The organism is Rheinheimera sp. SA_1, assembly GCF_001669775.1.
Taxonomy (GTDB): Bacteria; Pseudomonadota; Gammaproteobacteria; order Enterobacterales; family Alteromonadaceae; genus Pararheinheimera.
Genome location: NZ_LXWK01000019.1, coordinates 1 through 115,343 on the forward strand (window position 1 = coordinate 1; position 115,343 = coordinate 115,343).

The 115,343-nt window shown below is 53.5% G+C and carries 31 protein-coding genes and 9 pseudogenes (1 of these 40 running past the window's edge); 29 read left to right on the plus strand and 11 right to left on the minus strand.

The annotated features are described in order from the left end of the window. The coding region (locus tag A5320_RS22045; RefSeq protein WP_147291831.1) for an integrase core domain-containing protein at positions 1–88 on the plus strand (88 nt) is incomplete at its 5' end. Positions 89–273: 185 nt separating this feature from the next. On the opposite strand, the gene A5320_RS19370 is transcribed toward A5320_RS22045, so the two are convergent. Then, the gene (locus A5320_RS19370) at positions 274–1,047 is read right to left on the minus strand and encodes a thioesterase II family protein (RefSeq protein WP_068069155.1); all 774 of its coding nucleotides are present in this window, start codon (positions 1,045–1,047) and stop codon (positions 274–276) included. A gap of 195 nt (positions 1,048–1,242) precedes the next feature. On the opposite strand from A5320_RS19370, the pseudogene A5320_RS19375 reads away from it, so the two are divergent. Together A5320_RS19375 and A5320_RS19380 are read left to right on the plus strand one after the other, a co-directional pair. Next, positions 1,243–2,008: pseudogene (locus tag A5320_RS19375) on the plus strand (IS4 family transposase); the annotation flags it as partial. A gap of 112 nt (positions 2,009–2,120) precedes the next feature. Then, a pseudogene (locus A5320_RS19380) lies at positions 2,121–3,182 on the plus strand (IS630 family transposase). Between the two features lie 104 nt (positions 3,183–3,286). Here A5320_RS19380 and A5320_RS21805 read toward each other — a convergent pair. From A5320_RS21805 to A5320_RS19395, 3 genes are all read right to left on the minus strand, one after another. Next, on the minus strand, positions 3,287–3,526 hold the full coding sequence (locus A5320_RS21805; protein ID WP_082971918.1) for a hypothetical protein: 240 nt from the start codon (positions 3,524–3,526) through the stop codon (positions 3,287–3,289). A gap of 326 nt (positions 3,527–3,852) precedes the next feature. Next, positions 3,853–4,230 (minus strand): aspartate 1-decarboxylase, encoded by a 378-nt coding sequence (gene panD, locus A5320_RS19390; protein ID WP_068069156.1) that lies wholly within the window; start codon positions 4,228–4,230, stop codon positions 3,853–3,855. A 457-nt stretch (positions 4,231–4,687) separates the two neighbouring features. Next, on the minus strand, positions 4,688–5,206 hold the full coding sequence (locus A5320_RS19395; RefSeq protein ID WP_068069157.1) for an isocitrate lyase/PEP mutase family protein: 519 nt from the start codon (positions 5,204–5,206) through the stop codon (positions 4,688–4,690). Positions 5,207–6,809: 1,603 nt separating this feature from the next. Between A5320_RS19395 and A5320_RS19405 the strand changes: the two genes are divergently transcribed. From A5320_RS19405 to A5320_RS19435, 7 genes and pseudogenes are all read left to right on the plus strand, one after another. After that, positions 6,810–7,661, plus strand: a complete 852-nt coding sequence (locus A5320_RS19405; RefSeq protein WP_068069159.1) for a trypsin-like peptidase domain-containing protein — start codon at positions 6,810–6,812, stop codon at positions 7,659–7,661. 15 nt (positions 7,662–7,676) lie between these two features. Beyond that, positions 7,677–9,161 (plus strand): amino acid adenylation domain-containing protein, encoded by a 1,485-nt coding sequence (locus A5320_RS19410; RefSeq protein WP_068069161.1) that lies wholly within the window; start codon positions 7,677–7,679, stop codon positions 9,159–9,161. Positions 9,162–9,185: 24 nt separating this feature from the next. Further along, the gene (locus tag A5320_RS19415) at positions 9,186–9,431 is read left to right on the plus strand and encodes an acyl carrier protein (protein ID WP_068069164.1); all 246 of its coding nucleotides are present in this window, start codon (positions 9,186–9,188) and stop codon (positions 9,429–9,431) included. A 69-nt stretch (positions 9,432–9,500) separates the two neighbouring features. Beyond that, positions 9,501–10,415: a chlorinating enzyme gene (locus tag A5320_RS19420; protein WP_068069167.1), complete on the plus strand. Its 915-nt coding sequence runs from the start codon at positions 9,501–9,503 to the stop codon at positions 10,413–10,415. A 151-nt stretch (positions 10,416–10,566) separates the two neighbouring features. Further along, positions 10,567–10,903: pseudogene (locus A5320_RS21810) on the plus strand (transposase); the annotation flags it as partial. A gap of 205 nt (positions 10,904–11,108) precedes the next feature. After that, positions 11,109–11,570 (plus strand): hypothetical protein, encoded by a 462-nt coding sequence (locus A5320_RS22050; RefSeq protein WP_068069170.1) that lies wholly within the window; start codon positions 11,109–11,111, stop codon positions 11,568–11,570. 1 nt (position 11,571) lies between these two features. Beyond that, on the plus strand, positions 11,572–11,865 hold the full coding sequence (locus tag A5320_RS19435; protein WP_068069173.1) for a transcriptional regulator: 294 nt from the start codon (positions 11,572–11,574) through the stop codon (positions 11,863–11,865). Between the two features lie 941 nt (positions 11,866–12,806). On the opposite strand, the pseudogene A5320_RS19450 reads toward A5320_RS19435, so the two are convergent. Then, positions 12,807–14,090, minus strand: a pseudogene (locus A5320_RS19450) (IS5 family transposase). A 592-nt stretch (positions 14,091–14,682) separates the two neighbouring features. Between A5320_RS19450 and A5320_RS19455 the strand changes: the two are divergent. The 17 genes and pseudogenes from A5320_RS19455 to A5320_RS19525 all read left to right on the plus strand — a co-directional run bounded on the left by A5320_RS19455 (position 14,683) and on the right by A5320_RS19525 (position 82,254). Further along, positions 14,683–21,426 (plus strand): non-ribosomal peptide synthetase, encoded by a 6,744-nt coding sequence (locus tag A5320_RS19455; protein WP_068069176.1) that lies wholly within the window; start codon positions 14,683–14,685, stop codon positions 21,424–21,426. Beyond that, positions 21,423–29,381, plus strand: a pseudogene (locus A5320_RS22470) (amino acid adenylation domain-containing protein); the annotation flags it as partial. The gene A5320_RS19455 and the pseudogene A5320_RS22470, both read left to right, overlap by 4 nt. Before the next feature lie 132 nt (positions 29,382–29,513). Next, positions 29,514–30,761: pseudogene (locus A5320_RS22475) on the plus strand (non-ribosomal peptide synthetase); the annotation flags it as partial. Between the two features lie 264 nt (positions 30,762–31,025). Continuing rightward, positions 31,026–36,461: pseudogene (locus tag A5320_RS22480) on the plus strand (condensation domain-containing protein); the annotation flags it as partial. Beyond that, entirely contained in the window at positions 36,462–50,150 is a 13,689-nt protein-coding gene (locus tag A5320_RS19465; RefSeq protein ID WP_068069180.1) for a non-ribosomal peptide synthetase, read from the plus strand. Then, the gene (locus tag A5320_RS19470; protein ID WP_068069181.1) at positions 50,150–60,025 is read left to right on the plus strand and encodes a non-ribosomal peptide synthetase; all 9,876 of its coding nucleotides are present in this window, start codon (positions 50,150–50,152) and stop codon (positions 60,023–60,025) included. The genes A5320_RS19465 and A5320_RS19470 overlap by 1 nt, the downstream gene beginning before the upstream one ends. After that, the gene (locus tag A5320_RS19475) at positions 60,022–64,926 is read left to right on the plus strand and encodes a non-ribosomal peptide synthetase (protein WP_068069183.1); all 4,905 of its coding nucleotides are present in this window, start codon (positions 60,022–60,024) and stop codon (positions 64,924–64,926) included. The genes A5320_RS19470 and A5320_RS19475 overlap by 4 nt, the downstream gene beginning before the upstream one ends. Positions 64,927–64,929: 3 nt before the next feature. Further along, a complete protein-coding gene (locus A5320_RS19480; protein WP_068069186.1) occupies positions 64,930–65,796 on the plus strand; it encodes a hypothetical protein in 867 nt (288 codons plus the stop codon). A 22-nt stretch (positions 65,797–65,818) separates the two neighbouring features. Then, positions 65,819–66,379 carry an adenylyltransferase/cytidyltransferase family protein gene (locus A5320_RS19485; RefSeq protein WP_082971920.1) on the plus strand — a complete coding sequence of 187 codons (561 nt, stop codon included), beginning with the start codon at positions 65,819–65,821 and terminating at the stop codon, positions 66,377–66,379. Between the two features lie 125 nt (positions 66,380–66,504). Beyond that, on the plus strand, positions 66,505–67,515 hold the full coding sequence (locus tag A5320_RS19490; protein WP_082971921.1) for a TauD/TfdA family dioxygenase: 1,011 nt from the start codon (positions 66,505–66,507) through the stop codon (positions 67,513–67,515). A gap of 38 nt (positions 67,516–67,553) precedes the next feature. Further along, positions 67,554–68,216, plus strand: coding sequence for a CmcI family methyltransferase (locus tag A5320_RS19495; protein WP_068069195.1), 663 nt, complete (start codon positions 67,554–67,556; stop codon positions 68,214–68,216). An 85-nt stretch (positions 68,217–68,301) separates the two neighbouring features. Further along, entirely contained in the window at positions 68,302–69,216 is a 915-nt protein-coding gene (locus A5320_RS19500; protein ID WP_068069201.1) for an ABC transporter ATP-binding protein, read from the plus strand. Between the two features lie 288 nt (positions 69,217–69,504). Then, positions 69,505–72,684 (plus strand): hypothetical protein, encoded by a 3,180-nt coding sequence (locus A5320_RS19505; RefSeq protein ID WP_157606117.1) that lies wholly within the window; start codon positions 69,505–69,507, stop codon positions 72,682–72,684. A 13-nt stretch (positions 72,685–72,697) separates the two neighbouring features. Further along, a complete protein-coding gene (locus A5320_RS19510; protein ID WP_068069203.1) occupies positions 72,698–73,789 on the plus strand; it encodes an efflux RND transporter periplasmic adaptor subunit in 1,092 nt (363 codons plus the stop codon). Between the two features lie 17 nt (positions 73,790–73,806). Further along, positions 73,807–76,866: an efflux RND transporter permease subunit gene (locus A5320_RS19515; RefSeq protein WP_068069205.1), complete on the plus strand. Its 3,060-nt coding sequence runs from the start codon at positions 73,807–73,809 to the stop codon at positions 76,864–76,866. Continuing rightward, complete coding sequence (locus A5320_RS19520; protein WP_082971923.1) at positions 76,853–81,559, plus strand: efflux RND transporter permease subunit; 4,707 nt, start codon at positions 76,853–76,855, stop codon at positions 81,557–81,559. Before A5320_RS19515 ends, A5320_RS19520 begins: the two co-directional genes overlap by 14 nt. Before the next feature lie 2 nt (positions 81,560–81,561). Then, entirely contained in the window at positions 81,562–82,254 is a 693-nt protein-coding gene (locus A5320_RS19525; RefSeq protein WP_157606120.1) for a hypothetical protein, read from the plus strand. 696 nt (positions 82,255–82,950) lie between these two features. Here A5320_RS19525 and istB read toward each other — a convergent pair. From istB to A5320_RS19565, 6 genes and pseudogenes are all read right to left on the minus strand, one after another. Next, positions 82,951–83,707 (minus strand): annotated as a pseudogene (istB, locus tag A5320_RS19530) (IS21-like element helper ATPase IstB). Positions 83,708–83,777: 70 nt separating this feature from the next. Continuing rightward, positions 83,778–85,269 (minus strand): annotated as a pseudogene (gene istA / locus A5320_RS21815) (IS21 family transposase). Positions 85,270–85,749: 480 nt separating this feature from the next. Further along, the gene (locus A5320_RS19550) at positions 85,750–87,345 is read right to left on the minus strand and encodes an MBL fold metallo-hydrolase (RefSeq protein ID WP_068069219.1); all 1,596 of its coding nucleotides are present in this window, start codon (positions 87,343–87,345) and stop codon (positions 85,750–85,752) included. Between the two features lie 61 nt (positions 87,346–87,406). Next, positions 87,407–89,212 carry an ABC transporter ATP-binding protein gene (locus A5320_RS19555; protein ID WP_068069222.1) on the minus strand — a complete coding sequence of 602 codons (1,806 nt, stop codon included), beginning with the start codon at positions 89,210–89,212 and terminating at the stop codon, positions 87,407–87,409. Positions 89,213–89,269: 57 nt separating this feature from the next. Continuing rightward, the gene (locus A5320_RS19560; protein ID WP_068069224.1) at positions 89,270–90,109 is read right to left on the minus strand and encodes an alpha/beta fold hydrolase; all 840 of its coding nucleotides are present in this window, start codon (positions 90,107–90,109) and stop codon (positions 89,270–89,272) included. Positions 90,110–90,169: 60 nt separating this feature from the next. Then, positions 90,170–90,391: an MbtH family protein gene (locus A5320_RS19565; protein ID WP_068069228.1), complete on the minus strand. Its 222-nt coding sequence runs from the start codon at positions 90,389–90,391 to the stop codon at positions 90,170–90,172. Positions 90,392–91,042: 651 nt separating this feature from the next. Here A5320_RS19565 and A5320_RS19570 point away from each other — a divergent pair. Beyond that, positions 91,043–107,350: a non-ribosomal peptide synthetase gene (locus A5320_RS19570; protein WP_068069232.1), complete on the plus strand. Its 16,308-nt coding sequence runs from the start codon at positions 91,043–91,045 to the stop codon at positions 107,348–107,350. 3 nt (positions 107,351–107,353) lie between these two features. Continuing rightward, positions 107,354–115,343: the start of a non-ribosomal peptide synthetase gene (locus tag A5320_RS19575; RefSeq protein ID WP_082971925.1), read on the plus strand. It continues 14,060 nt past the right edge of the window; 7,990 of the gene's 22,050 nt are visible here — the first part of the coding sequence; the start codon lies at positions 107,354–107,356; its stop codon lies beyond the right edge, outside the window.

The window sequence follows — 115,343 nt, forward strand, 5'->3', positions numbered from 1 at the left end:
GGACTATGCCACAAAATGGTTATGGTTTTACAATCATGAACGACCGCACAAAGCCAATGGCGGAAAGCCGCCATTGATGGCTGCATAAACTCTACTTTTAACTTCGGTTAAAAATGGGAGGATTACCGTGACATTCCAAGATTCAAAATGACCGTCGAAGCAATCGCAGCTGACGCATCTGCCCGGCATCACCATAGTTTTGCCGAGCGTGTGCGTACCTTATTGTCGGAAGCCGATTCATTTGGCTCGAACTTGCCTGTCTCCCCCTCATTCTTATTTCATTAAAAATGAAGCATTTTGCTGCTTTGTGTTGGTGACATTCGCAAGCAGTTCGGCCACGGTTTTCAGAACCTCATCTTTATTCTGATTAATAAAGAAATGATTGCCGGAAAACATTGTTACTGAACATGATTTTGTTGTTTCATGCTGCCATTGCGATAACTTTTGTTCGGACATTTTGTCCTGAAATCCACCAAATACCGCTATAGGAAAACTTACTTTCCCTGGAACCCGTTCCTTTGATTCAGAAACCAAAAAATCAGAGCGTAAAATAGGCACATAAACATTCATAAGCTCGGTATTTTCCAATATCAACTCAGGAGTGCCACCATACTCTTTGAGATTCTCCACAAACTCATCATCTGGCAAATGAGTGATTTTCTTGTAATAGACTTCGTCATCCTGCGGCGCTGAACGACCAGATACAATAATTGTTTCAGGGGTTCTTAACCCGCAGTTCATCAATCGAGCGGACACATGATGAGTGATCAGTGCGCCCAGACTATGGCCAAAAAATACAAATGGTTTATTCAGGTAAGGCTGGATCTCTTTAATGATTTGACTGCATATTTCATTCAGATCTGAAATCAAAGGTTCGGGAAATCTGGATTCTCTGCCAGGAAACTGTACACAAATCACTTCAACATGATGAGGTAACAGCTCATGCCAGTCCCGAAATGCTGAGGCACCGCCACCGCCATAATGAAAGCAAAATAAACGTAATGTGGCATTTAGCTTTGGCGAAAAACAATGAAACCAATTACTCATAGTATTTATCCATTTTGTTTTTGTAATTTGCAACTTCGGCAAACTTCGTACCTTTTTAAAAAAACAGCAGAATTTCAACTTTTATTAGTCAAGTAAAACCTGCTCATACGTATGATCTTTAGGATTTGAAGAGGTGCTTCATTCGTGATCTAATTGATTTACCAGATAAAAAGATCACATTCGCAGGCCAAACGAATGAAGCATGAACAAGATATCCGATTCTTAAACGCTTTTGAATGACTTTTTTCGTCAGTTGAGCTTGATACGCTTGGACGACAAACCGGATTTATGAAACGACGCTGCCAGGTCACGCCCCACAAGTTTTGCATGGCGCTGGTTAGCGCCCTTGGCTCTGCGACAACGAATTCAATTGCTGATATCCAGCGTCAATTTAATCATATGCATGTCACTGGCATACAGCTAAAATCATCTCATAAACAATTGGTTAAGATGGCTGCACCTGAGTTCATGCGAGAGGTGTTTGAAAAAGCATTGGCTGTGCATCTTCCAGACATCCTTACTCTGAGGGATAAGTATCAGGATGTTTTTGACCGCATTATTTTGCAAGATGGCACCAGTTTCGCGGTACATGACAACTTAATGCACTATTTTCCAGGTCGTTTAAATGTACACAGCCCTGTAGCGGTTGAGTTGCATGTCACCTATGACGTATTCAAAGGACAACCACAGAGCGTAAGCCTGACCGAAGACATTGCGCCAGAGCAGGATTACTTGCCATCAGCGTCATCATTAATTGGTTCTTATTTATGGCTGATGCCGGTTATTTTTCAAAGAGTTATATTCAGAAACTGCAAGATGCCAGCGCTTTTTCATCAGCCGCATGAGCAACAGCGTGAATCCAATGGCCGTTTGCAACAACAGCCAGCACGCAAAACCACTGCAAACATGGCTAAAAGAATTACCCAGTACAGGAGCGTTGGATTTAGACGTGCATTGGCCTAAATAGCTGTTCCAAATAGTAAATCACCCGAGGCAGGGAACTCAATTCGATTTACACGATCAGATCGGTCGCCACACTAATAAGTCACTAATCCGCATTGAGTAAGAACAAAATAGCATTTTTATACGGCGCAGAAACCCGCCGCTTGAAGAAAATTGTACATAAAATCCCGAGATAAAGACCTGTGCCTTCAGGCAAATGCGGTGTTATTGGTGCTAAAAGGTGAAATCAAGTCGCAAGTAGCCCGTGTGTTGCAAGCAGGCCGTTCATCAGTTTGGTATGAAGCAGCATGTATAGATGGCCTTAAAACCAAGGGGGGTGGGTGACCTGCAAGTCAACCAAAAGGCTTGATCTGCGGCGTATTAAAACTGCTGGTGAACCATGTACCAAGGACACTGGGTTATCCGCGGTCGCATTGGAGTAGTGAATTATTCGCACTGCAACTGCATAAGCTTTACCGTATCGTTATTCATAGCTCAACTCACAAGCGGTGATTGCCACAGGTAAGCATCGCCTGGCGTCGTACGGCACCGACGCTGTATATCCAAGACCCGGATAAAGAAGCTAAGTTAGCGGCCATGCAGGAGGCACTGGAAAATTGCAGCGCGGAACATCCGGTGTTTTATCAAGATGAGGTGGATATCCACCTGAATCCGAATATTGGTGCCGACTGGGGCTTTAAAGGTAAGCAGCGTAAGGTAGCTACACCCGGCCAGAATAATAAACACTATCTGGCGGGGGTATTGCACTGCCAGACAGGATAAATCAGTTATGTTGGTGGTGAGCGCAAGACCAGTGATTTGTTTATTGTGCTGTTAGAGCAACTGAAAGGGCAATACCGGCGTGCGGAAAGTATCATGCTAATTGTGGATAATTACATCATCCATAAGAGCAAAAAACGCAGAAATGGTTGAATGAGACCCCAAAGTTCAAGCTCTTGTTTTTACCGGTATACAGCCCATGGCACCACAAAATTGAAAAGCTATGGCATGCGCTGCATGAAACGATAACCCGTAACCGTCAGTGTAAGAACATGGATGACTTGTTGGAGCAAGTATACCACTTTATGAACACCAGCGGCGAGGAGATCCAAGCAGCAGTCAGGCAACTGCTTGAATGGGTCAGTGTTGTTGATTGGTCAAAAGTCAGGAAGGTAATTACATTATATTGTTAGATTATTTCCGGGGATCCGTCAGGTAGTACGCTCTGAGCTTTTTCGCAGTACCAGCAACGCTGTCGCCTCCACTAAGGCTTTTTCTTTACGGTTTAGCTCGCGTTCTAATTGCTTAATAAGCTTTTTATCTTCTCTGACCTGTTTTTCTCAGCGACCTTGCGCTGAGTCTCGCTCATCGTGCCCATGACACAGTCACTGCGCCATTCTTTAACCTTCTCAACCCACAAGCCTTTTACACGGCAATACTGGCTAAATTCGGCTTCAGATAACGGGGCGGTTTTAATGACCACAGCTAACTTTGCTTCTCCTGACCAACCATCAGGCTTTTGACCACTTACCGGCATTGCAGATCCTTGAGCTTTTAACTGATTACGCCAATTTTACAGCGTCTGCTCGCCAATGCCTTCCTCTCTTGCCAACAGCGCTACCGAGCGACTAACTGGCGGTAATAATTTCTTTAAGATCGCTTCTTTTCTTTCTGGGGATATAGCCATTTCAACCTGCTAACCACCCGCCGTCTAACTCAAACTACTGTGAAAAGAAGACAGGACAACTACTCTGACACGGCGGGATAGTATCAAGCATAAAGCACCCGCTATTCGTCTTCGGTTCACTGAATTAAATCAGCCCGAGACCGGTCAATGCCCCGTCGGCATCCAATCACTGATAGCTATTTTTGCATTTCAATTTGGTTAGAGGTTCTGACGACTTCATTTTTGCTGTTTAGATAAATGAGTATGGGATTGTATCCAATGGTTTCTTCTTCATTGCATTGCTGATAAGCAGCAATGATAATTGCATCGCCTGGCTGGGCGCACCTTGCCGCGGCACCATTTAATGAAATAATGCCTGAACCAGGCTCAGCCAAAATTACATAAGTATGGAACCGCACGCCATTATTAACATTGTAAATATCGATTTTTTCAAATTCTCGCAGCCCGGCCATTTCAACTAAGCTTGAATCAATGGCACATGAGCCGTCATAGGTAAGCTCTGTAGCTGTAACCCTACACATATGTAATTTGCATTTTAATAAGGTAATGTCCACTTTTCCTCCTAAGTAAAAAGACATTTGTTATTCAGCGTTTGTCAAGCGTACAACCCGACTGTTGTGTCAACACTGACATGTTCGTAAATAACAAAATTAAATTGCCGTCTACACACATTCGACGATTAAATATCAAAGTTACTCACCTTTTCCTACTCAATGCGTCGTTCACGCTTCATCTTTATATACTTCTGGTAATCATTAAATGCAGAACTATCTTGCGCGAGAGCGCCAAGGCTCTTATTGGTTATCAACGTATCCAACATTTTGGACATGTGATTTTTACTGCTGAAAAGGTGCGGTGTGGAGTATACCAAAACACTTATCTCCAATGCCTACGCCTCTGCTTCACTGATAATGGGCGTTTTTCCACCCAGAAGCAGATTCACCATGACAGGGCTTTTAACCGACTCGACGACATGCTTAACATAAGCAACAGAACACAAGCCATCCATGCTCATGACATCGGCCCCTGCATCCCGATAGCGGTTTGCCTGGCAATTCCCTGCTGCACATCACTGTTGTCTGTTCTGGCCACAACGACCATCTTGTCATGCTTGAACTTCATGACCGTATCTAATTTACCCAGGTATTGCTCGGTTGGAGTAGTGACTTGCTTATCCGTGTGACCACAGCTTTTCGGGTAGGCTTGATCTTCGAGTTGAATACCATAAATATCCATTGCATTTATAGCGTGAATTAATGTATTGAGATGGTCCGTATCACCATAGGCATTTTCGATATCCATAATCACTGGAATTTTGACAGAAGCCTTAATGTGACGATTAACGGCAAGTACTTCGTTCATGCTCATTAATCCGATGTCCGGATAACCCATGCCACTGGCAGAGATGCCATAACCTCTTACAAAAACAGCCTCGAAACCAGCATCCTCGATTAGTATTGCACTAACCACATCAAAACAGCCCGGAACTACGAGTAATTTGCCGTAACTTATTCTCTCTTTCAGGTTCATAGTGCTTTACCCATATTATTAACCATCCCGCCCCTTATAATTCACCATCTGCTTACGGGTTTAAAAGAAACAGTCATGTGATTGTCCGGCAGCACACTCATCGCTATAAAACAGAGCCAGCTACGCATAAATTGTTGCTTTATGACCAGCACATATGATTAAAGATGTTTTGCCTGCTTCCTTTGCATCAGAGTAACGTTTTTAACATGGGATATTCATTACCATGTTGTGGCGACCAATCCATGATGTCTTTGTTAACCGCGTAGGGTTTAATTTTTTTAACAAGTAAACGATGTTGCAACATTAGCCAGGTTAACACAACAGCTTTTTTATTAAGCGGCAAAATTTGGATGATAAACTTTGCTCTGACAGTTTTTTGCAATTAAGCAGATATACTGATCCACAGAAACACTCGCTTGAACCTGGCGGCATCAGAAACCAAGACGTTTATCCCGTTTATCCCGTTAATACAACATCCTATTGACTCTGCGTCAGCGGTCAGGAAATCACGAGGCATTATCCATCCACTAGCCCCATTTCATCAGTGCACGCATCGCTTAACCGCTGTGAATGCGCCATCCGCTGACATAGATGGAAGCACCAATCCTGCTCTGCCGCGACCGTCAATCGGCAACAATAAATGGCATCTGCAAGGACAACATGTTTTATCGGCTAATATCCGTCTATCAGCCCGTTGCAAAAGCAATGCAAAATCGGTGAAATATAAAAAACGCCAAGCGATCTCACGTGTAAGAAGAAATGGGTTCGTGGGAGCCTATGCACCAGCGCTGACAAGCAACTACTTGCGCCCCCTTGAAACCGTTGTGGCGTTGCCCTGAAACCTAAAGCCAGCAAGCGGGCAGCATATGCATCAGCCAACACCACGTATCGAGACTCCACTGCAAATTTCGCTTACAGAAACTGCCCCGCCAGCCTCTCACAGCAAGGCAGGCAATGATCAGAACCGCACCTCGCCGAGAGGTTACCTCCAATGCAGGCACCAGCCGATAAGCTCAGTCAGGCTGTTATTGAGTCTGCATATTATTTACATACCTCACAGTTGACACCGGGTTTTCACTTGAGTCTGCATATTATTTACATGCTTCACAGTTGACACACGATTTTCACTTGGTCATATTAAATACAAGATTGTCGTTCACACTAAGAAAGTCTTGTCGTTTGAGTGAACTTCAAACCTGTGGCCGACGGAGAAATATAGTAATAATGCGTGTAGACAGTGAAGCTGTTCCAATACCCAGATTTGTAATACCTGAAGTCACAAGTATTGGATGAAAAGATACTCCTATTAGAAGTGAATTTAAGAGACAGAATTTATCGTCGGCGGCACGATAAACCAGGTTGTTTATATACGGATATTGCGATGACTTTTCTGTCCCAGGGCAGACGCTGATAAATATCTAAAGTGCGTATAGGCCGCTCCAGGTATTAACTTTAACGAGAACAATTGTCGCTTATGGAAACTGGTATCAAATATCACATATGGCAGTACTGTGGGCACTGTGGATGCCAGCCGGCGATCGGCGATTGTTTCGAATGTCAGACCTGTTCACTCGGCCCACAACGATATTTGTGCGGCCGCTGTATGAAATTATACGAAAGGGATGAGATTCACCATCCAGCTAAGGAAAGTTTTCATCCTATTGCAGGGCTACACCAATTTAAACCTCTCATTCCTGAGTCAAGGCAGTTCACTGATGACTGGACGGCCATTCCATTACCTGATGTTCAAAAGCCTCAGCTACCAAGAATCAGCCTGATCAGACCGGAATTTTCGTCACCGCACGGCGGCTGCATTGCCGGCTATGGATTCGTGGTGAGGTTAAACAATTTAAGCATCATGCTTACGGCGCTTCATGTGCTTGATCCTATTATAAAAACCAACAATGTTGACTGTTCCATTAAAAATATCAACCACACAGGTGATGAACTGCCAGCTCTGATGCTTAAGGTTAATTTATACGACGTATTAGAAACTCGTTGGGTTTTGCATTTAGTAGCCACCTGCCACTCGATGCTGTCCCTGCGGCATGCGAGAATCGACGTCCCGGAACCCGATGCCAGCGCGGATATAGCGGCATTCGAAGTGAACGATAAGCCGGTACTAAATCCTTTGAATTTAGCAAAAAACTTGCCGCAAAAAGGGGACGCAGTATGGTTACACGTTAAAAAGGAAGATTGTGGCAACCTCATTTCGGCAGTCGTGGTTGAATGCACTGAGCAGACCCTGATCTTTCGCTTTGCTGAAATAAACGGCACAGAACCCAAATATACCAGCGGTGCCCCCTTGGTAGATCGCTCAGGAAAAGTAGTTGGAATAAATATTGGTGCAGGAAGATATGCAGGGCAGCGTTTTGGCCACGCCAATCATGTCGCCAATATACGCCGACACTTAGAATCAACTAACTCCATCAGTTTTCGTTCATCGGCCTATTAAAAGCAGGGAGCTGAAATGCAACATCAGGACCAGAGTGTTATCGATATTTTTAAGCAGGTCGTAGCCAAATATCCTGACAACATCGCACTGAAATATCAGCAGGAGCAAGTTACCTACCGGCAGTTGGATCAGTTGTCTAATAATGTGGCTGAATGTCTGCGCAACAATGGTGTTGTAAAAGGCGATACCGTATCAATATTCATGTCGCGCTCCATTAATATGTTTATCGCTATGGTCGCTGTACTGAAATGCGGCGCGGCTTTCCTGCCACTGGATACCAATAATCCAGCCCTCCGTAACAGGTTCAGTATACAAAAAGCGTCCGTAAAATTAATGATCACGGATTTGCCGTGTAATGATTTGCTTAGTGCCGACTTACGATTGATTGAGAGCAATAACAATTCGGTTTTTTGTAGTTCTTTGGCAGACTTTGTTTGCACTGATACAGGTAAAGACGACTTAGCCTATGTAATGTTTACTTCCGGGTCCACGGGGGAGCCCAAAGGCGTCAAGGTTCCCCATAGGGCGATCGTTCGTCTGGTGATTGACACAAACTATATCGACATCAAGACGTCTGATGCAATTTTACAGCTTTCTTCACCTGCATTTGATGCTTCAATCTTGGAAATATGGGGAGCGTTGTTAAATGGTGCGACCTTGGCCATTTACTCAGGGCAGATGTTTGATCCTAACATCTTCAGAAACGAAATCCGACAACATAACGTCACGATACTTTGGCTTACCGCCGGGTTATTCCATATCGTCGTAGAGAATTTTATTAACGCACTATCTCCTTTACACACACTCTTGGCGGGCGGGGATGTACTAAATCCCAATGCGGTCAATAAAGTGTTGGATACTATCGAAGGTATCACGGTGATCAATGGATATGGGCCTACAGAAAATACAACTTTTACCTGCTGTCATCGAATGACCAAGAATAATAGACCCGCAGGTACAGTACCTATTGGCACTCCCATCACCGGTACCGATATTTTTATTCTGGACGACCAACTAAAGATGGCCTCACCCGGGGAATTGGTGGTTGGCGGTACTGGTATATCCCTCGGATACATAGACGGGAATCGCGACGCATTTTTTAACGATACCAGTAAGAGTAGTGGATTGTTGTATAAAACGGGAGATATCGTACGTTATAACGACAAAAACGAAATCGAATTCCTAGGGCGCAAAGATAATCAGGTTAAAATCAGAGGTTTCAGGGTGTCCTTGGATGAAATAAGGTCGTCTTTATTAGATCTTGAACTTGTCAGTGATGCGGCGTTATGGGTACAGCAAGACCCTGGTGGTGATCAGTTTTTGGTCGCTGTTCTGAAGCCGGTTAAGAACGAAAAGCTGGAGTTGAGTCAAATACGTAAAAAACTCGCTTATACCCTGCCCAATTATATGATTCCCGACCAGTTGATTGAATCTGCAGAGCTCCCCCTTACTCGTAACGGTAAGCTTGATATTCAATCAATCCTTTTAAACCAACCCTAACCGTGGCTAAAAATGATGAAAACTATGAAGACTGAAGAAATCAAAAATATATTAACTCGTCTGTTTAACGAAAAAGATGCTTTGAAGAATGTCGACGGTGACGCCGATATTTTCGATCTTGGCGTTTCCTCTCTGACTGTGGTGGAGCTGCAAATCAAAGCAGAGGAAGCATTACAGTTAGAAACAACGACAAGTGATCTGATGCGACACTCAACTTTAAATGGCTGGATTAAGTTGTACAGCAACCTCAGTCAGCAGACTGCTGTCTAGTTGCTCTGAATGAGCCACAAATAATCATCATCAGTTCCCACAACATCTAAAAATTTGGAGTTACCTTTTATGAGTGAGAGAAAGTTTAAATTTACCCCAGAGCAACTGGCATTTTTCCGTGAAAATGGCTACATAGGTCCACTCGACCTGTACGAAGCCGAGTTTATTAAAGAAAAATACCGCGATATCCGAGCAGACATTTTCGACAGAGCTAACTGCGCCTATAACCTGCCACACAATAGCTTGTTGGCTGGTTATGACCGCCATCTCGATATCGAGTTCTTTACAAAACACATCTCTCAGCCACGGATTGTTGACAAGGTACAAGACATTTTAGGCCCTGATCTGCTGTGTTGGCGTTCTGAAATGTTCCCTAAATATCCTGGTGATGAGGGTACTGACTGGCATCAGGCAGACACTTTCGCACACGCATCAGGCGCACCGCAAATAGTTTGGCCTGGCTCTAGTGATTTCGGTGGCGCCATTACCGTGTGGACGGCTTTAACTGATGTAACCGAAGCAAATGGTTGCCTGCGCTTCATCCCTGGTACCCACGAAGAAATGTTCTACGACGAAACCAAGGATATGAAGTATTCACCGGAGATGGTTAACAATCTGCAGAAAAACGGTATCAAGCGTGGCTTCTTCGGTTACGACTACAGAAACCTGCAAAAAGACCCGAATTTTGTACCAGACGAGTCTAAGGCCGTATCTATCGAAATGAAGGCGGGCCAGTGTGTTATTTTCTGGTCCACGTTGATGCACGCTTCATATCCAAATTCAACCACAGATCAAACTCGTTTGGCGGTGACCGCTCGGTATGTTCCGACCAGCTGCCAAGTGTATCCAGGTACAGATACAGTGGAAGAATATGGCAGCATTTTGTCTCTTGATAAATATGGTGTCGTTTTGGTGGCCGGTGAAGATAACTTTAAGCACAATAAAGTTATTACTGAGAACCTGCGCGGTGTTCCATTTAAATAAGATTGAGATAATTGAGATTTATAATTTTTGTGATTTAGCTGAAAAGTCATCCCCGACAATGCCGGGGATGACTTATCACCGGTAAATGTTTGAGAGCGTAAAAAAATCTGGGTAAGTGGTATTCTACCTATGTATTTGAAAGGACAATAGAATGCCAGTATCAGACCAGCTTATCGATCAGTTGTTAGCTGAATACAAATCACCTGAAGACCTGCTCGGTGAGCAAGGTCTGCTCAAGTAGCTAACCAAAAACTTGCCGAACGAGCGCTTGAAGCCGGGATGGAACAACATCTTGGTTATGCCAAACATGATGCCGCCGGTAAAAATACAGGCAACTCCCGTAATGGCAAAAGCCGTAAAACGGTGCGTAGTATCCATGGTGATATTGAGATTGACACGCCGCGTGACCGCAACGGCAGCTTTGAACCGCAGCCGCTTAAAAAAGGTGAAAAGAGCTGCGCGGCTTTGATGAACGCATTATCTCGTTATAAGCCCGATGCATGTCGATTTGCAACATTCAGGCCCATTTTGAAGATGTCTAAGGTGTTGAGAAAAGGGGATCTATTCAATTGTTTCTGTCGTAAATTTTTTCATTCTTGCCTTTTAACTTTCCGTTGTGGAAAGTTGTGACTTTACAGTATGGAAAGTATGTGTCATGCTGAAATTGTCACAGATGCAAAAGGAGTGAACAAGATGTCAGATCAACAATCTCGAGTCAGTGCGGCGCAAGCCAAAAACATATTGCAACAAGCGGAGCTGCATAGTGTGCAAATGCTCAGACCGCCGCTGTGGTTGAACCTGCTAATGTCGATAACCAGTGGAGTGTTGATTTTTTCTATTGCTCAGGTGAACGACAATAACCCTTGGGCATTTATCGCTATTCTGGCCGCTGTTGTACTGGCGCTCTGCTACGGTTTTTATCATTATCGCAGCCGCTTGCTAGGTATTAAGCCCAAAGTGGTGCCGTATTCATATAGCAGCGCCAAGTGCTTCGGCATTGTTTTGATACTATTTTGCCTGCTCAGCATTGGGAGCCGCTCCCTGGCTCAGGAGGGCAATGGCTGGGTTGCTTATGCCGGTGCATTGTCTGGAGCTGTGTTATTATTGCTTCTCAACCATTTTTACCCTGCTGGGAAGTTGGGCAGGGAGTACTAAAGTGGCTGAAACGGGTAAATTCGATCCTTTGATCCATGCGCCGAACAGGTTGCAGATCTGTGCGCTACTTGATGCTACTGCCGAAATAGAATTCAAAGTGCTCAGAGACAAATTGTCGGTAAGTGATTCGGTACTGTCTAAGCAATTGAAATGTCTTGAAGAGGCGAAGTATCTGATTGTGCACAAACGTTCGGAGATGGGACGGCAGCGCTCCTGGTTGTCGTTATCCAGCAAGGGCAGGCAGGCATTTCATGCGCATGTTGCGGCGCTGAAAGCCATTCTTGGGCAAGCATAGGTCTGAACAGGTGTATTGGTTTTGCGCTGTGCAGACCGATAAAATTATTAAAGGTTCAGGTTCAGGTTCAGGTTCAGGTTCAGGTTCAGGTTCAGGTTCAGACAAGTCAATTGTGACTCAAAGGCCCTGTCGGCTGAAACAGCTGCAAAGCAGCATGCAAAGTACCTGCAATGGCTGGGGCAACATTGATTGGATTGCTGGTTGAATTGCCGAACGTGCAGGTTGTTCAGGAAGCGGCACAAACTGCAATAAGGCCGGATTAGGGGGGTAGCTATGGCAGTATAGCTACATTCAGGCATGGATACCTGCTGGTGAAAAAGCTAAAAAATATGCGGCAGGCTTGCCCGGTATGCCAGCCCGCTATAGGCCTGGTATGGTTTATCAATACTGTGTCGGCTTTGCTGCAATATAGTCAATCTGGCCAGGTATTCAACGATGCTGCTACAGTTTTGTACTGAGAGTGCCGGCTGGCAACGAAAGTTGTTTGAACTGTCAGCGCCGACCTTGCTGGCATCAACTGCCGTCGGACAAAATATTTCTGAACTGCCAGAGCAGAGGGCTGAATTCACATCATTCCTGCTATGCAGGTCATTGTGTTTGAACATGATGTTGCCTGTCATTGCTGCGTTATGCGGGCTGTGACAAGTTTGAATTTAGCATTATTTTGTTCGACTACGTCAGCTCTGCCTGATGGTCTGCTTGACCTGCTGTTGCTAGGCCGACAGACTCCTGACATCAACTCTGTATGACAAATGTCTGCAGGTCCTTGCGACGAGGCTCGGCGTCTAATCCGCGCAGTCGATAACTAGTCGTCCCTGAATAACCCATTTTCTAAATGGAAGATCAGGGCTCTTTTATAAATCTGCAAGTCTGCACTAACAAGCCTGCATCATCTGACGCTGACTTTGCATACCGTGCCAGAAATTTGCCAGCAACCAGCTCTAAATTTTGAGCCAAAAAAGCCGGAGCTTTTTCAGGATTTTCCGTAGATTCTGGCCTGCACCACGTAGCAGCGCGTTCATCGCATCGCCGCTAATGCCTTTAAGGTGATTTCGGCCTAACCAGCCATCAGTTTTCATGTGTCCTATGATGGCTTCTATGGCGTTTCGACGTTTGCGCTTGCGTTTAAAATGCGTGGTGATACCACGCCGCTGCCCCGCAATAAACACCCGCACATCGGCTGGCGCGTCGTTTCCTTTATATATAACCCCGATCCGTAAAGCACTGATGGACCGGCCTGCCGGTATGTGTTGTCACCGCTTCCAATGTCCGTTTGAGCGTATGACCATCATACGGATTGCCGGGTATTGCCAGGCTTGCAACAACAAACTGCTCTTTTATCGTGGTGGCTATGCTGACTTTCACACCAAATTCATACGCTTTGTGCGTTTTGCCTTTCCCGATACATTCCACTTCCGGCGCACGCAGGCTGTAAAGTTTATCTTTGCTGCGTTTATGCTGGCTTTGCAGTTGTTTCGCCTGAGCCAGTTTGGTCTTAAACAACGGCTCTAACTCTGGTTTCGTTGCCAGTTGCCGCTCTATGGACCGGCTTACCCGACCCAACCAGGTTTTTAAGGTTTTGGTTCCTTTGGCCAGCCGTTTGAACTGCTTGGTCCGCCCATAACCACTTATTTGACTTAGCAGCTCTTTGCCTTTGCGCTCAAAAGTTTGTTTCAGGCTCATGCCATTGACCCTGGCTAGGTCTGCCAGTTGTTCACGGCAACGATTAACAGCTTTGCATCGGTTGGAAAGGCCACCGCTTTTTCCATGACGGTACTGTCTACCACAACTTCCGACAGGCTGCTTTTATCAACGGTTTGGCTTTTGATACCCGCATCGACGGTCAGGCAGAGCAATAGCTCGCAGCCTTTTGCCCCAATGCGATTGCGAAACTTGGTCATCGATGTTGGATGTACCGGCAAGGTGTGACAGAAGTATTCTTCACCACAAAAGTACTGCCAATAAGGGTTTTCTACCCAGCGCTGCACCACCTGTTCATCTGACATCGCATACGCATGTTTCAAATACTGCAGGCCACACATTAGCCGAATACTCTCGCCAGGGCGAGCATCGTCACCGTATAACGGCGCAAATTCGTCATGCAAACGTTGCCAGTCGATCAGCGCGTTTAACTTGCAAAGTTCATGGCGCAAATCGAGCAAATTGACCAAAGGCTGGCGAAACAAATCGATTTGGGGTTTTGGTGAATTCTGACGTGGTTTCATCTCTGAAACTCCCGGATTTTAAACGTGTACACATCGAAAACTGGGAGTTTCAGATTAAATGAACTGTATAGATCGTCAATAGGATCAATAATTTAATTTATATTCAGGGACGACTAACTAAGGCCGTTGATGTTGAGTTGACTCCGCCAACGCCGGTCAGACTGATATCTTCAAACCATCCTCATTATACCTACTTCAGGGCAATTAATTGGCTAATTTGAAATTTTAACACACCATGTGCTTTAAGCTGTGTTAAGTTAACATCTTGGTGTGTTATATATACTGGTGTGAGCGCGTTGCTGGGTTTTTGCGGAAAAATATCCCATTAACTGTTTGTGCTCGTGAAAATATGGTTATAAATTGATTGAAGATTTGGCCTTTGTGCCGGGTGATTATTAAGATAATGTCACTTTAGTTTGCTTTGATATAACTCCAGAACGCAGCAGCATGGTTTCTGCATTGCCTGAGGAGATTCGGCGGCAACTTTGGTAGTTGGGACCTTTTGTCTGGGATGGGAATAGGATTTATTCGCCAGCTGGATGGCCACAACGTTGCTTGTAGAGGCAAAAATAACAAATGATCCCATAACGACATGATAAGAGAATTACTCAAGCGTCTGACTGAGTCGGGAGTCTACCTTTATCTGGAAGGAGACGAACTGAAGTTCAAGGCCAAAACCGGAGGTTTTACCGAGGCGCTCAAAGCAGAAGTGAAAGCAAATCGTCCGGCAATTATTGAGTATCTCTGCTCTATACAGCAGACCCAGCGTAATAGTACGGCGGCGCTGCCGCCGATTGAAGCAGCGGCTGCGACCAGTTCCGCACCTCTGTCTTTTGCCCAGCATCGTATATGGTTTGCCGAGCAGTTAGGGGCCGGCAAAGGACAGTACAATACTCAAGGCATGTTGCCGATAGCCGGCGTTTTGCAACGGCCCGAGCTGGAAAGGGCGCTGGCCACAATTGTAGAGCGACACCAAGTGCTGCGCAGTTGCTACCATCAAATGGATGGTGAACCGTATCAGCAGGTTTTGCACGACTACCAGTTACCGCTTTGTTATCTGGACCTGAAGATGCTGGATGGCGTCGCACAGCAACAAGCGGTAACGGACTACCGTGCTGCACAATTGCAGTTGCCTTTTGATTTGTCGGTCGATTTGATGTTGCGGGTGGGCTTGTTAAGCTTATCAGAACAACGCCACCTGATGGTTTTTACGCTGCATCATATTGCCAGCGATGCCTGGTCCATTGCTCTGTTCAGTCGCGAATTCAGTGACCTTTATCAAGCATACCTTCAAGCTGCTCCCAATCCTTTACGACCTTTAATGCTGCAGTATACCGACTATGCCTGCTGGCAGCGCCATTGGTTTGCCGGAGCCGCAATGACGGCTCAGTTGGATTATTGGAAAAACCAATTGGCAGGGATCCCGTTCAAACATGCATTGCCGCTCGATCAGCCGCGCTCGCCGACTTATCAGCCGGTCGTGGGGCGAATGTTCCACTTGTTGCTGGATAAAGCAACGACGGCGCAACTGCGGATGATATGCGAGCGGCATGATGTGACCTTGTTCATGTTGTTGCACAGCGCTTTTGCGCTGTTGCTATCCCGTTATAGCAACGAGCGCGACATTGTGATGGCAACCTTGCTGGCAGGCCGCAACCAGAGCGCTCTGGAACCGTTGATCGGTTTTTTTGTCAATACGCTGGTATTGCGTAGTGACGTTGTGCTTGAGCTCAGTTTTGCAGAGCTCCTGCAGCGAAACAAACAGATGATTCTTGCTGCCTACCAGCATCAGCATCTGCCGTTTGAAATGCTGGTTGATACTTTACAACCAAGTCGTGATCCCAATGTGAATCCACTGGCACAGATTCTGTTTGTGCTGCAAAACACCGAGCAAAAATCGACGGAGCTACTGCGCTCTGTGGCAACAGAAGGGCTGTCACGCACGCTATTACCTACGGTAGAAAATGCAGCAGTCAAGTTTGATCTCGAACTGCTGGCTACTGAGGTCGGTGATCGTCTGTTATTGGGGTGGGGTTTTAATCAGCAGTTGTTTGCCGAAGACTCAATACAGCGCATGGCGAGTAACTTCAACCATTTGCTGGACAGCCTTTGCAGCTTTAGCCAAACCGGTCAACTCCCGCAGCTTGCCGAGCTGAGTGCCTGTTGTCTGGTTGAGCAGCAGCTGTTGCTCGGCCCATTCAGAGGCAACCCGGCACCACTAGCTGCCGCTGAGTTGCTACAGATGTTTGAGCAGCAGGCGCGGCATAATCCTGATGCCAAAGCGCTGGTGCATGGCAAGCAGTCGCTCAGTTATCGCGAGCTAAACGACCAAGTCAACCAGTTAGCGGCTTTTCTTACAGAATTGGGACTGAGGCCTGGCGACAATATCGCTGTTTGTTTTGAACACGGCATCAATCTGGCATGGGCTATTCTGGCTGTTGCCAAAATGGGTGGCTGCTATCTGCCGCTTGACCCCGGATATCCGGAGCGGCGGCTGGATTATATGTTGAAGGACAGTGCGTGCAAACTGTTGCTCAGTGATGGTTATTTATTGGAAGGATTGGCTGGTTTGAGCTGGTGTCGCAGCCTGTCGCTTGATTCAACGAGGCTTCGTTACCAATTGGCTGGCTATGATAGCCGCAACCACAGGCCGGCTATCAGTGCAGACTATCCGCTTTATATTATTTACACTTCAGGCAGCACCGGGACACCAAAGGCGACAGTGATCAGCAGACACAATGTATTGCGTCTGGTCTGCAACGACTTTATGTCATTTAGCGGCAATCGGACCCTATGTGCAGCTTCGCCGGCTTTCGATGCTTTCACTTATGAATTTTGGACTACATTGTGTCATGGCGGCTGCTGTGTGATGTTTGACCTGAAACAGGCTGGCATTGCCGGTTTGGCCGCTGTGCTGGCGGAGCAGCAAATAACGGCAGCCTGGCTGACCTCGGCGTTTTTTAACCAGGTCGTCAATGAGGATGTGCAGAAACTGGCTCCGCTGAAATGGTTGTTGGTCGGCGGCGAAGCCTTGTCGCCTGAACATGTGACCAAAGCCTTGCGCAGCCTGCCTGACACTCAATTAGTGAACGGCTACGGACCGACCGAAAGCACCACTTTTGCGACCAGTCATCAACTGAAGCCGACAGCATCCTACGCAGCTGGCAGCATCCCGATAGGTCGGCCGTTGGCCTATACTGAAGTGCTGATTTTTGATTATGCCGGGCAATTGGCTCCTTTGGGGGCTATCGGCGAGTTGTATCTTGGCGGTCAGGGGCTGGCGCATTGTTATGCCAATCAGCCCGGCCAGACCGCGGCTCAGTTTGTGCCTCATCCATTTGCCGGCAAGCCGGGACAACGTCTGTACCGCACTGGCGATTTGGCTCGTTTTCTGCCCGATGGGACCTTGCTGTTTGTCGGCCGGGCTGACCACCAATTGAAGTTGCGCGGTTATCGCATTGAATTGTCTGAAATTGAGCAGGCTTTGTTGCGGTTGGACAATGTGCGAGCGGCCGCAGTGGTCGCGCGTGATGACCTGATGGCGCAGACTTGCCTGGTTGCATATCTGGTAACCGCAACTGCAGCAGAAGTCGGGGACGAACAGGCTCAGGCTGCTGCTGAAGCGCTGCTGAAAACTCGCTACCTGGCAGCTTTGGGTCAGTTGTTGCCAGCTTACCTGATTCCCAATGTGATTGTGTTTGTAGCGCAGTTGCCACTGACGCAAAATGGCAAAGTGAATAAACAGGCTTTGCCTTGCCCTGTTGCGGCTGATTTGCAGTTGCAATCTTATATGGCACCATCAACCAGCATGGAACAGATTGTCTGTACTTTGTTTCAGTCGGTTTTGAACCTTGAACAGGTCGGGGTGCACGATGATTTTTTTGTGCTTGGCGGTCATTCGCTGTTAGCGACCAGAGTGATCAGCCAGTTGCGTCAACAACTGGCTCTTGAAGTGCCGTTGCGGCAATTGTTCGAGCATTCTGTGGCACAAGCGTTTGCGGCCAGGCTGGAAGTGCTTGCTGCTAATGCTGGTTCGCTTAAATTGCCAACGATGACGGCCTGCAGCGAAGCGGGTAAATCTCATCCGCTGTCGTTTGCTCAGCAACGTTTGTGGTTTGTTGATCAGTTGGGTCATGGTTCAGCACAATACAATATGCCTGGGACCTTGCGTTTAACCGGCGATTTTAATGCGCCTGCTTTTACCCAGGCAGTAGACAGCGTATTGCAGCGGCATCACATCCTGCGCACAGTTTATGGCCAGCAGGACGGACAAGCCTTTCAACAGGTCCTGACAGACTATAATTTACCTCTGCAGCTGATTGATTTAACGGATGCGGTGCCGGCTGTGGCGCAAACGCAGATTCAGCAGCACTATGCAGCAGAAATGGCCGAAGCATTTGATTTAAGTGCTGATCTGATGCTTCGGCTTCGGGTATTGCTATTACCGGATGCCAGGCAACTGGTTATTTTCTGCATGCACCATATAGCCTCAGACGGCTGGTCGGTTGAACTGTTTAAAAAGGAGCTGAAGTCCTACTACCACGCTTTAAGCGCCGGAATGCCAGTTTCGCCGCCACCTTTGGCTGTGCAATATGCCGATTATGCCTACTGGCAGCAAAGACCTGAAATCATTGGCTGGTTGGCACAGCAACTAGACTACTGGCGCAGACAGTTGGAAGGCCTGCCTCAGCTGCATAGCCTGCCAACAGACAGGCCGCGGCCTGCTCAGCAAACCTTTCAAGGACATTTTTTCCAACAGCCGCTATCCAAAGAGCTGACTGCGCGTATCCGAACCTTTTGTCGGCAGCAGGATGTCACCTTGTTCATGCTGTTACAAACTGCTTTTGCAGTGTTGCTTGCTCGTTACAGCAATGAGCAGGACATCGTGATCGGCTCAGCTATCGCGGGGCGGACAGAAGCTCAGACCGAAGAGTTGATCGGGTTGTTTTTGAATATTCTGGTACTGCGCACAGATTTGTCCGGTAATCCTACAGTTGTCACTTTGCTTAAGCGCAACAAAGAGATGATCCTGCAGGCCTATGAGCATCAGCATCTGCCGTTTGAACGCCTGGTCGAACACCTGGCGGCTGAGCGCAGCCTGAGTCACAACGCGGTCGTGCAGATCCTATTTGGTGTACAAAACAATAGCCGTGCTGAGCAGGTCGAGCTGTCGGATGACATCGCAGATTTGCTGATGACCGACCAAGGCTTTGTCGTAATGCCCATGATGACCCGTCATGATCTGAAGCTGGATGCGACTGAGGTTGGCGACCGTTTGTCTTTGTCGTGGTTGTACAACACTGCGCTGTTTGACGATGCAACGTTGTTCGCTCTGGCTGACTGCTATGTGGCTTTGTTGCAGAACATGATGGCATATCCAGACTGCAGCATTGACATGCTGGATGTGCTGCCTGCCGACTGTCGCGAGCAAGTGCTGCGGCAATGGAACTGTTTTGAGTCTGCTTACCCTGTTGATCAATGCATGCACCAACTGTTCGAACATCAGTTGGTGCAACATGCGGCAGCACCGGCACTGATTTTCGAGCACATCATGCTGAATTATCAGGAGTTGAACCAGGCGGCAAATCAATTGGCTCACTATCTGCGCAAACAAGGGGTAGGACCGGAGAAGCTGGTTGCCGTTTACCTGCAGCGTTCGGTCCAGCAGGTCGTTACTTTGCTGGCGATACTAAAGGCGGGTGGCGCCTATGTGCCGCTGGATGTCGGGAGCCCGCCTCAGCGTATCGATTATATGCTCAGAGATTGCGGGGCTCAGTGGATAGTGACCGACCTGCAGCATGCGCTGCAATTACCGGAGCGGAGCGCGGCCCTGCTGTGTCTGGATGCTGCGGACACAAGGCTCGCACTTGACCAAAGTCCGCTGGATAATCCTTACAGTGGCGTATGTGCCGGCAACCTGGCCTATGTTATTTACACTTCGGGTTCGACCGGCAATCCGAAAGGCGTGCAGGTGCAGCATGATCAGCTGTGCGATTTCCTGCATCACGCCGTAGCAGAGTTTTTACCCGAGCATATCCAAGGTGCTGTGGTCAGCTCGACCATGGTGTTTGATGCGACTGTCGGGTCGTTGTGGGTGCCGCTGGTTGCCGGCCGTTTTGCCGAATTGCTGCCTGAAGGCGCCGCCGCGCTGGATCGGCTCGGTGATTGCCTGTTAGATGACGAAACGGCGTATCTGTTCAAATTGACGCCATCGCATCTTGAAGCGGTACAGGCGAAAGGCTTTGTCCCGCCATCGCCAAGAGCCTGCCATCTGCTGGTGGTGGCAGGTGAACCACTACCGCCGGCCACATTGCAGATATGGGCCGAACACATCCTGCCGGCAGCTGATTTTGTCAACGAATATGGACCGACCGAAACGACGGTCGGCGCGACCATTTTCCCGATCGCGCGTGCGAAGCAACCCTGGCTGCTGGCGAATATTCCGATCGGTAAAGCGCTTGGGGTCACTGAATTATATGTGCTCAATGCTGACATGGTCCCGCAGGGGCCCGGTGCACTCGGCGAATTGTATATCGGGGGCGCCGGGGTGGCGCGTGGTTATCTGAACAATGCCGCGATGACTGCCGGCAAGTTTGTGCCAAACCCGTTTGCCCGGGAAGCCGGAGCGCGGTTGTATCGTAGCGGTGATATCGTCAGGATGCTGCCGGATGGTGAGCTGCAGTTTATCGGCCGGGGTGATCATCAGGTCAAAATTCGCGGGTATCGAATAGAGCTGGCGGAGGTCGAAGCGAAGCTGACCGAACTTGCAGTTATCTCGCAGGCACTGGTAATAGCCAAAGAGGTTGCCGGTCACCAGAATTTGGTGGTTTACCTCGTTGCCGAGCGCAGTGAAGCCGACCCGGCAGAGATAGCGTTGCTGAGTCAGCAGCACCTGATGCAATATTTGCCGCGTTATATGGTGCCTGAACACTATGTGGTTCTTGATGCCATGCCTTTGAATCAGAACGGTAAAATAGATAGACATGCCTTGCCGGCGCCAGGTCGGCCTGTCGGTGCGCAGGCCACTTATCAGCCGCCTGAGACGGATATCGAACGGAGCCTATCTGAACTGTTCCAGCAACTGCTGCAGGTGGAGCCGGTCGGTCTTGATGACAGTTTTTTTGCCCTGGGTGGCCATTCCTTGCTGGCCACTCGGTTGATCAGCCAGGTGCGCGAGACTTTCGCTGTGGAGCTGCCATTGAAGTCGTTGTTTGAACAGGCCACCGTCAGAGCTGTAGCTGCGCGGGTGACCGCATTGATATTCAATAAGAAGTCTGTTGAAACCCAACAACAGCTAGCCCAGTCAACGGATGTGGAAGAGGTGATATTAGAATGAGTGTCAATGACCTGTTTGATGACGCTGGGGAGCAAGGCGTACTGCTCTACTTAAAAGGCGGCAAGCTGGCCATCAAAGCGAAAAAGGACGCGCTGACACCCGAGCTGAAGGCGAGGATAGTCGAGCATAAAACTGCGATTATTGAATACCTGCAGCAGTTTGAAACCGAGGAGAGCAATTATTTACCACCGCCGGCAGTCAAAGCCGAGCGTAGCCTGCCGTTGCAACCTTCGTTTGCCCAGTTGCGGCTGTGGTTTCTTGATCAGTTGGCAGGTTCAGTTCAATACAATTTAACTGGACATTTTTTGCTGGAAGGGGAACTGCAACGGCCGGCGTTTACACAAGCCTGCCAGCTGCTGCTGGAACGCCATGAAGTGCTCCGAACCTGTTTTGTCGCTGTGGCGGAGCAGGTTTATCAGCAAATCAACCCGATTGTAGCATTGCCGCTGCAATTCTTCGATTTGTCCGACTCGGAGCAGCAGACCAAACAGTTGCAGCAACTGATTCGAAGCTACAGCCTGCAGCCGTTTGATTTGTCAAAAGATTTAATGATCAGATTGCTGGTGATAACGTTCAGCGAGCATAGCCATCTGGTTTATTACACCTTGCATCATATTGCTGCCGATGGCTGGTCGAAAGGTATTTTACAGCAAGAGCTGAACCTGCTGTATCAGGCTTGCCAGCTCGGTGAGCCCAATCCGTTACCGCCGTTGGAACTGCAATATGCCGACTACGCGCACTGGCAGCGGCAATGGTTGCAAGGCAAAGTGTTGGACCTGGCGCTTGGCTACTGGACAACTCAACTGGCGGACTTGCCTCAAGTGCACAACTTGCCGCTCGACAAGCCTCGCCCCGCAAGACAGCGTTTTATTGGACATCTGCATCAGCATCGGCTTGATACGGTATTAAGCGAATGCATTGATACTTTTAACCGCAACAACAATACCACGCTGTTTATGCTGATGCACACAGTGTTGACGTTGTTCGTCAGCCGTTATAGCGGCGAGCGGGACATTGTGATAGGCACTGCTATTTCAGGCCGGGTATTGCATGAATTTGAACCCTTGGTCGGTCTTTTTATCAATGATTTGGCTATCCGCGCACAATTGATTGATAACCAGTCTTTTGCCGAACTACTGCAGGCGCATAAGCAGACCATTCTGGAGGCTTATGCGCATCAGCACGTACCGTTTGAAATGCTGGTAGAACAGCTGAATCCGCAGCGCAATCTGAGTTATTCGCCGTTGTATCAGCTAAAGATCGATGTGCAGCATAGTGTCGAGTCTTGGGAGCAAGGCTCCGCGGCAGAGTTGGCAGGTGCTGCAGGTCCGGCTGAACAGTCGCTGGATGCTGTTACGGAGTACAGCCTGAAGAACGATTTGCACCTGAATGTAATCTACGGCAAGACTGGAATTCTGTTGCAGTGGCGTTTTAATACAGATTTGTTTGCTGACAGCACGATAGCGCGTTGGTCCAACAGTTTTGTGCAGTTGCTGGGCCAGGTCATCGCTAATCCGCAACTGTCGTGGCAGGCTTTTGATTTGCTTTGTGAGACTGAACAGCGGTGCGTGCTGGATTTTGGCCGCGGGCCGGCAGCTGTCGGTGAATCATTGCCTCTGCTGCATCGGCACATCACAGAGCAGGCCAGCCGGACGCCATCTGCTGTTGCAGTTTGCTGCGGTGCATCGACGCTGAGTTATGCTGAATTGGAGCAGCAAAGTAACCAGCTGGCTCATTACCTGCTCAGTAAGGGGGTACAGCAAAATAGCATTGTGGCTATATGCATGGAACGATCGGTGGACATGCCGATCGCCCTGTTGGGGGTTCTCAAAGCCGGTGCCGCCTATTTGCCGATAGAGCCACATTTGCCGTCGGAGCGTATTGACTACATGCTGGCAGATTGTCGTTGCCAATGGGTAGTAACGGACAGCAATCTGATGCAGGAACTGGCATTTGCCGGTTGCCGGGTATTGCCTGTTGATGCGCCTTATCGGCACAGTCTGCTGGCCGGCCAACCGGTTAGTCCGCCGCCGTTGCAGCAGACGTTGCATGATCTGGCTTATCTGATCTACACCTCAGGTTCGACCGGCACCCCTAAAGGGGTGATGGTGTCGCATCACGGGCTCAGTACTTATTGTGACTATGCAAAAGAGCGTTATTATCAACCTGATTTAGCTGGGTCTCTGGTCGCGACTTCATACAGTTTCGACCTGACAGTCCCGGCACTGTACTTACCACTGCTCAGCGGGGGCCAGGTCCGGTTGCTGCTGGAGCACGACGAGCTGGCTGCTTTGGCTGGGCAGCTACACCATAGTTCGCAACCTTTTCTGCTGCGCCTGACACCGAGCCATATCGCCGGCCTGTTGCCATTGCTGACAGAGCGGTCAGACATTGCGCATACTTTTGTCATCGGCGGGGAGGCATTACCGGCCAGGTTATGTCAGGCCTTACAGGTGCTGTTGCCAAATGCCAGATTGTATAACCACTACGGCCCGACCGAAGCCGTTGTCGGTTGTTGTTCCTACCAGATTGGTGCAGTAACCGAACAGACTCAGCGGTATCAGCCTATTGGGACGCCGATGCGGGATACGCAGTTGCTGGTGCTCAATGAAAGATTGCAGCTATGTCCGATAGGAGTCACCGGTGAACTCTATATAGGCGGTGGCGGATTAGCGCTGGGTTACAGCAACAACCCGGCACTGACCGCCGAACGGTTTGTGCATAATCCATTTGCCGGCTCCGCCGACAGCAGAATGTATCGGACCGGCGATCTGGTCCGCTGGTTGCCTGATGGTAATCTGCAATATGTCGCTCGGCTGGACCATCAGGTTAAGCTGCGAGGCAGACGGATTGAGCTTGGGGAGATAGAGCAGGCGCTCAGTGCGGTGCAGGGGGTGCTTGATTGTGCTGTCAAAGTCTGGAATGACAGTAATGGTCAGCGGCTGGTTGCCTGTGTGGTTTCTGCGGCCAGATTGCAACATGATCTGATCGATGAAACCGAACTGCTGCGGCGTAAAGAGCAATTGATTATGCAATACCGCAAGCAACTGGCTGCCCGGCTGCCGGACTACATGGTACCGCAGATCTATTTGTTTCTTGACAGCCTGCCGCTGGCTAGAACCGGTAAATTGGACCGCAATCGGCTGCCGGATCCGACAGAAGCAGATTTAATAAAGTCCCAGTATGTGGCACCGCGCAACGACACGGAAAGCAGATTGTGTCAATTGTGGCAGCAAGTGCTGCAGTTAACACAAATCGGTATTGATGACGACTTTTTCCTGTTAGGCGGCCATTCTTTGCTGGCAACGCGGCTCATCAATCTGGTACGCAGCAGCTTCGGGGTCGAGCTTGACCTGCGGGTGTTGTTTGAAACACCCACAGTAGCAGCTATGGCTGTGGCCCTGACGCAGCTGACGGCCGATAGTGTCGTGCTGCCGCCGGTCGTCCGAAGTGAACGCAGTGCGATGATGCCGTTGTCATATGCCCAGCGACGTCTGTGGTTTATCGATCAGTTGGGCGAAGGCAGCCGTCAGTATAATGTTTCCGGCCAGTTTTTTATTGAAGGGGAATTCCAGCAGAGTGATTTCGCTGCGGCTGCGCAAGCGTTGGTGGCGCGTCACGAAGTCTTGCGCACTAACTTCGTTGCCGTTGATGGCGAGCCGGGGCAGTTGATTCGCCACGATGTGACAGTCCCTTTCTGGTATCACGATTTCAGCCTTCTTCAGCCAGCGCAGCAACAAACGGCCGCCGGCGCACAGATTAAAGCGATGTTCGCAGCAGCTTTTGATTTGTCCACTGATGTGATGTTCAGGCTTGCAGTGTTGAAGCTGGCGCCGACTCAATATGGTCTGTTTTATGCGATGCACCACATAGCCTCAGATGGCTGGTCAAAAGGCATTGTGCAGCAGGAGCTGACGGCACTAGTGGCCGGCCAGACGTTACCGGTGTTGGCGGTGCAATATGCCGACTTTGCCATCTGGCAGCAGCATTGGCTGCAACAACAGATGCTGACACAGCAGTTGAATTACTGGCGTCAGCAACTGGCGGACCTCCCGGTTGTGCACCAGTTGCCGCTTGACGGGCCAAGACCTGCTTACCAAAACCATCAAGGCAAAGTCATTCAGCAGCAGTTGAATCGGCATGTCTCAGATAGTCTGGCCCGAGCCTGCCAAGACCAGGGCGTGACACCTTTTATGGTACTGGAGACCGCTTTTGCCGTGTTGATTGGCAAATACAGCGCAGAGCGCGATATTGCGATCGGAACGCCAATAGCCGGCCGTACCCATGGCAGTTTAGAACCTTTGATTGGGGTTTTTATCAATACGTTAGTGCTACGGACTGATCTGCGTGGCAACCCAACCTTCAGCCAGCTGCTGCAAAGACAGCGGCAAATCATTCTGGATGCTTTTACCTATCAGCATGTACCTTTTGAGTTGCTGGTTGATGAATTGAGACCAGAGCGGAGTTTAAGTCACAACCCATTGGTGCAATTGTCCTTTGTGATGCAAAACAACGACAAAGACAGGCTGAGCAGTGGTAGCGCTGCAGCGCAGGATCAGGCCGGGTTTATTGTGACAGACAGTTTGAGTATCAAATATGAGTTGGAACTGGCTGCGACAGAACTGGCTGATGGCTGGCAGCTTAGTTGGGCGTTCCAGTCGGCCGTCTTTGCACAGCACAGCATTGTCGCGATGGCGGCGAATTTTCAGACCCTATTGCAGCAGCTGTTGGAGGATATGAACCGCGGTCCGATGATGGAGCGTGGTATTGACGCTGTGCGCTGGCTCAGCGAACAAGAAAAGCAGTTCCTGCGTAGTTGTAACGAAACTGCGGCACCATTTTCGGCCGTGACCATTCATCAGCAGTTTGAGCAACAGGTGCTGGCTACGCCAATGGCAACGGCTGTTGTCGATGCGCAGCAGAGCCTGAGTTACGCTCAGTTGAACCTGCTGGCCAATCGTCTGGCCAACCGGTTGCTGGCGCTAGGCATCCGCTTGGACGAGCCGGTCGGTGTCATGGCGGAGCGCTCGGTTGAATTAACTGTTGCTGTGCTGGCTATTTTGAAGGCGGGCGGCTGCTATGTGCCGCTGCCGCCAGAATATCCGGCAGCCCGCTTGCAGTATATGGTGCAAAACAGCGGCCTGACGAAAGTAGTCTGTTGTGCGGCAGTCAGCAGTACAACGCTACCGGAACATCTGCAACGAGTTGCAGCCATGCAACCACAAGGCGCGGAGCAAAATCCATCAACTCGGGTCGACGGCGACAACTTATGTTACGTGCTTTATACCTCGGGTAGTACCGGCGTGCCAAAAGGCGTTGCGGTCAGCCATCGGGCTCTGGTCAACCGTATAGATTGGATGCAGCAACAGTATCGTCTGGATGCCACCGACAGAATCTTGCAAAAAACGCCATACAGCTTCGATGTCTCTGTGTGGGAGCTGCTGTGGCCGCTAACCAGTGGCGCTACTTTGGTGCTGGCCAAACCTCAAGGCCACCAAGATGTTGATTATCTGGCCGGGATCATTGCTGAGCAGCAAATCACCCTGCTGCATTTTGTGCCTTCGATGCTCAGCGCCTTTCTGGCGACCAACGGTTGGCATCGTTGCGACAGCGTCCGTCAGGTGGTCTGTAGCGGAGAAGCACTGAGCCGGCAGCTGCAGCAACAATTTTTTGGCGCGGCGGCACATTGCGACGTGTCGTTGGACAATTTGTATGGCCCGACCGAGGCGGCTATTGATGTGACCCATTGGCGCTGCATCCCAGATTCCAGCCGGGTTCCCATTGGCAAGCCTATCCAGAATATCCAGCTGTATGTGGTAGACCAGTTATTGCAGCCGGTCGCGACCGGCTGCACCGGCGAACTGCTGATCGGTGGTGTGGCATTGGCAAGGGGCTATATCAACAGACCCGGTCTCAGTGCTGCAAGTTTTATTGCTGACCATTTGTCCGGAACTGCCGGGGGGCGCTTGTATCGCACCGGAGATTTAGTCCGCCGGGGTCATGACGGCAATATCGAGTATCTTGGCCGGCTTGATCATCAGATTAAAATTCGTGGGCAGCGGATTGAACTGGCAGAGATTGAAACAGTACTGGCTGCCGTCACTGCCGGACGTGAGCTGGTGGTACAAGCTAACGAGGCAGCGCAGTTGGTTGCTTATTATGTTGCTGAAGGGGACGAGCAGCACTGGCAACAGGTGTTTGCTCAAAGGGCAGCCGCCATGCTGCCAGGCTATATGCGCCCTGCGGCCTATGTCCGATTGACGCACTTGCCGCTCAATGACAACGGTAAAATAGACCGCAAAGCATTGCCGCAAGCGGCAACGGTCAGCCAGCACAGTTATGTGGCGCCGACCAGTCCGCTTGAAATCAGACTTTGTTTGTTGTGGCAGCAAATTCTGCAGGTTGCTCGGGTTGGTATCCATGATGATTTTTTCAGGATGGGCGGCCATTCGTTACTAGCTACCCGGTTGGTCAGCGCTATACGGCGGCAGTTTGCGGTTGAGCTACCGATCCGGGCGCTGTTCGAATTTCCTACCGTCGCTGGCTTGGCCGACAGGTTGCAAGCATTGAGCGAAGATTTTGTGCTGCCTGACATCGATAAGGCTGACCGGCAGCAGGCGTTGCCCCTGTCTTATGCGCAGCAGCGCATGTGGTTTCTTGACGAGCTCGGCGAAGGGAGTGCCGAGTACATTATGCCCGGTTACTGTATATTGCATGGCGAGTTCGACGAGGAGGCGCTACGTCGGGCTTTACATCAGGTGCTGCAGCGCCATGAAGTGCTGCGCAGCCATGTGGCTGATGAGAACGGCGTTTTACGCCAGGTGATTGTCGAGCAATTTGAACTGCCGCTGGCCATTTATGACCTGAAATTGCTGGAACCGTCGGAACGCCTGCGTCAAATTCAGTGGTTGCGGAATAAGAATTCGACGGCCCTGTACCAACTGAATCGCGATTTGATGCTGCGAGCCGCTTTGCTCAAGCTCAGCAGTTCAGAACAACTGCTGCTGTATAGCTTGCACCATATTGCCGGCGACGGTTGGTCGATGGGGATTCTGGCGCAGGAGCTGCAAGCTTTGTATCAGGCCGAGCGGACCGGTGTGGCAGCACAACTGCCCGCTTTGCCGGTCCAGTATGCAGATTATGCCCAGTGGCAACGCAGCTGGTTGCAGGGGGATGTGCTCGAACAGCAATTGGCGTACTGGCGGCAGCAGTTGGCCGGGCTTCCTCCTGTGCACTCGCTGGTTCTGGATAAACCCAGACCAGCCAGACAGCAGTTCCAGGGACATGCGTTCTCACAAAAACTGGATAGCCGGACCACTCGTGACTTGCAACTTATCTGTCAGCAGCAGGGGGTCACCTTGTTCATGCTGCTGGAGACAGCTTTCAGCGTACTGTTGAGCCGTTACAGTAATAGTACGGATATTGTGGTGGGAACCCCGATAGCCGGGCGCATTCATCAGGATCTGGAACATCTGATAGGCCTGTTTGTCAATTCAGTGGTGTTGCGAACCAATCTATCCGGCAATCCACAGTTCAGCCAGTTGCTGGCAGAGAATAAACAAACCATTCTGGCGGCCTACGATCACCAACATCTGCCTTTTGACATGCTGGTCGAAGATATTCGTCCGGAGCGGGATATCAGCTACAACTCATTGTTTCAGATTTTGTTTGTGGTACAAAACGCTGAACATGAGCCATTGGATATCCAACTGCCGCAACAAGGCTTGTCGGCTGTCAAACCTGTCAGCATCCGGTTTGATATGGCAGTGCATGTCGCGGAAGTGGCAGGTGAGTTACTGCTGGTTTGGTCGTATCGCGATTCGTTGTTTTTTGACGAAACGATGCGTCGTATGGCGGAGAATTACTCGACCTTATTGCAAAGTATCATTGCACAGCTAACCGGTCAGGCGCCGGCCGGTGGCATTGAACAGTTACCTATGCTGTCCGCAGCCGAACAGCAGTTGTTGCTGGTGCAATACAATAGCTCCGCTGCCGATTTTCCAACTGGTCAGTGTGTGCAACAGTTGTTGGAACAACAGGTTGCGCGAACGCCGGACAAGGTGGCGGTGATCTGCCAGGACGAGGCTATCAGCTATCGTGAGTTGAATGGCAGAGCCAACCGGTTGGCTCGTTATCTGTTGGCCCAAGGAGCCAAACCCGATAGCCTGGTGGCTTTGAGCGTGCGGCGTTCCATTGACGCTATGGTGGCATTGTTCGGTATTCTGAAAGCCGGCGCAGGTTATGTGCCGATAGATCCGCATTATCCGCCGGCCCGCTATGACTACATGCTCAGGGATAGCGGCGCAACTATTATTGTGAGCCAGTTGGGTGAGCTGGATACCCAGGATACCAGCGGATGTCATGTCGTCTATCTGGACGATATGACGTTCAGGCAAACTGCAGCAGCCACAGCGGCAGACAATATCGAGCCTGAAGCTATCGGTCTGCAACCGACTCATATGGCTTATATGATCTACACCTCCGGCTCTACCGGGCAACCGAAAGGGGTGATGGTCAACCATCATAGCGTCATCAACTTTTTGTACAGTGCCACCGCACTTTTTATGACGGACGACATTGATGGTTCTATTGTCAGCTCGGCGTTGACTTTTGATGCGACTGTGCAGTCGCTGTACCTGCCGTTGATGGCCGGCAAGTTTGTCGAACTATTGCCGCCAGACGACGAGCAGTTGTTTGTCGCAATGAACGATTATCTGCTGGACGATGAAAGCAGGCTGATTTTTAAACTGACGCCAACCCATTTAAAAGGCATGGCAGCCCAGACCGTGGTGGCACGGAATCCGCAATCCCGCCACGTGTTGGTGGTCGCCGGGGAACAGCTGACACGCGAAACTTTACAGCCTTGGTTTACCGAACGGCTGCCGAATTGTCGTTTTATCAACGAATATGGCCCGACTGAATGTACGGTCGGTAGCTGTACCTATGAAGTGACCAGTCTTGATTTTCCGACAGCTTCGCACAGCGTGCCTATCGGCAAACCGATGCACAATGTGCGGTTCTACGTACTCGATGGTCATCGCCAACTGGTGCCAGCCGGGGCGATAGGTGAACTTTATATCGGTGGGACATCGCTGGCCAGAGGTTATCTGAACCAGCCGGAGATGACGGCGCTGCGTTTTGTCGCAGATCCTTTTGCCGATGCGCCGCAAGCGCGCATGTACAAAACGGGCGATCTGGTGCGTTGGCTGCCAGATGGCAATATTGAGTTTGTCGGTCGAGTGGACCATCAGGTCAAAATCCGCGGCTTCAGGGTCGAGCTGGGGGAAATAGAGGCAGTGCTGGCGGCACAGCCGCAACTGAGCGATGCCGTTGTCACCGTTGATGCAAAAGGCGACGATGCGCAACTGGTCGCATATGTATGCCCGAGTCAGGACTACCTGCGGGCTCGGGCGGATGAATACAATGCTGAACATGTTGAACAGTGGACATTAGTCAACGATGACAAATATGCCGATTCGCTGGCGGTGGCGGAACCGGCAAAGGACAACTTTACCGGCTGGAATTCTTCATATACCGGCAGCAGGATTGCACAGGAGCAGATGCTGGAATGGCTGGAAAATACCGTCGCCGACATTCTGGCGCTGCAGCCCCGGCATCTGCTTGAAATCGGCTGTGGCGGCGGCTTGTTGCTGTATCGCTATGCCAGTCACTGCGACAGCGTCTATGGGATGGATATTTCTGCCGTAGCTCTGGCTGGTTTGCAGCAGGAGCTCGATCAACGAGGTTGGGATCATGTGAAGCTGCAGGTGGGAGATGCTTTGCAGCTGGAACAACTGGCTGGCCGGGAGTTCGATACGATAGTGATCAATTCGGTGACTCAGTACTTCCCGAATCAGCTGTATCTAGAGCAGGTTATTGCCAGGTTGTTACCCTGTCTGGCTGATGGCGGCCGCATTTTTATCGGCGATGTTCGCAATCTGGATTTATTGCATGCCCATCTTGCTGCAGCCGAGCAAAGCCACCTGAATCAGAGCTGTCCGCTGAAAACGGTCGCCGCCAGAGTGCAAAGACGGCTCCAGCAGGAACCCGAACTGCTGATCAGCCCGTCGTTCTTTGCGCAGCTGCCGACACGCTTCGCTGCCCTGCCAACAGTGGATATTCTGGTTAAACGCGGGGTCGGTGACAATGAGCTGCTGCGATATCGCTATGACGTGATCCTGCGCAAGCATTCGGCGCAGCTGCGCCAACCGGCTGAATTGGCCTGGTCGGAGTTTTGCGGTTTCGATCAGCTTGAAACCAAGTTACAGGCCACCGCAACCGGCAGTTTCGGCATTTATGGCGTACCCAACAGCCGGATCGAGGCTGATCTGGCTCTGGCGACCGGTCTGGTGCAATGGGCGGCAGAGCATTTGGTCTATCCGTTGGCGCAGCCGGGGTCGCTTAGCGTTGCGGCCAATGCGCAGTTGCAAAGGCTTGAGCAGCTGTTGACCTATGCCGGACAGCAGGGTTTCCGCGCCGGCATGACCTGGTCGCAGGAACAGCCAGGGATGTTGGACCTGATCTTCAGCCGAGAGCAGGACAGGGCAATACTCGCCAGAACGGCCTATACCCGCGGCAGGTTGACCAATTTCCCGCAAATGGCCAGGGTTGCTCAACAGCTTGGCGGCGAACTCAGGCAATCCATTCGGACTATGTTGCCTGATTACATGACACCAGTGTTGTATATCGCTATGGAACAGCTGCCGTCGACGCCCAGTGGAAAAGTAGATAAAAAAGCGTTGCCGAAGCCGGAAGACAACGATTTGCAGCGCAGTGCCTATGTGGCGCCTCGCAATGAAACCGAACAGACATTGTGTACGCTGTGGCAGTCCTTATTGAATCTTGAAAAGATCGGTGTCGACGATGACTTTTTCGCTCTTGGCGGCCATTCACTGCTGGCGACTCGGCTTATCAGCGCTATCCGTCAGCAGTTTGCCACCGAATTACCGCTCAGAACTTTGTTCGAGAACCCAACCATTGCCCAGCTTGCCGTCAGCCTGACCCAGCATAGCGAGGTCTTTGTACTGCCTGAAGTTCGTAGGGCAGACCGCAGCGGTCCGTTGCCGCTGTCCTTTGCCCAGCAAAGGTTGTGGTTTATTGACCAGTTGGGTCAGGGCAGTGCCCAATACAATATGCCGGGCAGTCAACTGATCCGGGGGCATTTCGACGATCAGGCATTTGAGCTGGCTGTGCGGACTTTGTTGGAGCGCCACGAAGTGTTGCGGACGCATTTTGTCGCAGTCAATGGCGAGCCGCAGCAAGTGATTAAAAGCGACTTCCAGCCGGATTATTGCAAAGTCGACTTGACTGCATTGGATGCGGCTGCGCAAATTGCCGCAACCAATCGTTACGTCGCAGAACAGGCCGACAAGGCATTTGATCTCAGCTGCGATCTGATGTTCAGAGTAAAGGTGCTGCAGCTGGCTGCCGATCTGCATCTGGTACTGTACACCACACACCATATAGCCGGCGATGGCTGGTCGGTTGGCATTATGCGCAATGAGTTGAGCAGCCTGTACGCTGCCTATCGCGAGGGGCGGGCCAATCCGCTGGAGCCGCTCAAGGTGCAATATGCCGATTATGCCCAGTGGCAGCGGGACTGGTTGCAAGGCGAAGTATTGGCTGGTGCTATGGCCTACTGGCGCCGCCAGTTGGCGGACCTGCCTATTTTGCATAGCCTGCCGCTCGACAAACCGCGGCCGGTCGTCCCTGCTCATGATGGACTGGTTTATCGGCAAGTACTGGACAGCGCCTTGACCAGCCGTCTGAAGCTATTATGCCGCCAGCAGGAAGTGACCCCTTTCATGCTGTTGCAAAGTGCGTTTGCGTTGCTGCTCGGCCGTTACAGCGACAGTGATGACATCGTGATAGGGACTCCTATCGCCGGGCGAACCCATGTCGATATAGAACCGTTGATCGGTTTTTTTATCAACACCTTAGTATTGCGGACTCGCTTGGTAGCGGAACAGTCTTTTGCCGAATTGCTGCAAGCCAATAAAAAAGTCATTTTGGATGCGTATGCCCACCAGCATATTCCTTTTGAAAGCCTGGTCGATCAACTGTTGCCAGAACGGGATATGAGCCATAACCCGCTGACTCAAATCCTGTTTGCCGTGCAGAATATGGAACGCGGCTTTCTTGATCTGTCGGAGCAACAGCGGGACGCTATTGCAGCCACCGATGCTAGTCGCGAGGTTCGGCGCAGCAATATCAGATTTGATTTGGAAGTGAATGTGCATGAACTTGCCGACGTAATGACGGTGAGCTGGGGTTTCGATGCCGCCTTGTTTGAGCTGTCGAGCATAGCGCAGCTGGCGGCATCCTATCAGCAACTGCTGCTCAGCATCGCGGACAGCATGCAAAGGGGGTTGTGCGGCACTGCGCCAGTCGATGCCGGTCAATATCGCTATTACAACTATCTTGAACAGCGGTTGGCGCGGCCGGCACAGCCTAACGATATCCTGCTGTGCCGAGCCTATACGCTGAACGCCCAGGTTAATGCCGAACTGATGTTGCAGGCGATGCAGCAGGTTGCCGAGCGGCATCAACTGCAAAGCCGCAGCGCTGGGCAGGTGCCGGCTGTTGTCACGCTAACGGCGTCGGACGAACTGCATGAGCTGATTGCCGCCCACCAAAGTGCGGCTGCCGATCCGGCCCGATGCGAGCCTTTGTTGTTATGCCGCAATCTTGCCGACAACCGATATATTCTGCTGCTGACATTGGGTGAGCACAGTGCCGATAGCACCAGCTTTACTATCCTGGTGCGTGACATCGACCGACTCTACTGTGCATTACAAGCCGGCAGGTTGTCGCCGCTGCCGGACTTATCGCAGCAATATCTGCATTGCCGGCAACAGCAGCTCAACCCTGAATTGAATGAAACTGCCGTTGAAAAGCTGCGCAGCCAGTTCAATGGCATGCCGCCGCTGCTGCGACTGCCTCTGACTGCCGCTCGCAGCGAACCGGCGCTGGTTCGGGCGGCTGCTGTCGAGACAGTCATTGAACGCGCTTTATATATCCGCCTGCAGGCTCTTAGCCAGCAACTCGGCAGTTCGGTCGAGCTGGTGCTGGTATCTGCTTTTGCTGTGCTGCTTGGTCGTTATGGCCAGACGGACGACTTGTGTATCGGCATGGAAGTTGATGACCGGGTCCGGTTCCGCACTGGCCAACTGCTGGGTAATTTTAAACGTTATGTGCCGCTGCGCTGCAAAGTATCGGCTCAGCTGCAGTTTGCCCAGTTGGTCAGCCAGAACAGAGACCGGCTGCAAAGTGCGCTCAATCTTGGCATGTTGCCATTGGAAAGGCTGCTGGAAGCGCTTGATGTGCCGGTCAGCAGCGCACATGCAACTTTATTCCAGGTCAGTTTTGCATTGCGTCATCAGCGAGCGGTGCCTGTGCCGTCTTCAGTTTTTGCGCTGGCTATGCTTAGCGATAATTTCAGTTGTACCAGCACGTCCGCTTGTGCCCAGGGACAGGATTTGGCATTGGTACTCGATGAATCCCTGGCCGGTACCACTGCAACGCTGAGCTATGACTCGACGCTGTTTGACGCATCAACACTCAGTCAGTTGCTGGCCCGCTTCGTCAGCCTGTTGTCGGCTGTTGTGAACTGTCAGGGCGCTCCACTGGCCGAATTGTGGCTGCCGGAAACCTGGATCAGCCGACTGCCATTGGCCGCGGTTGAATCGATGCAGCCGCCGGTATCCGTGGCGCTTTGGTCACAGCGACTCGCTGCGTTTTCAGCAGCAGAGCCTGATACTGTGGCGGTGCAAGAGATGACTTTTGCTGAACTCGAACACAAAGCCAGCCAGTTGGCAAACCGGCTTGCAGGCTGTCGTGGCCAACTGGTGGCATTGGCTTTGCCTTCTGCAGTCGAACTGGCAGTCGCTATCACTGCCGTCATCAAAGCTGGGGCTCGTCTGGTCAGACTATCCGGTACGATACCAAGCCTGCGTACAGAACAGATCCTGGCACAATCCGGCTGTCAGTGGCTGCTAGACAGTGTTGAACCGCAGCAGAGCGGCCTGCATGCCATCACCGTCGCCGGGCATGTCACTGCGGAACCGGCAGTTGAACCGGGCATCGTCTGCTATGAGCTGCTGTTTGCTGCGACCGGCCAATTGCACCTATCAGCACTCACTGAGCAACAACTGAGTGATGCGCTGGCGCAGTCGGCTGCGACAGTACCAGCGCAACTGGCGCTGCTGCTGAGTGACAGCTTTGTCGCGACGCCAAGGCAAATCCGGGATCAGCATGATATGACCGTGGCGACAGGTGCTGTTGGTCAGCTGTATTTCTGGTCCGCTTCGCACTGGGTGCGCAGCGCCAACCGCGGGCGTCGCCTGCCGACAGGCAGCATTGCGGCAGTGGTGGCCAAACCTGTTCAACGCGCGGCGCGCCAGGCAGTCTGCGACCGTCTGACATGGGCTTTGCAGCGGCACCAGGCTGTGGTGGAAGCTGTGAGCCTCGCGATACCGGGTTCTACCAGTCTGGTCAGCTATGTGGTGCTTGATGGCAAAGTGCCACTCCTGCAGGGGGACAAATGCCCTACTCAGGTATTTGTGACTGATTTGCGCCTTAACAAAGTGCTGGTGCCTTTACCAGCAGAAGTGTTGGTGGTGCCATATCTGCCGCGGCTACGCGATGGCAGTCTTGACCTGGCTGCACTGCCGCAACCGATGCAGCTTGCTGCGACAGCCGAACCTTATGTCGCACCTGCCGATGAGACTCAGATGTTGCTGTGCGCAGTCTGGCAGCAACTGCTGGACCATCAGCAGCCTGTCGGGGTCAATGATAACTTCTTTGCCCTGGGTGGACATTCATTGATAGCCACCAGGCTTACCAGTGTGATCCGCGAACATTTTGCGGTGGAACTACCGCTCAAAGTGCTGTTTGAAGCGCCGACCGTTGCTGCGTTGGCGGCTTTTATCAAAACCGCAGTGCAACAGCAGGACCATGCGTTTGTGTTGCCGTCGATAGCGCCTGCTGAACGATTCGGCGGCAATGGCGAACCAACCGAGGAGTTTGAGTTTTAAATGGTTGCTGAATTAATTACCCAACTGAAAAACGCTGGTTTTGAGCTGCACGTTGAGGCAGGCAAACTAAAAGTCCGAGCGCAGAAGGGAGCGATGTCCGCTGAAGTTTCTGAGAAAATTAAGCGGTATAAACATGAGCTTATCGAATTTCTGCAGCTGGATGATAACGCAACTGGGCCGCTGGCGTCAGCAGCGCAGTATGTGCCATGGTTGTCCTATGCCCAGCAGCGGTTGTGGTTTATCGATCAGTTGGGTCAAGGCAGTGTGCAGTACAATATTCCCGGGCGTCTTGAGCTGCATATAGCGCTGGACATTGAGGCACTGCGTAGCGCTTTGGCTACTTTGCTGCAGCGCCACGAAGTGCTGCGCACCCGGTTTGCTGAAATTGCCGGCGAGCCGCGGCAAATCATCAGTAACAGCTACGATTTGCCATTGACTGAGCACGATTTGAGCCATTTGCCGCAGGCAGAGAAACGTCTGCAGTTGCGTCAGTTGGTTAAAGCGGAGGCGATGACGCCTTTTGATCTGAGTGCGGATCTGATGCTGCGGCTGCGGCTGATTCGGCTGGAACAAGCGCATTACCTGCTGTTATATACTCAGCACCACATCGCCAGCGACGGCTGGTCAATGAACATTCTGCAAAAAGAACTGACCGAACTGTATCACGCTTATGCGCAGGGTAAGTCAAACCCGTTGCCGCCATTGCCGATCCAGTACGCTGACTACGCTAAGTGGCAGTTGGAATGGCTGCAGGGCGACGTGCTGCAACAGCAACTTGACTATTGGCAGCGGCAATTGGCCGATTTGCCAAAGGTTCACCAACTGACGACCGACTACGTCAGGCCACTGCAGCAGTCCTTTGAGGCAGGGCGCTACCGCCAGCAACTAAGCCGCGACTTGTCGGCAGCCATCAGACAGTTGTGTATATCCCACGAAGTGACGTTGTTTATGTTTCTGCAAACGGCTTATGCACTGTTGATAGCCAGGTTCAGTAACAGCAACGATGTAGTGGTGGGGACGCCTATTGCCGGCCGCACTCACAAAGATGTGGAAGGGCTGCTGGGCTTTTTTGTCAATTCGTTGGTGCTGCGGACCCGTTTGCCGCAGGAGTCGGATTTTGGCGCTTTGCTGGCGGCCAACAAGCACATGATTCTGGACGCTTATCAGCATCAGCACGTGCCTTTTGAAATGTTGGTTGAAAAGCTGTGTCCTGAACGGGATTTGGCATATAACCCACTGTTTCAACTGCTGTTTGTGGTGCAGAATAATGAACAGGGGTTGTGGGACAAACCATCGCGCAGCGAAATGGGGCCGCAGAGCGATGAGTTGAGCGACAGCTTTGCGACGACCAGGTTTGATCTGGAACTGCATGCCTATGAAACCGCGGGCCAGCTGTCATTTAAGTGGGTGCGCAATGTCGCACTGTTCTCGGCCGGGTCGTTGCAAAGGCTGGCCAGTGCTTTTGAATTGTTGCTGCAGTCGATAGTCACTGCGTTGCAGCATCCGGCAACGGCCGGCACCAGAGTGTCCGGCCTGGCTTTGCTTGATGACGGTGAAATCGCCAATTTGCAGCATCACTGGCAGGCGACGACGCAGCCATTTTTGCAGCATAGCTGTGTCCATCAGCTTTTCAGCCAGCAGGCAGCCAGCACTCCGGCTCAGGTAGCAGTGCGCTTTGGCGAGCGGACTTTTAGTTATGCCGAACTCGAAACCACGGCCAACAAGCTAGCGCATGCGCTTGTTGCCCAAGGCGTCAGGCCGGGCGATTTTGTCGCTCTGGCAGTCGAACGAACTGAATGGATGCTGGTAGCTGTGCTGGCGGTCTTAAAGGCGGGAGCAGCTTATCTGCCGTTGGACCCCGACTATCCGCCGGCCAGAATACAGCAACTGCTGGCGGATTCTGCTGCGGTTGTGTTGCTGAAACAGACCGGTCATTTGAACAATGTGACTTTTGCCCAACCGGTGCTGCTGCTGGAGCAAGCCATCGCCGAAGCGGCTTGGCCCACCACGACAGTGAGCCAGGGCGTCGGGCTCAGTGCAGATTATCCGGCTTATGTTATCTATACCTCGGGTTCGACTGGTCAGCCCAAAGGGGTCGTCGTCAGCCATCGCAATCTGATGAACTATCTATGCCACGGCTTGGGCTACCTGCCGACGCATTTGGCCGGTTCGGTCGTGTCAACTGCGTTGGTGTTTGATGCCACTGTTTGCTCGTTATGGTTGCCGCTGATAAGCGGTAAGACCGTCGAGTTGCTGCCGCAAGATGGCAGCATGATTGAAAAACTGGTCGATTTTCTGCTGGACGACGACGAGGCGATGTTATTCAAACTGACGCCGTCTCATCTGGTCGCTGCATTGCATTCGGCCATGCTGACGGTCAATGAGCAGGCTCGCCATGTTCTGGTTGTCGGTGGGGAACAGCTGAGCGGTGCTTTGCTGAGCAAATGGACCAGCTATTTCCCACATTGCACTGTGATCAATGAATATGGCCCCACTGAAGCAACTGTTGGTTGCAGCACTTATCGTTATTTGGCCGCAACTGCCGATGCCGAACCGCCGGCTGCAATAGCAACCGGCAGTGTTCCTATTGGCCGACCCATCCAGAATATGCAGCTTTATGTGCTCAGCGATACGCTGGATCTGCTTCCTATTGGCACGCCTGGTGAATTGTACATTGCCGGTGCCGGCGTGACCGATGGTTATGTTGGCCGTGCTGCGGCCACGGCCGAACGTTTCGTACCCAATCCGTTTGCCCGCCAGCCGAGTGAACGGATGTACCGAAGCGGTGATTGGGTTCGGTGGCGGCCGGATGGCGAGCTGGAGTTTTTGCGTCGGATTGATGAGCAACTGAAAGTACGAGGTTATCGGATTGAGCCTGCGGAAATTGCGGCCACTTTGAGCGCTTCGACCTTGATCAGCAATGCCATAGTCGACCTCCACCAGATGGCCGAGCAATCGCCACAACTGGTGGCTTATGTGTCGCCATCCCAGCAGTGGCTTGTCCAACTGGCGGATAACCATAACCAGGACAATATTTCGCAATGGACCGGTGTCTTTGATGACACCTACAGCGATCCGACCACAGGCTACCTGGCCGATCTGAACTATGCAGGTTGGAGCAGCAGCTATACCGGTCAGACGATTGCAGCTGATCAGATGGATGAGTGGCTTGCTGAAACCTTGAAAGTGATCAAGGCACTAAACCCTGGCAATCTGCTGGAGATCGGTTGCGGCACCGGGCTGCTGTTGCTGCGCTATGGCGCCAATTGCCAGCGTGTACACGCAGTGGATATTTCCGCAGCTGCGCTGATGAATGTCAAAACAGAGCTGCAACGCCGTAATTGGCAGCATGTACAACTGCTCAAAGGCGATGCGTTGTGCATCGCCCATTTACCGTCGGCCCTTACATTCGACACTGTCGTCTGCAATTCGGTGGCCCAGTATTTCCCCAATGTGCGCTATTTTGAGCAGATGTTGGAGTTGGCGCTGGCAAGGCTCGATACAGGTGGTCGGATCCTGCTGGGGGATATCCGCAACCTCGATCTGTTTGCGGCTCATGTGACGGCAGTCGAGTATGGCAGGCTCAGCAGCGCAATCCAGCTGCAGACACTGGCTCGGCGTGTACAGCGAAGGATGCAGCAGGAGCAGGAGCTGTTACTGAGTCCAGGTTATTTTGCCTGCCTGCAGCAGCGATTTTCCGGGCTTGGCCGCGTTGATATTCTGGTCAAACGAGGCGTCGCTGAGCATGAGATGATTCGTTATCGCTATGAAGTTGTCCTGACCAAAGGCCAACCTGCAGCCGAGGTTGCGTTCAGTTGGTTTGATTTTGCCGGTCTGCAGCAAATGCGCGCGTTAGTGGAAGCGACCGCTGAAAGAGTCTTTGGCATCAGTGGCATAGACAATCCTAGGATCAGTGCCGATCTGGCTTTGCATACTCAACTGACCGAACTGAGCAGCAATTTGCACCTGCAGCCGCCGGACAATCCCGGCAGCTTCAGTGCGGCGGCGATGGCGCAAGCGACTGAACTTGAATTGCTGCTGCAGCATGCCGAGCAGTTGGGTTATCGGGTTGCTTTAACCTGGTCGCAGCAGGCTCCGGGCCAATTGGATGCGATTTTCAGTAAAGACACGATGCCTCAGGTACAGGCCCGTCATCGCTATCAAAACGGCTATCTGGCCAATCATCCGTTGCTCGGCAATGTGGCAGGGGTTTACACGGAACAGCTGAAAAGCTGGTTGGGGACCAGGCTGCCAGCTTACATGCTGCCTGATGTGTTTGTGGTGCTCGAGCGTATGCCATTGACTATCAACGGCAAAATAGATCGCAAAGCATTGCCGGTGCCGGATGAGCAGGACTTGCAAAAAGCCAGCTATGTGGCGCCGACCGACCAAACGCAGCAGCAGCTGTGCGAGCTATGGCAACAGGTGCTTGGCCTGCGCCAGGTTGGTATTCATGACAACTTTTTTGCGCTGGGCGGACATTCATTGCTGGCTATCCGCCTGATCAGCCGGATCCGGGCCGAATTTGCCACTGAAATTCAGCTGAAAATGCTGTTCGAAGCTCCGACGGTGGCAGAGTTGGCGGAGCAAATCCGCCACCGGCAGGATGAGGTGGTGCTACCTGCGATTGTGCGAGTAGATCGCGCTATGCCGCTGTTGCTGTCTTATGCCCAGCAGCGGTTATGGTTTATCGATCAACTGGGCGAAGGCAGCACCGAATACAATATGCGTGGCAAGCTGTCGCTGGAAGGGGATTTGGATCTGGCCGCGCTGCAAAAGGCGCTGTCGGCAATGCTCGAACGCCATGAGGTGCTGCGTACTTGTTTTGTTAGCGAAGATGGCGAACCACGGCAGGTGATCCTGACGGATTATCCGTTACCGCTGCGTTGCTATGACTTGTCCGGACTTAACGAGCAAGCCCAGCAGCAGGAGCTGGCAAACCACAGGCGACAGGAAGCCGGCACTGCTTTTGATTTGCGTCGTGACCTGATGGTGCGACTGCGTCTGTTGCAGTTCAGCAGCTGCCGCCACATCTTGTTGTATACCATCCATCATATAGCCGGTGACGGCTGGTCGATTGAAATATTCCAGCAGGAACTTGCGCTGATGTATCGGGCTTTTGCTGCAGGCGAGGCTGATCCGCTGGCACCGCTGCAGATCCAATATGCCGATTATGCCGCCTGGCAGCGCCAGTGGCTGCAGGGAGAATTGCTGGCACAGCAGTTGGCATTCTGGCAGCAGCAATTGGCAGGGTTGCCGCAAGTGCATAGCTTACCGCTTGACAAACCGCGGCCACCGCGCCAAAGCACCGTAGGCAGAGGCTTGCACCATGTGCTGGATGGCAGGCTTGGCAAAGCGTTGAAAACTATATGTCAAAGCCGGGATCTGACGTTGTTTATGCTGCTGCAAACGGCGTATGCGGTACTGTTGTGGCGCTATAGCAACAGCGATGACATCGTGATGGGCTCGCCGGTTTCAGGTCGTAGCCATCACGACATCGAAGGTTTGGTGGGCTTTTTCGTTAATACATTGGTGCTGCGCAACCAGGTTTCCGCTGAACAACGGTTCAGCGAGCTGCTGGCACAGAACAAACAGCAGATCCTGGCAGCCTACGCTCACCAGCATGTGCCGTTCGAGATGCTGGTAGATGAGTTGGTACAACAGCGAGACATGAGTTACAACTCATTGTTTCAGCTTCTGTTTGATGTGCAGCCTCAATCAGGTTTTATCTTTCCCAATGCACCTGCAACCGAGAAATTTCGCTTGGTCGAGCATCTGGGCGTTCGTTTCGATTTAGCTGTGCATGTTTCGGATTATCGGGACGGCATCGCGCTACGCTGGTCATACCGCGACACTTTGTTTGAAGACGACACTATTCGGCGTATGGCGCAGAATTTCGAGGTACTGCTTGACAGCATCGTCACAGTGTTGCAGGACAACAGCGGCCAACCGGAGCCTGCACTGTACCAGTTGAACTGTATTGATATCGCCGAGCGCGCCACTTTGCTGACAAAGTGGAATGACACTGCGCGCGAAGCGCCGCATCGCTGCGTCCATCAACTGTTCGAAGAGCAGGTTGAACGCACGCCGACTGCCGTTGCAGTGATTTTCGCCGAGCAGCGGCTCAGCTACCGTCAACTCAACGAGCAGGCCAATGCTCTGGCTCATCAGCTGCGCGATTTGGGCGTTGGAGCTGATGTGTTGGTTGCGCTCTGTGTTGAGCGTAGCATTGACCTGATGATTGCGCTGTTGGCCATTCTGAAGGCCGGCGGTGCCTATCTGCCGGTTGATGCCAGCTATCCGCTGGCTCGTATCGAATATATGCTCAACGACAGCGGTGCCGGTGTGGTCGTGACTCAGCGCAGCCTACAGAAACGATTGCCGCTGGCAGGGCGCACCTTGCTGTTGCTGGATGCAACCGACTTAGGTTCTGCGCGGCCCAGACAAAGTTCGCCGCCCGAAAACCCGGCTTTAACACCGGATAACTTGGCTTATGTCATTTATACTTCGGGCTCTACCGGCCACCCCAAAGGCGTAATGGTCAGCCATCGCAATGTGGCTAATTTCCTGTCGGCGGTCAAAGAGCGTTTTCTACTGGATGCTGTAGTCGGTTCTATTGTCAGCTCGCCTGTTGCTTTTGATGCCACTGTCCAATCCTTGTATCTGCCGCTGCTGCATGGACTTTATGTTGAACTGCTGCCGGAACAGGATGATCTGATTGCCAATCTAGCCGACTATCTAGTGGATGATGAAGTCCGTCTGCTGTTTAAAATCACGCCTGCCCATTTAAAGGGATTGGCCCAGTCTGGGTTGGTCAGCCCGCATACCGGTGCCAACCATGTTCTGGTGGTCGCTGGCGAACAATTGACGGCTGATGTGTTGGCGGTATGGCGGCAGGAATTATTGCCCAATGCGGTCTTTATTAACGAATATGGTCCGACCGAATGCACGGTCGGCAGTTGCATCTTAGACACCCGCGACTGGCGGGCACCTGATGCCATCAGCGTGCCGATAGGGCAGCCGTTGGCCAACTATCGCTTTTATGTGCTGGATCCGCAGATGGCATTATTGCCGGCAGGCGCGGTCGGAGAATTGTATATCGGCGGAGCCGGCGTTGCCCGTGGTTATCTGGGACGGCAGGATTTAACGGCCGACCGTTTCGTGCCGGACTGTTTTAGCAGCGAATCTGCTGCCAGATTGTACCGTACAGGCGACTTGGTACGCTGGTTGCCGCAAGGCAATATCGAATTTCTCGGCCGGATAGACCATCAATTGAAGCTGCGCGGTTATCGGATTGAACCGGGAGAAATCGAAACTCAACTGAAACAGGCTGCAGCAGTTCACGATGCCGTCGCGGTGACCCGCCAGTTAGCTGATGATGTCAGCTTGGTGGCCTATGTCGTCGCCAAACCGGCCGAAGCGGCATTGGCATCACAGCTTAAAACGATGCTGCAGGGCCAATTGCCGGCCTTTATGGTGCCTGCTGTGATAGTGATACTTGCCGAATTGCCGCTGACACCCAACGGCAAGGTAGATCGACAGGCGCTGCCGGCACCGGATGCACAACACAATCCGGCAGATGGTTATGTAGCGCCGCGCAGCGCGCTGGAGGCCACTGTGGCCGGGATTTGGCAAACAGTGCTGGGGCTCGCGCAAGTCGGCATCCATGACAATTTCTTTGCGTTGGGCGGCCACTCTTTGCTGGCCACCCGGCTGATTAGTCGGATCCGGCAGGTCTTTGCTGTTGAGTTGCACCTGCGTGAATTATTCGAGGCGCCGACCGTGGCTGAGTTGGCGGCCCAACTGTCGTTTGCTGACGGCCGTTTTGTGCTACCGGCCATTATGCCGGTGGCAGCCGGGCTGGCGCCGTTGTCTTATGCGCAGCAGCGGCTGTGGTTTATCGATCAGTTGGCGGGCGGCGGTTCGATTCAATACAACATGCCAGGCCGCTATCTGCTCAACGGCCATTTTGTCCCCGATGCTTTCAGGCGTGCTGTCGCGGCTATTATTGAGCGGCATCAGGTGTTGCGGACCAACATCGTTGTGGTGGACGGCGAAGCCAGGCCGCAGTTGCAGCAACAATTTGAGCTGCCGTACCGCGAACATGATGTTTCGCAGCTCGACGGCGCCCAAAAAGCCAAAGCGGTGGAGCAACTGATAGCGGAAGAAGCCTGTACCGCTTTTGATTTAGCGGTTGATCTGATGCTCCGCACTAGAGTGGTGCGACTGCGGGACAAGCAGCACCTGATTCTGTTTACCTTGCATCATATTGCCAGTGATGGCTGGTCGATGGGGATTTTCAGCCGTGAACTGACGACGCTTTATGCCGCTTTTGCCGAATGCGCGGTCGACCCGCGGCCTGCGTTGAAAGTGCAGTACGCTGATTACGCTCACTGGCAGCGCCACTGGTTGCAGGGGCCAGTGCTCAGGCAGCAGCTGAATTACTGGCAGGAACGTTTGGCCGGTTTGCCGGCTGTGCACGGCTTGCAGCTTGACAAGCCGCGCCCGGCAAGACAATCGTTCGAAGGAGGGCGCTTCCGCCAATTGTTGGATGCCGCCGCCACCGCGAGGCTTAAAGTGTTGTGCGAGCAGTACCAAGTCACACCATTTATGCTGCTGCAGAGCATTTTTGCTGTGTTGCTGGCCCGCTACAGTGGTCAGACGGACATCGTGATAGGCACGCCGGTTTCAGGCCGCAGCCACCAGGATACCGAAGACCTGATTGGCTTTTTTGTCAATACGCTGGTGCTGCGCAGCGATTTGTCCGGCAACCCGGATTTTGTTGACGTGCTGGAGCAAAATCGCCGCCATGTTCTGGATGCCTACGCCCATCAGCACCTGCCATTTGAGATGTTGGTGGAGCAGTTGAATCCTGAGCGAGCCTTAGCATTTAATCCATTGTTTCAGATACTTTTTACGGTACAGAACAACGAACAGCTATCGCTCGACTTGCAGGCGGATGGCGAGCAGGAACCCAATTTCAGACAAGTGTTGAGCAACAGGTTGAATGCAACTTTTACCCGCACCAGATTCGATTTGGAGGTGCAGGTGATTGAACTGGCTGATGGCTTGGCCATCCGTTGGATTTACAATCTGGCTTTGTTTGAGATTGACAGTATGGTAAGGCTGTCACAGAGCTTTATGCAGTTGATTCACAGCGTGATGGATTCGTTGCACCGCGATGGCGGTCGCACTGCGGTGGATACGCTGGCACTGGTGGCCGCACCGGCACCGGTTGCCGTACCGCCCGCAGCCGGTCAGTCTTTGCAGCAACTGGTTCAGTTGCCGGTTTTACCGATAGTACAGTTGCGGCCGGCCCAGTTGGTCGCGGTATGTCTGATGGAGCCGGTAAACGCCGTTTTGGCGCTTTTAAACGCCGGCTGTGGTTTCAGTTATATTCCGGCTGACGTACCGGCGCTGCGGGTCGCAGCTCTGCTGGCACAGAGCGGTTGTTGTCTGGTCGTGGTGGATGCCGACACCCGGCCTTTGCTTGAACAGGCTCAGCGTGCATTACCAACTCAGACGCTGCAGTTGCTGATGCTGCAGGATATCGGTGCTAATCTGTCGACTGCCGGGGCTGGGCTCAGTGAAGTCGCCATGCAGATTGGTGCAGACCGCTATTCGCCAGCAGCTTTGGCTGCGCTGGTGCAGGGATTTGCTGCCATAGACCCGCAGGTGGTTCAGGTGATGTTCGGCGCAACGGCGACTGTGCTGGCAGGACTGCATGAGCGGCTTGGTCCAGCCGAGCCTGTTACAGCTCCGGTCGAACCTTGTTTACGGCATGGTGTGCAATGGGCACCGCCTGGCGCTGTGGCAAATTTTGATATCGCGGGTCCGGCCTTACCGCTACACAGTGATGGTTTTTACCGGACCGGCCTGCTGGCTCGTCAGGGCGCTTCCGGCGCTTTGATATGGTGCCGGCCATCAAATGGAAATCCGCAGCGTGCGCTTTATGAATTGCAAAACAGACTGCAAAAACTGCCTGCCATCCGTCAGGTTCAAGTACTGCGGGATGCCAGCGCCGGCTTGGTGTGCTATTACGCCGGCGATCTGACCGAAGCGGTGCTGTGTCAAAGTCTGCGAGAGCAGACGCCTGTGCTGCCGCTACCGAATCTCTATGTGCATCTGGATCAACTGCCGCTGGGTACATATGGCAACGTCGACATCGCAGCATTGCCGCAACCCTGGCGCCAGCAGCAACGGCCGTTGGCGCCGCGAACGGATATCGAACGCGCGCTACTGGCAATTTGGCAACAGGTATTGGGGATAGAGCAGATAGGCGTCAAGGACAATATCTTTGCCCTCGGCTGCCATTCGTTGCTGGCGACCCGACTGGTCAGCCGTATCCGCAGCACTTTTGGTAAAGAAATTGCCCTGGCGGCTCTGTTTGAACAGCCGACTATCGCCGAGTTGGCAGATCATATTGCGGCAACGCCGGATATTGCCATGCTACCGGCCGTTCAACGGGTACCGCGAGACGCTAAACTGGCCCTTTCCTATGCGCAGCAGCGTTTGTGGTTTATTGACCGGTTGGGCCAGGGCGGAGCGGCTTATAACATGGCGGGCCGTATGACATGGCGCGGAGAGTTGATTGAACAGGCGTTCAACGCTGCCGTAACGACGATATTTGAACGTCATGAGATACTCAGGACCCTTTACCTGGAACAGGACGGTACGCCATATCAACAAATCCAGCCGGCCACGGCGGCTTTGGTCGATTTCATCGACTTGTCTGCATGGTCTGCAGCAGAGAAAACCGACGCAGTGGCGGCGCAAATACAGGCTGAAGCCCAAACGCCTTTCGATCTCAGCACAGATTTGATGCTGCGGTTTCGTGTGTTGAAACTGGAACCGCAGCAGCATCTGGTGCTGTACACCTTCCATCACATCGCGGCGGATGGTTGGTCGCGGATGCTGTTGCAAAATGAGTTGTCGGCGCTTTATCTGGCATACAGTGCCGGGCATGTGAATCCGCTGCTGGATCTGAAAGTGCAGTATGCCGATTACGCGGCGTGGCAACGGCAATGGTTGAATGGCGAATTGCTGCGGCGGGAACTTGATTACTGGCATTGTCAATTGGACCGGCTTCCCGCGATGCATGGGTTGCCGCTGGATAAACCAAGACCGGCGGTCGCCGGATTTACCGGTCGCAAAGTGCTGCTGGTCCTTGATGCGACCCGGACCGCCCAACTGAAGGCGCTGGCAACGGCACAAGAAGTCACGTTGTTTATGTTGTTGCAAAGCGCATTTGCGGTGTTGCTTGGCCGTTTCAGCAGTGAGACGGATATTGTGATGGCCACGCCGGTCGCCGGGCGCAATCATGCCGATGTGGAGCCGCTGCTTGGCTTTTTTGTCAACACGCTGGTGTTGCGCTGCAACTTGGCCAGAGCCGATCGTTTTGTTGATCTGCTGGGGCAGAATAAGGCGATGTTGCTGGCTGCTTTTGCACATCAGCATGTGCCTTTTGACATGTTGGTGGAACAGCTGAGCCCGGTTCGTCAACTGAGCCACAATCCGCTGGCACAAATCCTGTTCGCTTTGCAGAACAACGAATTGGGCGTGGCAGATCAACAGCTGCAGCTAAATCGTGAACTGGTGCGCAATCAGGCGCGTATCGAAGGGAGCCCGCACGGCATCAAGTTTGACCTGGAATTGAATGTGATGGAAGTCGCCGGCGAGCTTGCCTTTAGCTGGGGTTATGATACGCAACTATTCGAAGCGGCCGGCATCGTTCGGCTGGCCGATTCGCTGGTGCTGTTGCTGGATGCGGTGTTGCTGGACGTTGCTGCGCCGATATACAGCTTGCCGGTTCTGACTGCACAGCAGCTTGAGCAGCAGCTGCTGTGCGGCAATCTTTGTGTTGCTGCCTGCCCGGCTGCAGGGTCGATACATCAACTGGTGGAGCAGCATGCGGTCAACCAACCGGCTGCGGCGGCATTGTTATTCGAAGACGAAGCCGAACTCAGTTATGCCGAGTTGAACCGCCGGGCAAACCGACTGGCTCACCAATTGCTCGCCAGAGGCGTGGCGGCAGAACAACCGGTCGGGATTTGCATTGAACGCGGCCCGGCGATGTGGGTGGCTGTGCTGGCGGTACTGAAAGCAGGCGGTTGTTATCTGCCGCTGGATCTACAGTATCCGACTGAACGATTGCTGTTTCAACTGACCGACAGCAATTGCCGGCTGGTCGTTTGTTGTGACGGCGGCCGAGCCAGGCTGCAGGCGGATGTGCTGCCGGTATTGGCACGGCCACTGCTGCTGGTCGACTGCGACACCCGACAGCAGTTGCCTGAGCATAATCCTGCTGTGCCGGTCGTGCCGACACAACTGGCTTATCTGATCTATACCTCCGGCAGTACGGGACGGCCGAAAGGCGTTGCGGTCACGCATGGCGGTTGGGTTAACCTGGCTTGCGCCCAGGTCGAACGTTTTGCCGTTCATGCCGGCAGCCGTTGCCTACAGTTCGCCTCTATCAGTTTTGATGCGGCAGCCTTTGAAATGTCGCTGGCTTTCCAAAGCGGAGCTGCGCTCTGTCTGCTCAGCACCGCCCAGGCCAAGTCCCCACAAGCCGTGGCGGAAGTTATCAACAGGCGGCATCTGACGCATGCCACCTTGCCACCGGCGTTGTTACCTTATCTCGACCAGGACAGCTTGCGGTTGGAGACGCTGATAGTCGCAGGGGAAGCGGTATCGCAGCCGACGGCTGTGCTCTGGTCGCAGGGGCGTCGCTTCATCAACGCCTATGGTCCGACGGAAACCACTGTCTGCGCTGCGGCAGGCTTGTATCGGCAAGGCGAGGTCAGCATTGGGACTGCCTTGGCTCATCAGCAATGTTACGTATTGGACCGCTATGGCCAGTTAGTACCAACAGGTGCTGTCGGTGAACTTTATGTCGGTGGCCGGCAACTGGCCAGGGGATATCTCGGTCAACCTGGGCTTACCGCCAGACAATTCGTGCCTAATCCTTTTGCCAGCGAACCTGGGCAGCGTTTATACGCCACCGGAGATTTGGTCAGACAGCAAGCCGATGGCAGCTTGCTGTTTGTCGGACGGTTGGACCAACAAGTGAAGATCCGTGGTTTCCGTATTGAGCTGGCCGAGATAGAACAGCAATTGCGGTGCCAGCCGACTGTGAATGACTGCGTTGTGATTACGCTTCAGTTTAACGGTCAGCCATTGCTGGTTGCATATGTTGTCAGGCAGCCGGATGAGCAGACGGACATTCGACCTGCGCTGGCGGATGCGATGGCGGCGGTGTTGCCTGAGTACATGCAGCCGCAGGTTTATCTGTTGCTAGCACGATTGCCGCTGACTGCCAACGGCAAGCTTGATCGTGCCGCTTTGCCAGCTCCGCAGCCGGCGGACTTGCGCTTGGTCGCTTATGTCGCTCCCAGAAATCAGACAGAGATGCTGCTTTGTACGCTGTGGCAACAAGTACTGGGATTGGAGCAAGTCGGGATTGAAGACAATTTCTTTAGCCTGGGCGGTCATTCGCTGTTGACGACCCGGCTTGCCAACCTGATCCGGCAACAATTTAACAGGGATATTCCGCTTCGGACCTTGTTTGAACAGACGACGATAGCTCGACTGTCAGAGCATATTTTTGCGACGACGGCTGAGCGGCAGCTGTTTGAACATGAACGCCGATTAATGAGGTCTGACATTTTGATAGAAGATGGAGAACTGTGATGGACCGCACTGAAATGGCATCTGCCGCTCTGACAACTGCTCAGACTTTGTTGGAAAGGGCGTTGGCGCAAGGCGTTGTTCTGTATCTGAAAGACGGTCAATTGCGTTTTAAAGCGGAGCAAGGCGTACTGAGCGATTCACTGCGTACCGAGCTCAAGGCTAACAGGGAGAGCCTGATTGCCTGGCTAACGGAATTAAACTGCCATACGGCGACCCAGTTGCCGCTCATCGGGCCTTATCAGTACGGCGAGCAGACGCCGCTGTCCTATGCGCAGCAACGATTATGGTTTATCGATCAGCTTGAGCAGGATAGCTGCCAATACAATATTCCCGGTCAGCTGCTGCTGCAGGGGGCGTTTGACGTGGCGGCATTTAAGCGCGCAATAGCGGGGGTAATCCGGCGGCATGAAGTGCTGCGGACCTGCTTGGTCCAGACTGGCGAAACCGTCTATCAGCATGTGCTCGAGCAATATGAATTGCCCTGGCAACTACAAGACCTGTCAGCTTTGGATGAGGCGGCGCAGACGCTGAGCCTGCAGCAGTTGGTTGCAGAAGAATTAAACCAGCCGTTTGATTTGGCGCGAGATCTGATGGTCAGAGTCAGATTGCTCAAACTGCATTCCCAGCAGCATCTGGTGTTGTACACCTTGCATCATATTGCCGCTGACGGCTGGTCTATGGCTATTTTCCATCAGGAACTGACGACTTTGTATCACGCTTTTGCGCGTGGTGAAGCAAACCCACTGGTGCCGCTAGCTATCCAATATCGTGATTTTGCCTTATGGCAACGGCAATGGCTGCAAGGTGAATTGTTGCAGCAGCAGATGCGTTACTGGCAGCAACAGTTGGCAGATTTGCCTGAATTGCACAATATGCCGCTTGACCGGCCAAGGCCGCTGCGTCAGCAGTTTACCGTCAAGACAGTGCGCCATACGCTCGATGCGCGGTTGTGTCAGCAATTGAATTCTGTGTGTCAACGTCATGATGTGACTCTGTTTATGCTGGTGCATGCGGCATTGGCAGTGACATTGGGCCGTTTCTCCGACTCCGAGGAAATCGTAATCGGCACGCCGGTGGCAGGGCGTGGCCAGCAGGCGCTGGAAACGCTGATGGGGTTGTTTCTGAATTCGCTGGTGCTTCGAACCCGGTTGGACTGGCAGTCGAGCTTTGCCCAGCTGCTGGCCAGCAATCGCCAATTGATCCTGGATGCATTTTCGCATCAGGATGCCCCTTTTGAGCAATTGGTTGAGTTGCTGGCCCCTCAGCGGCAGCTATCTCATTCGCCACTGTTTCAGATTTGGCTAGTGATGCAAAACAATGATCAGGTTGCCTTGTCGTTGGCCGAGCATGAAGGCAAGGCAGTACAGCTGTCGGCGGCAGCTGTCGGTGGCGAATCGTTGCGGCACACCGCCAAATACGAGTTGAGCCTTTATGTCAGTCAGACAGCAAAAGGATTGCATTGTACCTGGAAGTTTCAGGATGCACTGTTTGACTTGGCGACTATCGAGTATGTTGCCGGTGAATTTGACCGTCTGCTCACCGAGCTTGCACAGAATGTCAGTGGCCGCCTTGCTGACTATGCCATTTTTCGTGCTACGGATCGTCACAACGCGATGGTCGAACCTTTACCAGCTCGCCTGCTGGATGCTTTTGCCGTGCAGGTGCGGCAACGACCTGCGGCGACGGCTTTGGTTTGTGGCGCCCGGAGCTACAGCTATCAACAGTTGGATGAGCTGAGCGGTCAATATGCCACTTTGCTGGCCAGGCATTGTCAGGGTGAGCGGGTTGCGCTGTTGTTTGAGCATGACGAACAGATGCTGCTGGCAATACTGGGGGCGCTGAAAGCTGGTAAAACCTATGTGCCGCTGGATAGCAGCTATCCGGCCGGTCGTTTGCGGTACATGTTGGAACATGCAGAGGTCGCGTTGCTGCTGACCACCGAAAAGCTGCGGGCGCAGGCTGTCGAGCTTGCTGCAACCAATTATCTGGTCGTTGATGCTGCGGCTATTGCCGCTGTGACCCCTTGGTCTGATTGGGCCAGCCACCATGTGGCTTATATTCTCTATACCTCAGGCTCAACCGGCACGCCCAAAGGAGTTTATCAGGCACAAAGCCATGTGGCAGCTCTGATTGACCGCTATATCGCCTCGGTCGGTATGCAGCCGGCGGACCAGGTTTTACAGCTTGCTTCGTTCAATTTTGATGCTTCGGTCATGGATGTCTTTGCTGCGCTGCGGAGCGGCGCTTGTTTGCATCTACTGGATGTCAGGCAGACGTCGCCTGATGAAGTACTTGGTTATATGGCGGCGGCAGGCATCAGTGTGTATCACTCGACGCCGACTGTCGTTAAATATCTGGATGGAGCCAGCGGCCGTTACGATTTGTCGGCAGTGCACCATGTTGTGATGGGCGGTGAAACGGCCGACCCGGCCACAGTCAAGGCTTATCTGCGGCTGTTTACGCAAAACAGTTGTTTCATTAATGGCTTTGGCCCGACTGAGTCGACGCTGGCGCTGCAACATAAACTCAGTTACGCAGCACTGCAAGCCGGTCAAAAACCCAGGCTGGGTTATGCTGTCGCCGGTATCAATATCTGTATTGAAACACCGGACGGCACAGCTGCAGCGGTTTATCAGAGCGGCGAGATTGTCATTGAAAGCAACTGTCTGGCGCTGGGTTATTGGCGGGACCCGAGCCTGACGGCCGAACGTTTCAAAGCCGGCCCGGCTCAGGTACGGCGTTATTATACCGGGGATCAGGGCAGGTTGTTGCCTGATGGTTCGGTCTCCTATCTGGCTCGCAACGACAGCCAGGTGAAGTTGCGGGGCATCCGGCTGGAGCTTGGCGATATCGAACAGCAGCTGTTGAATGTGGCTGGCGTGGTTGCTGCGGCAGTGACGTTGCACGAACAGCAGTTGACCGCCCATGTTGTCAGCGAGCTTAGTGTGACCCAACTGAGTCAGCAACTGATGCAGCAGTTGCCGCACTATATGTGGCCAGCCAACTATCATGTTGTGACGGCTTTGCCGTTGACGCCCAGCGGTAAAGTAGATCGCAAAGCCTTAAGCGAGCTTGCCGCCTTACAAGGTGTGGTTTATGCAACAGAACTGCAGGCTGCCGCCCCGCGAAACGCCGGTGAACGTCGCATGGTGGCTTTGTGGCAGACGTTGTTGCACAGAGACAGTATCGGCGTATTCGACAATTTTTTTGCCATCGGCGGTCATTCATTGCTGGCCACCCGATTGATCAATGCGATAGCCCATGAGTTTGGCACCCGACTGAAGCTACAGACCATATTTGAATATCCGACAGTGGCGGATTTATGTTTGCAGTTGGAAGAGTGCATGGCGGTATTACCGGAACTGGACAGCCAGATATCCATAGTAGAAAGAACCGAGGCGATGCCGCTGTCTTACGCGCAACAACGGCTGTGGTTCATCCATCAACTTGAACCCGATAGCGTGCAGTACAATCTGACAGGGGCGTTGCGTCTTGGGCCAGCCGTAGAGCCGACGGCTGTGGCCAATGCGGTCAAAGCGTTGCTTGAGCGGCACGAAGTGCTGCGCAGCCGCTATTTTATTGACCAGGGCGAGCCGCGCCAATCTATAGTCGACCAGTTTGAAGTGCCGTTTGTGCTGCAGGATTGCTCAACACTGGATAGCCAGCTGCGCAATGTCGAACTGCAACGTCAATTGCAGGCAGAAGCGGACACTCCCTTTGATTTGTCGGCTGACTTGATGCTACGCACCCGTTTGTTGCGTTTTAGCGATGACCATGTGCTGTTATACACTTTGCATCACATCGTTGGAGATGGCTGGTCGCTGCAGTTGCTGAAACAGCAGCTGTACCAGCTGTATCAGAGCATCGTGACGGCACAGCCGCACGGTTTGCCCGAACTTAAAGTGCAGTACGTCGATTATGCCAACTGGCAGCGGCAGTGGTTGCAGGGGGGGAGTCTGGAGCATGAGTTGGCCTATTGGACCGAGAAGTTGCAAGGAATGCCTGTGGTTCATGCTCTGCCGCTGGATAAACCTCGCCCGGCCGAACAGCGTTTCCGCGGCCGTAGAATACTGCAACGGCTTGATGCAACACTGACTGCAGAGCTGAAGGCCGTTTGCCTGCAACTGGATATAACGTTGTTTATGTTGTTGCAGACGGTATTTGCGCTCTTGCTGGCGCGCTACAGCAACGAGCGGGACATTGTGATGGCCACTCCGATAGCAGGCCGTCAGCATGCTGAGCTTGAAGGGCTGATCGGTTTTTTTGTCAATACGTTGGTGCTGCGGACCGAGTTTATGGCAACCGATGATTGTAAAACGCTGCTGCAGCGCAATAGGCAAAGCATTCTGGCTGCCTACAGCCATCAGCAACTGCCGTTTGAATTGCTGGTAGACAAATTGAATCCGGCGCGTCATCTGAGTCACAATCCGCTGACCCAGATCTTGTTCGTGCTGCAGAATAATGAACGCAGTCTGGTTGAACTGCCGATTGTTGACAGTCAGGCTTCGATTACGTTACTGGAACAGTCGGTCAGCGTCAAGTACGACCTCGAACTGGTCGCGGCGGAAACCGGCGATAGCCTGTTGTTGGGCTGGAGCTATCAGCATGCTTTGTTTGAAGCTGGCACAGTGCTGCAACTGGCGTCCTACCTGCGTTGTCTGTTGGCTGCTTTCGTTGCTGATTTGCGCGCAGGCGGCGGTTGCCGGATAGACCAACTGCCTTTGCAAAGTGCTGCTGACCTGGCGGCTCAGCAACAGGACCATCACAATGCCGTAGTGGAGTATCCGCACACGCAAACGATTGCCCAGCTGTTCTGGGCGCAGGCGGCGGTACGAGGTGACGCGACTGCGTTGGTCTGTGGCGATGCGCAGTTGAGTTATCGTCAGTTGCAGCAACGGGCGCATCGCCTGGCGAATCGACTGCAGCGACAAGGGGTGGGGCCTGAAGATCGGATTGGTATTTGTGCCATCCGTTCCATCGACACTGTCGTTGGCTTGTTGGCTATCTTGCAGGCCGGTGCTTGTTATGTGCCGCTTGATCCGGCGTATCCGCCGAAGCGACTGGCCTATATCGCACAGCACAGCGGCCTCAGCCTGATTCTGGCGGATAGGCAGGGTCAGCAAGCCTTGTCGGCTGTCGACAGCTTGTCGCAGCTGGTCAGTGCCGATTTGCTGGCTGACACCAAGCTGCTACCGGACTGCGCAGAGATGGCGGTGCAGTGTGCTGCCGCGGCCGACAACCTGGCCTATATCATTTATACCTCAGGCAGCACTGGTGAGCCCAAGGGCGTTGCAATCAGCCATCGCAATGTAACGTCGCTGCTGTGGAATCGTTTTGTCGAACTGGGCCCGGAGCGCACTGTAATGTGTGCCGCGTCATTGTCCTTTGATGCCGCTACTTTCGAACTGTGGGGGGCGCTGCTGCATGGCGGCAAATGCGTGCTGGTCGAGGAAGGGGCACTGGCACTTGACAGGTTGAAAACCGAGATCGCCAGGCATGGTGTGGACACGGCCTGGCTGACAGCCGGTCTATTCAATCGGATAGTCGATGAAGATGTGCAGCTGCTGTCGCCGCTGCGCAGCCTGTTGATCGGCGGGGAAGCGCTGTCGGTTTCTCATGTCGAGCGTGCCGGCCAGGCGTTGCCGGCAACCTGCCTGCTGAACGGTTATGGCCCGACCGAAAATACCACTTTCAGTTGTGTTTATCAGATCCCGGCTGCGACTGTAGCCCGCAGAGCATCAGTGCCCATCGGTCGGCCGATTAGCAATGCCGCCGCCTATGTGCTGGATGCGACTGGCGCGCCGGCGGCGCCTGGCGTGATCGGTGAGTTGTTTGTTGCTGGCGACGGGTTGGCACGAGGTTATCTGGGGCTTGCTGGTTTCACCGCAGCAAAATTTCTACCGGATCCTTTCGGTAAAGCTGGAAGCCGGATGTATCGCACCGGGGATTTGGTCCGGCGACTGCCTGACGGCGAGTTGGAGTTTATCGGGCGAGCGGATCAACAGTTGAAAATCCGGGGATATCGGATTGAGCCCGATGAAATCGCGACAGTCATTAAGCAACTGGCTGTCGTGCGCGATGCCGTTGTTGTCGCCAGGCCGCAAGCCGGTGGTGAATTGGCATTGGTGGCGTATCTGGTGCCGCATAGCGCTGACGCTATAGCGGCTGTTCGTGAGCACATGGCTGCCTTGCTGCCTGAATATATGCTGCCAAAAGCCATTGTGACGCTGGCAGAACTGCCATTGACCATTAATGGCAAACTGGACAAGGCAGCTTTGCCGTTGCCGGATGTGTCGGCTTATCTGCGCAGCGGTTATGCAGCAGCACAGACGCAGCTTGAACAGTTGTTGACGAAGCAATGGGCTCAAGTGCTGCAATTGGAACCGGGTCAGATTGGCATCCATGACAATTTCTTTGCGCTCGGCGGTCATTCGCTGCTGGTGGTCAAGTTGCAATCCGCCTTAAGCGAGGCCGGTTATCCGGTGCAGGCCAGAGATATCTATGCGGCGCCAACGCTGCAGCATCTGGCGGCTTTGCTGGAGCAGGGGTTAGCCATTGCTGCTGAAGTACCGATTCCGCCTTATCTGGTACCGACTCAGGGACCGCTGTCGTCTGAGCATTTCAACTTGCTGTCGTTGACCGAAGCCGAATTGGCAGCGTTAGCGCAGCGGATACCGGGCGGGCTTGGCAATATTCAGGATATTTATCCGCTGGCGCCGCTACAGGAAGGTTTTGTCTTCCACCACCTGATGGCACCCGGTCAGGATCCTTATTTGCTGAATATCGTCTATCGGGCACTTGATAGCGCTCAGACCGAGCACTTTCTGGCAGGCATGCAGGCGTTGGTTGACCGGCATGATGCCTTCAGAACCGCTTTTCTGGCCGACACTATCAGCAGACCGGTACAGGTGGTCTGTCGCAGTTTGACATTGCCGGTCCGTCGGTTCACGTTACCGGCTGCCCTTTCAGTGCGCGAGCAGCTGCAACATTGGTTTACCGAAACAGTGGTACAAATTGCCAGCGCCCCTTTGTTGCATATCAACCAGTTGACTGCTGCCGACGGCATCAGTTACCTGCATATGCAGATCCACCATCTGGTGCTGGATCATGAATCATTGGCCATCATCAACGACGAACTGCGTGCCTATGCCGCCGGACAATTTGGCCAACTGCTGCCGCCGACGCCTTACCGGGCTTTTGTTGCCTCGGCGCTGCATCAGGCGAGAGCGCTGGATGCCAAGGCTTATTTCAGCCGACGCCTTGGCGATATTGCTCAGACGACAGCACCTTTCCAACTGAGCGGATTGCATGTGGACGGCCAGCAGATAGATGCGGTCAGCCGTACGCTGGACACTGGGCTGTCACGTCGCATCAGAGCATTGGCGGCAGAGCGTCAGATGAGCCCAGCAGTGTTGTTTCATGCGGTCTGGGGGCTGCTGCTTGGGCGTTGTACCGATAGTACGACTGTCGTTTTTGGTACCGTGTTGCTGGGGCGGATGCAGCCGTTTGCCGGTGCCAGGTCCATGGTCGGTTTGCTGATGAATACGTTGCCGCTGCGGCTGGATCTCGATGGCGACAGCGTTGACGGCTTTATCCGCCAGACTGATCTGGCGCTGCAAGAATTGCTCGACTATGAGCAGGCTTCATTGTCGCATGCTCACCTGTGCAGCGGTTTGGCCACTGAGGTTCCGTTGTTTACTGCAGTGCTGAACTATCGCCATGCGGAGCCAGCGCCGCAGCAGCAGGCAACGGAGCGGCAGTCCTACGCTGAAAAACTGGGTGGACGGGAAGGAACCAGTTACCCCTTCAGTCTGTCGGTCAACCACTACCGGGAGGATTTTTCGCTGCATATGCAGACCGATAACCGGGTTAGTGCCGACCAGTTGCTGGAACACTTTGTCGCTGCAATTGCAGCACTGGTGCAGGCGGCATTGTGCCGGCCGGAAGCAGCGTTGTACTGCGTTAATGTGCTGTCTGCCAGCCAGCAACGCCGACAACTGACTCAGTGGAACCAACCAGTCTCTGCAGCGGTGCCAAACTGTTATCTGCATGGTTGGGTGGAGCAATATGCCCGGAGCACTCCGACCGCTGTTGCGGTGCTGACTGACAGTACAGCCTTTAGTTATGCCGAACTGAACAGCCGCGCTAATCAGGTGGCCCATTATCTGCGGGCTCAGGGCATAGGCCCGGATTGCCAGGTAGGTCTCTGTCTGGAACGCGGAGTCGAACTGCTGATAGGTTTATTGGCGGTGTTGAAGGCGGGCGCCTGCTATTTGCCGTTGGACCCGGCTTATCCGCCAACTCGTTTGGCAGATATGCTGGAACAGAGCCGCTGCCGTTTGATTTTGTCGGAACTGAGTATGATTGAATCGTTGGAACTGCTCAGTCATTATCGGGTGCTGCCGTTGGACCAGTCGATACACCAAGCTGCACTGGGTCAATATTCAACTGAGGATCTGGCTCCGTCTGCAGTCGGTCTGTCACCGGACAATCTGTGTTATGTGATTTATACCTCAGGATCTACCGGCAGCCCCAAAGGGGTTGGCGTGACTCACCGTGGTTTGGGCAATCTGGCGGCAGCACAGGCACAACGTTTTGCTGTCGGTCCGCACAGCCGCTGTCTGCAGTTCGCTTCTATTGGCTTTGATGCGGCCATCTTCGAAATCTGTCTGGCATTTTATAGCGGTGCGGCTTTGTGTCTGTTGCCACCGCTCGATGCTAAATCACCGGCAGTACTTCGTGAAGTGGTCAGTCGTCACCAGGTCACGCATGCGACTTTACCTCCTTCGGTCCTGCATTACCTTGAACCGCAGCAACTGCCGGTTACAGACCTGATAGTCGCCGGTGAAGCTGTGCCTGAGACGTTGGCCGCCCGCTGGTCGATCGGCCGCAACTTTTATAATGCTTATGGCCCGACAGAAACCACTGTTTGTGCGACCGCAGGCTTGTATTGTGCCGGCGAGGTCAGTATTGGCACGGCATTGCCCAATCAGAGTTGCTACATCCTGGATCAGGACGGCAACCTGTTGCCGGTCGGTTTGACTGGTGAGCTTTATGTGGGCGGTATGCAGCTGGCCCGCGGCTATCTGGGGCGGGCCGCGTTGACGGCGGAACATTTCGTGCCGGATCCTTTTGCCAGCCAGCCTGGTCAACGGCTTTACCGCACCGGCGATCTGGTGCGCTATCTGCCGGACGGCACGCTGTTGTTTGTCGGACGGATCGACCATCAGGTCAAACTACGGGGTTTTAGAATAGAACCTGGCGAAGTGGAGAAACAGCTTTGTCTTCAAGCCGGGGTTAAAAACTGCGCCGTGCTGGTTCCTGCCGGATTGGCGGAGCCGCAGTTAGTCGGATATGTAGTGCTTGATACCGAGCTGCAGTCGCAGCTGGAGCAGTCGGATAGCCAGCACCAGTACAAGACCGCGCTGCGGGATGGTTACTTGAGGCAGCTGGCGCTCAGTTTACCTGATTATATGGTGCCGAAGGTTTTTCTGTTCATCAGCCAATTGCCGTTGACGGTCAACGGCAAACTGGATCGTGCGGCATTGCCATTGCCGGATGAGCAGGATTTGGTTAGAGCTCATTATGTGGCCCCGCGCAATGCGGTGGAAGCAGAGCTGTGTCTGCTGTGGCAGCAACTGCTGAAATTGGAGCAGGTTGGGGTGGACGATGATTTTTTTATGCTTGGCGGACATTCGTTGCTGGCGACCCGGCTGCTCAATGCCATTCGTCAGCGTTTTACCGTCGAATTATCGCTCAGCATGCTGTTTCAATACAAAACAATAGCGGCATTAGCGCAGGTCCTGATTGTGCAACAGCCTGAGCAGAGCATTTGGCATGACGGTTCGGATGACTTTGAAGAGACATTATTATGAGCGTGGATGTACTACTTGAATTGACCCGCAGAAAAGGGGTGTTGTTTTACCTAAAGGACGGCAAGTTGGGCTACCAGGCCCGTAAAGGCAGTCTCAGCGATGAGCTGAAAACGCAGATTGCCGCGCATAAGGCGGCAATTATTGCTCATCTGCAACAGCGGCAGTTGCTGGTGCAAAGCGATGCTGCACCTGAGCTGAAGCCAGCAACTGACCGTGCAGCGCTGCCATTGTCTTTTGCGCAACAGCGGTTGTGGTTTATCGACAGGCTGGGGAATGGCAGTGCCGGGTATAACACTCAGGGCAGTTTTTGGCTGCCGGACTGGCAGCCACAGCTATTTGCCACCGCGCTGCAAGCCTTGCTGGAGCGGCACGAAATCCTGCGAACTACATATCCGGTTGAAGCGCTTCATCCCGACGAACCTTTGTGCCAGCACATCCGGCAGCAATATCAGTTGCCTTTGACCGAACATGATTTTTCCGCTTTGCCTCACGCGGCCCAGCAACGGCAGTTGCAGCAACTGACTCAATCGGAAACGGGCCGGGTATTTGTACTCAGCACCGAGTTGCCGCTGCGGGTGCACCTGATCAAGTTGTCCGGGCAGCGCCAGCAGGTACTTTATGTAATACATCACATTGCCGCGGACGCCTGGTCGATGGATATTTTCCAGCGTGAGCTGAAACAGCTATATCAGGCATTATGCCAGCAGCAACAGGCGCCGCTACCGGCTTTGCCGGTGCAGTATGGCGATTATGCGGCCTGGCAGCGGGAGTATGTCAGCGGCAGCGTGCTGGAAAAGCATCTGACCTACTGGCGCGCGCAACTGGCTGGTTTGCCGCCTTTGCATCAGTTGCCGCTGGACTATGCCCGCCCGCCGCAGCAGAGTTTTGCCGGCCATACCTTTTCTCAGTTGCTGCCACAGGCGCTGAGCAAGCGCATCCGCGAGTTCTGTGCCAGCCACGATGTGACCTTGTTTATGTTGATGCAAACCGCTTTTGCACTCCTGCTAAGCCGCTATAGCGGTGAACAGGATATTGTGATGGGAGCCGCCGTTTCCGGCCGGCCTGATGCCAAGGTGGAAGGGCTGATAGGTCTGTTCCTGAATATGCTGGTACTGCGCAGCGACCTGACAGGGCAGCCCGACTTTCTACAGCTGCTCAACCGTAATAAGGCGATGATTCTGGCCGCTGTCGAGCACCAGGCAATGCCATTCGAGCAACTGGTTGAACAGCTGAGCCCGGAACGTCATCTCAGCCACAATGCACTGATTCAGGTGCTGTTCGGTGTCCAGAATACGGCACGGGATATCCGCGATCCGGCCCTGGCTGGTGCGATGCTGGCGCAGCAGGACTTTGTCGTACGTCCACTGAGCAGCAGATTCGAAATGAAGCTTGATGTGGTGGAGTTGGGCGAATTTATCTCATTGTCGTGGCTTTATAACACTGCCTTGTTTAAAGATGACAGCATGCAATTGATGGCGCAGGGATTTGCGGTGCTGTTAGCAGCCATGCTGGCTGAACCGGGCCGACAGGTGGATAGCTTTGCCCTGCTGTCGGCTGCTGAGCAGCAAAAAATACTGCGGGACTGGAATCCTTCTAAGGTCAGCTACCCGCAAGGGTTGCTGGTCCACCGGCTCATTGAAGAGCAGGCGGCGCTGTGCGCTGAGCAACTGGCGCTGGTAGACGATGGGCTACAGCTGAGTTTTGCCGAATTTAACCGGAGGGCAAACCGGCTGGCCCATTATCTGCGCTCGGTGGGCGTTGGCCCAGATGTGGTCGTCGCCGTGTTCCAGCAGCGTTCTGCTGCGCTTATCATCAGCCTGTTGGCGGTGTTGAAGGCGGGTGGTGCTTATGTACCGCTGGATGTAACCAACCCGGCAGCGCGTACCGACTATATGTTGCGCGACAGTGGGGCCAGAGTGGTACTGACCAGTGAGGCTGCTGCCAGCCAACTGGCTTGTAGCGCTGCACAGGTGATTTGTCTTGATAACATCGCAGTAGCGGAAGCTATTGCGCTTTGCCCGGCGCATAATCTTGATCTGCCGTTGCATCCCCGCAATCTGGCCTATGTAATCTACACCTCCGGTTCGACCGGCCAACCCAAAGGCGTTGCCGTCGACCACGGCAATGTCTGTGATTTTCTGCTGAGCGCCATCGCTTCTTTTATGCCTGATCATATTGCTGGCGCAGTGGTTAGCACACCGTTGGTTTTTGACGCGACTGTCGGTTCCCTGTGGGTGGCTTTGGCTGCTGGAAAATATGCCGAACTGTTGCCGGAAGGGGCGTTGGCCATCGATCTGCTCGGCGATTATCTGTTGGATGACGAGACGGCGTATCTGTTCAAACTGACGCCATCCCATCTGGAGGCCGTTGCAAGCAAAGGGGTTGTCGGCACGAGTCCGCGTGCACGCCATGTACTGGTCGTTGCAGGTGAGCCGTTACCGCCGAAGACGCTGGAGTTGTGGGCAGGGCACCTGTTGCCCGGCGCACAGTTTTTTAATGAATATGGTCCGACTGAAACGACGGTCGGGGCGACAGTTTACCCGGTTTGCCTTCGGGGCAATGCCTGGAGCGAGGCCAGTGTACCTATTGGCAGGCCGTTGGGCTTGACCCAGCTGTATGTCCTGAATGAGGCGATGTCGCCACAGCCGGTCGGCGCCTTGGGTGAGCTGTATATCGGCGGCGCTGGGGTGGCCAGAGGCTATCTTGGCAAAGGATCGCTCAGTGCCGCCAGGTTTGTACCGGATCCGTTCTCGACAAGGGCAGGTGCCCGTTTGTACCGCACTGGCGATATCGTCAGATATCTGCCGGATGGCGATGTTCAATTCGTCGGCCGGCGCGACCATCAGGTCAAGGTTCGCGGCTTTCGGATTGAACTGGATGAGATTGCTGCCGTTTTGCTGGGGACAGGTCTGGTCAGCGAAGCCATAGTTGTGGTGCGTCAGGTTCATCAGGCGGCAGCTTTAGTCGCCTATCTGGTGCTGGCCGGCGAGCCGGCTGAAGCACCAGATGAACAAGTAGTAGCAGCCGATTGCCGTGCCAGGCTCAGCGCTTTGTTGCCAGGTTATATGGTGCCCGAATATGTTGTCGTGATGGCTCGGCTACCTTTGACACACAATGGCAAAGTAGATCGCAATGCGTTGCCGTTGCCTGGCATGTTATCCGCAACAGGCAGCAGCTATGAGCCGCCGCAAAGCCGCAACGAAAGCTTGCTGTGCCAGCTGTATGCGGCATTAATTGGTGTGACTCAGGTTGGGCGGCATGACAACTTCTTTACGCTGGGTGGTCATTCTTTGCTGGCAACCCGATTGATTAGCCAGTTGAAACAGCATCTTCGCCTTGAAATTCCATTGGGAGAGGTGGTCAGGCATCCGGTGGTTGCCACGCTGGCAGCGCGGCTTGATTCGCTAGCCGGCGTGCTTGCTGATCCGTTGGAACCGGTTGCAGCCAAAGCTTATTATCAAGTGTCGACTGAGCAGAAAAAGGCTTGGGTCAACAGTCAGATCAGACAGTCCTATCAGATCAAATCACATTTTGTTCAGCGCCTGATCCATTTCCGGGAAGCCGATGTCCACCGCAGCTACCGGATAGAGAAAGCGTTGCTGGCGTTGCTTGAACGCCATCAAATCCTGACGACCACGTTGCAGCTGGTTGACGGTTGTGTCATGCAGAAAATCCACCGGATAACCGCCCTTGCGCTGGAGCAGAATACGGTGGACCTGAGCCAGGTGGCAGATAAGAAACAGGCGATGGAGCAGATTCGAGCCGGTGAATTTGACCGGATTGTCAATGTTGCTGTGTTGCCGCTTTTCACATTCAAATTGATCAAAATGAGCAACTATTATGCAGTTCTGCTGCTGACGATAGACCATGTTTGCGTTGACTTGGTCTCGATGAATGTGCTTGAAAAAGAGCTGAAACTGATCTACGAGTCGATGTTGTGGGGACGTTATCAACCATTGCCTGCCAACAGGCTTTGCTATCGTGACTATGCGGAGTGGGAACATGACCAGATCCATGGTGAACCGGCTGTCGGGCATCGCGCCTACTGGCACGCTTTGGTCAATGACAACCTGGCTGCTCTGAATCCCATCCGGCATTTTTGCGATTATCAGCCGGCGCGTATGTTGTCCTACCGGGCAGCTTTTGCCGAGCAGGTGCAGGGGGTTCAGCAGCAGATTGGCATACCGGAGTTTAGCAGTATTGCTTTTGCGGCAACCCGTTCTATTTACACTGAACCTATCAATGTCAAAGGCTACCGGTTTTGCCTGGACGAACGCTTGTACCGGGCGCTCCGGCAGCGGGCTGCCAAGCAGGGCGTGATGTTGTCGGTGCTGACCATTGCAAGTGTCTGTGCGTTGCTGTACCGGCTGACCGGTCAGCAGAAGTCTTTTGTCTCTGTGTTCAGCGATACCAGAATATATGACAGCCTAACCGAAATGGTGGGTTGCTTTGCCCAGGATATTCTGTTTTTAAGCGAAGTGGATGAAGAAGCTGATTTTGCCCAATTGTGTCAGCATATTAGCGCTAGGTTGGACCAGATACGTGAACACAAAGTGTACCCGATGATGCAAGTAGCGGCAGATTTGGATTTGTCGCTGGCGGCGATTCAGACGGTTCGGATTGATTTTATGAACCGCGACGAACCGGTTAAGCCTTTTAAGCCGCAGCACACAGTCGGCGGTCTGGCGGAGATTGGAATGACACTGCGTTTTTGCGCCTGTCCCAATACGTTGTTGATTGATTGTTACTATCTGGCGGATCTGTTTGAACCTCAGACTATCGAGTCGATGATGACATTCTACAACAGGTTGCTGGGTTTGCTGGCAACCGAAAACCAGTTGATGCTGGCGCAGTTGCCGGCTTGGCCGGCCGATAAAACACTGACAAATACAGGTGAATGAAAAATGGAAAACAACAACCAGTCAAGGATTTATAAGGCCCAGCGTCAGCGTGAGCTGCTGCAGCACTGGCTGCGGGAATTGCAGACTATCACGGCCATTGATCTGATTTGGATTGAAGGCAGTGTGGCCAATCCGCTACGGGAAAATGCCGGTTCCGATATCGATATTCGTTTTGCGCTGCAAGACAGCGAATTTGACCGGTTATGGGATTCGCAGCGCGAGCTGTTTTTTGCTCCGTTGGGCGAAACTTATTCATTGACGCCGTTTCGCCGGGCAACCCGCAGCGGCATTTTGATTGAAGCCGAAGCTTATAAGACATCGCAACTGGCAGCGTTGCGGGTTTACGACTGGGAAATTCTGTTCAGCCGCCAGCCTGATCTGCTGTCGCCTTTTATCGCCGAGACGTCCACTGGCGGCCAGAAATGGCCAAACAAGGTGCCACTGAATCTGGAGATGGTGCATAAATCCTGCCATGAAATGATGCGCGCCTTGTGTATCGCCTCGACACCGTTTTTCAACCAGAATCCGGCTTCAGCGATCCTGGAGTTGGAGATTGCCCGCGCCAATGTCATGCAACTGATGTACTGGCTCTGTGGCGTATCGGCATTTGCCCGCTCGAAACATCTGGAACAGGTGCTGGCGGCCGATGATATAGAAGATTATTTGTATACCCAGCTTCGTCCGGGGGAGAGCCCGTTTGATCTTGCCGCCGTCGCACGCGCCACTTTACGTTGTTATGAAGTGCAGATCAGGCTGATCCAGGCTTTGTACCAGCACATTGGACAACCGCAGCTTTATCCGCAGCAATGGGTACAGTCCCTATACGATAGCCTGACTACCATGCTGTCGAGCATCACATTGGCCGACTAAAACCAGCAGAGGAATTCCTGGCATGAACAGAAATGAAACCCTAAGAGATCTCTCGTCAGAAACGAGCAGGGTCAAAATAGTACAAATGACCGACTTACCGCAACTGGTGTCCGCCTTTCAACGCAGAAGTCACAGCGTAGGTTTCATTGGGGGCTGTTTTGACGTTTTGCATATTGGTCACATCGAGGTCTTCAGATTTGCCCGCAAGTATGTCGACTGCCTGTGCGTCGTGCTGGATAACGATACTTCGATCCGCAATAACAAAGGGAGCGGCCGGCCGGTGTTCAATCAGCAGATCCGCTCAGAACAGATTGCGGAGCTGGAGAGCGTTAGCCTGGTGACCGTCTGGGACAAGGATATTCCGTCTGATCTGGAGCTCGCCAACCAGCGCTGGCACAGTCTGCTTGAAAGCTGCCGTCCTGATGTGTTGATCACGAATTCGGAAGCGGATCCGTACTGGCGGGAAAAGCTGGCCCGTTGCAACATACTGGGCATGCAGTTTCTTGATTGCCATTTGAAGCGGCTGACCAGCTCGACCGAACTGGTGGATTCGCTCGGGGATAATCTGGCGCAACTCAATTGATTTACGCTGGCTGCCGTCTGCGTTTTGCAATAGTGCGACCAGCGCTGACGCTGTACGCCAGCAGCAGAGACTGCAACTGGCGGCGGTGTCGCAATAAGCCAAAACAATAACAGGGGATAACAATAATGACTAACAATTTAATGGGATTTAACGTCGCTGATTTGGCCGAAGTCGGTGGTCTGCGAATGATGCTGCCGGTTGAGATTGACCCTGAGCAACTGGACGAGTGGCTCAATGATAATGCTGATCACGCCCGGCAGTTGCTGGAACAGAACGGTGCTCTGCTGATTCGACAACTACCGGCGCATGGCAGTAAGAAACTCGAAAAGGTGATGTCGAAGCTGTTCGACGACTCTTTGCTGGAATACAACTTCCGTTCGACTCCCCGCACCAAAATGCGTGGTCGTATTTACACTTCCAGTGAATATCACGCAGATGAAACTATCCTGCTGCATAATGAAAATGCCTACTGTAACGAGTGGGCAATGAAAATCGGCTTCTATTGTGTCAAGGCATCGGAAGTCGGCGGTGCTACGCCTATCGGTGACAGCCGTAAAATTTATCGCGACATTCCGGCGGATATCCGTGACCGTTTTGAACGAAAAGGCTTGTTGTATGTGCGGAATTATGGCGACATCGACCTGCCGTGGACCGAAGTATTTCAAACGACAGACCGCAGTGAAGTGGAACAGTATTGCCACAACAGCGACATTGAGTTTCAGTGGATAGGCCAGAATGGGCTAAGGACCAAACAACGGGCTGGCGTTTCCTATCTACATCCACGTAGCGGTGAGGCCGTCTGGTTCAATCAGGCCCATCTGTTCCATATCTCAAGTATGCCGGAGCAGCATCGCCACAGTTTGCTGGATACATTCAAAACCGAGGATTTGCCACGCAACGTCTATTTTGCAGATGGTGAAGAGATAGATGATCAGTCACTGGATATCATCCGGCAGGTTTATCGCCGGCATGAAGTGGCATTCCAATGGCAGGATGGGGACCTGCTGCTGTTGGACAATATGCTGTTTGCTCACGGCCGCCATCCGTTTAGCGGCAATCGGCGGATCCTGGTTGGTATGGCGACGCCGATGAGCAGCCAAGCCCCGGAGCTGAAAGCTGTGGTCTCTGCAGTCTGAATGCAGACGCATATTGCAACAATACGAGGAGTATCACTATGACGGCCAGCAATCAAAGATTTGTCGATTTCTCAGAGCGTGAATTTGTCAGTGCGATTCACAACTATTATTCCGATTATCTGCCGGAGTTTCTAGCCAAGGTCAGGCTGACCAAATGGCACCACACCAAATGGCGGGGCCTGACGCTGATGAAAGACCCGATGAGTCTGTCTATCTATCAGCAGATGTTGCAGGAGCTTAGGCCGGCAACCATTCTGGAGTTTGGCACCTTCGAAGGGGGTTCTGCCCTATGGATGAGAGATCAACTGGCAGCGTGCGGTATTGCATGTCAGATCCATACCTTTGATATCAACGCCGACCGGGTGCGGCTGCCAGCCTGCGACAACCTGCACTTCCACCAGTTGGACAATCACCAGATAGAGCAGTTTGTAGCAGATCATCAGGCGCTGTTTGACAATCTGGCGCATCCGGTGCTGGTTATCGAAGATGCACATGAAAATGCGGACGGGGTATTGACGGTGCTTGACCACTATCTGCGACCTGGTGACTATTTGGTGGTCGAAGATACGCTATCAATATGGAAACATGACATGCTGAGCCACTTCATCGTTGATAAAAGCTACCTGGTGGATACCCACTATTGTGATCTCTGGGGTTATAACAATAGTTGGAATATCAACTCGATTTTTAAGAAAGTGTAACTAAAGATGTCATTTGATATGTGCGGCATTTTAATGTAATAGTATCAAATTCAACAAACAGCTGAGCAAGGATCCGCCGGTAGCTATGCAGCATCTGACTGAAGGTTTAATTGTTATTAAAAATCTGACGCATCGTTATAACGCTCAGCAATGTGCGCTGAACGATGTCAATCTGACTATAGGCCGGGGGGTGTTCGGGCTGCTAGGTGCCAATGGTGCAGGCAAATCGACGCTGATCCGTATCCTCTGTACTATGATGTCGCCGACTGCGGGAGAAGTCAGTATTTGCAACTACGATCTGCGTCAGCACAGAGATCAGGTTCGGCAGTTGATCGGATATTTGCCGCAGGATTTTGGTGCCTGGCCGAGTCAAACTGTTACAGAGGTGATAGATACGCTGGCGATGCTGGCTGGCATCAAGCACAAAGCCGAGCGGCAGCGGCGTATCGAATGGGTATTGGCAGCTGTCGGCCTTGACGGCGTTGCCGGCCGCAAAATCAAACAATTGTCCGGCGGTATGTTGCGCCGGGTCGGAGTGGCGCAGGCGCTGGTACATGACCCAAAAATTCTGATTATGGATGAACCGACGGTAGGACTTGATCCAGAAGAGCGTCAGCGTTTTAGGCAGTTAATGACCGAACTTGCCGCCGATAGGGCGATCATTTTGTCCACTCACATTGTTTCAGATCTTGGCTCCGCCTGCAGCGATATGGCGCTGATCCACCGTGGAAAGCTTGAATTTCGCGGTACGCCGGCCGACCTGATAGCTGCAGCGGCAGGTGAAGTGTTTGAACTGGTTTGTGATGCCGCCGGCGAAGTGGCATTGACCGAGCAGTTCGAAATTGTTTCCCGCAGCCGTCTTGGTGCTGCGGATGTGTTGCGCGGAGTGGTCAGGCAGGGGAATGCACCAGCAGGGGCTGTGGTAGCCGGCGATATCACGCTGGAAGAAGCGTACCTGGCTTTTGCCATGAAAAAAGAACGGGCAGTGCTGCAGTCATAAGCACCATAACTGAACCGCAATGAACTGATAACTTATTCTCGCGCAAAGGGAGTCATCGTGAGCATCAATTTCAATAACGTATGGGCTTTTGCCCTGTGTGAGCGGCGCCTGACGACCAGGACTAGCCGCTACTGGTCTTTTGTGACGCTTTCTTATGTAATAGCTTTGGGCCTCGTTTTTGTCAAAACCGTCTGGTATACCTTTGGTTCATCAGTTTCCGCCAGTTTGAGCATTGTGTCTCCCCGTTTCAACTTTGCAGACAGCGGCAACTGGTTTTTATTGATTTTTATGACTGGTCTCGTGTTTTTTGCCGCTGACGTGCGTGCAAGAGATGAACGCGAGCGGATCCACGAAGTGTTGGATGCCCGTTGTTACAGCAATCTTGAGCTGATACTGGGGCGTTTTGTCGGCATGCTGCAGGTTGCCTGGCTGCCTCTGCTGATATTGGCCTGCCTGGTGCAGCTAGTGGCCTGGGCGCTGGCTGTGAGCGGTTCTGCTTTCGGTCAGCCGATAGAACCTCTGGCCCTGTTCAGTTTTCCCTTTTTTAATGCTCTGCCGGCAATGGCTTTCAGCTGTGCTTTGGTGATGTTGATATCGATGCTGATCAGACAGCGCATTGTCGCACTGGCTGTTGCGTTGGTATTACTGTTTGGAATCTATGCGTTGTCGTTGGGAAGCTTTTCTTATCCGTTGAAAGCAGCGCTCGATTTGGTGGGAAGCTTTCAGGCCACGCTGAGTTCGGACTGGCTGAGCGCCGTGGTTTATGACGGTTATGGTTATGTTCAAAGGCTGGCGCTATTGTTGTTTGCGCTGGGCTTTCTGCTTCTGTCTGCCAGATTGCACCCGAGGCTGGACAGCGGCAGGGCCTCTGCGATGGTGTGGACGGCGCTGGCCGGGCTTGCGGCAGCTGTTGCATTGTTAATCACAGTGTTCTGGGGGCGGCAGGCGGTGCTGGAAAAAACCGCTGACTGGCTGGCAGCTCACCAGGCGATGCAGTCGCAACCGGCACCGGATCTGGTGCAGCTGAAGGGCCGGCTCGACATCAGGCCGGGGGATGCGCTGTATGCAGAGTTGCAGCTGACGGTGCAGACGCCACAGACGCAACCATTGCAGCAAGCCATTTTTACCTTGAACCCGGCACTGGTGATAGACAAATTGGCCACTGAAGAAGGCTTGGCGCTGCAGTACAGTTTCAGCAATGGCCTGCTGCTGTTTCAACTGCCGCAACAACTGGAGCCGGGGCAGACGCTGACACTGCAACTGGTCTACCACGGCCGGCCGGATGCGCAGTTCGGTTATCTGGACAGCTATCTAAATCCGCGTTCGCCTGGGTCAGAGCAAGCGGTGGCCTTTATGCTTGGGATAGAAAACGGTTTGTTTGACCCGGGTTATGTGGCGCTGATGCCTGGTAATTTCTGGTTGCCGCTTAGTGGCGTTGAGATGGCGGATCAACGCCGGGATCATTTTAAACTGGCGCTGGATGTGACTGTACCAGCTGGATGGCTGACGGCAGGACCGGGTAAACGTACGGAAGTAGCTGCCGACCACTTTCGCTACACCACAGCGACCGAAGTGGCAGAAGTTGCGCTGATGGCTGCGCCATTCAAAGCTTATCGCACCAGTATTGATGGCATTGAATTCGAATTGCTGCTGCATCCTGAGCATACTGGCAATATCAGCGTATTGGCAGCAGGCCAGCCGCAGATTGAGCAGTGGATAGCATCGCGGCTATCTTTGCTGCAAGAGTCAGGGTTGCGTTATCCGTTCTCAGCATTTTCACTGGTGGAAGTGCCCAACGGGCTGCGCGGTTATCGCGGCGGATGGCGCAATGACAGTGCTTTGGCTCCGCCAGCCATGGTGCTGATGAAAGAATCAGCTTTTCCATCGGCTCGCTTTGATTTTGATTCTGTGGTTTCGCTTGGACGCGGCTGGCCGCAAAAAGACCTGAAAGATGGTGTCGGCCTGATAGTGGTCAAGCGGCTACATGAATTTTTCCGCAATGATTTTCTTGGCGGCAATTTGTTTGCCGGTTTTGCCCGTTCCGTTTTCCAGCACCGGCTGGCTGCCACTGGCAACGATGCTGCAGCGCTTGATTACACCATGCATCAGCTAACGACTTTGCTGGTATCGGAGCAGCAGGATTATTTTTTTCCTGCACGTTTGAATGACGTGTTCCGGTTGATGGCCAATACGATGGATACTGATCCGACCCGCGGTACTACTGTCAGCCAACGAATGATCGACTCTTTTGGCACCGATCAGTTTGTCTGGGATGCAGTCTTGCGCCAGCCGTTGAACCAGTTGAACGGCGCTGCTGAACCTGGTTTGACGGCGGATCTGCTGGCTTTGAAAGCGGGGGGGATGGCGCAGATCATTTATCAGGTGCTGGGGCCACGAAAAGCGGGGCTAGTCGTAGCAGAAGTTCTGCAACGTCAGAGCGCCGGCACTTACGACCGTCAGGCATTGAGCGCAGCTGTGCGGGTATTTGATGCCAATCTTGCTGGTTTGGTTGAACGTTGGTATCTGGACAAAGGCTTAGCCGGTTTTACTTCCCGCGATGTTACGTTGTTCAAGCTGCCGGGTGGCAACCACGGCGATGATCGCTATCAATTGAGTTTGACCATCAATAACGAAGAAACAACAGCGGGTTATGCCCGTCTGGCTTGGAAAACGGAAGACGATAAAGAGCCCGTGCTATCCGAGCCTTTTTATGTGCCGGCCGGCAGCAGCGTCGAATATGGACTGACGCTGTCACAATTGCCGCTGGAAGTTTATTTGACGCCTTATGTTGCGCTGAACCGCCAGCAGTACCTTGTCGCGCGTTTCTCTCCGGAGCAGGTGAAAACAGCTGAGATTGTGGCCTTTAGCGGCGTCCGGGCCACTAAGCCGGTTCATCATGATGCATTGCGGATTGTGATGGATGACCTGTCCGCCGAAGTCAGCAATAGCAATAGTCAGGCCGTCGGCATGCGTTTGGCCGGGGACGGTGCTGATCTGAAACGCGGCATCAATATCGATAACGGCTTGCCGGTTTCGGTCAATTGGGATGCCAGACAGTGGAGTCGGCGCACTTTGGACAGTGCCTGGGGGAAATACCGCCGGACTTTAATCTACGTTGCCGCCGGGCAGGGTCATAGCACTGCGGTGCTAAAAGCGAATTTGCCGCAGGCAGGGCAATGGCGGTTGGAAATTCACATTCCGGATGTGGCGCCTGTTCGACAGAAAAAGCTGGGTGCTTTGTCACTGGAGCTGGTTGCGGCTGGCCAACGTATTCCACTGACTTTCGATGGTAATAATGCTGCTTTTGGCTGGAATGCTGTTGGCGAGTTTGCGCTGCCCAAAGGTGAGGTGGAAATCATGCTGTCAGATAAAACCAGCGGCGAGCTGATGATTTTTGATGCGATGGCATTACATGGCAAAGACCCGCAGCTTGTGCAGGCACAAGCTGCGACGACGGACGCCAAATAAGGGAGATAAATTCGTGGTGTTGTCAAAACTACGGCTACTGGCAGCCATGTTATTGAGTTCATTAATATTGTTCGGATGTAAGCAAGAAGCGGCGCAGCCTGGGGTTGAGTTTAAGGCACCGGTAACGGTCGCCGATGTCAAGTTGCAAACGATTGAAGAACATGTAATTGCAACTGGCACGGTACGGGCCGTAGAAATCATCAGACTGACAGTACTGAACGGCGGGCTTTTGCATATTGCCAAAGGGCCGCACGGCCGTTATGCGGAAGGTGACAATGTTGCCGCCGGGGAAGTTATAGCCAATATCACCGGTGAAGAGATCCGTATAGCACTGAAACGCCAACTTGCCGAACAAAAGTTACAGGAAGCGAAGGTCAAACTGGATGCGATTCGGGCATTGTTTGCCGAGGAACTGAGCTCGGCCACGACATTGGAGCAGACCAAATCGGAATATGAAACAGTCAAGCTGGAGCTGGAAACTTCTATTTTCCGTGAGAACCGCAGCAAAATCAGTTCACCGATAGATGGTGTCATTCTGCGGCTTGGTCGTGACCAGGGCTTGCCGATGGCTAATGGCCAACTGGTTGAACCTGGGCAATTGATAGCGGAAGTCGCTTCGCTGGATACTGTGGTCGCTGATGTCGATTTGGTGGGTAAGGATATTGCCCGTGTTTCACCGGGTTTTAGTGTCAACGTCAAATACTACGCCTGGAAGAATCAGAATTTTCAAGGAACGGTGCAGCGGCTGCATCCGACTATCGATCAGCAATCCAGAGCATTAAAAGCGGAAATTGCGGTCAAAAATCCCGATCATTTGTTGAAACCCGGCATGTTTGTGGAAGTCGCCATTGTCGCGAACCGACGCGAAAATGTGCCTGTTGTACCGCAACAGGCAGTGACCCGCAGAGGCGGCAGGGAAGTGGTGTTTGTGCTGAACGGCCAACGTGTGGAGCAGCGTTATGTGGAACTGGGCCTGCGCAGCGACAATATGGTGGAAGTGACGCGGGGGGTTGGCAATGGCGAACAAGTGGTGGTGCTTGGTCTTGAAACGCTGACCGACAAGATGCCCGTACGTATTTCGGTTAACAGGACGAGGTTGCTGTGATCAAGGAACTGGCCCGAATGGCCACCATGCGCCCTGTCGCTGTGTCAGTGCTGGCTCTGGTGATCAGTGTTGTCGGCTATTTTTCTTGGTCTCAACTGACTATCGACCTGCTGCCGGACTTGAAAATGCCGACTGTGCTGATTTCGCTGGAATCGGGCAACCGGCCGGCGGAACAGATGGAACGGATGTATGGCGAGCGGATCGAGCAGCAATTGTTTACGGTACCGGGCCTGCAGTCGATTGAACAGGTGGTCCGCAACGGCAAATTGATCTGCCGGGCTTCGTTTAGCTGGGACAGCGATATTGACTTGGCGTTGGTAGACGTCAATCGGGCTGTTGCTTCGCTGGCGGCAGATCCGCAAGTTGACGAAATCAAAGTCCGCCGTTTTGACTCACTGCAGCTACCGGTGATTACGTTGGGGCTCAAAGCACCTGAAGGGACAGATTTGGCAGAATTGCGCTTGCTGGCAAAGCGTCAGTTGGCACCAAATCTTGAACAACTGCCAGGGGTTGCTGAGGTTCGAGTCAGTGGTGGTCGCGTCAAGCAGGTGCAGGTGCAGCTTGATCACAGCAGAATGCGTGCTTATGGCATTACGCTGGCGCAGGTAGGTAAGGCAATAGCTGAACATAACATCGATTTCGATGCCGGCACGCTGGAACAGCAGAACGAAGTATTTCTGGTGCGCGGTCGGTCAAGGTTCTTCACGCCGCAGGATGTGGAACAGGTTGTACTGAAGTTTGTTGAATCGGACAATCTTGATGTCAGAGCCGTCAATGTCGGTGATATTGCGGACGTTGTCGTCAAGGATGCCAATATTACTTCGCTGGTCAGGGTCAATGGTGTCGAAGGGCTGGGATTGTTCATCTACAAGGAAGCGCAATCTAATACGGTCGAGGTGGCTGAGCGGGTAAAAGCGGCGCTGACGACGCTGAATCAAAGCATGCCGGGTCTGGAAGTTTCTGTGGTGTCCGACGAGGCGGCATTCATCGAGGACGCCGTCAGCGATGTCAAATCGGCAGCACTGACCGGCATTGTCCTTTCGGTGCTGGTGTTGGTGTTTTTCCTACGCAGCATCGGCCCTATCGTCATTGTCAGTCTGGTGGTGCCGGTATCTCTGTTAGCCACAGTGTTTGTGATGGATCTTACCGGTTACAGTCTGAACCTGATTACGCTGGCCGGGCTGGCGCTTGGCGCCGGTATGCTGGTGGCCAATGCGATTGTGGTCATTGAAAGTATTTTTCGTTGCAGTAGCGCCGGCGACAGCCCTGAGCAGGCTGCCTATCATGGTGTCGCTGCTGTCGGTAACGCAATAGTTGCCAGCACGCTGACGACCTGCATCGTGTTTCTACCGGCTCTGTTTATTGATGGACTGGCATCAAGGCTGGTTGCCGGCATTTCGCTGACTGTCGTGGTCTCGTTATTGGTTTCGTTGCTGGTGGCTATTCTGTTGGTGCCGGCTTTGTCGGCAATCTTTATGCGCAACCAGAGCATTCCGCTGGATCCGGGGGCCGACCGGGTCGAACGCTGGACTTATGCTTTACTGGGCAAGCCGCGCAGAGTGCTATTGTCGGCGGCTTTGCTGTCGATTGCGGCTTTCTTCGCTTTGCTGGGGCTGGGCAGCGAGTTGTTTCCGCCGCAGGACCCCCGGCAGATCACGGTTAAATTGACAGCCCCACCGGGACAACGTCTGGAATCCACGGTCGGTAATGTCGCCAGTGTCGAGGCCATTATGGCGCAGGCGGCAGGCAGGCTGGACGCAGTGATGTCGGAGATCGGTGATATCGAACAGGATGACCGGGTCATCCGGGAAGATTACCGTGGTGAAAATACTGCTGAAATTCGTTTCAAACTACAAGAAGGTGAGCAAAGCCGAAACGAACTGATAGCTGCGGCGATGCCAGCGCTGGAACAGTTGTATGGGACTGACATCGACTGGTTGCTGGCCGGCGGTTTTCTGACCGAAGCTTTTGGCGAACAAAATGGCGGCTTGCGAGTAGAGCTGGCGGGTCAATCGCTGGAAGGGCTGCGGCTGGCGGCGCAGCAACTGAAACAGCGCATGCAGCGTTCCAGTCTGCTTTGGAATGTGCAGACATCTTTTGATGGGGCGCCTGGCGAACTGCATTTGCAGTTGAACCGCCAGGTTGCAGATAGTCTGGGGATTGATGCTCAAACAGTCAGCGATGCCGTTGCTGCGGCGCTGGACGGCCTGAAAGTGACCAACTACCACACAGGCGATGAGACTCGCGATATTACGTTGGTGCTACCCGATATTGATGCCGAGCGTCTGCTGAACTTCCCTATCAGCGGCGAATCGGGTCGGTTGTTTACTGTCGGTGATGTCGCCAGATTAACAGAGGCTCCCGGCGCCAGAGAAATATTGCGACGGGATCAGAGCCGTATTGCGGAGGTCAGGGCTCTGGTTGCGACAGGGCATGCCAATCCGGCTGCTCGCGCCGAATTGCAGCAGATCCTGACAACAACAGAATTACCGGCCGGGATCCGGGCCAAATTGGCCGGCCAGGAGCAACAGCGGTTGGAAACCACTGCAGAGCTGAGTTGGGCGGCAGTGCTGGCATTACTGTTGGTGTTGATGGTATTGGCTGGCTGTTTTGAATCCGTGCTGGCGCCACTGGCAATTTTACCGGCCATTCCACTGGCGTTGATCGGTGTTGCCATCGTGCTGGTGCCTGTTGGCGAACCTATTGGTGTAATGGCCATGCTTGGTTTTGTCGTGTTGATCGGTGTTGCGGTCAATGATGCGATTTTACTGGTGCAGACCACCAACAGTTTGCGCGACGAAGGGGGAGATTACAGGTCCATCTTGGCGAAAGCGGTGCGCATCAGATTAAGACCTATCATCATGACCACATTGACGGCCGTCTTCTCAATGCTGCCATTGGCGGTGGATGGCGGCGCCGGCGCCCAGCTGCGCAGCCCGCTGGCCTGGACTATTATCGGCGGCGTAATGGCTTCGACATTGGGTTGTTTGACTGTCACACCTTGCCTGCTGTTGCTGCTTGAGCGATTGCGATTGCGTTACAAATCCCCAGCCGCGGTGGCGCATGAGCCAGGTTGATGTAAGGACGCCCCTGACCGCATGGAGCATCCGGCGTCCTGTTGCGACTGCGATGCTGTTTCTGGCCATTGTCATGGTGGGGTTTTATGCCTGGCTGAAAATCCCGGTTGAGTTGGTTCCGGCAGTGTCTGGCGATCAGCTGTTTGTGCGCTTTTACCGTCCCGGTGCTGACCCGGAGGTGGTGGAGCGGGATATTCTCAAACCGTTGGAATCCAGAGCCAGTCAACTGGCTGGAGTCGTCAGGACCTGGGCGCAAATCAACGGCAGCGAAGGCAGTTTTAATATCGAGTTCGAGCCAGGCAGCAATTACCGCGTCCGCGAGCTGGAGCTGCGGCGTCTGGCCGCATCTTTACAGCGGGAGCAACCGGAAGGCAGCCAAATCAGGGTGTCCAGTCAGGACTCTACGGCATTGTCCCGCTTTGTGCTGAGCATTCAAGTCATTGGCGGTGACGATATCAATGTGATCCGGGAATTAGTGGATAACAGTATCAGACCACATCTTGAAGCGACACCGGGCGTCGGCCGCGTTTTGGTCTTCGGTGGAGCTAGGCGTGAACTGACCATCAGTATCGATAATGACAAGGCTGCTCAGTACGGCATCACAGTCAATGAAATAACTACAGTGCTCAGAAAGGCGACGGACGGACAACAATTGCTGGGTGGTGTGGAAGTATTCGATCAACGTTTGTTGCTGGTGATAGACCACAGGCCCGAGACTATCGAAAAGTTAGCGGAGCTGCAGATTCGACCGGATTTGCCGGTGCGGCTCGGTGAACTGGCGGACATTTCGCTCGGTAATGAACCGAGACGTACCGTCTCCAAAGTCAATGGCGCTCAGGCTGTATCTTTGATGATATTACAACAGCAGGATGGCAATCTGATTGAGTTGGGAGCCATGTTGCGTGCCAGATTGGCGGCCTTGTCGACCGAATATCAACCTTATGGCATTCGCTTCCATGTCAGTTTTGATGCTGCCGAGAAGGTGGCGGAGCAGCTTTATTATCTGAAGCATTTGGCATTGTCGGGTTTCTTGATTGCTTTGCTGGTGTTGACACTGTTTGTCAGAGACCTGCGAGCGGCCGCTGTAGTTGCCAGCGCGGTGCCGGTCAGTTTGCTGGCTGCAGGCGCCATGTTGTATTTGGGCGGCTACAGTTTGAATATTATCACTTTGTTCGGTCTGGTGATCGGTGTCGGTATGCTGGTCGATAACAGCATTGTCGTTTATGAAGCGGTGCAGAGAAGCCTGGAACGGGGGACTGCACCCGAGCAGGCGACGATTTTGGGGGGGCGCCGCACCTTGCGTGCGATTCTGACCGCCAGTGCCACCAATGCGGTGGTGTTTCTGCCGCTGTTGTATATCAAAGATATGCCCGTACTGGCGACGAATCTGTTTAGCAATATAGTGCCGGCCATTTTATATCCGTTGCTGGCTTCGCTGTTGGTTGCCATCGGCCTGGTACCATTGCTGACTTATCGTTTTGTGGCGCCGTTGACGCGCAAGGAATTGCAGCGGGCGACGGTGCAGAGATTGCATTCGGCTGATGCGGCGTCTGGCAATGTCGTCAGGGAGCTGTTTTGCGGGTTGCTAAAAAATGCGATGCGCCAGCCTGCCGCCTTGCTAGCCGGGGTTATCGTTAGTTTGTTGCTGACACTAGTTATTGCCTTGCCCTGGGTGTTGGTTCAGACGATGTCGCAACAGCAGCAAGAGCAGCAACAACTGCGGGTTGAAGTGGAGTTGAATACCGGCGGCTCGCTGGAAGCGGCCAGCAGAGTGTTTGAACAATTGGAGTTTGCAGTACTGAATCTTGAAGGCATCAGCACGGTGGAAAGCAATCATGATGAATTGCAGGGCTCATTAACTATCAATCTGCTGCCGGCGGAAAAGCGTCCGCCAGAAATGAATGCTAGCCGGGTACACAGAGCCATCAATGCGGTGGTTGAGCAGTTGGGCAATGTTCAGATCAGGCCGCTCAGCACGCTTTCGACTAACGATGAGAATAGTGAAAGCCTGACGGATCAATCGTTGCAAATTGGCATTGCCGGCCGCGATATGCAGCAGTTGAACCTGATGGCCAAGCAGCTGAAAGAACGGTTGGCGGCCATCCCTTTTGTGGGTTCGGTTAACCTGCTACAGGGGAATGCCGTAGCTGAATTGCATGTGGTTGCAGATCACAGAGCCATGTCGGCATACAGGCTGCTGTCGGCGGATGTGTATGCGACGCTATTTGGGCTTGGCCGTGAAGGGGTGCGTCTGCCGCACGCGTTTCTGTTGCCGGACGATTCGGAAGTGCCATTGGTGATCAGACGGCAGGAGAAGCCGCTCAGTGATGTGACACAGAGCATTGAAGATTTGCCGTTGCATACCGGCAGAGGCGTGATTATGTTGGGAGACCTGGTTCAGACGGCACGTAATATCCCACCGCAGACCATCAGTCACTATAATGGCCGTCGTGAAGTTCGGCTGGCTTACCGGTTGGATGATGATGCTCCTGTGTCTGGTCCGGAGCGGTTCGATTTGCAGCGGCAGATAGACGAGGCCATTGAGGCGGTCTACCAGCCGCCGGGTTATACCATTGAAATAGTTAGTTCGGCCGCTAGTCAGGACTGGCTTAGATTGGTAATGCTGCCGGCAGTGCTGTTGCTATATGCGTTGCTGGCTATCGCTTTTGAATCGCTGATGCTGCCGCTGTTGATCCTGATAGCGGTGCCGCTGACCATACTGGGGGCTGTCTGGGCTTTGGTGCTCAATGGGCTGGGACTGGATATGATGGCTGGCCTTGGCGTGATAGTACTGCTCGGCTTAACGGTGAATCCTGCCATTTTGATTGTCGACAGAATGCAGCAGAAAAGGCGCAGTAGCGATTATTCTGCCGGTAAAGCAGCTATGTCGGCGGCGGTAGAGCGGGTCAGGCCAGTACTGATGACGACTTGTACGACAGTCGCCGGCTTGTGGCCGTTGGCGCTGTCAAAAGGGCATGAACTGGAGTTGTGGCCGCCATTTGCCACAATCGTGATAGGCGGGCTGACCGTCTCGACCCTGCTGACTTTGCTGGTGCTGCCCATCGGTTATGTGCTGCTTAGCAGGCTTGAAGCGAATCTGCGCTTGCTGGGCTGGTGGAAACTGGCGGCGGTGGCGCTAGCGGCCGCTTGTGGGGCGCTGTTGCCATATGCAGGGCAGCTTTACACCGATGTCTATTGGGGTACAGCTTTGTTTTGCGCTTTATTTGCGCTGCTATGTTATGGCTGCCTGGCGCTGCACGGCCAACCAGGCTTGACGCCGCCGGCAACTGGTTCCATGACAGTTGAAACACGCTATCTGAGCAAAACTTACAATATGCCGGGACCCTTTGCCAAAGCCTGGCATAAACATCAGTTGCAGGCCGCTCGAAGTGGTCGTGCCAGTGTTGCTGAACTGAAACAACGAATGATGGTCGCCGCACCGTTAGTTGCTGGTGCCTGGTGGTTGACTATCAGTTTGCAGACTGCGTTCTGGCATGTTTGTTGTGCGATGCTCAGTGGAATACTGAGTTGCCGGTTACTGCTGCTGTGTCGATCTTTATGGTGTTTGTATCGGGGTGATACGACCAAAGATCAGGGGCTATTTGCCAAGCGACTGTGGGTGGTGATGCCCTGGCTGGTGCTCAGCATGTTGTGGTTCTACGGTAACGCCAGCCAGGTTTTGCTGGCCGCTGCAGCGCTGATGGTCTTGCTGCTGCAGTCGGGCAGAAGAACGGCCCGGCTTTGCGCGCGGGGAGAACTGCCGCGGGATCCCGGCGCAGGTCTTGTCAATGCCGTCCGCCGTCAGTGGCGCGGCAGCTGTATGGTGCTGTTTTCATTCGGCTTGTCAGACCGTTCCTTTACCGCTTTGTATGCGCTGAGTGTCACCATCAGGCCGGGAATGACCGGTGTGCTTGGGCCGAATGGGGCAGGAAAAACGACGTTGTTCCGGCTGCTGTCGACAGTGCTTGGCAGCACCTGCGGCACTATCTATTACGCGCATTACGAGAAGCGTACGCTGGGTCAGGCTATTGCTCAACTGGTCGGTTTCTTGCCGCAGGAATTCGGTTTGCCAGGTCATCTGACTGCACGGGAGTATCTGGAGTACTTTGCTATTTTATATGGCATTGGCAATAGAGCGCAGCGCAGTGCCAGAGTAGAGGAACTGCTTGATGAGGTTGGGCTGGCAGACAAGCAGCATGACTGCATCGCCTCTTATTCCGGTGGGATGCGTCAGCGGGTGGCTGTGGCCCGGACGCTATTGAATCATCCTCCGGTCATTCTGGTGGATGAACCTACCGCCGGACTGGACCCGCGTGAGCGGATCCGTTTTAGGAATTTGTTGGCTAAGTTAGCTAAGGACAGGGTTGTGTTGTTTTCGACTCATGTGGTTGAAGACGTTGCCGTAGCCTGTGATCGTGTTCTGGTGATCAAAAACGGTCGGTTGCTGTTTGACGGCAAACCGGTCGAATTGATGGTAATGGCGCAAGGCAGGGTCTGGCAGCTCAGATTGCCGCAAGTGCAGGCACATGCCTTTGAACGTCAGCATCATGTGATTGTCAGTCAGCCTGAACCGAATTATATGATGAAGCTCAGAGTGATGGCCGACAGCCAACCTCATCCGTCGGCTGAGCTTGCTGAGCCGACGCTGGAAGATGGTTATCTGGCGATCTGTCAACAACATGCGAGGAGCTGAGTTTGTCTAGAGTAGCTGATGGGTTGACCTTAATCCGGTTGGCGTTCCGGTTGCAGCTGGGGAATCGCTTCTGGCTGGTGCTGCCAGTGCTGCTATTATGGCCGTTGGGCAATGTATTGCTGCTTTTGGTCGGATGGCGGCAACAGGCCTTTATCGGTGCCGACGTGCAGAACTATCTGACCGGGCTACCGCTTTATTGTCTGGCTATCGGCTGCGGAGCCAGACTGATTGCCAGCGAAGCGGAGAAACGCACTATTGAGGTTGGTTATACGGTTCCTATCGGGATCAGCACCATATGGTGGGCGAAATATACTGCGATAGCTCTGTTGCTGAGCGCAGCGCTATTGGTGTTATGCACCTTCAACTGGTTGTTTCTGACTGAAATACCACTGATGGCAGTGGCAGGAGCCTTGCTTAGTGCGATGTTTTACCTGAGCTTGTCGATGTGGTTTGGTGCCTGGTTCAAAAATGAGTTGCTGGCAGGCATGGCCAGTGTGGCCGTGTTGATTGTTAATCTGAATAACACTGGTAGCAAATGGTTGCCGCTGTTCAACCCGTTGCAGCAGGAGCAGTTGGGGGCAGTTCAGCTGCAGGCACAACTGCTGCATAACTATCTGCTGCTGCTGGTGTTGATCTTATGTGTCGTCAAACATGCGCATTTGCTGGCGAATAATAGAGAGCGCATGCTGAACTAAGTTGGCTGACGTTCAGGTGTCGTCGGACAAAATAATTCTGCATTGCCGGAGCATAGGGCTGAATTCACATCATTCCTGCTAAGCAGGCCATTGTGCTTTAGCATTATTTTGTCTGTTAATGCTGTGTTGTGCGGGTTGTGACAGGCTTGAATTTAGCATTATTTTGTTCGACAACATCATGCTTCAGGTCGGCACTAGATCCGCACTGTAGGCCGGCAGCAACATCGGATAGTTGCCGAGATCTGTATGGAATGTCGGCATTATCATTGAGATGCCAACAGCATCAGGCACCGCCAGCCAACAGTTCGATGCGGTACTTGCATTGGCAAGCCGGTGCTGCCTTTATTACAGCCGACAGCCGGAGCGACGACGGACCAGCCGCTGCACACCTACATGAGCACTGATTCACACCTAACCAATCTGCTTGAAGACCGGTCGTCGTGAAGCCACTATGCCTCGCGCGCAAGGAGATGCAGTGTTTGGCGGTGACAAAGGTGAACGCGCATACATTATGGCTCGCGTGCACGGAGAGCCGCAGCGCAGCCATTATCACGGCCAAGCTGCAACCCGATGAGCGAGCCGATAGCTGTTGAGTTATCGGGCCGTTGGCCACTAGCCCGGCGATAACCGCTAATGAGAGGCTAATAACATCATGCCGATCACTAATTTTCTTCCCGCGCTCACAACGTCTTTCTTTTACTCTGCCTGATCGGCATGCGTCAAGTTTGCACCTTGTTTTCGCATCGATTCACCCGTTAGGGTCACCCTCACTGCTCTGTTGATCAGTCGATCTAAGATCACTTCTGCGAAGGTTGCTTTACCGATTATGCGGTACCATTTGTCTACTGGCAGTTGGCTCTCGACCATCGTCGACACTCTGCCGTTCCGGGGGTCGATGATTTCGAGCAGGTTACTGCGCTCACCGGCATCCAGCATTTCCATGCACCAGTCGTTCAGGGTTAAGATCGCGACCTGATTGAGCTGCTCCAGCAGTTTTGGATAGCTGCCGTCGGCTAGCGCCAGTCGCATTTCCTTCAGCAGCGTTTTGAGCCGGTAATACCGCACCGCCATGTCTTGGCGGATAAAATAACGGCCAAGCGCACAGGCTAGATAACTTTTGCCACACCCTGCGGCACCTGTTAACAGCAGGTTCTGCTGATGGCTTTACCAGTGTCCTTCCAGTAATTGCCGGATCTGCGCTTTGGTAAAACCACGACTCGCGCGGTAATCCATTTGCTCCACCTGACCGGCTAGCCTGAATCGGGCTTGCTTCTCTAACCTGTGGATTTTTCTTTGTTCCCGCGTCACCAATTCATGGCTCAGCAGTAACTGCAGCCGCTCTTCGAAGCTCATATCTCTGATAGAGAGTTTCTTGTTCTTGTTGTTGGGTCAGCGCTTGTTTCATGCCGTTTAAATGCAGCTGGCTTAGTTGGTCATCAACGCGTAATTGCATCTGTATCTCCTTGTGTTGGTTATGTTTAATGGAAGTATCCTTCGCCATGGACGTTGTCGTGGCTGATGGACTACAACGGATCGTGTTTGGTTTGGCTGATGGATTGGCGTTCAAGACCGTTTTTGAGCATGGTGCGGATGTTATGCAATCTGTTGGCGCCGGTCAGATAGCCACGTAAACAGGCGGCTTCCAACCACTCTTTGCCATAAGTTTTTGCTTGGCCTAACATCGCCAGACATGGCCTGACCGCTTGCGCCGGATGATCGGGCTGGCGAATAAATTCATGCACCCAATGGCTGGTGTATGGACCGATTGAAGATGCCCAGCTCAGCAAACGCTCTGGTGACCATTCCAACATGATCTGATGATTGGCTGGTATATCTGCAGGCTCGCTACTGTGCTGACCTTTACGCTAGCTACGATTGTGCTCAGCCACAGCTTACTGCCGTGATAAAACACCACTGTATGCGCGTTCACATGGGCTTCAATTCGCTTGTCCTGCAAGGTGTAAGGTAATGTTTTTCTATATCAACGTGTTAATCCTTGCCGACCAATACTTGTTTGACGAAGGTGTACTAATAAGGTTGAGCCGGCAACGGTTTTAGTGCTGGTACGTCTAATTGAGCGAACGACGACGCACGGCTGCCCGGGATTTTCTGCAAGGGTTTTTGGTGCAGCCGTACCAGCAACCCGCTAATCCGTTGATTCAGTTGCGTCAGACTGTGGAACACTTCATGGCGCAGCACGGCTAAGATCCAGCTTGTGACAATTAGCACACAGACTTCAGCTTTAGACTTGTCCTTGGGTTTGCGCGATCGACGTGCCGAAGTGAACTGCCAGCATTTGTTAAGTCGGGTTCACGTCAGGATCGGTGTTGCGTGCCACACTGACGGCGCTTTTTAAACAACCCGGCACCACTAACTGCGGCACTCCGCCAAAAAATTCGAAGGCGTGCTCGTGGCTCATCACCCAATCTTCCAGCTGCTGGGTGCGGGTTGCTTCAGCGAAGGTGAAATTGGAAACGCCCAGCACTGCCACAAACACCTGTGCCTTGTAGAGAATTTTACCGGTATGCGGGTCGACGATCTGCATCGTTTGGCCGCAATAATCGATAAAGAGTTTTTCACCGACGTTATACGTTTGCCGCATTGAAGGCTGCAATACGCTGGCCCACTCTTTTTACAGACGGCAGAAGTAGTTATAGCTGTAATGATCGGTGCCAGTGCGCTGCGCATATTCCTGCCACAACAGCACCAGCGTCACGCCTTTGTGGCCAGGTTGTTTCAGATTTTGATGAACTACAGCCCAGTTTGGGATAGGTTTATGCTGCTTTTTATACATGGGTTGGGTATTGAGGAAAGAGCGCTCCAGTGTGTCATCCGTCCAGAGTTCGCTCAGCGGCCAGGTCTGGATCCCAAGCTGGGCAGCCCGATGGTATAATAGGACACGGTACTGGCGGAGACATTCAGGCTAAGCGCGATCTGCCGGTGTGTCATTTTTGCCTGGTATTTCAGGCGAAGAACTTCTTTGAGTTTTCTCACAGTAATTGGCCTCGCAGACATGCACTTTCCTCAGGATTGAATGAGCAGAAAGTGCGCGTTTAACGAAGCGGGGAGATAATGTCACGCAATAACATCCATGCCGATCAGGGTTTACCATCCCAAGGTAAAAGTGATCGGCTTGCGATGTTATTGAGCGATTAGCGTTGATGTTATTACGTGATCGGCATGAATGTTATTGGGTGATCGCCATGCGTGAAAATACGCAAATAAGTCCCATCTGGCAACCAAACGACGATTGTTGGTTCAAATTGGTTGAAAATAGCGCCTCCGTCTGGAATATACTGCAAGCGCAAGTGCAGCACAGCGCCGGCAACGCCAATTTCGGCACACAACTGTCGTCGACTTTTCGGTGGTTAGCTGGTCGGGGATGATGTATTGCTGAGTGAGCCAAGATGCTGTCAGCGGGTCGTCGGAAGACTCGCCACTGACAGCTTATTGCAGCAGTTGATATTATTGACTCCAGCAAACAGCTGGAAGAAGTCAGAGCTGAAAAATTCGGCGGCCATTCATACGTTCGGCCGGGATGCCGATTTCGCGGCACACTTCAATCATTCTGTTCGACTCCAACAACTGCTTGGAGTTTTCCTCGTATTCCAATCCCATAAAGTACTTGAACCAGGGTTCGAGGCCCAGCGCATAGATGCAGACAGCTTTAGGCTTCAGTATCGCGACGACGCAAAATGCCTGCTGGCAGTCTGAACCGTCAAGGCGACGCGAGTCTTTGATTGCCTTAGGGACCATTTTGGAATGTAACGCTCCATAGAGCCAAGTATAGGGAGCCCCGACACATTCCATGCCGATAGCATAGATGTCGATATCAGCCAGCACATCGGCCATGTGGCGGTATAAATTGATATCCGGGTTGGCGGAATCAGCGCCGAAAAAACACTTTTTACCTGCCAGCTCGATAAGCCAGGCCGTTTTGCTGCGGACATTCAGGTCGCCATGCTCGCCGAGAAAAGGGATACTGGTGATCTTGCCTGCGGGCAGCGGAATCTCATCCAGCTCATCGACTTCGATGACATCAAATTGCAGTTGCTTTAATAACAACCGGATGGAAGGGTCGGCTAAGGTACCACCATTGTTTTTCGGTACAATTATCTTGCCTGTTTTATAACGCAACTGGAGCAGCGTCTCAAGATTGACATGGTCCTGGTGATTATGAGTTAGCAGGATATAATCGATTTTTGGCGGCAATTCGCTGAAGCTGAATGTGTCGCCGGCGTACTGCGGACCGCGGCTGGCGATGACCGGATCTATCAATATTGCCACGTGCTGGCTTTCGATCAGAAAGCCGGCATGGCCGGTGTATTGCAAACGAACACCTGTGTTGACCGGCTGGTATGGGACAGCAGGCGCGGTGTCGCTGAACAGTTCCCGGTAGTCGAGCCCACCTTGAGTATTCAGGCCGTGAAATAGTGCCTGGATTTCTGCTTCTTTAAGCGGGATTTCCCGGGCCCGGCATAACTGATCTACAAAAGCGTTGTTGTAGTCAATGCCGATTTGCAGATGGTTTTCATCCGGCAGCCGCGGTGTGCTGAGTACAAAAGGTCTATCATGTACCCGTGAAATCAGGCCGAAGGACAAGCTCTGCAGCTGTGGTCTGTAAAACCGGCTCTTATATAACAAAGGTTCGATCAGTCGGTAGGAAGGGCGGTGCTGCAAGTCCATGCAGAGCTCGACATAACCGCTCAGCTCAGAGGGAACCTGTGCGTACAAAGCTTCTATAGTCTGACCGCTGGTGTGCTGGGCAAGTAGCTCGTCCAGTTGGTTGATGGCTTTGGACAACTGCACAAGCTCGGCGCAATCGGTATCTATTTTGGTTAGCAGGCGCTGAATGTCTTCAACCTGTTCTGCACTGCAGTTAAGAAATTCCCCTCCGGTGACGACCGCTTCCTTGGCCGCGCTGATATGCAGTTCGTAATTGTTAACAAACGACATCATAATACGCTTATGGGTATTGACGATGTAGCGGGCGCCGGTCACTGGCGGCAGCAAATAAGACCAGGCATACCATTGATTGAACAGAGGCTCGAAATAAGCATCTTCCTTCAGATAAAACAGCTTTTCGCTCATTGGTGTTTTCCTTTGTAATTCTGCCGTGCCGTGCCGTGCCGTGCCGTGCCGTGCCGTGCCGCTACGCGGTCGCCGGGTATGCCATGGGTTCCTGGATGCGGCGGTAGTCGTCGGAACCGGCCATCAGTTCTTCATGACTGCCCTGAGCTATCACCATGCCCTGGTTCATGACGATAATAAAATCGGCATGCCGCGTCGTGCTGAGACGATGGGCGATAGTCACCACAGTACGGTTATACTGCCGTGCCCAATGGTTGATAGCGTCGGTGACATATTGGTCGCTTTCGTTGTCAAGTGAGCTGTTGGCTTCGTCCAGCAGCAATATTTGCGGGTTGCGCAGCAGCGCGCGGGCTAACGCCAGTCTTTGCCGTTGACCGCCTGACAGGCGACCGGCAATTTCGCCCAAGTCGGTATTGTATTGTTGTGGCAATTGCTCGATGAAATCGTCAGCATGCGCCATTTTCGCGGCAGCCTTAACCAACTGTAGGTCGGCCTGCTCCATGCCGTAGCTGATGTTGTCATAAACGGTACCGCTGAACAGACTTTCTTTTTGTGGCACGTAAGCTATCCGACTGCGCAACTGAGTTTCGCTGAGATCTTTGATATCGATACCGTCGAGCAGGATCCTGCCTTCTTTCAGGCGGTAGAGGCGTAGTAATAAATCGAACAAAGTCGATTTACCGGCACCGGAAGCGCCGACAATCGCTACATGACTTTCTGCCGGAATTCTGAGGTTAATTCCCTTTAGCACCGGGACGTCAGGTCTGAGCGGGTAGCTGAAATGGACATTGCTGAATTCGATGGCACCTTGCGGGGCGAAATCTTTGACCCGGCTCGGCCAGGCATGCGTTTCCTTTTTCAGGAATTCGATCAGTTTGGTGGCTTTGCCGACCACGATATGAACCGAGGCATAAACCTGCATGTACTGCTGAGCCGATGTCAGAATCAGCCGGGCAAAATAAGCGAATGCGAGCAGGGCGCCCAAAGTTGTGGTGCCGTCGTAAATTTGTCCGGCAACGTGCCAGAATAAAAAGCCCGACCCTATATAAGCGGTGGAGCCGACCAGAGTTGTCATGATCAATTGCAATACTTTGATGCGAATAGAAATGTCTGTGGTTCTGGCCGTACGTTGGCTGAAAGTAGCCTGTTCGTGGTTTTCCTTATTATAGGCTTTGATCACTTTGATATTGCGCAGTGCTTCACCGGCATAACGACCGATTTCGGAGATGGTCGATTGCAGCTGATGCCCCATCTGCCTGAGTTTTTTTGAAATCAGCATGTAAGGAAGATAAATCAACGCCGTGCCCAGCAGTACCACCAAGGTCAGCCCGGCATTGATGATCACTGCGCCGATGATACCGCCAATCAATGACAAACCGGCATTGAGCAGCAAGGGGCCCTGCATGGTCAGAAAGCGGCTGACTGCATTGGTGTCTGCAACCAGCCGGGTTTGAATTTCCCCACTGCTGTTGCGCTCGATGTAGGACACGTCGTAGCGGATGATATTGTTGAAAGCATCGTTGCGGATCTGCTCGGTGATTTGGGAGGCGACTCTTTCAAACAAATAGCCACAGACGGCATTGAACAATGCCATCACCAAAATGAAGCCAATAAAGTACAGCAGCAAATCGTTTAAAAACTCGGCGCCTGCAAGCGGGTCGTCTGGGAAACGGTTGACGAAATATTTAATGGCAAAGCCAATGGATACCGACAACGCTGTGGCCGCCATGCCTGTCAGCATAATCATTGCAATAGCCTGCTTGTAGCGGCTGACATAAGGCCTGAGGCTACTGATGGCTTTGAACGCATTTTTACGCAGTTCATTGTCGGCTGCAGCCTGCTTGGGTATCTTGCTGTGATTGTTCATCGTTCCCTCAACTGCCGCCATCCTGCAGCACGATAAGCCGTCCGAAACTACTAGGCATCAGGATGCCTGCTGCCTCTGGTCGTAAAGGTAGTTCCAGATAGTGACCATGACGGCTGAACTTTCACGTAAAACCTCGTAATGGTCTGCCTGCGGATCAATATGTAGCTGCGCGTTGGGCAGCAGATCATAGATGCGTCTGGAACTGGCGATATTGGTCTGGACATCTCTTCCGCCACTCATCACCAGCGTTTTATGGCTGGCATATTTGGCCAACGCTTCATAGTCGACAGCCTTGTAAGCTAGGTAATTAGCGCAGTGACGACGCAGATAACACTTGCGGGTGAAAGGCAGATCTATAGCTTCCGGCTGGTTACCGTTCTGTTGCAGACGGCCTGTGCTGATTTTGTCGAAGACTGTGGTCAACAGATCTTCATCTGTTGCAGCCAGAGTCAATAAGGAATCGATTTCGGCAGCAAACTGAGTGGTATATTCTTGCGAATGCAGCATGGCATATTCGCCATGCAATAACACCATATCATTGATAATATTTGGAAAACGATTGGCGGCAGCTAGTGCCACCCCTGCGCCTGAGCAATAGCCAACGACAGTACAGCTGGTGATGCCGGCGTCATCAAGGACAGCCTTCATATCAAACACATGGTTCTCAATGGTAAACTCATGCACTGCAACGGACCGCTCCGAATCTTCAAGAATATTGCGGGTTTCCCAGCTGATCACATTATAGTGCGGTGCAAAAAAGTCAAAAAAATGACAGGCAGCGTCGACTTGCAGGCCAAAAGGGATAATCAGAGCTATCCAGGGATTGTCAGCTTTCAGCTCGCCCACTGCATAGGTTAAAGCAAAGCCATCGTGACTGACCGTTGAATACTTGTGCATAGCGGCTCCTGTGCTGCCAGGCCCGGCACATCGGCTGCACCGGCCCGGTTAAATCAAATCTCACGTTGGCTGATTGAGCTTTTCCATATGTTTACGCAAGCTCAGCGGACGCAGATCGGTCCAGACTTCATCTATATAAGCGAGACACTCGGCTTTGCTGCCTGATTTTCCTTCACTTCTCCAGCCTGGAGCATTTTCCCGATCAGCTAGCCAGATTGAATATTGGAGCTCGTCGTTGATCACGACGTTATAGAGACGGTTGTCTTCGGTATCGTTAGCCATATTTAACTTTCCTGTTTATTACTATGAGGGGGGCGCCCGTCAGCCCATCAGTGAACGGATGACAACGGCTGGTCCGGCGCACCAGGTAGATCCAAAGTATTGCCTGGTGCAGGTGGCAAAGCAGCATCCGACAGGTGTTTGTCAAATGCGCATATGTTAATGCTTGATGAGCAATTATGCTTTACCTGCCTAACTTTTTAACAATCTATATCAGCCTGTTCCCGTATGGCAAGCTCATGGGCATTTTTTTTTGTCCCGTCGAGTCGTTGCTGCATAGGTTGGTTGAGACTGGTTACAGTTATGTGAACATAGCATTCAATAAATATGCTTTGCCAACAGCACGTAAATAATTTTGGGATGACGGATAAATACATTCAAAACATGTGTTTTATTTGTTACATTCATGCAGTCGGGTTGATGATGACCGGCACTGGCTGGACGCAGAAAGGGGAATAACCCTGCTATCAGACCGATATTCCGGTCATTTCGCCAATGGGTCAGGCCTTTGCTAAAGCTCTGCCAGATCACAGGTTCTGTCAGTGCGCTGTTGCATCTTCATCATGCCCGCTGTGGTGTTGCGAGTTAAGACGGCGGCAGGTTTCTTTGCCGTCAGGGAGCATTAACTAACTAGAACATGGAATCCGACTTCACATGAACGAAGCATCCACCATCGAAGTTCCGTTGTCTGCCCACGAGGATGATTTTGTCCATCACCAATTGGCTGGTCAGGGCATATTCCCGGCGACAGGTTACTTACAGCTGATTTATCAGTATGCCCAGTCTCAGTTTGCTGAGGAGTCAGGTGGGCAGACGATCTTTTCTTCGCTGGTCTGGGTAGCGGCGTTACATCAGCAGCACAGCTTACATGGTCGAATTCGTCGCGAAAGGGCAATTTCTCATTTTGAGCTGATGTCTGCACAAACTTTGTGTTGCCGCGGCGAGTTGCACTGGGGCAGTGCAGAGGTCGACACTTCACGTTTCCAGTCTGTTGCGACTGGCCTTGTCAGCATCGAACAGGCGGATATTTATCAGCAATTTGCGCAGCGGGGCCTGTGTTATCAGGGACGTTTCAAGACGCTGGAAACTATACAATGGGATACCCGGCAGGCACACGCAGCCGTAGTGTTGGCGCAGCCGGCGGCGGCCGGGTTTGACCATTATGCTTATGATGCCGCCATTCAGGTAGTGCTGGTGCATCAGTTGTCATTGTGGCCTGCTTTGGATGTCAAAGTGCCGCTCAGTGCGGAAAGGTTAATGGTGCTGGCGCCATTGCCGGCTCGTTTTGCCGTGACTGCAGTGCTGCGGCAACAGACTGCAGACGGCAGACAGGCCTGTTACGATGTGTTGTTGCATGACGATGCGAAGCGTCCGTTGGCGATATTCGAAGGTCTGAACGTAAAAAGTTACCTTAAACGCCAAGCCGCCGCTGAGCTGCGGCTGACTGTGGCCGCCACTTTTGTCACGGAACCTCTGCATAAACCTTTGCAGCAGTTTTTACATGAACTGGGCAGGCCGGCGCAACTGGTGCAGGCTCCTTATCGTCAATTGCTGCAGGAACTGCTTCGTCCGGACAGCAGTCTGCAACGGGACGCTGCGGCAACCAATATTTTTTTACTGCGTCTGGAAGATTTTGTGTTTCAGACAGCTGCGGCAGCCCCTGAGGATTTGGCCGCAGCTGTTACAGTTGAACTGGCTGACAGAAAGCATCATGAGCTGCCGAACGGCATGAAAATAGCTCATCTGAACAGCTATGAAAGCAATTATTTGTTTCAGGAAATTTTTGTTGACCGGGTATATGAACACCACGGTATTACGCTGGCACCCGGTGATGTAGTGTTCGATATCGGGGCCAATATTGGTCTGTTCGCCTTGTCTGTGCTGAATCGTTGCCGCGATATCCGCATTTACGCTTTTGAACCTTCGCCACAGGCTTTTGCCGCCCTGCAATGCAATGCCAGGCTTTATGGCAATGGCAGCATTATTCCCTTCAACTTCGGCATCAATGATGCCGATGGTGTCGCTGCCTTTACCTTTTACCCCAATTCGTCGGTTTTTTCCGGCTTCCACTCGGACAGGGAACTGGATGAGTTCGCTATCCGCACTTCAGTGCGCAATGCCGTTGCGGCAAGGCTCGGTGATAGTGACCCGCAGGCGCTGGATGAATTGGTCGATATTTATATGCAGGGACGTCTTGATTGCGAAACGCTGCAGTGCCAATTGCGTAGCCTGACGGGCGTCATCGCCGAACATGCGGTTGAACGTATTGATTTGCTTAAAATCGACGCAGAAAAATGCGAGCTTGAAATCCTGTTGGGTTTGTCTGAGCAGGATTGGCCGAAGATCAGGCAAATAGTCGTGGAAGTGCATGATCAGCATGGCGAGCGTCTGCAGCATATCAAACAGCTGCTGATTGAGCGGGGCTTTGACTTACAGTTCAGAGAAGAGCAGGGACTGCAAGGCTCAGGGCTGACCAATATTTATGCAGTCCGCGGCAGACAACAGCACAGCAGCGCCCAACTGGACAGCATCAGTAGTCATCTGCAGGAATTTACCGCTGCCTTGTTACACTTTGTCGCGCAGCACGGTAATACGGCAGTGGTGGCGCTTTGTCCGCCTTCGCCTGTCGGCATGGAATTGCTGGACAGCCAGAGCAGCGCAGCTTTGCTGGCGCAGCTGCAACTGCAATTAAGTCCCGGCGCGGTGGTGAAGTTGCTGCATGTCGCCGATTACACCGAGCAGCTTGTCGACAGTTATTACGATGCCAGTCGCGATGCGATAGGCAATATTCCTTATCAGGCCGCTTATTTCCGGCAGTTGGCTGCATTGCTGGCCAGACAAATCGTCTGCTTCAGCTATCCATACTACAAAGTGATAGCTGTGGATGCCGACAATACGTTATGGCAGGGTGTCTGCGGCGAAGAAGCGCCTGAATTGATGCAGGTCACCGAGTCCTGCCTCCTGTTGCAGGCTTTTCTGGTCGAGCAGGTGCAACAGGGCATGCTGCTGTGTCTGCTAAGCAAGAACCATATGGCGGATGTCACTGCGGTGTTTGAGCGTAACAGTCACATGTTGTTGCGCTGGCAGGATATCAACGCGGCGGCGGTGAACTGGCAGCCTAAACCTGACAATCTGGCCGCCGTTGCTGCCAGCTTCAATCTGTCACCCAGTCATTTTATTTTTATCGACGACAACCCGGTAGAACGGGCAGCGATGCGTGCGCAGCAACCTGAGGTATTGACTCTGAGCCTACCGCAGGACCAGACGCAGCTCCCCGCTTTGCTGCGCAGGATAGGTTTTTTCGGTACAGGTCAGGTGACGGCTGAGGATTTGCAGCGTTCTAGGATGTATCAAGAGCATTTGCTGCGCGAACAGGCCCGCGATGAATTTGCTTCTTTACAGGATTTTATTGCCAGCCTGCAGTTGCAGCTCGATTTTTTGCCTGTGACCGGCGGCAACATAGGGCGGGCGGCGCAACTGACGGCTCGTACCAATCAGTTCAATCTGCATAAACAAAGTTATACAGCTGCTGAGCTTACCGCGTTGCTGGCGGATGACCGGCGTACTGCTGTGTTGCTGGATGTGCGAGACCGTTTCGGCCACTACGGTTTGAGCGGCTTGGCCTCTTTCTGTCTGACGGACGATAGCTGCCTGCTCGACGTGTTTCTGCTGAGCTGTCGGGTGTTGGGCAAAGGTATTGAGCATGCGTTGCTGGCTTATGTTGGCAAAGCGGCGTTGGCGGCTGGGGTTGCACAGGTCCGGACGGCAGTGACCGTGACTGCCAGGAACCAGCCGGCGATGCAGTTTATCAGGCAACAACCGGCAAGTTCTGTCGAAACCGACGGCGAAGTGCAATGGCACATGTTTCCGGCTGCAGTGCTGTCGGCGCTGACCTTTAAACCGACGGTCTTGGCACCGGTAGCCGGCGAGCCGGTTGCGGCGAATCAACAGCCCAGCCAGTTCATTGTCGAATCTCCGGTAGCGCCAGTTACATCCGGTTCGGCTGCTGTCGCAGTGCCATCCGTTCTGTCAGCCGTCCGGCGCTATCTGGTGACCCTGTTTGCCCGCATCACGACTTTGCCACCGCAACACTTTGATCCGGCTCTGACCTATGATGCGCTGGCGATAGATTCCTTTGCCATTATCGAAATTGCCGTGGCGTTGGAGCGCGATTTTGGCCGCTTGCCTAAAACCTTGTTGTTCGACTATCTGACCATTGACGCATTGGCTGCATACCTGCAGACCAGCCATCATGAAACTGTGATGCAGCTGGTCGGCGAGTCTGTTGCCGCGCCCGATAGCGCTGTGCCGCAGGTGTCGGCAGGTCAGGCGGTGGCTAGCATAACTGCAACTGTCAGCCAGCAAGCGATGTGGTTGCTGCACAAGTTGGGGCATGGAGCGCTGGCCTTCCAGGTTCCGTTGACCGTGCAGCTGCGGGCTCAGGTTGACGTGCAATTGTTGTCGCATAGCATTGATTGCTTGCTGGCGCGTCATCCGGTGCTGCGAAGTCATTTTGTCGAGCAAGACGGCGAACTGCAGCTGTTGCCACAACAGCTGGCTCCCACTGAGCTGACGGTCGTCGATCTGAGTAGCTTGCCAGCTCGTCAGCGCGCCGAGCAACTGGCGCACTATCAACAACTGGAAGCGACGACTCGTTTTGAATTACAGCACAGCCACCCGTTGCGAGCCAGACTGTTGAAGTTGGCAGACAAACGTTGGGTACTGCTGCTAACCAGCCATCATCTGATCATCGACGGTTGGTCAGTGCGGTTGCTGTTTCGCGAACTGGCCCAGATCTATCAGCAGCTTTGCCAGGGCGGCAAGCCGGACAGTTCCGTCGTCGCAGCCGGCTTTGCTCAGTATGCCGATTGGCTGCAACAGCGTACGGCGGATGGCACTTTTGCTGCTCAGTCGGCGTTTTGGCGCGAAAAATTGGCAGATGCGCCGCCATTGCTGGAGTTACCGCTGGATAAAGCCAGACCGCTGCAACGTGACTATCGCTGCGCCTATGAGCATTTTGAAGTGCCTAACCGACTGCGAGAAGATTTGCAGCTGGCATGCCGGGAATATAACTGCAATCTGCATAGTCTGCTGCTGGCGGCGTTTAATCTGCTGCTTTATCGCTATAGCCATCAGCAGGATCTGTTGCTTGGGGTGGCGGTTGGCAACCGGGAACCGGCCACCTATCGCGAGACCATCGGATACTTTGCCAACACGATGGTCTGTCGCAGTCGTCTTGCTGAAGAGATGCCATTTCGACAACTGGTAGATGCGGTTCATCAATATAAAAAGCAGGCCAGGGATCAACTGACGTTGCCATTTGCAAGCGTGGTCCAGCAGCAAGCCCGGCACGCGACAAGGAGCGCCGGGAATGTGCCGCCTTTGGTACAGGTGGTCTTTACCTTTCACAATACGCCGAGTGCTGTTGAGGAATTTCTCAACGGCCAATTCAGTTTTCTGGACAGTAAATTGGCTGAAACTCAGTTGGATCTGCGGCTGGAAATGGAAACTGTACTGGGTGAACTGAAGGGGCGCTTTGAGTACTGTCAGGCGATTTTTACTGCCGGGACCATAGCGCGGCTGGCAGAACATTGGTTGTTGCTGCTGGAGCAGATCTGCACTGAACCGGACTGGCCGCTGTGGCGTTTTGCGCTGTTGACAGAAGCAGAGCAGGAACGGCAGCTCAGGCAACTCAATAGTACCGCCAGCTTGGCCGGGCCAGCTGCAACGGTCTTCACACAATTTGAGCAACAGGCGGCAGCCAGGCCGACTGCAGTGGCGGTACGTTTCGCACAGGAGCAGTTGAGCTATGCCGAACTGAATCAACGGGCCAATCAACTGGCTTGGTTCCTTCGTAGCAAAGGCATAGGCCTGGAAAGCAGGGTCGGCTTATGCGTTGAGCGGTCCATTGCAATGGTGGTTGGCTTACTGGCTATCCTTAAAGCTGGCGGTTGTTACGTGCCGCTGGACCCGGAATACCCTGAAGAGCGGTTGGAGTATCTGGTTGCGCACAGCGGTTGTCAGTTGATCCTGACCGAATCTCATCTGACAACAGATCTGCTGTTTTTGCACAGCTATCGTTATGTCAGCATCGACAGCGACCAGCATACCCAGTCATTTGGCCATCTGCCGGGGCATAACCCATCCCTTGCTGAAACGGGGATTTGCGCCGACAGTCTGTGTTATCTGATCTTCACCTCCGGCAGTACCGGCAAGCCGAAGGGGGTTGGTGTCAGGCATGGTGGTTGGTACAACCTGACCATGGCCCAGAATGAACGTTTTGGCCTGCACAGCGATAGCCGTGCCTTGCAGTTTTTTTCGCTGAGTTTTGATGTTGCCGCTTCTGAAATCATGATGCCATTATGTGCCGGCGGCACCTTGTGCCTGATAGCCGCACTGGATTGTAAAAACCCGGCCAGACTCAGACAGGTGATCGATGCACAGCAGATCAACCATCTGACCTTGACGCCGGCGATTCTGGGGCATTTGACCGCAACGGACTATGCCACGGTCCGAACCCTGGTGGTCGGCGGTGAGCCGCTGCCACCGCAAGTTGCCGCCAGTTGGGCGGCGCAATGCCGGTTGTTTGGTGCTTACGGGCCTACTGAAACGACAGTTTGTGTCGCTACCGATCTGTTTGAACAAGGTGAGATAGTGCTGGGCACGCCGCTGCAGAACAACCAGTGTTACCTGCTGGACGAGCAGATGAATCTGTTGCCGGCCGGCCATATTGGAGAGTTGTATATAGGCGGGACGCAACTGGCGCGTGGTTATCTGGAACAGGCTGCCATGACGGCGGCGGCCTACCTGCCTAACCCTTTTGCTCAGACGCCAGGAGAGCGGCTTTATCGCAGCGGTGATCTGGCGCGCTACCGCCCCGATGGAAAGTTAGAATTTGTCGGCCGTGCGGATCAGCAGGTCAAACTGCGAGGTTACCGGATTGAGCCTGGCGAGATTGAACGGGTTCTGTGCGAGCACCCCGCCGTTTCAGCTGCGGTGGTGATGGTGCGGCAGGACAGCCCCGGTGACAAGAAACTGGTTGGCTATCTGGTGGTCGACAATGATGATGACGCGGAATTTGGCCAGCGCCATCTGTCTGTGAAGGCCTTTTTACAGGCTCGCCTGCCTGATCACATGATCCCAGTGGCGTTGGTGCAGTTGACCGGGCTACCGCTGACCGTCCACGGTAAAATTGATCGGGCCGGCCTGCCGAGGCCAGATGACAAAGCCTATGCTGTAGGGCGTTATGTCGCGCCGGTCACAGAGTTACAGCAGGTGCTGGTTGAGCTTTGGCAGCACAATTTGTCCTTAGACAAAATTGGTACGCAGGATCATTATTTTAAGCTGGGCGGCGATTCGCTGTCGGCTGTTGCTCTGGTCGGCCAGGCCAAAGCGGCGGGGCTGGCATTTACGCTGGCCGACATTTTCGAACATCCGACTATCGCAGCACTGGCCGATGTTGCACTGCGACAGGAACAGGTATCAGCCGAGCCACCGTATCAGCCGTTTTCACTACTGGATGAAGAACAGCGCCTGTTGCTGCACGCGCAGCTGGAGCCAGCAACGTTGGTGGATGCCTATCCGCTGTCCAGTGGCCAGCAGGGCATGATTTACCATTCTTTGCTGCAGCAGCAGCTCGGCGTCTATCACAATGTTATGTATTACGTGCTGAAGATGCCTTGGCACAGTGAGCACTTTGAACAGGCGCTGCGTTATATCATCAAACGGCATGCCGCTTACCGGACCCGCTTTTTGGTCGAAGGTCGGACCCAGTTGCAGGTGGTGACGAAAACGGCTGAACCTTGTTACCGGCTGCTGGACTGGTCGGCGCTGGATGCTGCCGCTGAAGAGCCGGCCATCAGGGACTGGATGCAGCAGGAAGATGCTGCTGGCTTTGCTCTACAAGGCAGCTTGTGGCGTTTTACGTTATGCCTGCTGCCGGATGATAGGCTGATGCTGGGGTTGGTTGTGCATCACGCTTTGATGGACGGCTGGTCCGATTCGATTCTGCTGAGCGAACTGGTGGCTGTGCTGCAGACGCTGGCGCGTGGCGACGTTTTGCCAGAGCCGTTGGAGCCGCCATCATACCGGCTGCATCTGGTTGCTGAACGGCAGGCGCTGGCCAACGAACTGCACCGGCAATACTGGCAGACGACGTTGGCCGGCGCGACTCCCCCCTGGTGGCTGGCAACGAAGACCACGCAAAACCTGAGCAGGCACTATCCGATTGCCGCCAGCCACAGTAAAGCGGTCAGCATGCTGGCAGCCACGCTGGGTGTTCAGGAAAAAAGCATCTGGTGCAGTGTTTATATCGTGCTGTTGTCCTTGCTGGATGGGCGTCAGGATGTGCTGGGCTCGGTCGTCAGCCATGGCAGACCGGAAATTGTCGATGGCGAACGGACCATTGGGATGTTCCTGAATTCTTTACCTGTCAGAGTCAATATCCAGGCGTTGAGCTGGCTGGATTTGCTGTTGTTGCTGGAACGAAACCTGAAACAGCTGAACCAACACCGGCATTATCCGCTGGCTGCGGTGCAACAGCAAACGGCGCTGGATTTTTCGGCAACTCTGTTTAATTTCATGAATTTCCGGCTGCTTGATGAACTGGATGGTATTTTGCAAAGCGCCGGCGGCCTTAATGAAGCCAATTACCTGATGAGCTTTTTTGTGCAGAAATTCGAGGCACAGGACAGACACAGCCTGCAGCTGACGTTGAGTCCGCAGGCTTTTGATCAGGAGTGGCTGACCCGTGCCTGGACTTATGTCGAACGCATCCTCGACCATCTGCTTGGCAACATTAACGCACCGATAGACAGCGCTGCTCTTTATGGCTCGCTACCTTTCTTTCGGGCTGATACCGCCTTAACAGCTGATCGCAGCCGTTTGCTGCACCTGCTGTTTGAAGCTCAGGCTGCCAGCACTCCGGACGCTGTCGCGCTGATTTGTCATGATGTCAGGCTCAGTTATGCCGAGCTCAATGCCCGCGCCAATGGTATTGCCGCAGCTTTATTGGCACGAGGGGTGACTGTCGCAGAGCCGGTAGCTGTTTGTGTCAATCGGTCGGCCGAGCTGTTGTGTGCGCTGCTTGCAGTGCTGAAAGCCGGCGCTTGCTATGTGCCGGTAGACCCTCAGTTACCGGCGGCACGCATCAATTATCAGCTTGAGCATAGCGCAGCCCGTCTGGTTGTCGGCACGGTGCAGACTTTGTCGCAGATTGGTCGGATACCGCTGTTGGATCTCCATACCTGCTCGACGTTGCATGACAACCCTGTGGTCGACGTGGCGCCGCAGGCCCCAGCCTACGTGCTTTACACGTCCGGCAGCACAGGCATCCCCAAAGGGGTGGTGGTCAGTCAGCAGAATGTGGCGAATTTTCTGCAGGCAATGTCGCAGCAGTTGCCTTCCAATTGCTGCGAACGGGTGTTGGCCATCACCACAGTATCCTTTGATATTGCAGTGCTAGAACTGTTTCTACCGATTTGCACGGGTGGCACTGTCGTGTTGGCCGACGCCGCGGCGGCGCTTGATGCGACAGCGTTGATGACGTTGCTTGACAATCATGACATCACGCTGATGCAGGCGACACCGGTCAGCTGGCAGATGTTGCTGGCTCAGGGCTGGCAAGGGAAGCGGGATCTGACCGCTCTGGTCGGCGGCGAAGCGTTGCCGGCAAAGCTGTGCGCCGAACTCAGCCCACGGGTCAACACGTTGTGGAATATGTATGGGCCGACCGAGGCGACAGTCTGGTCGACTATGGCGCAGCTCAGTCAACAGGCAGCCGCAGTGCATATCGGCAAGCCGGTGTCGCATACTCAGTGTTATGTCGTCAGCGAAGCCGGCGCCTTATGCCCACCGGGTGTGCCTGGGGAGTTATGGCTTGGCGGCAACGGCGTCAGCTTGGGTTATTTACAGCGGGCAGCACTGACTGCCGAACAGTTTTTGCCTGATCCTTTCGGTACGGTGCCGGGGGCAAGACTGTACCGCACCGGCGATTTGGGGCGGTTGCTGGCAGATGGCAACATCGAGTATCTGGGGCGGCGGGACCGTCAGTTGAAGATCCGCGGTTTTCGTATCGAGCCCGCTGAAATTGAAACCTTGTTGGCTGGACATCCGGCGGTCCGCCAGGTGGTCGTCGATAGCAGAACAACGGCTGACGGAGTCGTGCTCCTGCTGGCCTGGGTCGTACCGGTTGTGGCGGCACCGCAGGAACTGGTGGCGTCGCTGTTGGCGTTGGCCAGAACGCAGTTGCCGTCTTATATGGTGCCGTCTGGTATAGCGCTGATTGAGGCGATGCCGCTGACCACCAATGGGAAGGTAGACAGAAACGCTCTGCAGCAGCCCGGCATCATTGCATTACCGGACCATGTGCCTGCCAGTACGGCAACAGAGCAGCAACTTTGCCGGATCATGGCACAGCTGCTGCAGCTGGAGGCCGCCTGCATCAGCGTCACGGCGGATTTTTACAGCCTAGGCGGACATTCTTTACTGCTGATCCGTTTGCTCGGCGAAATATCCAATCAGTTCGGCTGCCAACTGGACTTGCCGACTTTGTTTACCTCACCAACGATTAGAGCCCTCGCCGCGACTATTGCCGCGACATCGACGACAGCTCCGGCTGTGACCGTTATCAGCCGGGATGAGGCTGGACTGGCGGTATCCTGGAGTCAGCAGCGGTTGTGGTTTCTTGATAAGCTGCAGGCAGGTTCCGCCGAATATCATGTGCCGTTGTTATATCGGGTGGCTGGCGAGCTGGATCTGGCAGTGTTGCAGCAAGCGCTGTCTGCACTGGTCATGCGGCATGAAACCTTGCGGACTGTCTATGCCGAACAGCAGGGCCAGTTGCTGCAGTTTATCGGGCAGCCAGCTGTTGTACCGCTGCGGACCATCGACCTGCGTGGCCGGTCGCAGGCGCAACTGGCCGAATTGCAGTGGCAGGATATCAATCGGCCATTCGCACTGGCGACGGACCTGCTGTTGCGTGCCACTGTGTTTCTACTGGACCAGCAGTCTGCAGTACTGCAGTTGGTGACACACCACATCGCTGCGGATGGTTGGTCGATGGCTATCATAGGCCGTGAACTGACCATCTTATATCAAGCTCTGCAGCAAGGGCTGCAGGACCCGCTGCCACCATTGACTATCCAGTATGCTGACCATGTCGCCTGGCAGCGCGGGCTTGAATTGTCCGGGCAGTTGGCGTATTGGCGCGAGCAGTTGGCAGGCGTTGCACCGCTGCATCGGTTGCCGCTGGATTATCCGCGTCCTGCCATTCAGCAGCACCAAAGCGGGGTGGTCGTCCGTCAATTTACCGCAGACTGGGTGCAACAGCTGTCGGCGGCGGCCAACAGCCATCATTTATCGCCTTTTATGCTCTGTCATGCGGTGCTGGCTCAGGTGCTATCCCGCCATAGTAACAGCGACGACATCGTGATTGGCGTGCCTGTGGCCAACCGCCAGCAACCGCAGGTGCAACAGCTGGTTGGCTGTTTTGTCAATACGCTGGTGGTGCGGCTCAAGACCAGACAAGACTCGCTGGCGGCTTATCTTAGCCATGTACGCCATGTCTATCAGCAGGCGCAGATCAACCAGGACCTGCCGTTCGAACGTTTGGTCGAGCTGTTGGATGTAGTGCGCAGCACGGCTTATACGCCGTTGTTTCAAATCCTGTTGACGGACAATACGGATTTTGGCTTGCCGCAGCAGGGAGGGCAGTTCAATGCCTTTGAACTGGCGGCCATCCCGTCGCGTTTTGATTTACATATTGACCTGACGTTGACGGCGCAAGGCGGCGAACTGCGTTGGATTTACGACCGCCAGCTGTTTGCTGCTGAACACGTGGACACTTTGGCGCAGCACTGCAGCATCATGCTGACGGCCCTGGCGACAGAACAGCTGCCGGCGACAGCCAAACTATGGCAGTTGCCGATGTTGACCGCGGCGGAAAGCCAGCAGCTGCTGCATACCATCAACCATACATACAGCGATAATCCGTCGGAACAAGCCGTGACGGCGCTGTTTGAGGCCGCGGTGCAGCGCCAGCCGACTGCGATTGCACTGCGCTGCGCAGCACAACACTGGTCTTATGCGGAACTGAACGCGCTGGCGAATCAAATCGCCCACTATCTGCAGGCGCAGTATCAGTTGGCAGCCGAAACGCCCGTCGGGCTTTATGTCGGGCGAACACCTTATATGGTGTTGGGGATGTTGGCGATACTGAAAGCCGGCGGTGCTTTTGTGCCGCTGGACCCAGCGTTGCCGGCTGAACGGCTGGCGATGATAATGCAGGATGCGGCACCGGCTCTGGTGTTGTCGCTACAACAGTTCGGCACGCCTGCACAGGCTTATCACGGGCCTGTTTTGCTATTGGACGATCCTGCAGCGCCTTATCTGCACTGCAGCATGGCAAATCTGCCGGACGAGGGGCAGTCCGGACAGCGGATGGCCTATGTGGTGTATACCTCCGGCAGCACAGGGCGCCCTAAGGGTATCTGTCAGACTCATCGCACTTTGAACAACTTGTATTACAGTACGATTGGCAGCGACAGATACGGCTCTGGTGCCATGCTGACGCTGCAGTTCGCTTCAGTTGGGTTTGACGTGGCGGTACAGGAAGTGATCAGCGCCTTATTGAGCGGGTCTACTTTGCAACTGATGTCGCAGCAGCAGAAGCAAGCGCTGGACCAGTTGCCGGCCTTGCTGGCGGACTGGGCCATTGAGCGGGTCTTTTTACCGCCGGCCGTCCTTGACATTCTGGCGGATGTGCCGGCGTTGTGTTTGCCGGCGCTCAGAGAGGTTTATTTCGCCGGCGACAAAGTGCGTCTGACCGAAAAAGCCACTGCCTTTATTGCCCGTCACCCGCATTGCGTGTTTTACAATCATTACGGGCCGAGTGAAACCCATGTCGCCAGCATAGGTTTGCTGAGGACCGACAAAGCTGTCGATATCGGCAAGGCTATCAACAATACGACGCTGTTGTTGCTTGATGCGAACTTAGCTCTGGTACCCTACGGCAGTGTCGGCGAATTGTACATCGGCGGTGCAGGGCTGGCACAGGGTTACCTGCACAATCCGGTTTTGACCGCCGAACGTTTCATCGCCAATCCTTATGTTGCTGAGACGGTTCCTGGGAATGCTGCCCGGTTGTATAAATCGGGAGACTTGGCTCGTTATCTGCCGGACGGCAATCTGGAGTTCCTCGGGCGGTTGGACGATCAGGTGCAGATCCGTGGTTTCCGGCTGGAACCGGATGAAGTTGCGGTGCAGCTTAGCCAACTGTCGACGATAGACAGTGCTGTGGTGCTGGCCAGGACGGATCTGCGTGGTCAAACCATATTGGTCGCTTATCTGCAACTCAGAGCTGAGTTGGCCGTACAGGCTGCAACGCAGCTGGCGCAGATCCGCCAGGAATTGGCAGCCATAGTCCCATCCTATATGGTGCCGGCAGCGATGTTGCTGGTGCAGGAATGGCCATTGAACACCAATGGTAAAATCGACCGGCAGGCCCTACCGCTGCCTGATTTCACTGCGTTGTCGCAGCCGTATGCAGCGCCTATTGGTCCTGTGGAGCAGCAATTGGCTGCTATTTGGGCGCAGTATCTGGATATAGCGGCGGATAGGATTAGCCGCGACAGCAGTTTTTTTGAACTTGGCGGCCATTCGCTGCTGGCGGTGCGTCTGCTGAATGCCATGTGCAGTGCCTTTGCCAGCGGGCTCAGCCTGCAGGCTTTTTATGCCACGCCGACCATTGCTGCCATAGCGCAGTTGCTGGCTGGGCCGTTGGACACCATAGCGGCTATCACGGTGTATCAGGCGCGGCCGGGCGAATGGCAACCCGTCTCATACGCGCAGCAACGTCTGTGGCTGGTGGAACAGTTGCAAAACGGCATGTCCGCTTACCACATACCGCTGATGTACCGATTGGAAGGGAATGTCGATCCGCAGCGGATGGAATTGGCACTGCGACAAGTAATTGCGCGGCATCAGATCCTGCGGACTGTGTACCAGTACCAGCATGACCTGTTGCTGCAGCGCGTGTTGGACGACGCAGCCGGTTTCAGTTTCACGTTGGACGAACTGCCTGAACAGAGCGAGCAGGGCCTGAAGCAGTTGCTCAGGCAGCATCTGGAGCAGCCTTTTGAGTTAAGCCGGGATTTACCGCTGCGAGCTGGGGTGATCCGGTTGTCTGCAACGACTGCCGTGCTGTGGTTGAATCTGCATCATATTGCGGCAGACGGCTGGTCGTTGCCAATCCTGCTGCAGGAGTTTGCCCACTATTATGGTTCGACCCAGCCTTTGCCGGCATTGACCGTGCAATATAGCGACTATGCCCGTTGGCAGCGGCAAGTATGGTCGGAACCGGCGGCACTGGCCGGACAACTGACATTCTGGCAGCAGCAACTGGCCGGTTTACCCGTGGTTCATGCGTTGCCGCTGGATAAACCAAGGCTGCAGCAGACCAGCGCCAGCGCCGTGGTGTACGGCCAGTGCAGTAACGACGTCAGGGCGCAGTTGCAGGTGCTGGCCAGGCAATATGACATGACGCTTTTTATGCTGCTGCATGCCGCTTTTACCCTGGTGTTGGCGTGTCATAGCGACAGTCAGGATATTGTTGTTGGCAGCCCGGTGGCAGGTCGTTTGCAATCTGAAACCGAAGCGTTGATCGGTTGTTTTATCAATACCCTGGTGCTCAGGGTTACCACGGACCACACCAGCATCGGCGAATTTCTGCAACATGTCAGGCAGGTCCATCTCGCTGCTCAGGCCTATCAACAGTTGCCGTTCGAATTGCTGATTGAACATCTGCAACTGCCGGGCAGCTTAAGCCACACGCCGCTGTTCCAAATTATGTTCACGGTCAGTGGCGATGACAGCAGCCAGTCTGGCAGCTCGGTGCCGAATCTCACCGGATTGACGGTAACTGCAATACCTCCTTTGGCGCCACCAGCCAAATTCGAGCTGAACCTCGACATCAGATTAACGGCACAGGGCGCCACGCTGGCTTGGTTGTACGACAGCGGCTTATTCAAAGAGGCCAGCGTGCAGGCATTGAATGAACACCTTGAACTGTTGCTGAACTCGTTGGCTGAGAAGGCGCACCAACCAGCATTGCCGCTGGCTGAGCTTGATATGTTGCCCAGCCGGGAAGTCGACCTGCTGTTGCACGGTTGCAACGGCAAGGTGACTGCCACTACACCAGCCGCGCTGGTGCATCAGCTGTTTGAGCAGCAAGTGAGCCGGCAGCCGGCTCAGGTCGCGCTCGATGTCGCCGGGGAGCTGCTCAGCTATATCGAACTGAACTGTCGTGCCAACCGGTTGGCTCGCCATCTGCAAACGTTGGGTGTTGGACCTGCGACTTTGGTTGGCATCTGTACCGGTCGTGGTGCCGACATGGTGGTGGCTGTCCTGGCCGTCTTGAAAAGCGGGGCTGCCTATGTGCCGTTGGACCCTGCGTATCCGCGGCAGCGCCTCGACTATATGTTGGCTGATGCTGCGGTGCAGGTGGTGCTGACCGAAAGTGGCATCGCAGCAACATTACAATTGCAGGTGCCACATCTGGTCTGTCTGGATAAAGTTGATGTCGACAGTTATGCCGCCACTGATCTGCAGCTGCAATTCAGCAACGACCAGTTGGCTTATGTGATTTATACCTCAGGTTCGACGGGCAGGCCAAAAGGTGTCGCCATTGAGCATCGCAATACCGTCGCTATGTTGCGTTGGGCTGCGGCAAGCTATAGCGCTACCGAACTGACCAGGGTGCTTGCCTCGACTTCGCTGAACTTCGATTTGTCGGTATTTGAATTGCTGTTGCCGTTAAGCACCGGCGCCTGCTGTGTGCTGGTGGCGGATGCGCTGAGTCTGATAGACCAGCAAATAGATGTGACTCTGATCAATACGGTGCCTTCGGCTATCAATGCGCTGCTGGACGCCCGCGCCTTGCCTGCCGGTGTGTTGACGGTCAATCTTGCCGGCGAACCGCTTAATAGCAAAACCGTCAACAGATTGCTGACAGAAACCAGTTGCCAGCGGGTTTGTAATTTGTATGGTCCGTCAGAGGACACTACCTATTCGACCTGGAATAGCTTTCGAAGTGTGCTGACAGGGACACCGGATATTGGCCGGCCGGTCGACAATACGGTGGCGCTGGTGTTGGACGCCAAGATGCGATTGGTCCCTTTTGGTGCGCCTGGTGAGCTATATCTGGGTGGTGCTTGTCTGGCCAGAGGTTACCACCGACAACCTGAGTTGACTGCTGCGCGCTTTGTCAGCAACCCGTATCAAAACGGCGTGTCCCGGCTGTATCGGACCGGAGATCGGGTGCGTTATCTGCCTGACGGCGCCTTGCAGTATCTGGGAAGGGTTGACGATCAGCTCAAAATTCGCGGATTCCGCATCGAACCTGCCGAAATCGAAGCGGTACTGGCAAGTTGTGCAGGCGTCAGGCAGGCCGCAGTGCTTGCCGTGCCGGGCAACAACGATGAAGGGCAACTGGTGGCTTATCTGGTGGCAGAAGGCAATGGCGACATCATCGCAACCACAGTAAAGGCGCAAGCCAGAGAATTGTTGCCCGGCTATATGTTGCCGGCCGCTATCGTCGTTGTGCCGGCGTTGCCGCTGACTCCGAATGGCAAGCTTGATCGCAAAGCATTGCCGCGACCCACCGAAGGTCCCCAGGCGATCGCGAAGACGGCGCCACGCAATGCCGTTGAACGAGCCTTACTGGCACTGTGGCAGCAATCGCTTGGCTTGCAGCAGATAGGTGTCGAAGAGAATTTCTTTGAGCTGGGAGGGCATTCGTTACAGGCGACTCGCCTGCTCGCACGAATTAATCAGCAATTTTCCAGCCATATCAGCATCAGGGCATTTTTTGACAATGCGGATATCAGCCGGTTGGCCCGGTTGCTGAATTACCTGCAGGACCAGTCGGAACCGGCTGCAGGACACCACAATATTTTGGAGATCTGATTGATGGATGCTTTAGCAATACTCGAGATATGTAAGGCGCGTGGCGTGACGGTGAAGCTCAACGACGGCAAGTTGCAGTTGAGTTCTGCTGCACCACAACTGCCGGCGGATATCGTGCAATTGCTAAAGGACCATAAGGCGGCACTTGTAGCGTTTTTAGAGAGCATCCAGTCAGCACCTATAGTGGCTGAGATCCCGCTGTTTACTGGAGGGCGCCGGCCGTTATCCAGTGGTCAGCAGCGGTTGTGGTTTTCGCAGCAGCTCAATGGGATGAGTGCGGTATATAACATACCGCTGGTGTTGGTGCTGCATGGCGCTGTTGATGTCGAAGCGCTGCAAAGGGCTTTGAGCAGCATAGTGGAACGGCAGCAAATTCTGCGCACCAGGTTGGTGGATGACGGGGCCGGATTGGTGCAACAGGTTGACCGCTGGCAACCGGAGTTGCCGCTGGAAGTTGTTGCCAGCGTCGCAGACATCGACCGCATCAGAGCGGCGGAACGGGCGCATTGTTTTAATCTGGCAGGCGACTTCCTGTTGCGTTGCCGATTGCTGACGTTGCCGACCGGCGACCATTACACTTTACTGCTTACTTTGCATCATGCCATTGCCGATGCATGGTCTTTAGGGTTGTTGTGTCGCGAGCTAACCGCCCATTACCAGGCAGCCTGCCGGGGACGGCCGCTTGTTTTGCCGTCTTTGCCGGTGCAATACGCCGACTATGCAGCCTGGCAACAACAAAATTTGTTGCAGGGGGCCTTGGATGCTGAATTGCGTTATTGGCGTCAGCAACTGGCAGCTTTACCGCCACTACTGAGTTTGCCGACGGACCGGCCGCGGCCGGTGCAGCAAAGCTATCGCGGCTGCTATCACGAGTTCAGTTTGGAGCTGGCGCAGTTGCAGCAGTTGCAAGCCGTTGCCAGAGCAAACAACGCCAGCCTTTTTATGGTTCTGCTCAGTGCCTATGCTGTCCTGCTGGCACGTTATAGCGGCCAGCAGGATATTGCTATCGGCACTCCGATAGCGGGTCGTGAACATGCCCAGTTGACCGAATTAATCGGGTTTTTTGTCAATTCGCTGGTGATCCGGGCCGATCTGACTGGCAATCCTGCGTTACAGCAAGTGTTGAGTCGAATCAAAGCCTGCGTGCAGGACGCCTATGTCCAGCAGAATCTGCCGTTTGAACAATTGGTGGATCAATTGGCGCCTGAACGTAATTTAAGCTACTCGCCGCTGTTTCAGGTTTCATTCTCACTGGTCAATACCCCGGCAGATCCGGTACTGGACGATGACCTGGCGATGGTGGTCGAGCCGGCGGTCAGACACGGCGAGCCGACGGTCGCCCGTTATGACATCACCTTCAATCTGTATCAGAGCGAAACAGGTTTGACGGGAGGCATGGAGTACAACAGCGACCTGTTTGATGACGTGACTATTGCCGCGATGCTGGCGCACTACCGGACCATTCTGACTGCATTTATCAGCCAGCCAACAGCTCGGTTTTTACAGCTGCCGCTGCTCAGCGATGCCGAGAGCCGTCAACAGCTGGACCAATGGAATCCGACGGCGCGGCTTGTTCTGCTGGAGCACGCCAGCCTGGCCGAATTATTTGAGCGTCAGGTTGTCGCAGCGCCTGATGCCATCGCCGTTGTTTGTGGCCGGCAGATGTTGAGTTATGTCGAACTGAACCGGCGGGCCAACCGTTTGGCAGCTTACTTGGTTGAGCAGGGCATCGGCCCCGATATGGTGGTTGGTTTGTGTGCAGAGCGCTCGTTGGCGCTGGTCGTCGGCGTGTTGGCTATCATTAAAGCTGGCGGTTGCTATTTACCGCTTGACCCGGAATACCCGGAATCGCGGCTGGTGCAGATGCTGACCCGCAGCAATTGCCGCCTGGTGCTTAGTGAGAGCCATCTGCTGGAACAATTGACGTTCTTGCAAAGCTGCATGACCTTTGCTCTGGACAATCCGATCTATCTGGGGTTGCTGGAAAAATATGCCGATACGGATCTGTGCCTGGCGGTGCATAGCGAGACGTTGGCCTACCTGATTTATACCTCCGGCAGTACCGGCGTGCCAAAAGGCAGTGCTATCAGTCACCGCAATGTGCACCGGCTGGTAGCTGGCGGTTTTGTCAACCTTGATGCCGGCAGCACTTTGTTGTGTGCGGCTTCCCCTTCGTTTGATGCCTTTACTTTTGAGCTGTGGGGCGCGTTGCTGCACGGTGGTAAGGTTGTGCTGGCCGATATCAAACAATGCGGTTTTGCAGGGCTGCAGCAACTGATCGCCGAGCAGCAGATCAATACGGCATGGCTGACCTCGGCCCTGTTCAACCGTATGCTGGATGACAGGCCGCAGGCTCTGGCCGGTTTGCAGCAACTGGTGATCGGTGGTGAAGCTTTGTCGCTGAACCATGTGCGCCGGGCTGCCGAGTTATTGCCGGCCACCCGGATCATCAATGGTTATGGTCCGACCGAGAATACCACATTCAGCTGTACCTGGCCGGTCGAGCCTGCCGCATTGGCGCAGTCTGTGTCAGTGCCTATCGGCAGGCCGTTGCAACACTCTGCAGCTTATATCCTTGATGAGTCAATGCGCCTGCTGCCGCGAGGAGCTATCGGGCAGTTGTATTTGGCCGGTGCGGGCCTAGCGCGCGGCTACTATCAGCAACCCGCTCTGACGGCAGCATGTTTTGTGCCGCATCCGTACGCGGCAACACCGGGCGAGCGTCTTTATCAGACCGGAGATTTGGCTCGTTATCTGCCTGACGGCGCTATCGAGTTTATCGGTAGGGCCGATGCTCAGGTGAAAATTCGTGGTTTTAGAATTGAACCCAGCGAAATTGAACAAGTGCTGCGTGGTCATCCTGAGGTCGTTGACTGCGTCGTCCGGGCGCCGCTGCTGAATGGGCAGCCTAAACTGGTGGCTTATGTGGTGCCGGCCAAGGGGCAGCAGGTGCTGCAATCGTCAATACAAACCTATCTGAAAGCGCTGTTGCCTGATTACATGATTCCGCCATTGTATGTCTGGCTGGATGCGATCCCATTGACTGCAAACCGTAAAGTTGATGTGGCAGCGTTACCGGCCCCGGATGAGACTGCGGCGACAGGCGCCGGTTTTCGCGCACCGCAGACAGCGTTGGAAGCTGAGATGGCTGAGCTATGGCAGGCCAACCTGGGTTGTGGGCAGGTCGGGGTGGCCGACAATTATTTTGCGCTGGGCGGGGATTCGATCCGGGCCATTGCATTGGTGGCGGCAGCAAAAAAACGCGGTTGGTCTTTTACGGTGAAAGACCTGTTTGTCAATCCTTGCATCGAAGCACTGGCAGCGGTCACGACGCAATGCCCGGCACAAACTTTGGCTGTCGGCGAGATACCGCCTTTTGTGCTGCTTGATGCATTCAGTCAGCAAAGCGTGCTGCAGCAGTTTGCCGACAGACCCGTTGTCGATGCCTATCCGTTATCGAATGCCCAATACGGCATGATTTTTCATGGTCTGCAGCAACCGGCGCTACGGCTTTACCACATGCAGCACCACTACAGCTTCAATTTGCGCTGGCAAGCGGCAATTTTTACTCAAGTGCTTGCTCAGTTGTGTGCTCGTCATCCGATTCTGCGTAGCAGTTTCTTTCTGGAGCTGGCTACACCGCTGCAGGTGGTGTTTGCCGAAGTGACGGCGCCGCTGGAATGGGTTGACCTGCGGGCACTCGATGCAGGGCAGCAGCAACAGCAAGTGGCTGCCTGGTTGGCAGCTGAGCAGCACAACGAGCTGGATCTGGCTGAGCTGCCGTGGCGTATCGGCATTCGCGTGTTATCGGATCAGCAGTTTGTTTTTGCGATGACTTTTCATCATGCGATTTGGGACGGCTGGTCAAATGCCAATTTCATCCAGGAGCTGCTCGCCAGCTATCAAGCGTTGCTGGCGGGTGAGGACTTACCTCTGCTGCCCACGCCGCCCGGGTATCAGCATTTTATTGCGGCTGAACAGGCTGCCGTTACCGACCAGCATCAACAACATTTCTGGTCGCAGACACTTGCCGGTGCCACTTTGCCCTGGTGGGCCGGGGAGACTGCCGCACAAAGTCAGCATCAACAGTTGGAGATAACGGCTGAACAGACCGCTGGGCTCGCTGCACTGGCAACTGAGCTTGGCATTCAACAGAAAGCGGTCTGGTGCTCGGTATATATGGTGCTGCTGTCCTTGTTGGGAGGCCAGAATCAGGTGCTGGGCAATGTGGTAGTGCATGGCCGGCCGGAAACAGAACACAGTGACAAGGCATTGGGGCTGTTTCTCAATGCGTTGCCATTAACGCTGGATATCACAGGTTTGAGCTGGCGTCAGCTCATGCTGCAGGTTAATCAGCAGTTGCTGCAGTTGCATGCAATGCGTCATTTCCCATTAGGGGAAGTACAAAGGTTAAGCGGCCTGGAACTGGCTGCGGCCATGTTCAACTATACCAATTTCCATTTGTTCGGCCAGCGCAGTGGCGACTCGCTGATTGCCAGCGGCGGTGGTTTCGAGCAGACCAACTATCGTTTTGCCTTTCAAGTCTCGCAGCAGGCCGGTCGGTCGCATGATGTGGTGCATCTGAGCACTGACCCGGCGGTATTTCCCGCTGAGCTGACCGAGCGTTTGCCAGGTTATGTCAGCGCTGCCGTCAATCAACTGCTGGAACGGACCGACCAGCCGATACGCCAGGCGGCGTTGTTGGGGGAAGCAGAGCAGCAGCAGTTGCTGGCACCGTACCAGACGGTGCCGGCCTATTGTCCGGCTGGTCAGTGTCTGCATCAGTTGTTTGAAGCGCAGGCTATGGCATACCCCGACCGGCTGGCGCTGCGTCACCATGCTGTTGAATTATGTTATGACCAGTTGAACAGGAGAGCCAACAGGCTGGCTCACTGGTTGCTGGAGCAGGGCGTGGGTCCCGAAGTGCGGGTAGCACTTTGGCTTCCTCGTTCAGTAGAGCTCATTGTCGCTATTTTGGCGGTGGTCAAAGCAGGCGGCGTTTATGTTGCGGTGCCGACGGAAGTGCCGGCAGCGCGACAGCAGTATATCTTGACGGCAGCGGCTCCCGGCCTGGTACTGGACGCGACGCAGCTGCAGGCGTTAGGGGCGTTGGCCAGCTACAGCGAGCAGAACTTGCCACTGGCGCTGAGCGGCGTGACGCCACAAAACGCCATTTATCTGATCTACACGTCCGGCAGCACAGGCCAGCCCAAAGGTGTGCTGGGCTTGCATCAAAGCTTACTGAACCGGCTCAACTGGCTGGCAGGCCATGTAGCAGTGAACACCACGGATGTGCTGTGTCAGAAAGCGTCGATGGGATTTGTCGATTCGGCTGCTGAAATCTTTCAGCCGCTGTGTTTTGGCGCGACTTTGGTGATTCTGGACACCGAACAGTTGCAACAACCGGCTGAATTGAGCCGGGTGATAGCTGAACAACGGATCAGCCAACTGACGGTGGTACCATCGTTGCTACAGAGTTTGCTGCAAAGCCAGGGGCTGTGCATGCCGGGTCTTCGCGTGGTGTACACCAGCGGTGAAGCCTTGGTTTTCGAAAAAGTCCGCGATTTTTCGACCGTCTTTCCGGCTGCCAGGCTGATCAATATTTACGGTTCGACCGAGGTCGGTGCCGATGTTAGCGCCTGTGACGCTTATGGCGAGGGCAGCTCGCCGATAGGCCGGATGCTGGCTAATAATCAGGCTTACATACTTGATCAGAATGGCGAGCTGGCTCCTTATGGCGTACCTGGCCAGCTCTATGTCGGCGGTATTGGTCTGGCGCGGGGCTATTTGCAGCAAGCCGCAGCTACTGCCGCTGCGTTCGTCCCCAATCCTTTCGGAGCACCGGGCAGCCGTTTGTATCGCAGTGGCGATCTGGTCCGCTATTTGCCGGATGGCAACCTTGATTACCTTGGCCGTCTTGACCAGCAGTTAAAAATTCGTGGCTTTCGCATTGAGCCGGGTGAAGTTGAAGTGCTGCTGCAGCAGGACGAGGCTGTCAGCGCCGTTTGTGTGCAGGGCCAGCGTTCCAATCTTGGCGATGTGATGCTGGTTGCCTATGTTGCAAGCGACCAGGCAAGCGACCAGGCTAGAGCTGAGCTGGTTGCCCGTATGCGCCTGCTGGCCACCGCGCAATTGCCTGCTTATATGTGTCCGGCCGCCTATGTGCTGCTGGACCGGTTGCCGCTCAATGCCAGCGGCAAGGTTGACCGCAGAGCGTTGGCACAGCTGCCGATCAGTGCTGCAGCGGCTGATTATGTGCCGCCTCAGGGCGAGCAGGAGCTGCGTCTGGCGGATTTGTGGCAGCAACTGCTGGCGATTGACACGGTTTCTCGTCACGACAACTTCTTTGAATTGGGCGGACACTCGTTGTTGCTGGCTAGCCTGATGGCCCGGATCCGCAGCCAGTTTGGGGTCAGTGTGAGTTTGCGCACGTTATTTGAACAAGCAACCTTGCAGGCGCAGGCGGCGGCTATTGCAACTAGCGCCGCGGCTGATGGTTTGCCTGCGCCTCTCCGGCGTCCGCCGAACGAGCCGGCGCCTCTAACATACGGCCAGCAGCGCTTGTGGTTCCTGAATGCCTATGCTGGTGCCAACGCTATTTACAATATGCCGCTGGCGCTGCGTTTTGGCAGCGGTGCCGATGTTGCTGCCTTGGAACAGGCGGTGCTGGCACTATTGGAACGTCATCACAGTTTGCGTACCTGTTTCGTCGAGCAAGATGGCGGCGTGTACCAGCGGGTCGAGCCTGCCGCGACAATGCTGCCGCGTCGCAGTGTTGCTGACGAAGTGCAGCTGCAATGCCATTATCGAAACCTTATGGCTGAACCTTTTGATCTGAAAAAGGATTTACTGTGCCGCTATGAGCTTTGCCTGTTACCAGATGGTGAGCCGGTGCTGCTGTTGATTTTGCATCACAGTATCGCCGATGGCTGGTCGGTGGGCATTTTATTCCGGGAGCTGGCTGCCTGTTATCGGGCGTTTCGCAGCGGTCAGGCCAACCCGCTGGAACCTTTGCCGCTACAGTACGGGGATTATGCCTGGTGGCAGCGTCAGCAGTTGCAGACGCCAGAGCTGCAGCATCAACTGGACTATTGGCAACAGCAATTGTCCGGTTTGCCGGCGCTGCTGAATGTACCGACGGATCGGCCTCGTCCTGCGCGGCAAAGCTATCGAGGCTCGTTGTTGACTGTCGCATTGCCGGCGTCACTGCTGGCTGAAGCACAACAGTTTGCCAATAGTCAACAAGCGACGTTGTTTATGGTGTTGCTCGCCGCTTGGTCCGCATTGCTGGGACGTTATACCGGTCAGGACGATATAGCGATAGGGACGCCGGTTGCCAACCGGAATCGGCAAGAGCTGGAAGCTGTGGTCGGCTATTTTGCTAATTCGCTAGTGATTAGGACAACCCTGACGGCAACAATGGATTTCATCAGCCTGACCCAGCAGGTCCGGGACAGGACACTCGGCGCTTTGGCGCACCAGGACGTGCCTTTTGATCATCTGGTTGAAGTGATCAACCCGCAACGAGCCACAAATTACTCACCGCTGTTTCAGGTGTTGTTTGCGTTGCAAAACCAGCAGCATCACAGCGAAGCGCTGAGCGCGCTATCCGTCAGACCGTTGCTGGAAGCCAGCGAGAGCGCCGGCTTCGCCCGGCTGGATCTGGCGCTGGTGCTGACCGAAGCCGGCGACGATGGTCTGGTTGGACAGATCGAATACAATACAGATCTGTTCGACCTGCGCAGCATCGAGCAATTGTTTGCGCACTTCAGCTGTTTGCTGCAGCAAGCGTTGCGCCAGCCGCTGGCAGCGTTGGCGGAGCTGCCGCTGCTCAGCAACCAGGAGCTACAGCAACGGCAGCACTGGAATGATACGACAGTGCTGCGACATGAACCAGCGTTGCTACACCAATTGATAGCTCAGCGTGCACAGCGTTGGCCGGCTGCAATAGCTGTGGCTTACGGCGAACGGCATTTGACTTATCAAACGCTGG

Coding starts and splice junctions, on each gene's coding strand:
- A5320_RS19370 (WP_068069155.1), bottom strand. CDS start 1,047: ATGAGTAATTGGTTTCATTGTTTTTCGCCAAAGCTAAATGCCACATTA.
- A5320_RS21805 (WP_082971918.1), bottom strand. CDS start 3,526: ATGCCGGTAAGTGGTCAAAAGCCTGATGGTTGGTCAGGAGAAGCAAAG.
- A5320_RS19395 (WP_068069157.1), bottom strand. CDS start 5,206: ATGAACCTGAAAGAGAGAATAAGTTACGGCAAATTACTCGTAGTTCCG.
- A5320_RS19405 (WP_068069159.1), top strand. CDS start 6,810: ATGAAATTATACGAAAGGGATGAGATTCACCATCCAGCTAAGGAAAGT.
- A5320_RS19410 (WP_068069161.1), top strand. CDS start 7,677: ATGCAACATCAGGACCAGAGTGTTATCGATATTTTTAAGCAGGTCGTA.
- A5320_RS19415 (WP_068069164.1), top strand. CDS start 9,186: ATGAAGACTGAAGAAATCAAAAATATATTAACTCGTCTGTTTAACGAA.
- A5320_RS19420 (WP_068069167.1), top strand. CDS start 9,501: ATGAGTGAGAGAAAGTTTAAATTTACCCCAGAGCAACTGGCATTTTTC.
- A5320_RS22050 (WP_068069170.1), top strand. CDS start 11,109: ATGTCAGATCAACAATCTCGAGTCAGTGCGGCGCAAGCCAAAAACATA.
- A5320_RS19455 (WP_068069176.1), top strand. CDS start 14,683: ATGATAAGAGAATTACTCAAGCGTCTGACTGAGTCGGGAGTCTACCTT.
- A5320_RS19465 (WP_068069180.1), top strand. CDS start 36,462: ATGGTTGCTGAATTAATTACCCAACTGAAAAACGCTGGTTTTGAGCTG.
- A5320_RS19470 (WP_068069181.1), top strand. CDS start 50,150: ATGGACCGCACTGAAATGGCATCTGCCGCTCTGACAACTGCTCAGACT.
- A5320_RS19475 (WP_068069183.1), top strand. CDS start 60,022: ATGAGCGTGGATGTACTACTTGAATTGACCCGCAGAAAAGGGGTGTTG.
- A5320_RS19480 (WP_068069186.1), top strand. CDS start 64,930: ATGGAAAACAACAACCAGTCAAGGATTTATAAGGCCCAGCGTCAGCGT.
- A5320_RS19485 (WP_082971920.1), top strand. CDS start 65,819: ATGAACAGAAATGAAACCCTAAGAGATCTCTCGTCAGAAACGAGCAGG.
- A5320_RS19490 (WP_082971921.1), top strand. CDS start 66,505: ATGACTAACAATTTAATGGGATTTAACGTCGCTGATTTGGCCGAAGTC.
- A5320_RS19495 (WP_068069195.1), top strand. CDS start 67,554: ATGACGGCCAGCAATCAAAGATTTGTCGATTTCTCAGAGCGTGAATTT.
- A5320_RS19500 (WP_068069201.1), top strand. CDS start 68,302: ATGCAGCATCTGACTGAAGGTTTAATTGTTATTAAAAATCTGACGCAT.
- A5320_RS19505 (WP_157606117.1), top strand. CDS start 69,505: ATGACTGGTCTCGTGTTTTTTGCCGCTGACGTGCGTGCAAGAGATGAA.
- A5320_RS19515 (WP_068069205.1), top strand. CDS start 73,807: ATGGCCACCATGCGCCCTGTCGCTGTGTCAGTGCTGGCTCTGGTGATC.
- A5320_RS19520 (WP_082971923.1), top strand. CDS start 76,853: ATGAGCCAGGTTGATGTAAGGACGCCCCTGACCGCATGGAGCATCCGG.
- A5320_RS19550 (WP_068069219.1), bottom strand. CDS start 87,345: ATGAGCGAAAAGCTGTTTTATCTGAAGGAAGATGCTTATTTCGAGCCT.
- A5320_RS19555 (WP_068069222.1), bottom strand. CDS start 89,212: ATGAACAATCACAGCAAGATACCCAAGCAGGCTGCAGCCGACAATGAA.
- A5320_RS19560 (WP_068069224.1), bottom strand. CDS start 90,109: ATGCACAAGTATTCAACGGTCAGTCACGATGGCTTTGCTTTAACCTAT.
- A5320_RS19565 (WP_068069228.1), bottom strand. CDS start 90,391: ATGGCTAACGATACCGAAGACAACCGTCTCTATAACGTCGTGATCAAC.
- A5320_RS19570 (WP_068069232.1), top strand. CDS start 91,043: ATGAACGAAGCATCCACCATCGAAGTTCCGTTGTCTGCCCACGAGGAT.